The organism is Vibrio fortis (genome assembly GCF_024347475.1).
In the GTDB taxonomy this organism is placed as follows: Bacteria; Pseudomonadota; Gammaproteobacteria; order Enterobacterales; family Vibrionaceae; genus Vibrio; species Vibrio fortis.
Map to the genome: position 1 here is coordinate 922,198 of NZ_AP025488.1, position 115,343 is coordinate 1,037,540.

At 43.8% G+C, this 115,343-nt stretch carries 96 protein-coding genes and 7 tRNA genes (1 of these 103 running past the window's edge); 58 read left to right on the top strand and 45 right to left on the bottom strand.

What is annotated here, in order from left to right; genetic code table 11:
- A protein-coding gene (locus OCV50_RS18640) for an amino acid ABC transporter ATP-binding protein (RefSeq protein WP_239839828.1) crosses the window boundary here: on the bottom strand, positions 1–464 show its 5' portion. It extends 253 nt beyond the left edge of the window; the window shows 464 of its 717 coding nt (coding positions 1–464); the start codon lies at positions 462–464; its stop codon lies off the left edge, out of view.
- Between the two features lie 274 nt (positions 465–738).
- A complete protein-coding gene (locus OCV50_RS18645) occupies positions 739–1,887 on the bottom strand; it encodes an iron-containing alcohol dehydrogenase (protein WP_261905232.1) in 1,149 nt (382 codons plus the stop codon).
- Between the two features lie 193 nt (positions 1,888–2,080).
- On the opposite strand from OCV50_RS18645, the gene OCV50_RS18650 reads away from it, so the two are divergent.
- From OCV50_RS18650 to OCV50_RS18680, 7 genes are all read left to right on the top strand, one after another.
- Positions 2,081–2,965 (top strand): AraC family transcriptional regulator, encoded by an 885-nt coding sequence (locus OCV50_RS18650; RefSeq protein ID WP_261904215.1) that lies wholly within the window; start codon positions 2,081–2,083, stop codon positions 2,963–2,965.
- 155 nt (positions 2,966–3,120) lie between these two features.
- Positions 3,121–4,218: a YcjF family protein gene (locus OCV50_RS18655; protein WP_261904216.1), complete on the top strand. Its 1,098-nt coding sequence runs from the start codon at positions 3,121–3,123 to the stop codon at positions 4,216–4,218.
- Positions 4,205–5,869: a GTPase family protein gene (locus OCV50_RS18660; RefSeq protein ID WP_261904217.1), complete on the top strand. Its 1,665-nt coding sequence runs from the start codon at positions 4,205–4,207 to the stop codon at positions 5,867–5,869. Before OCV50_RS18655 ends, OCV50_RS18660 begins: the two co-directional genes overlap by 14 nt.
- Before the next feature lie 703 nt (positions 5,870–6,572).
- On the top strand, positions 6,573–8,045 hold the full coding sequence (gene tnaA / locus OCV50_RS18665; protein WP_261904218.1) for a tryptophanase: 1,473 nt from the start codon (positions 6,573–6,575) through the stop codon (positions 8,043–8,045).
- Positions 8,046–8,256: 211 nt separating this feature from the next.
- Positions 8,257–8,760, top strand: a complete 504-nt coding sequence (locus tag OCV50_RS18670) for a GNAT family N-acetyltransferase (RefSeq protein ID WP_261904219.1) — start codon at positions 8,257–8,259, stop codon at positions 8,758–8,760.
- Between the two features lie 257 nt (positions 8,761–9,017).
- Positions 9,018–9,482 (top strand): GNAT family N-acetyltransferase, encoded by a 465-nt coding sequence (locus OCV50_RS18675; RefSeq protein ID WP_261904220.1) that lies wholly within the window; start codon positions 9,018–9,020, stop codon positions 9,480–9,482.
- A gap of 17 nt (positions 9,483–9,499) precedes the next feature.
- A complete protein-coding gene (locus OCV50_RS18680; protein ID WP_261904221.1) occupies positions 9,500–10,201 on the top strand; it encodes a lipoate--protein ligase family protein in 702 nt (233 codons plus the stop codon).
- A gap of 112 nt (positions 10,202–10,313) precedes the next feature.
- On the opposite strand, the gene OCV50_RS18685 is transcribed toward OCV50_RS18680, so the two are convergent.
- Entirely contained in the window at positions 10,314–11,900 is a 1,587-nt protein-coding gene (locus OCV50_RS18685) for a BCCT family transporter (protein ID WP_261904222.1), read from the bottom strand.
- A gap of 452 nt (positions 11,901–12,352) precedes the next feature.
- Here OCV50_RS18685 and OCV50_RS18690 point away from each other — a divergent pair, with 452 nt between their 5' ends.
- Positions 12,353–15,517, top strand: coding sequence for a chitinase C-terminal domain-containing protein (locus OCV50_RS18690; protein ID WP_261904223.1), 3,165 nt, complete (start codon positions 12,353–12,355; stop codon positions 15,515–15,517).
- A 220-nt stretch (positions 15,518–15,737) separates the two neighbouring features.
- On the top strand, positions 15,738–17,222 hold the full coding sequence (locus OCV50_RS18695) for a sensor domain-containing diguanylate cyclase (protein WP_261904224.1): 1,485 nt from the start codon (positions 15,738–15,740) through the stop codon (positions 17,220–17,222).
- 117 nt (positions 17,223–17,339) lie between these two features.
- On the opposite strand, the gene OCV50_RS18700 is transcribed toward OCV50_RS18695, so the two are convergent.
- Positions 17,340–17,594, bottom strand: coding sequence for a YgjV family protein (locus OCV50_RS18700; protein WP_239839842.1), 255 nt, complete (start codon positions 17,592–17,594; stop codon positions 17,340–17,342).
- Between the two features lie 269 nt (positions 17,595–17,863).
- On the opposite strand from OCV50_RS18700, the gene OCV50_RS18705 reads away from it, so the two are divergent.
- Both OCV50_RS18705 and OCV50_RS18710 read left to right on the top strand, forming a co-directional pair.
- On the top strand, positions 17,864–18,436 hold the full coding sequence (locus OCV50_RS18705) for a DUF4136 domain-containing protein (RefSeq protein WP_261904225.1): 573 nt from the start codon (positions 17,864–17,866) through the stop codon (positions 18,434–18,436).
- A gap of 165 nt (positions 18,437–18,601) precedes the next feature.
- Positions 18,602–19,768 (top strand): D-alanyl-D-alanine carboxypeptidase family protein, encoded by a 1,167-nt coding sequence (locus OCV50_RS18710; RefSeq protein WP_239839844.1) that lies wholly within the window; start codon positions 18,602–18,604, stop codon positions 19,766–19,768.
- Positions 19,769–19,923: 155 nt separating this feature from the next.
- Here the strand turns inward: OCV50_RS18710 and OCV50_RS18715 are convergent, their stop codons facing one another.
- Positions 19,924–20,826, bottom strand: a complete 903-nt coding sequence (locus tag OCV50_RS18715) for a LysR family transcriptional regulator (protein WP_261904226.1) — start codon at positions 20,824–20,826, stop codon at positions 19,924–19,926.
- A 118-nt stretch (positions 20,827–20,944) separates the two neighbouring features.
- Between OCV50_RS18715 and OCV50_RS18720 the strand changes: the two genes are divergently transcribed.
- Positions 20,945–21,316, top strand: coding sequence for a DoxX family protein (locus OCV50_RS18720; RefSeq protein ID WP_239839846.1), 372 nt, complete (start codon positions 20,945–20,947; stop codon positions 21,314–21,316).
- A 39-nt stretch (positions 21,317–21,355) separates the two neighbouring features.
- Here the strand turns inward: OCV50_RS18720 and OCV50_RS18725 are convergent, their stop codons facing one another.
- From OCV50_RS18725 to OCV50_RS18750, 6 genes are all read right to left on the bottom strand, one after another.
- Positions 21,356–23,044: an RluA family pseudouridine synthase gene (locus OCV50_RS18725; RefSeq protein ID WP_261904227.1), complete on the bottom strand. Its 1,689-nt coding sequence runs from the start codon at positions 23,042–23,044 to the stop codon at positions 21,356–21,358.
- A 108-nt stretch (positions 23,045–23,152) separates the two neighbouring features.
- Positions 23,153–23,770 carry a glutathione S-transferase family protein gene (locus OCV50_RS18730; protein ID WP_261904228.1) on the bottom strand — a complete coding sequence of 206 codons (618 nt, stop codon included), beginning with the start codon at positions 23,768–23,770 and terminating at the stop codon, positions 23,153–23,155.
- Positions 23,771–23,778: 8 nt separating this feature from the next.
- Positions 23,779–24,807: an NADP-dependent oxidoreductase gene (locus OCV50_RS18735; protein ID WP_261904229.1), complete on the bottom strand. Its 1,029-nt coding sequence runs from the start codon at positions 24,805–24,807 to the stop codon at positions 23,779–23,781.
- 119 nt (positions 24,808–24,926) lie between these two features.
- A complete protein-coding gene (locus OCV50_RS18740) occupies positions 24,927–25,514 on the bottom strand; it encodes a TetR/AcrR family transcriptional regulator (RefSeq protein ID WP_261904230.1) in 588 nt (195 codons plus the stop codon).
- Between the two features lie 171 nt (positions 25,515–25,685).
- Positions 25,686–26,159 carry an FKBP-type peptidyl-prolyl cis-trans isomerase gene (locus OCV50_RS18745; RefSeq protein WP_032552689.1) on the bottom strand — a complete coding sequence of 158 codons (474 nt, stop codon included), beginning with the start codon at positions 26,157–26,159 and terminating at the stop codon, positions 25,686–25,688.
- A gap of 47 nt (positions 26,160–26,206) precedes the next feature.
- Positions 26,207–26,833, bottom strand: a complete 627-nt coding sequence (locus OCV50_RS18750; protein ID WP_261904231.1) for a thiol:disulfide interchange protein DsbA/DsbL — start codon at positions 26,831–26,833, stop codon at positions 26,207–26,209.
- Positions 26,834–27,133: 300 nt separating this feature from the next.
- On the opposite strand from OCV50_RS18750, the gene OCV50_RS18755 reads away from it, so the two are divergent.
- On the top strand, positions 27,134–27,778 hold the full coding sequence (locus OCV50_RS18755; RefSeq protein WP_261904232.1) for an OmpA family protein: 645 nt from the start codon (positions 27,134–27,136) through the stop codon (positions 27,776–27,778).
- 117 nt (positions 27,779–27,895) lie between these two features.
- Here the strand turns inward: OCV50_RS18755 and OCV50_RS18760 are convergent, their stop codons facing one another.
- Both OCV50_RS18760 and norR read right to left on the bottom strand, forming a co-directional pair.
- Complete coding sequence (locus OCV50_RS18760) at positions 27,896–28,255, bottom strand: glutaredoxin family protein (protein WP_261904233.1); 360 nt, start codon at positions 28,253–28,255, stop codon at positions 27,896–27,898.
- 88 nt (positions 28,256–28,343) lie between these two features.
- Complete coding sequence (gene norR, locus OCV50_RS18765) at positions 28,344–29,945, bottom strand: nitric oxide reductase transcriptional regulator NorR (protein ID WP_261904234.1); 1,602 nt, start codon at positions 29,943–29,945, stop codon at positions 28,344–28,346.
- Between the two features lie 353 nt (positions 29,946–30,298).
- Between norR and hmpA the strand changes: the two genes are divergently transcribed.
- Both hmpA and OCV50_RS18775 read left to right on the top strand, forming a co-directional pair.
- Positions 30,299–31,495: an NO-inducible flavohemoprotein gene (gene hmpA, locus OCV50_RS18770; protein ID WP_261904235.1), complete on the top strand. Its 1,197-nt coding sequence runs from the start codon at positions 30,299–30,301 to the stop codon at positions 31,493–31,495.
- Between the two features lie 205 nt (positions 31,496–31,700).
- A complete protein-coding gene (locus tag OCV50_RS18775; RefSeq protein WP_261904236.1) occupies positions 31,701–33,083 on the top strand; it encodes a CHASE4 domain-containing protein in 1,383 nt (460 codons plus the stop codon).
- A 59-nt stretch (positions 33,084–33,142) separates the two neighbouring features.
- Here the strand turns inward: OCV50_RS18775 and OCV50_RS18780 are convergent, their stop codons facing one another.
- The gene (locus OCV50_RS18780; RefSeq protein WP_239839860.1) at positions 33,143–34,123 is read right to left on the bottom strand and encodes a TDT family transporter; all 981 of its coding nucleotides are present in this window, start codon (positions 34,121–34,123) and stop codon (positions 33,143–33,145) included.
- A gap of 201 nt (positions 34,124–34,324) precedes the next feature.
- Positions 34,325–35,731 carry a H(+)/Cl(-) exchange transporter ClcA gene (gene clcA / locus OCV50_RS18785; RefSeq protein WP_239839861.1) on the bottom strand — a complete coding sequence of 469 codons (1,407 nt, stop codon included), beginning with the start codon at positions 35,729–35,731 and terminating at the stop codon, positions 34,325–34,327.
- A gap of 567 nt (positions 35,732–36,298) precedes the next feature.
- Here clcA and OCV50_RS18790 point away from each other — a divergent pair.
- The 3 genes from OCV50_RS18790 (at position 36,299) to OCV50_RS18800 (ending at position 39,552) form a co-directional block, all read left to right on the top strand.
- Positions 36,299–37,282 (top strand): CobW family GTP-binding protein, encoded by a 984-nt coding sequence (locus OCV50_RS18790; RefSeq protein ID WP_261904237.1) that lies wholly within the window; start codon positions 36,299–36,301, stop codon positions 37,280–37,282.
- Between the two features lie 159 nt (positions 37,283–37,441).
- Positions 37,442–38,728, top strand: a complete 1,287-nt coding sequence (locus tag OCV50_RS18795) for a DEAD/DEAH box helicase (protein ID WP_032552679.1) — start codon at positions 37,442–37,444, stop codon at positions 38,726–38,728.
- Positions 38,729–38,931: 203 nt separating this feature from the next.
- Positions 38,932–39,552, top strand: a complete 621-nt coding sequence (locus OCV50_RS18800; RefSeq protein ID WP_239839863.1) for a LysE family translocator — start codon at positions 38,932–38,934, stop codon at positions 39,550–39,552.
- A 78-nt stretch (positions 39,553–39,630) separates the two neighbouring features.
- On the opposite strand, the gene OCV50_RS18805 is transcribed toward OCV50_RS18800, so the two are convergent.
- The gene (locus tag OCV50_RS18805; protein ID WP_261904238.1) at positions 39,631–41,655 is read right to left on the bottom strand and encodes a PhoX family protein; all 2,025 of its coding nucleotides are present in this window, start codon (positions 41,653–41,655) and stop codon (positions 39,631–39,633) included.
- Between the two features lie 237 nt (positions 41,656–41,892).
- On the opposite strand from OCV50_RS18805, the gene OCV50_RS18810 reads away from it, so the two are divergent.
- The 5 genes from OCV50_RS18810 (at position 41,893) to OCV50_RS18830 (ending at position 46,414) form a co-directional block, all read left to right on the top strand.
- Complete coding sequence (locus OCV50_RS18810) at positions 41,893–42,231, top strand: YggL 50S ribosome-binding family protein (RefSeq protein WP_032552676.1); 339 nt, start codon at positions 41,893–41,895, stop codon at positions 42,229–42,231.
- 268 nt (positions 42,232–42,499) lie between these two features.
- On the top strand, positions 42,500–43,183 hold the full coding sequence (locus OCV50_RS18815; protein WP_390905156.1) for a spondin domain-containing protein: 684 nt from the start codon (positions 42,500–42,502) through the stop codon (positions 43,181–43,183).
- 9 nt (positions 43,184–43,192) lie between these two features.
- Complete coding sequence (locus OCV50_RS18820; protein ID WP_239839865.1) at positions 43,193–43,876, top strand: spondin domain-containing protein; 684 nt, start codon at positions 43,193–43,195, stop codon at positions 43,874–43,876.
- 345 nt (positions 43,877–44,221) lie between these two features.
- Entirely contained in the window at positions 44,222–44,953 is a 732-nt protein-coding gene (locus OCV50_RS18825; RefSeq protein WP_261904239.1) for a response regulator transcription factor, read from the top strand.
- 72 nt (positions 44,954–45,025) lie between these two features.
- A complete protein-coding gene (locus OCV50_RS18830) occupies positions 45,026–46,414 on the top strand; it encodes a sensor histidine kinase (RefSeq protein ID WP_239839867.1) in 1,389 nt (462 codons plus the stop codon).
- Between the two features lie 33 nt (positions 46,415–46,447).
- Here the strand turns inward: OCV50_RS18830 and OCV50_RS18835 are convergent, their stop codons facing one another.
- Complete coding sequence (locus OCV50_RS18835) at positions 46,448–46,903, bottom strand: exoribonuclease R (RefSeq protein ID WP_261904240.1); 456 nt, start codon at positions 46,901–46,903, stop codon at positions 46,448–46,450.
- An 81-nt stretch (positions 46,904–46,984) separates the two neighbouring features.
- The gene (locus OCV50_RS18840) at positions 46,985–47,935 is read right to left on the bottom strand and encodes a DMT family transporter (RefSeq protein WP_261904241.1); all 951 of its coding nucleotides are present in this window, start codon (positions 47,933–47,935) and stop codon (positions 46,985–46,987) included.
- A 152-nt stretch (positions 47,936–48,087) separates the two neighbouring features.
- Between OCV50_RS18840 and OCV50_RS18845 the strand changes: the two genes are divergently transcribed.
- Entirely contained in the window at positions 48,088–48,546 is a 459-nt protein-coding gene (locus OCV50_RS18845; RefSeq protein WP_239839870.1) for an Lrp/AsnC family transcriptional regulator, read from the top strand.
- A gap of 107 nt (positions 48,547–48,653) precedes the next feature.
- Here OCV50_RS18845 and OCV50_RS18850 read toward each other — a convergent pair whose 3' ends face one another.
- Together OCV50_RS18850 and OCV50_RS18855 are read right to left on the bottom strand one after the other, a co-directional pair.
- Entirely contained in the window at positions 48,654–48,896 is a 243-nt protein-coding gene (locus OCV50_RS18850) for a hypothetical protein (protein WP_084181908.1), read from the bottom strand.
- Between the two features lie 203 nt (positions 48,897–49,099).
- Positions 49,100–49,678 carry a hypothetical protein gene (locus tag OCV50_RS18855; RefSeq protein WP_261904242.1) on the bottom strand — a complete coding sequence of 193 codons (579 nt, stop codon included), beginning with the start codon at positions 49,676–49,678 and terminating at the stop codon, positions 49,100–49,102.
- Between the two features lie 102 nt (positions 49,679–49,780).
- Between OCV50_RS18855 and OCV50_RS18860 the strand changes: the two genes are divergently transcribed.
- The 5 genes from OCV50_RS18860 to phaC all read left to right on the top strand — a co-directional run bounded on the left by OCV50_RS18860 (position 49,781) and on the right by phaC (position 55,297).
- Entirely contained in the window at positions 49,781–50,455 is a 675-nt protein-coding gene (locus OCV50_RS18860) for a flagellar basal body-associated FliL family protein (RefSeq protein ID WP_261904243.1), read from the top strand.
- Between the two features lie 549 nt (positions 50,456–51,004).
- Positions 51,005–51,745, top strand: coding sequence for an SDR family oxidoreductase (locus tag OCV50_RS18865; protein ID WP_239839873.1), 741 nt, complete (start codon positions 51,005–51,007; stop codon positions 51,743–51,745).
- Between the two features lie 21 nt (positions 51,746–51,766).
- Entirely contained in the window at positions 51,767–52,978 is a 1,212-nt protein-coding gene (locus tag OCV50_RS18870) for an acetyl-CoA C-acetyltransferase (RefSeq protein ID WP_261904244.1), read from the top strand.
- Between the two features lie 103 nt (positions 52,979–53,081).
- Positions 53,082–53,426: a phasin family protein gene (locus OCV50_RS18875; RefSeq protein ID WP_032552664.1), complete on the top strand. Its 345-nt coding sequence runs from the start codon at positions 53,082–53,084 to the stop codon at positions 53,424–53,426.
- Positions 53,427–53,515: 89 nt separating this feature from the next.
- On the top strand, positions 53,516–55,297 hold the full coding sequence (gene phaC / locus OCV50_RS18880; RefSeq protein ID WP_261904245.1) for a class I poly(R)-hydroxyalkanoic acid synthase: 1,782 nt from the start codon (positions 53,516–53,518) through the stop codon (positions 55,295–55,297).
- A gap of 90 nt (positions 55,298–55,387) precedes the next feature.
- Here phaC and OCV50_RS18885 read toward each other — a convergent pair whose 3' ends face one another.
- The 6 genes from OCV50_RS18885 to napF form a co-directional block, all read right to left on the bottom strand.
- A complete protein-coding gene (locus tag OCV50_RS18885) occupies positions 55,388–55,525 on the bottom strand; it encodes a TIGR02808 family protein (RefSeq protein WP_261904246.1) in 138 nt (45 codons plus the stop codon).
- Positions 55,526–55,536: 11 nt separating this feature from the next.
- A complete protein-coding gene (locus tag OCV50_RS18890; RefSeq protein ID WP_239839877.1) occupies positions 55,537–56,115 on the bottom strand; it encodes a NapC/NirT family cytochrome c in 579 nt (192 codons plus the stop codon).
- Between the two features lie 25 nt (positions 56,116–56,140).
- The gene (locus tag OCV50_RS18895; RefSeq protein WP_239839878.1) at positions 56,141–56,596 is read right to left on the bottom strand and encodes a nitrate reductase cytochrome c-type subunit; all 456 of its coding nucleotides are present in this window, start codon (positions 56,594–56,596) and stop codon (positions 56,141–56,143) included.
- Positions 56,597–56,671: 75 nt separating this feature from the next.
- Positions 56,672–59,161 (bottom strand): periplasmic nitrate reductase subunit alpha, encoded by a 2,490-nt coding sequence (napA, locus tag OCV50_RS18900; protein ID WP_239839879.1) that lies wholly within the window; start codon positions 59,159–59,161, stop codon positions 56,672–56,674.
- On the bottom strand, positions 59,158–59,463 hold the full coding sequence (locus OCV50_RS18905; RefSeq protein ID WP_239839880.1) for a chaperone NapD: 306 nt from the start codon (positions 59,461–59,463) through the stop codon (positions 59,158–59,160). Before OCV50_RS18905 ends, napA begins: the two co-directional genes overlap by 4 nt.
- A 22-nt stretch (positions 59,464–59,485) precedes the next feature.
- Positions 59,486–59,965 (bottom strand): ferredoxin-type protein NapF, encoded by a 480-nt coding sequence (napF, locus tag OCV50_RS18910; RefSeq protein ID WP_261904247.1) that lies wholly within the window; start codon positions 59,963–59,965, stop codon positions 59,486–59,488.
- Positions 59,966–60,217: 252 nt separating this feature from the next.
- On the opposite strand from napF, the gene narQ reads away from it, so the two are divergent.
- A complete protein-coding gene (gene narQ, locus OCV50_RS18915) occupies positions 60,218–61,948 on the top strand; it encodes a nitrate/nitrite two-component system sensor histidine kinase NarQ (RefSeq protein WP_239839882.1) in 1,731 nt (576 codons plus the stop codon).
- Positions 61,935–62,567 carry a response regulator gene (locus OCV50_RS18920; protein WP_239839883.1) on the top strand — a complete coding sequence of 211 codons (633 nt, stop codon included), beginning with the start codon at positions 61,935–61,937 and terminating at the stop codon, positions 62,565–62,567. The genes narQ and OCV50_RS18920 overlap by 14 nt, the downstream gene beginning before the upstream one ends.
- A 94-nt stretch (positions 62,568–62,661) precedes the next feature.
- Here the strand turns inward: OCV50_RS18920 and dcuC are convergent, their stop codons facing one another.
- The 3 genes from dcuC to OCV50_RS18935 form a co-directional block, all read right to left on the bottom strand.
- Positions 62,662–64,029 (bottom strand): anaerobic C4-dicarboxylate transporter DcuC, encoded by a 1,368-nt coding sequence (gene dcuC, locus OCV50_RS18925; protein ID WP_032552655.1) that lies wholly within the window; start codon positions 64,027–64,029, stop codon positions 62,662–62,664.
- Between the two features lie 379 nt (positions 64,030–64,408).
- Positions 64,409–64,921: a hypothetical protein gene (locus tag OCV50_RS18930; RefSeq protein WP_261904248.1), complete on the bottom strand. Its 513-nt coding sequence runs from the start codon at positions 64,919–64,921 to the stop codon at positions 64,409–64,411.
- A complete protein-coding gene (locus OCV50_RS18935) occupies positions 64,914–65,579 on the bottom strand; it encodes a winged helix-turn-helix domain-containing protein (protein WP_261904249.1) in 666 nt (221 codons plus the stop codon). Before OCV50_RS18935 ends, OCV50_RS18930 begins: the two co-directional genes overlap by 8 nt.
- A 454-nt stretch (positions 65,580–66,033) precedes the next feature.
- Between OCV50_RS18935 and OCV50_RS18940 the strand changes: the two genes are divergently transcribed.
- The 5 genes from OCV50_RS18940 (at position 66,034) to OCV50_RS18960 (ending at position 76,030) form a co-directional block, all read left to right on the top strand.
- On the top strand, positions 66,034–68,223 hold the full coding sequence (locus OCV50_RS18940) for an alpha/beta fold hydrolase (RefSeq protein WP_261904250.1): 2,190 nt from the start codon (positions 66,034–66,036) through the stop codon (positions 68,221–68,223).
- Complete coding sequence (locus tag OCV50_RS18945; protein ID WP_261904251.1) at positions 68,216–69,406, top strand: outer membrane protein transport protein; 1,191 nt, start codon at positions 68,216–68,218, stop codon at positions 69,404–69,406. The genes OCV50_RS18940 and OCV50_RS18945 overlap by 8 nt, the downstream gene beginning before the upstream one ends.
- A 183-nt stretch (positions 69,407–69,589) precedes the next feature.
- Positions 69,590–70,858: an efflux RND transporter periplasmic adaptor subunit gene (locus OCV50_RS18950; protein ID WP_261904252.1), complete on the top strand. Its 1,269-nt coding sequence runs from the start codon at positions 69,590–69,592 to the stop codon at positions 70,856–70,858.
- Positions 70,845–73,922, top strand: coding sequence for an efflux RND transporter permease subunit (locus OCV50_RS18955; protein WP_261904253.1), 3,078 nt, complete (start codon positions 70,845–70,847; stop codon positions 73,920–73,922). Before OCV50_RS18950 ends, OCV50_RS18955 begins: the two co-directional genes overlap by 14 nt.
- Positions 73,923–74,320: 398 nt before the next feature.
- Positions 74,321–76,030 (top strand): methyl-accepting chemotaxis protein, encoded by a 1,710-nt coding sequence (locus tag OCV50_RS18960; RefSeq protein WP_261905234.1) that lies wholly within the window; start codon positions 74,321–74,323, stop codon positions 76,028–76,030.
- Positions 76,031–76,209: 179 nt separating this feature from the next.
- On the opposite strand, the gene OCV50_RS18965 is transcribed toward OCV50_RS18960, so the two are convergent.
- Positions 76,210–76,950, bottom strand: coding sequence for a DUF481 domain-containing protein (locus tag OCV50_RS18965; RefSeq protein ID WP_261905235.1), 741 nt, complete (start codon positions 76,948–76,950; stop codon positions 76,210–76,212).
- A gap of 276 nt (positions 76,951–77,226) precedes the next feature.
- Positions 77,227–77,949 carry a GntR family transcriptional regulator gene (locus tag OCV50_RS18970; protein WP_261904254.1) on the bottom strand — a complete coding sequence of 241 codons (723 nt, stop codon included), beginning with the start codon at positions 77,947–77,949 and terminating at the stop codon, positions 77,227–77,229.
- Between the two features lie 313 nt (positions 77,950–78,262).
- On the opposite strand from OCV50_RS18970, the gene mngA reads away from it, so the two are divergent.
- The 4 genes from mngA to manA all read left to right on the top strand — a co-directional run bounded on the left by mngA (position 78,263) and on the right by manA (position 85,446).
- On the top strand, positions 78,263–80,197 hold the full coding sequence (gene mngA / locus OCV50_RS18975; RefSeq protein WP_261904255.1) for a PTS 2-O-a-mannosyl-D-glycerate transporter subunit IIABC: 1,935 nt from the start codon (positions 78,263–78,265) through the stop codon (positions 80,195–80,197).
- A 210-nt stretch (positions 80,198–80,407) separates the two neighbouring features.
- Positions 80,408–83,047 carry a mannosylglycerate hydrolase gene (mngB, locus tag OCV50_RS18980; protein WP_261904256.1) on the top strand — a complete coding sequence of 880 codons (2,640 nt, stop codon included), beginning with the start codon at positions 80,408–80,410 and terminating at the stop codon, positions 83,045–83,047.
- Between the two features lie 45 nt (positions 83,048–83,092).
- Entirely contained in the window at positions 83,093–84,256 is a 1,164-nt protein-coding gene (locus tag OCV50_RS18985; RefSeq protein ID WP_261904257.1) for a glycerate kinase, read from the top strand.
- A gap of 2 nt (positions 84,257–84,258) precedes the next feature.
- On the top strand, positions 84,259–85,446 hold the full coding sequence (gene manA, locus OCV50_RS18990) for a mannose-6-phosphate isomerase, class I (protein WP_261904258.1): 1,188 nt from the start codon (positions 84,259–84,261) through the stop codon (positions 85,444–85,446).
- Between the two features lie 230 nt (positions 85,447–85,676).
- Here the strand turns inward: manA and OCV50_RS18995 are convergent, their stop codons facing one another.
- The 3 genes from OCV50_RS18995 to OCV50_RS19005 form a co-directional block, all read right to left on the bottom strand.
- On the bottom strand, positions 85,677–85,967 hold the full coding sequence (locus tag OCV50_RS18995) for a putative quinol monooxygenase (RefSeq protein ID WP_261904259.1): 291 nt from the start codon (positions 85,965–85,967) through the stop codon (positions 85,677–85,679).
- A 204-nt stretch (positions 85,968–86,171) separates the two neighbouring features.
- Positions 86,172–87,611 (bottom strand): endonuclease/exonuclease/phosphatase family protein, encoded by a 1,440-nt coding sequence (locus OCV50_RS19000; protein ID WP_261904260.1) that lies wholly within the window; start codon positions 87,609–87,611, stop codon positions 86,172–86,174.
- Between the two features lie 261 nt (positions 87,612–87,872).
- Positions 87,873–89,015: an acyl-CoA desaturase gene (locus OCV50_RS19005; protein ID WP_239839897.1), complete on the bottom strand. Its 1,143-nt coding sequence runs from the start codon at positions 89,013–89,015 to the stop codon at positions 87,873–87,875.
- Positions 89,016–89,197: 182 nt separating this feature from the next.
- Here OCV50_RS19005 and OCV50_RS19010 point away from each other — a divergent pair, with 182 nt between their 5' ends.
- Entirely contained in the window at positions 89,198–89,737 is a 540-nt protein-coding gene (locus OCV50_RS19010; RefSeq protein WP_239839898.1) for a GNAT family N-acetyltransferase, read from the top strand.
- Positions 89,738–89,806: 69 nt separating this feature from the next.
- On the opposite strand, the gene OCV50_RS19015 is transcribed toward OCV50_RS19010, so the two are convergent.
- From OCV50_RS19015 to OCV50_RS19035, 5 genes are all read right to left on the bottom strand, one after another.
- Positions 89,807–90,865, bottom strand: a complete 1,059-nt coding sequence (locus tag OCV50_RS19015) for a GGDEF domain-containing protein (RefSeq protein WP_261905236.1) — start codon at positions 90,863–90,865, stop codon at positions 89,807–89,809.
- A 266-nt stretch (positions 90,866–91,131) separates the two neighbouring features.
- On the bottom strand, positions 91,132–92,067 hold the full coding sequence (gene ylqF / locus OCV50_RS19020) for a ribosome biogenesis GTPase YlqF (RefSeq protein WP_239839899.1): 936 nt from the start codon (positions 92,065–92,067) through the stop codon (positions 91,132–91,134).
- A gap of 170 nt (positions 92,068–92,237) precedes the next feature.
- Complete coding sequence (locus tag OCV50_RS19025) at positions 92,238–92,549, bottom strand: c-type cytochrome (protein ID WP_261904261.1); 312 nt, start codon at positions 92,547–92,549, stop codon at positions 92,238–92,240.
- A gap of 76 nt (positions 92,550–92,625) precedes the next feature.
- Positions 92,626–93,630 carry a low-specificity L-threonine aldolase gene (ltaE, locus tag OCV50_RS19030; RefSeq protein WP_261904262.1) on the bottom strand — a complete coding sequence of 335 codons (1,005 nt, stop codon included), beginning with the start codon at positions 93,628–93,630 and terminating at the stop codon, positions 92,626–92,628.
- 9 nt (positions 93,631–93,639) lie between these two features.
- On the bottom strand, positions 93,640–94,155 hold the full coding sequence (locus OCV50_RS19035) for an NUDIX hydrolase (RefSeq protein WP_261904263.1): 516 nt from the start codon (positions 94,153–94,155) through the stop codon (positions 93,640–93,642).
- A gap of 291 nt (positions 94,156–94,446) precedes the next feature.
- Between OCV50_RS19035 and OCV50_RS19040 the strand changes: the two genes are divergently transcribed.
- From OCV50_RS19040 to OCV50_RS19105, 14 genes are all read left to right on the top strand, one after another.
- Complete coding sequence (locus OCV50_RS19040) at positions 94,447–96,105, top strand: ATPase RavA domain-containing protein (RefSeq protein WP_239840453.1); 1,659 nt, start codon at positions 94,447–94,449, stop codon at positions 96,103–96,105.
- Between the two features lie 11 nt (positions 96,106–96,116).
- On the top strand, positions 96,117–97,562 hold the full coding sequence (viaA, locus tag OCV50_RS19045; RefSeq protein ID WP_261904264.1) for an ATPase RavA stimulator ViaA: 1,446 nt from the start codon (positions 96,117–96,119) through the stop codon (positions 97,560–97,562).
- Positions 97,563–97,731: 169 nt separating this feature from the next.
- A tRNA-Cys gene (locus tag OCV50_RS19050) sits at positions 97,732–97,805 on the top strand.
- A gap of 25 nt (positions 97,806–97,830) precedes the next feature.
- Positions 97,831–97,921: transfer RNA gene (locus tag OCV50_RS19055), tRNA-Gly, on the top strand.
- A gap of 77 nt (positions 97,922–97,998) precedes the next feature.
- Positions 97,999–98,085 (top strand) — tRNA-Leu (locus OCV50_RS19060).
- A 56-nt stretch (positions 98,086–98,141) separates the two neighbouring features.
- Positions 98,142–98,215, top strand: a tRNA-Cys gene (locus tag OCV50_RS19065).
- Between the two features lie 283 nt (positions 98,216–98,498).
- The gene (locus tag OCV50_RS19070; RefSeq protein ID WP_449369360.1) at positions 98,499–100,388 is read left to right on the top strand and encodes a methyl-accepting chemotaxis protein; all 1,890 of its coding nucleotides are present in this window, start codon (positions 98,499–98,501) and stop codon (positions 100,386–100,388) included.
- A 190-nt stretch (positions 100,389–100,578) separates the two neighbouring features.
- A complete protein-coding gene (locus OCV50_RS19075) occupies positions 100,579–102,009 on the top strand; it encodes an aminotransferase-like domain-containing protein (protein WP_261904265.1) in 1,431 nt (476 codons plus the stop codon).
- Positions 102,010–102,150: 141 nt separating this feature from the next.
- Positions 102,151–103,737: a cytochrome ubiquinol oxidase subunit I gene (locus OCV50_RS19080; protein WP_261904266.1), complete on the top strand. Its 1,587-nt coding sequence runs from the start codon at positions 102,151–102,153 to the stop codon at positions 103,735–103,737.
- 12 nt (positions 103,738–103,749) lie between these two features.
- On the top strand, positions 103,750–104,886 hold the full coding sequence (gene cydB, locus OCV50_RS19085; protein WP_261904267.1) for a cytochrome d ubiquinol oxidase subunit II: 1,137 nt from the start codon (positions 103,750–103,752) through the stop codon (positions 104,884–104,886).
- Between the two features lie 8 nt (positions 104,887–104,894).
- On the top strand, positions 104,895–104,996 hold the full coding sequence (gene cydX / locus OCV50_RS19090) for a cytochrome bd-I oxidase subunit CydX (protein WP_261904268.1): 102 nt from the start codon (positions 104,895–104,897) through the stop codon (positions 104,994–104,996).
- Positions 104,997–105,230: 234 nt separating this feature from the next.
- A tRNA-Leu gene (locus OCV50_RS19095) sits at positions 105,231–105,317 on the top strand.
- 53 nt (positions 105,318–105,370) lie between these two features.
- Positions 105,371–105,444 (top strand) — tRNA-Cys (locus OCV50_RS19100).
- A gap of 208 nt (positions 105,445–105,652) precedes the next feature.
- Complete coding sequence (locus OCV50_RS19105) at positions 105,653–106,165, top strand: hypothetical protein (RefSeq protein ID WP_261904269.1); 513 nt, start codon at positions 105,653–105,655, stop codon at positions 106,163–106,165.
- A gap of 43 nt (positions 106,166–106,208) precedes the next feature.
- Here the strand turns inward: OCV50_RS19105 and OCV50_RS19110 are convergent, their stop codons facing one another.
- Positions 106,209–106,997 (bottom strand): lipase family protein, encoded by a 789-nt coding sequence (locus tag OCV50_RS19110; RefSeq protein ID WP_261904270.1) that lies wholly within the window; start codon positions 106,995–106,997, stop codon positions 106,209–106,211.
- Positions 106,998–107,281: 284 nt separating this feature from the next.
- Between OCV50_RS19110 and OCV50_RS19115 the strand changes: the two genes are divergently transcribed.
- From OCV50_RS19115 to dld, 3 genes are all read left to right on the top strand, one after another.
- A tRNA-Cys gene (locus tag OCV50_RS19115) sits at positions 107,282–107,355 on the top strand.
- 149 nt (positions 107,356–107,504) lie between these two features.
- Positions 107,505–108,407 carry a LysR family transcriptional regulator gene (locus tag OCV50_RS19120; RefSeq protein ID WP_261904271.1) on the top strand — a complete coding sequence of 301 codons (903 nt, stop codon included), beginning with the start codon at positions 107,505–107,507 and terminating at the stop codon, positions 108,405–108,407.
- A 453-nt stretch (positions 108,408–108,860) separates the two neighbouring features.
- Positions 108,861–110,567 (top strand): D-lactate dehydrogenase, encoded by a 1,707-nt coding sequence (gene dld, locus OCV50_RS19125; protein ID WP_261904272.1) that lies wholly within the window; start codon positions 108,861–108,863, stop codon positions 110,565–110,567.
- A 105-nt stretch (positions 110,568–110,672) separates the two neighbouring features.
- On the opposite strand, the gene OCV50_RS19130 is transcribed toward dld, so the two are convergent.
- The 5 genes from OCV50_RS19130 to OCV50_RS19150 all read right to left on the bottom strand — a co-directional run bounded on the left by OCV50_RS19130 (position 110,673) and on the right by OCV50_RS19150 (position 115,291).
- Positions 110,673–111,644: an energy transducer TonB family protein gene (locus OCV50_RS19130; protein ID WP_261904273.1), complete on the bottom strand. Its 972-nt coding sequence runs from the start codon at positions 111,642–111,644 to the stop codon at positions 110,673–110,675.
- Between the two features lie 5 nt (positions 111,645–111,649).
- Positions 111,650–112,072 (bottom strand): biopolymer transporter ExbD, encoded by a 423-nt coding sequence (locus OCV50_RS19135; RefSeq protein ID WP_261904274.1) that lies wholly within the window; start codon positions 112,070–112,072, stop codon positions 111,650–111,652.
- A gap of 1 nt (position 112,073) precedes the next feature.
- The gene (gene exbB / locus OCV50_RS19140; protein ID WP_261904275.1) at positions 112,074–112,919 is read right to left on the bottom strand and encodes a tonB-system energizer ExbB; all 846 of its coding nucleotides are present in this window, start codon (positions 112,917–112,919) and stop codon (positions 112,074–112,076) included.
- Positions 112,920–113,026: 107 nt separating this feature from the next.
- Positions 113,027–114,508, bottom strand: a complete 1,482-nt coding sequence (locus OCV50_RS19145) for a surface lipoprotein assembly modifier (protein ID WP_261904276.1) — start codon at positions 114,506–114,508, stop codon at positions 113,027–113,029.
- A gap of 54 nt (positions 114,509–114,562) precedes the next feature.
- Entirely contained in the window at positions 114,563–115,291 is a 729-nt protein-coding gene (locus OCV50_RS19150; RefSeq protein ID WP_239839916.1) for a Slam-dependent surface lipoprotein, read from the bottom strand.
- Between the last annotated feature and the right edge of the window lie 52 nt (positions 115,292–115,343).

Below are 115,343 nucleotides of genomic sequence, written 5' to 3' on the forward strand. Positions count from 1 at the left end.
AGCAGCAAGTCTGGTTTCATACATAGTGAGCGAGCAATGGCGACGCGTTGTTGTTGACCGCCAGACAGTTGAACAGGGTACTTATGTGCTTGTTCTGCTATGTGAACGCGTTCTAAATAGTGCATTGCTAATGCTTCTGCATCGGCAGGTTTCATTTTGAGCGTACGAATTGGTGACAAGGTCAGGTTTTCAAGCACGGTTAGGTGTGGAAACAGATGAAAGTGTTGGAAAACCATCCCAACTTGACCAGGTGTATTGAACTTACAAGGCAGAGTTTGGTTGACGACACTGAGCTCTCCGGAGTCAAAAGGCTCCAATTGGTTGATACAGCGAATCAAGGTCGACTTACCTGAACCTGAAGGGCCACAAACCACCACGATCTCACCCTGTTGGATACTCAAATCAATGTCTTTAAGGGCATGATAATCACCATACCATTTGTTAAGTGACGTAAACTTAACCATCTTCGAAGTTGCGTTCAAATTGCAGTACATCTGTAGTTACGGAATGAATTACCTTAACAATATAGAAATATGATTGCACATAATATTAGGAGCTTATGAGAATTTCGTTATATCGTTTGGACAAATAAAAAGCAGCGCCCAAAAGTGGGAGCTGCTTTTCTATCTACGTAATAACTCAGTATTTGGTTCAGTTGGATCAAAAAAACGTTGTAGTGCTTTTTATCAACAAACTGGTTTTTCTAAATCAACCAATCATGAGCGTAGAATTAAGCGATTATAGAATCGCTGACTCTAGAATTTCACGAGTCTTTTCTGGAGTGATTGCTTGGTTTTCGCCTAGCTGCACGTATCCGTGAGATTCCAGTTGAGCAATAACGTTATCAATTGCGTTTTCTTTACTTGTTTCGTAGCCATCAAATTGAGTAGCGACATCTAGGCTGTGGTAGAACGCTTCAATTGCATCAATTGTACGCTCTGCGAGGTCTGCACTTGAGTCAAGGCCAAACACGTTACGGCCCATTTGTTCTAGCTTGCCACGTTTAACGTCGATTTGGTTACGTAGAAGTGAAGGTTGAACAATCGCCAGTGAGCGAGCATGGTCTACGTGCCAAAGTGCAGTAAATTCGTGACCAATCATGTGTGTTGCCCAGTCTTGAGGTACGCCTGTACCGATCAGGCCGTTCAATGCTTGGTTTGCTGTCCACATCAGATTTGCACGCCATGAGTCGTTATCACGCTCATCGTATTGTTTGCCAAGAACAAGTAGGTTCTTTAATAGCGTTTCTGCATAGCCATCTTGAACCATCGCTTCTGTTGGCATAGTAATGTACTGTTCACAAACGTGTACCCATGCGTCAACCAGACCATTGATAAGTTGGCGCTCTGGTAAAGACTTCATCACATCTGGGTCCATAACAGCAAACTTGGGCTGAACCGCAGGGTTCATGAAAGCCAGCTTCTCTTGAGTTTCTTTGCGCGTAATTACTGCGCCCATATTAGATTCAGAGCCAGTTGCAGGAAGTGTCAGTACTGCGCCAATTGGTGTTGCCTCGGTCACTTTATGTTTGCCAGCTAGGATGTCCCAGCCGTCGCCGTCATATTTTGCTGCCGCAGCAACGTATTTAGAGCCATCAATTACAGAGCCACCACCAACGGCGATAATAAACTCTACGTTTTGCTCTTTGACGATAGCAACGGCTTTGTCGAGCGTTTCTTTAGTTGGGTTTGCTTCAACACCAGAGAACTCAATCCAAGAGTGATCTTTCAGTGACTCAACAACTTGGTCGTAAACACCATTCTTTTTGATGGAACCCCCACCGTAGATAACCAATACTTTTTTAGAAGTATCAACCGCTTGGCTGATAGCATTGATTTGGCCTTTACCAAAGTGAATAACGGTCGGGTTAACGTAAGTAAATTGCATCATAGTTTCCTTGTGTAAAGCGGAATTTGTTATTTTGATTCATTGCATCATTTCTATATTTGCATATTAGTACACGGGTTGCGGTGTATGAAGCACAGATCCTCCAAATAAATTGCCTATTCCTACAATATTGTTATTCTCTAGATGTTCTTACTTCTCAACTTCTAGCAATCAGTATGGAAATTCACCACTCATGAATACACTTGCGCAATTACTACAATCTTACGTTGAATATAAAGGTTGGGATGATCTAGAAGGAATCAGAGAAACTGATATTGATGGTGTTTGGCTGTATCGAAGCAGTCGCGGTAACCACCGTCAGCCGTTTACCTACCAGTCCGGTATAATCATGTTGGGGCAGGGCAAAAAGAACATCTATATCGGAGACAGGCCAGTAACGTATGCCGCAGGCGATTATCTGGTTGTGGGAGTGCCGATGCCGTTGGAGTGCGAGGCACTACCTGTCGATGATGAACCTTTGCTAGGGTTGTCGATTAACATTGATTCTCAGCGTCTGCATAGCTTGGTGAAAAAGCTTGAAGATCATGGCTTTCTTGAAAGCTATTGTAATAAGCATAAACAGAACGCCAGTGGTTTAGAGTCTACACCCATGGAAGAGCCCATGTTGGAGAGCTTTACTCGTTTGGTGAAAATGCTGCATTGTGACATCGAAGCAAACATCTTAGGCGACGCTATCGTCACTGAGATAGTCTATCGCGCGCTTACTGGCTCGGAAGGTCGTGTTCTGTTTGACCTTGCACACCATGATGGGCATTACGCGCGTGTCGCTAAGGCTTTGTCTAAAGTGCATCAAGAGTATGACCAAACCATTACCGTTCAATCTTTGGCGGAAGAAGCGAACATGAGTGTCTCTGCTTTCCATAGCGCTTTTCGTAGTGTGACTTTTGAATCGCCACTTCAATATCTTAAGAAAGTACGACTCAACAAGGCCAAAGAGCTGATTCAACTTGAAGGTGTACGCATTAGTGATGCTGCCCGTCGTGTCGGCTATTCAAGCCCATCCCAATTCAGTCGTGAGTTCAAACGCCATTTCAATACAACACCAAGAGCGGTATAAATTCTGGTCTAACATTGACACAAGTTCATAAAACAAACGCCGAAGCATTGTAAAAATACACTGGCGAACAAACATATAGTAAGAGTGCTGATGTGATTGTATAAATCGTCACGCGATATTCCCAATCTCAATACCAAGTGAGAATTAGCCTAACTATGTTTGAGCAGATAAAAGATTTCATCAACCCAAGTAAGAATCCAGATCTTACTCAGGCACACGAGTATCAACGTAAACACTTGCCAACCTTGTGGCTGTTGGGAAAAACGGGCGCAGGAAAATCATCATTTATTCAAGCGGTCACAGGTGATTCCTCGGTAGAAGTCGGCAATGGGTTCGCTCCATGTACGATGACAGCAATGTCTTATGCATTTCCTCAAGACAAACCCGTAATGCGCTTTCTCGATACCCGAGGTTTGGGTGAAGCGGATTATGATCCAGCAGAAGATTTGAAAGAGATTGGCCAAGCGGGTAATGCGTTAGTCGTGGTGATGAAAGCCGACGAGCCGGAACAATCTGCTGTGCTAGGTGCGCTAAAACAGGTCAAAAAGCAAAAGAAAATTAAGCACTTGCTCCTAGTCCATACGGCGGTGCTATCTTCTCTAGAAGCAGACCGCGCAAGGCAAGTTCAATTCAATACTCAACAAGTCGAAAAGGTTTGGGGTAAGGGTTTTGAATCTGTGGCGGTTGACTTCGAGGCGGATGGCGGTGATATCTATAACCACAGTATCTTGTTAGAAAAGCTGACCAACATTCTTCCGGTAATTGGAATGATGGTGCAAGACAAAGAGCATGCTACCCAAGAAGAAGCGAACTTTGACCAAGTTGAAAACGAAGTGCTTTGGTATTCGGGAAGTGCAGCGGCAAGCGATCTGATTCCGGGAGTGGGCTTAGTGTCGGTACCTGCCATTCAAGCTAAAATGCTCCACAGCTTAGCCAATCAATACGGGGTGGAATGGAACAAGAGAGTGTTCAGTGAGCTTATCGGTACTTTAGGTAGCAGTTTTGCACTGCAATATGGGGTAAAACTTGGCACTCGACAATTGGTGAAACTGATTCCAGTGTATGGGCAAACCGTTGGAGCCGTTGCAGCCGCAGCAATGAGTTTTGGTACCACTTATGGCCTGGGGCGAGCTGCATGCTACTACTTCTATCATAAAAACCGAGGTGAAGAAGTTTCCGAGCAAGAGATGCAAAAAATCTATAAAGAATCCCTGAGAAAGGGTAAGGCGGCGTCGGGTTATGAAGAAAATTAGAAATCTGTTTCGATTACTCGCTGCGTTGTCGAGTGGACGTTGGGGCATTGCTCTGATATCTGCGATTTTCCCGAGCATCATCATGATGGGCTTTGGTCTGTTCTTGGCAATCAAATATGGTTACCTGTTGGAAATGTCCATCGCCATTGCCGTGAGTACTTTGCTGTTCACCATTCCGTTATACATTTCTAGTCGCTCGTCGCGTAATTCATCTAATAGTATTCCGTCAACATTCACTACAAATGAAGCCTCAGAAGAAATTATTACTCAACCATCGAGTCACAACATCGACGATGCACTGGTTAAAGCTTCAAGTGATTGGTCTCAAGCGGAGATGTCGATATGGAATGATTCTAAGCATTACGTTCGTCTGCAGTTAGTCGATGATATTGAGTGGGGAAATCTAGACCAAACCGGTATACAGGTACTGGAATTTGTCGCTAAAAAGTTTGATAAAAAGTCGCTCGACTTTTCAATTCCAGAAGGGCTCAAGCTGTTTGAGGAAGTCAGCCGTCGTTACAAACTGGTAGTGAAAGAACATATACCGGGCATTGAGTACCTTAAGGTTTCTTACATCAAAGCGGGTTATGAAGCTTATGATAAATATGGCGAACTTGGTCAGAAGATCTTCAAAGCAGCAATTTGGGGAAATCATCTTAAAAACCTGTATTTGAATCCATTCAAAGTCATCTCTGACTTAGGTCGTGAGCAAGCGACAGCATCTATGACTAAAGGCGTGGTGGATGACATGCAGTATGCCGCTAAACAAGCCTTGCTTGATGAAGTGGCAGCCGTTGCGATCGACTTGTACAGCGGGCGTTTCAGCATCGAAGACGAAGCGTTAAAAGCGTCTGATGTTTCAGAGCTCGACGAGAAGCACTTTGCTCCTGAACTAGAACCAGTAAGAATTGTGCTGGTGGGGCAAACAAGCTCAGGTAAATCATCCGTTATCAACGCTCTTAAGGAGGAGATGGTCGCGGAAGTGGACGTTCTACCGTCAACGGACAGTTCGACGGTTTATAGCGCATTTGTTGATGACAACGACGTGAGAGTGGTTGACCTTCAAGGGCTGGACGGAACTTCGAAAACCGAAGAAGAGATGCTTAAGGAGATGACCCAAGCTGATGTGGTGTTGTGGGTACTTAAAGCTAACCAGTCGGCTCGTGAATTGGATAAGCAACTCAAAGACAAGTTTGATGCGTTTTATGATGATCCTAAGAATATCTCACGCAAGCAGCCAGTCGTGATCACCATTGTTAATCAAGTCGACCGACTAAAGCCGGCGGAGGAGTGGCAGCCACCTTATGATTTTAGTAATCCGACTTCGGTAAAAGCTAAGATCATTGCTCAAGCGCTCGAATACAATCGAATACTTTTGAAATCAGATGTTGTTTTACCTCTGGCTATTGCACCTGAAAAGGTGCAGTTTGGCTTAGAAGCTCTGAAACAGACGCTGATAGAACGCATTGCAGACGCGAATAATGTGCAAAGAAATCGTCAGCGCCTCGAAGCGATTAACAGAGGAACTTCTGTAAAAGGCCAGTTAAATAAAGCCATGAAAGCAGGTAAGAAGGCAGCCCCGAGTGCTTTGAAAGCTGCCTCGCCTAAACTGGCTGAGATGGCGATAAAACAAGTGATTAAGAAAAAATAATCGAAAGAGATAGCACTTAACTCGCAATATCGTTTTGAGGTTACTTGTTATTTCAATAGTGTCTGATAGTTATACTTATTTATAATTTAAAATTAATGGACTAGTATAATAGTGCGCGAGGTCGACACGATAATGAATATTATATAAGGCGATTCCTTTAAGATTACCCAATGTAAATATCGATCACATTTATGATTTATTTGTCTTTATTTATAAGATAACTGCACTATATTTAAATTTCGGATCACTTTGATTTCAACGTAGGGATATCTTGTGAACTTGTATCTGAAATGGCAATCAACATCATGGCTAACCCTGTTAGCTTGGTATAACTTGGATCACCAACTCTCTTTCCACCTTTCTTCAGAGTAGTCACCCCTCTGGGCGTTGCACGCCAGTGGAGCCTTTGGGCTTTTCAAATTCTGTTAATTTTGCCATGAATAAATATCGTATCTTATGCGTTAAATAATTGTGTTTTATGCATGCTGTTATTTATCTGTAGAACATCATTAACTAGAACATAGTCAATACGTTATTGATTGAAAATATTTCTATCTATTAATTTCTGTCGAAAGTATTACGAATGTAGTAGTTCGATAAATATTAATGGCGACGATTTGTGACATCTAAAATAATAAGCTCAAACATTTTTATAAGTACTTTATTTAAGAATGAAATACTGAGTTTGTTGAAAGGTACTATTATGAAAAACTTCAAACATCTACCAGAACCGTTTCGTATCCGTGTTGTAGAGCCAGTAAAAAGAACCACCTATGCATACCGAGAGCAAGCCATTGTAGAAGCAGGTATGAACCCATTTCTACTCGATAGTGATGATGTGTTCATTGACTTGCTGACAGACAGCGGTACAGGTTCAATTACTCAACGAATGCAAGCGGCGATGTTAATGGGCGATGAAGCATACAGTGGCAGTCGCAGTTACTATGCATTGTCCAATGCGGTGAAAGATATCTTCGGCTATGAACTGACCATTCCTACTCACCAAGGGCGTGGTGCAGAGCAGATTTATATTCCGGTACTGATTAAAAAGCGCGAGATGGAAAAGGGCTTAGATCGAAGCAAAATGGTCGCTTTGTCGAACTACTTCTTCGATACAACGCAAGGTCATACGCAAGTGAATTGTTGCGTAGCGAAAAACGTCTACACCAAAGAAGCGTTTGACACCTCAGTGAACGCTGACTTTAAAGGTAACTTTGATATCGAAAAGCTTGAACAAGCGATCTTGGAAGCGGGGGCTGCCAATGTTCCTTACATTGTGAGTACCATTACTTGTAACTCTGCTGGTGGCCAACCTGTTTCGATTACTAACCTGAAAGCGGTGTATCAAATCGCTCAGAAGTACGACATCCCAGTAATCATGGACTCGGCACGTTACGCGGAAAATGCTTATTTTATTCAGCAACGTGAAGAGGGTTATCAAGATTGGACTATCGAACAAATCACCCGTGAATCCTATAAATATGCAGATGGTTTAGCGATGTCTGCTAAGAAAGACGCGATGGTACAAATGGGTGGTTTGTTGTGCTTTAAAGACGACTCTTTCATGGATGTGTACACAGAGTGTCGAACCTTGTGTGTCGTACAAGAAGGGTTCCCAACCTATGGTGGCTTAGAGGGCGGCGCAATGGAACGTCTTGCGGTTGGATTATACGACGGCATGCGTCAAGATTGGTTAGAGTATCGCATAGGTCAAGTTCAATACTTGGTTGATGGTTTAGAAGCGATTGGCGTTGTGTGTCAACAAGCGGGCGGTCATGCTGCGTTTGTTGATGCGGGAAAATTGCTTCCACACATTCCTGCGGGTCAGTTCCCCGCACATGCCTTAGCGTGTGAGTTGTACAAAGTGGCAGGAATTCGAGCCGTTGAGATTGGTTCATTGCTGCAAGGCCGTGATCCCGCAACAGGCGAACAACATCCATGTCCTGCTGAGTTATTACGTTTAACCATTCCACGTGCGACTTATACACAAACTCATATGGACTTCATTATTGAAGCGTTCGAAAAAGTAAAAGAGAACGCAAGCAAAGTAAAAGGGCTCGATTTTGTTTATGAACCACCTGTACTAAGACACTTCACCGCCCGCTTGAAAGAGGTGGAACCCCACGAGACTCAGCTAGAAAAAAAGAGTGAACAGGAACTCGAAGAAGCATTTTAGAAGAACAAAATGGATGAATAGTCACTAATGTATGAAGCGCATGGGTTTAGGCCTATGCGCTTTATTGGTAAGTAGGTATCTCAAACGTTCTGTTAGAAATGCCTAATTTAACTATTTGTTATATATAGAAAATAATTGTCATGCGGGTTGCATGTAAAGCAGTGGCGGCTTACTCTGCCTATTATTTGTGATGAGACAAGGACAGTACACAATGATCATTCAGACAGATAGGCTCCACATGGCACAAATCACAAACGAGGATTGGGCTCTGTTCGAGTCTCTGAATCGTGAGCCAGAGGTTATCCGACTGTGCTTTGACGAACCATCACCTGCCGATATTAAAGATGCTTTCGAATCACGGCTGCCTGCGTGGGATAAAGACTCAGCACATTGGCTTTGTCTTACTATCACAAACACAGACAATGACGAGAAGATCGGTGTGACTGGTTTTCGTATGGTCGATGGCGTTGCTGAAGTTGGTTATCTGATCTTACCGCAGTTTCATGGCTTCGGCTTTGGCACCGAATCTTTAAAGGCTCTCGTTAATTGGGCTAAGACAACGCAAGGGGTTACATCATTTCAAGCCATTGTGACGGAAGGCAATATCGGCTCTGAAAAAGTGTTGCTGAAAAGTGGTTTTTCACTCAAAGAGATTGTTCCAGACGCATACACCATTGGTGGCAAGCGCTACGCTGATCATATTTACACCCTTTAAAATCAATGCCTAATCCTCAAAGCCGTGTTATTTCCTTAAGCATAATGCGCCTGTTTTGAGGTTTTTACTTTCTGACAAGGACTAAAGTATATGGACGTCATGGAACATGCCGTTATTTCTGAGTTTACTACACCATCTGAATTTACCGACCTCACCAGTATTAAACTGGACAGGAATTAAGTGTCAAACGACAATAAGACTGTTTATTATTCATAATAGATGACATCAAGAACGGTTTGTAGAACAGAGAGTTACATATGAATATCGTGACAGTTTACAGCGGTAATCAGCAAGTGTACGCCAATTTGTATCAGGGTTATGCGGCTGAGTTTTCAAAGATTATCGGAGACAAGCCGGACGAATATGGCTTGTTTGAGATATACCCTACGCTTGGCGATAGCGTGACGGGGTATCTACTCTACATAGACGGTGTTCCTGCTGCCTTAACCGCCATTGAGACTAAAGCGCCAAACGAATTCGAGATTTGTGATTTTTACGTGGTGCCTTATTTCCGAAAAAACAAAGTAGGGAAACGCTTCATTACCGAGCTGTTTGAGCATCTAAAAGGCAGTTGGGAGATTAAGCAAGTACTGGGCGCTGACCATGCTGTTAAGTTCTGGAGAGAAGTGGTGAATGACTACACGTCAGGCAACTACGTTGAAGACCAGTATCAAGACGAAAAATGGGGTTTGGTTACGAGACAGTGCTTTAATCACGACTAGTTGTAGAGGAGAGCGCGTTGAAGCTAACGAATAAACTCGTACGTTACCCACACATTGATGTTGATCGTGTGTTTGAAAAAGAAGATGAGTTATTGCAGAAAATTCAGGTTGGGGAGATTGGACAAGCCTTAATGCTATGGCAAGCCAAAACGCCAACGCTTGTTTTGCCCTCAGGTAAAAAATGGCCAGTGACGTTAGAGTCTAGAAAACAACTTGAGGCGCAAGGTTGGCAACTCTCTTCTAGAAAAACAGGCGGCGCTCCGGTCCCCCAGTTGCCGGGGATTATTAACCTATCACATATTTATCATTGGCCTAGTAATGAAGCATACGACATCAAAAAAGCGTATCTACATCTATGTGATGTTTTAACGCTGTTTTTTAAAGAGTTGGGTGTCGATGTAGATGTGCACGCAACTCCAGGCTCTTATTGTGATGGAGACTACAACCTAAATATTAACAAACAAAAAATAGTGGGTACGGCTCAGCGTGTTTTGCTTAAACGTGGAGGCGGACAAATTGTACTTTCACAAGCCTGTGTTTTGTTAGATGTCGACTTAGAGAGCAGTGTTGCGCCAGTAAATTTTTATAATCAAATTTGTAGCAACCTAACCGTTGTAGACCCGCACGTTCATACTCTGTTGTCTGATCATGTGACGCCTCTGCCCAGTGTAGATTCACTCTTTCAGCGTTTAAGCCAAGCCTTTATTAAGTACGCTTAGTACGAGTTTCTGACGCTGAAACAATGGAACAGGCAAAACAAAGCCACTCAGGTGAATCACTTGAGTGGCTTTTTCGTTTCAAACGTTACCCGAAACTAAATCGGATGAAGTATTAAGCGATACCTTGCTCTTTTGCCATCTGTGTTGCGATCTTAGGCGCGTGCCATAAACACGGTAGTAAGATGAATGACACAGGAACAGCAGTAATCACAATGAACGACTGTAGCGCAGAAATACCGCCAGAGCCCATTGAGATCAGCGCAATGGCGACAGCACCCATGATGATACCCCAGAAGGTGCGTACCGCTGCGTTTGGCTCTGTGGTGCCCGTCATAACCACACTGATAGTGTAGGTCATTGAGTCACCAGTTGTTACGATGAACGTGGTGGTCAGGATAAGGAACAGAATCGCAATCAGAGTCGGGAATGGCAGCTGCGCAGTAATTGCTAGCAATACCGCAGGTAGGTTGAAGCCCTCAAACGCACTAGAAATCACACCTGGGTTTTCTAACTCAAAAGCTAAACCACTACCACCAACGATACTAAACCAGAAACAGGTTACCAGTGGAGCAACGATGCTGATAGATACGATCATTTGGCGAATAGTACGGCCACGTGAGATACGAGCAATAAAGATTGCCATCATCGGGCCATAGCCTAAGAACCAGCCCCAGAAGAATACTGTCCAGCCACCTAACCACACTGTATCTTGGCGGTAAAGCGCCATCGGGATGAAGTTGTCAATCATTTCACCCATACCTTGCAAGTAGCCATCAACGATAAAGCTTGTTGGACCAACAACAAGAATGTAGCCGATTAGGCACACAGACAAGATAATGTTGTAACGGCTAACCAGTTGGATGCCTTTGTTGACGCCACTTAGTGCAGATAGGGTGTACATTGCGATGGCAAATAGGATAACGACGCTTTGAGTTGCAAAGTTGTCGGCGATACCAAAGAGTTCGCTCAGTGCGTAGCTAATTTGAAGCCCAAGAAAGCCAATAGGACCAATTGTACCCGCAGCCACAGCAACAATACTGCATGCATCAACTACGTTGCCAATCCACCCATTAATTGCCTTGTCACCGAGAACTGGATAAAGCAGAGTGCGGGGTTTTAGGGGAAGTCCTTTATCGTAATGCAGGTGCATTAATACAATAGAAGATAAACCGCCCAAGATTGCCCAAGCAAGAAAACCCCAGTGCATGAAAGACTGAGAAAGCGCGTTGAACGCCATTGCTTGTGGATCCGCTTCACCATACAAAGGCGGTGCAGATACGAAGTGAGCGATAGGTTCTGCAGCAGCCCAGAACACGCCACCACCTGCTAGTAGGGTACAAAGAACAATCGACATCCATTTGAAGGTCGACATTTCTGGCAGGGCAAGCGTTCCTAAACGAACTTGGCCTGTGCGGCCCAGTGCTAATACTAAACCGAGAATAAAATTGAGCAGCAATAGCACTTGCCAATAAGCGCCAAACCACTGGGTTGAGTAGCTAAAACCGATGTTGACTAGTTCAGACAAGGCTGAAGTGTTGGTAGAAGCGAGAACGACAAAGAGAGTTAAAAAACTGCCGCTTAGCCAGAACACTGGATTTCCAAGCTCTAGCTTTTCGCCCAAAGATTGGGCTTTAGTGAAAGTAATAGAAGTAGATTCTGCGTTGATGTTTTCGTTGGCGACTTGCGTCAAGTTAGACATTATATCTTCGCTATATTTGGCCGTGAAGCCTGTGTATTTCCTGCACATCTCCCTTTGAAAATGTGAGGTTCGTCAAAAAAAGTCGCAGATACTAACATATCTATCATCAGAAAGTCGGCGAATTCCAAAAAGAAATCCATTCCTCCTATAAATCTGTCCTTTTGGGTTACTTTATGCGCATCATCTCCATGTTCTTGCTGGGGTCTTGAGTCGTGAAAAGCGATTATTTTTTAGCTTTCCGAAATAAATTTAATATTAGTTGTCGGTGCAAAATAAGTGTCGAGTGATTGCAAAGTGTAAGCAAATAATTGCGAGTCATTTTATAAATAATGAATATTATGGGTGCGAAACTGGCTTTGTTACCTACAGTTGTTTTGCGAAGAGATTTAAGTGGTGAGAAATATGACACTTAAATTAAGCATCTTGAAACAATAACTTAAGGGACAGCTAACATGCACCTAAACCAAGGAAGAGTGGCCAAGAAGGTTTTTACACTCAGTACTCTCACCGCGTCATGCTTAATGGCGTTCAACAGCTACGCAGCTGTTGATTGTTCAACGTTAGAAGCGTGGGATTCTGCCACGGTGTACACCGGTGGTGATCAGGTTTCACATGACGGCAGCGCGTACTCAGCGAATTACTGGAATCAAAACAACAACCCGAGCCAATTTGAAGGTGATTATGCACAATGGAAAAAGATTGATGTGTGTAGCGATGGCGGTGGTGGTACGCCAAATGAAGCGCCAACTGCTTCGTTAACAGCACCTACCGCGTCAGATGTTATCGTTGAAGGTGACAATGTCGTGTTAAGTGCAACGGCACTCGATACTGATGGCAGTGTTGCTTCAGTAGAGTTCTTTGTCGATGGCACTTCGGTTGCAGTAGTAACAGCGGCACCATTTGAAGCGGCTTGGGCTGCAACGTCGGGCAACCATCAGGTTTCTGTTGTTGCAACGGATAATGAAGGTGCGTCTAGTGTAGCGAGCGCGGTAACCATTTCTGTTGATTCATTGCAACCAGGCAATGAAGTGCCAACGGTGTCAGTTGCACTTTCAGCGGCTTCTGTTGATGTCGGTGGTGTGGTCACACTCACTGCTACTGCAGCAGACAGTGATGGCACGGTTGATAAAGTCGATTTTTACGTGGCTGGTTCTCTAGTCGGAACAGCGGCAACAAGCCCGTACACGCTTGATTACACAACCACTCAAGCGGGTACTTTGTCTGTTTACGCTAAAGCGACCGATGACCAAGGCGCAACGGCTGATTCAGCATTAATTTCTTTGAAGGTTAATGGTGCGCCAACGGTGAGTACTTGTCGTCCTGATGGTTTGTATCAAACACAAGGTGTCAATGTTCCTTACTGTACCATTTACGATGATGAAGGCCGTGAGAAAATGGGCGCGGATCACCCTCGTCGTGTGATTGGTTACTTCACTAGCTGGCGCGCAGGAGATGACCCACAAGCGGCTTACTTAGTTAACGATATTCCATGGGAACAGCTTACACATATTAACTACGCGTTCGTGAGCATTGGTTCAGATGGCAAAGTGAACGTTGGTGATGTAAATGATCCTAATAATGCTGCTGTCGGTAAAGAGTGGCCGGGAGTAGAGGTTGACCCTACATTAGGCTTTAAAGGTCACTTTGGTGCGCTCGCAACCGCGAAGAAAAAACACGGTGTTAAAACGCTAATCTCAATTGGTGGTTGGGCTGAAACGGGCGGTCACTTCGCAACCGATGGTAGTCGTGTTGCTGATGGTGGTTTCTATACCATGACGACCAATGCTGATGGCTCAATCAACCATCAAGGCATCGAAACCTTCGCAACGTCAGCGGTTGAAATGCTGCGTAAGTACCAATTCGATGGCCTAGATATTGATTATGAGTACCCAACATCAATGGCTGGTGCAGGTAACCCATACGATAAAGAGTTCATGGAACCTCGTCGTCAGTATCTATGGGCTTCATACCAAGTATTGATGAAAGTATTGCGTGAGAAGCTTGATGTGGCCTCTGCTGAAGATGGCAATCACTACATGTTAACTATCGCGGCCCCTTCTTCTGGCTACCTACTACGCGGTATGGAAACGTTCGATGTCACTCAATACCTTGATTACGTGAACATCATGTCTTACGACCTTCACGGTGCTTGGAACGACCACGTTGGTCATAACGCTGCATTGTTTGATACAGGTAAAGATTCAGAGCTAGCACAGTGGAACGTATACGATACAGCGGCTTATGGTGGTATTGGCTACCTGAACACGGATTGGGCTTACCATTACTTCCGCGGTTCAATGCCAGCAGGTCGCATTAACATCGGCGTGCCTTACTACACGCGTGGTTGGCAGGGTGTAACAGGTGGTGAAAATGGTCTTTGGGGCCGCGCTGCACTGCCTAATCAATCTGAATGTGCCGCTGGTACAGGTGAAGGTGAGAAGAACAACTGTGGTCACGGCGCGATTGGTATCGATAACATGTGGCACGATACCGACCCTAAAGGAAACGAAATGGGCGCAGGTTCGAACCCAATGTGGCATGCGAAGAACCTAGAGAAAGGCATTTGGGGTTCTTATGCGGATGCTTACAAGCTTGATCCTGTAAACGATCCAACGGATGTTCTAAGAGGCACTTACACGCGTAACTACGACAGCGTGGCGGTTGCACCTTGGCTATGGAATGCTGAAAAAGGCGTGTTCCTTTCTACGGAAGATAAAGAGTCTATTAGCGTGAAAGCGGACTACGTTATCGATAAGGAAATCGGCGGCATCATGTTCTGGGAACTGGCTGGCGACTACAACTGTTATGTACTTGATGCAAGTGGCAACCGCACAACGGTTGATACTACAGAGCAAGCGTGTAACAGCGGTAATGGTGAATTCCACATGGGTAACACAATGACTAAAGCTATCTACGATAAGTTTAAGTCGGCAACGCCATATGGAAACAAAGTCGCGACTGGCGCAATTCCTACTGAAGCATTAGACATCGCAGTATCGGTCGGTGGCTTCAAAGTCGGTGACCAAAACTACCCAATTAATCCTAAGATCACCTTTACCAACAACACAGGCAAAGCACTGCCTGGCGGTACAGAGTTCCAGTTTGATATTCCAGTATCTGCACCAGATAACGCGAAAGATCAATCTGGTGGTGGTTTGACTGTGATTGCTTCGGGTCATACTCGTGCGGATAATATCGGTGGATTAGACGGTACTATGCACCGCGTAGCCTTCACATTACCAGCATGGAAAGAACTACCTGCTGGTGCTGTGTATGAGCTGGATATGGTGTATTACTTGCCGATTTCAGGCCCTGCAAACTACTCCGTAAACGTAGGTGGTGTTGATTATGCGTTTAGCTTTGAGCAACCCGATCTACCTCTAGGTGATATCAGTTCAGGCGGCGGTAACCCTGGGGACGGTGGCACTAACCCTGGTACTTGTGATACTGCAGGCTTAACTGTGTATCCAGATCTGCCTCAGAAAGACTGGGCCGGAAACCCAAGTCACGCAAACACGGGTGATCAAGTGGTTCATAACGGAATCATTTACCAAGCTAACTGGTGGACAAGCTCAGAGCCAGGTAGCGATGGTAGCTGGACTGTTGTTTGCCGGTAAAATCATGACTGCACATTCTCAATATTGAGAAATAGTAGTTGTGAAACAGATAGTTAAGTAAGTTAAATTCGCCATGCTGATATTATCAGTGTGGCGTTTTTGGTCTTGGTCACATATCAAGAAATCAAACGTTTGAAAGTCACTCCCTCAATACATACCCCCTACCGTTTATGATATAAAACTGGCTGCTTATAACCTTGTAGAAAACGACACTATCTAAGTGAGGGAACATGGGGTAGCTTTAAAAGTTAGACGTAAATATATTCTTAATTTCTCGATAATACTCGCCACTGTGTCTTTGGTATTGTCAGCCATCCAATTTAATCGCACAAAAGAAGCGTTACTGGAATCAAATCAAGTTTTCTTTAATACCATTGTAAACGCGAGCTATGACATCGTAGACACAACGGTAAACGAGGCGATTAAGACCTATCTAAAAGGAGTTATTGATACTGCCCACTCCTATATTGAGAGTCACAATCAACTGCCGGAAGCCGAGGAGCTCGCGGAGCTTGCCAATGCTCTTAAAGTTGGACAGTCCGGTTACCTTTATTTGATTTCTCCTGACGGCGTTCATTTATATCATCCATTTTTGCAAGGTCAGGACAGGTCACATGTGGCGCACATTCAAGAGCAATTAAGGCTCACAGAAGGTGTTTCACAGTATTATCATGCCAACCCACATGAGAAGGGACTCAGAGCCAAAATCGCATACTCGAGAAAACTACCAAGTGGCAATACCTTGGTGGCAACGACCTATAAAGATGAATTGATGTTTTTGGTCGATCAGGTGCAATTAAAGGAAAAGCTAAGTAAGTATGCTTATGGCGAGAGCGGTTACATCTATATTGTTGGTCTCGATGGACAGCGTATTCTTCAAAATCGATTTGATGATCGAGCGTTTGAATCTGTGGTCGAGTCGACATCTCAGAGTTTTATCCAGCAAGTACTTAACAATCGAGAAGGGCATGTCAAATTCGACCTAGAGAATGAATTTGGTGTTGCAACCAAAAATATCTTTTACAAGTTTTATCCGTATTTGAACTGGGTCATCGTCGCTGGAATTTCTGAGCAAGAGCTGAAGAAAAACCACAGCTTGTTGTTTGTTAGCTTATTAACGCTCTTCGCCAGTCTGATTGCGATCATCTTGGTGCTGGTTCTTTATCTCAAGAATCGACACCATAGAATGTTAGAACTGGCGAGCCTTGATTATCTAACGGGAATCAATAGCCGAAGAAGCTTTATGGAGCAATTTAAAGCGAGAGTACAAAAGGATCAGGAGTGTATTTCAAACCTTGGGGCCATTCTTCTTGATATCGACCATTTCAAACGTGTTAACGATGATTTTGGTCATGTACAAGGAGATAAAGTGATTCAAGCTGTTGCGCTTAAACTGAAAGGGTTTGAGACAGAGAATCGCTTGATTGCGCGTTATGGGGGAGAGGAATTTATTGTCGTAACCTTCGATTGTGATGAAGCACAACTCATGGCATTAGCAGAGGCGATACGGATAGATGTCGCAAAGGTTCAAGGCTTATGTCGGGAGATCACAATCAGCGCAGGTTGTTACCATGCGCCAATAGAACAAGGGATAGAAAAGATCATTGAGAAAGCGGATGCCGCACTTTACCAAGCCAAGGAAGCAGGTAGAAACAATACTCAGTGCTACTCAATTAACAAATCAGAAGGTTTGAAAATGGCCTAGTGTTGTTTCAGTACCAGATCACCACAGGGTTATAAAGGTGCTTATCTCGTTCTAAACGCGCTATATGAAAAAGCCCGAACAATGCGAATTGTTCGGGCTTCTTATCAGATTCTGGTGCTAAGCTTTAGCAGCTTTTAACGCTTCCGTTTTTTTTTCCTTTTGCATTTTAGCAAGGAAATAAATGTTTACGATTGCGATGAAGCCATTGGTCGCGACTACTGGCCAAGCGTCAATCATTACACCGTAAGCAGTGAAGAGAGCACAACCAATAAAGTTAAGAACACGTAAGCGAACGATGTCTTTCATAGTTAATGAAATTGCAACCATGATAGATGCTGCGTAACCTAAAATTTCAACCATATTAAATTCCATTGTTGGACCCTCTTAGTTTTGCCGATACAGTGTCGGTACCAATCCTTCTCTTCATGAGATTATTGAGGAAGCTCCGTGCCTCGAATGGTCTGGTTTTGTTTAACTGGTGCTGACTATAGCAAGCCTTTTTTTGTGATAAAAGCCCCAAAATGAGCGAAAGTGAAGGTTAGCGATTACGCAAACGTTTAAAAGGTTTTTGGATAATATAATTACTGAATGTGTTGGCGTTGAATCTAATTGTAGAACATATATCGAAAAGGAAACCACAGATGAAAAATAAAAATCTAAGCGGCTTTTTGGTGGGGGCTATCCTAGCTGTAGGTTCAGCAGGATGTACCACTGAACCTGTACCATCAAGGCACGATTTCGGTGTGGTAACCAGTGGAGACTTTACGTTTATGGAGAACGGTGTCCAGACGTATTCATGGCACCCAAGTTCAGAACAAGTGTATCTTTCAAAAAACTACGACAAGACAGAAGTCACAGACATCGTTCGCTCAGCAATAGCAGATCATTTAGTACAAAAAGGTTATCGACAAGCAAATGTTGGTGCTCAGGGTGACGTTGTTATTGGCTTTGGTTTAGCGGAAGAGTCTGAATTGAGCGACCAAGCAATTTTGAATCGATTGAATCTATCGACTGGCGTTCCTTTTTATAACGACAAGGGCAAAAAAGCGGAAAAAGGGTCGCTATACATTGTATTTTTGTTGCCAAATAGCACAGTTATACAATGGCAAACTTTGGCACAGTCAGGTATTCAAAGCGGGTTAACTCATTCGGAGCTGGACCAGCGTATATCGGGCATTATTGATAAGTTATTTAGAGATATACCTAATCGTTAAAACCATCAGCTTGGTCAATAGTATTGACCCAATTTTTGAACGTAATTTGAGCTATTAATTGAAATTTGTAACTAAAGGTTCAATTGAGTAAAGCAAAGTAAAGTTTCGGCGTCTTTTCTCCGTATTTAGCTATACTGAACAAAACGTTAACTCAGGTTTGATCTAATGAAATTGTTCGCTAAATATTCACTTTCCCTTTTTGGTTTATTGGCTGCGAGTAATGCTGTAACAGCAGCACCAACGATTGTTCCTTCTCCACCTAGCCTAGGCGCGAAAGGTTATGTCTTAATGGATTTCAATTCAGGGGAAGTCTTGGTTGAAAACAATGCGCATACAAAATTGAACCCTGCGAGTTTAACCAAGCTGATGACCAGTTATGTGGCTGGTCAAGAGATGAAGCGAGGCAACATCTCTGCAGATGATAAAGTACGAATCAGCGAAAATGCTTGGGCAAAGAACTTCCCAGATTCTTCTAAGATGTTCATCGAAGTCAACACTAATGTCGATATGATGGACCTTTACCGCGGCTTGATCATTCAATCAGGGAATGATGCCAGTGTTGCTATTGCTGAGCACGTTGCGGGCTCTGAAGGTGCCTTTGTCGACCTAATGAATTCTTGGGCCAGCTCACTTCAACTCAATAACACTCATTTCGCCAATGCTCATGGGCTTGATGCCGAAGAGCTATACTCAACACCCTATGATATCGCACTGCTAGGCCGTGCAATTATTCGCGACTTACCTGATGTATATGGTTTATACAGTGAACGCTCGTTCAGCTACAACGGCATCACTCAACACAACCGCAATGGGTTGTTGCGTGATAGAAGCTTAAATGTCGATGGAATGAAGACCGGTTACACGTCAGGCGCAGGCTATAGCTTGGCGAGTTCGGCAACACAGGGCGAGATGCGTCTGATTGCGGTGGTTATGGGGTCGAGCAGCATCAAAGGTCGAGAGTCGGATAGTAAACAGCTATTGAGTTACGGTTTTAGATTCTTCGATACGCTGAATCCACATCAAAGCGGCGACTTGATCTCAGAAGAGAAGCTGTGGTTTGGTACGCAAGACACACTAAAACTAGGGGTGGATCAAGACGCGTATATCACGCTACCAAAAGCCGACGGTAAGAAATTATCAGCATCGGTTGAACTCACTTCCGACTTGAAAGCGCCAATCGAGAAAGGTCAAACCTTAGGTGTAGTTCATTACACCGTTGATGGTGAAGATATTAAAACTCAGCCATTGGTTGCTCTGGAGTCGGTACAAGAAGGCAGTTTCTTCAAGCGAATCCTAGACCATATTAAGCTGTTCTTTGCTAACTTGTTCTAAGATTTGGTGTCTCGCAATCTCAAATGTTGCAACGCACTATTCTGCAAGCTTGCTAGTTAATGCTATTAGCAGATCTTAAATGATAAACGGGTGTTTTGTATTCCAAAGATAGAGTGCAAAACGCCCGTTTTCTATTGTATTTACCATTACACAGACTATTTATCTATAGCGTATTCTTCGAAGTAATCGGAAAGGAAATTGATCAAGGTTCGCAAGCGAACAGGAAGGTAGTCACTAGGGTGATAAAGCAAATACATAGGTAGCTTCTGATGGCTCCATAGCTCTAAAACCTCTCGAAGTTCACCCCGCTGCACCCATTCTTTTCCCATCCAACTCGGTAAAGCACAGATACCCATCCCGAGCTTGCTCATGTTAAGTAGCGTTTCAGGGCTGTCAGTTGAGAAGACTTCATTCACGCGCACTTTCGTTTCGGTTCCAGCAGAGTCTTTGAATCTCCAATCGTCAGATGGTTTCATTAGAGAGTACGTAAGGCACTGGTGATTGACCAAATCTGCAGGCTGCTGAGGTAAACCATAGCGCTCTATGTAGTTGGATGAAGCGTAATAGCGAACGTGGTTTTCAAACAGCAGCTTAGCTTTAAGGTTTGAGTCACTAAGTTGCGAAGCTCGGATTGCAAGATCAATCGTGTGATCGTTGAGATTAACAAAACCATCATTCACACTCAGATTAATACGGATCTTAGGGTGTTGATCCATAAACACTTTGAGCGCGTGAGTTAGGATTTGGTTTGAAAAAGCCGAAGGCGATGAAATCTTGATTTCCCCTTCAACGGATTGAGCTTCCCGAGTCAACTGAGCTTCGAAGCTACTCATTTCATCCAACAGTCGCAAACAGTATTGTTGATAGTCTCTTCCAACTGGGGTTAATGCGATCTTTCGGCTATTACGTTGAAATAGGGTGAGCTTTAAGCTGTTCTCTAGCCAAGCAACCTTTTTGCTCACAGCACTCTGCGTGGTGTCGAGTTCTTCCGCTGCTAAAGTAAAGCTGTTGAGTCGGGCTGTGGCGACAAACACTTTTATACAATCGATCTTATCCATTCTAATATTCCATTTTGGAATTGAAGCCATCCCGATCTTAGCATTTAACTGACTAATTCAGAATGCTTTAATGTCCGTAATGATTTAGAAAAGAGCGGTAACTAGGATGGGTAATGTCATGAGTGTAGCGAGTATTGTATTAATCGTATTTTTTATGTTGGCGAGTTCTGTTAAGACGTTAGGGTGGCACAAAAAGGTGTTTGATACCCAGTTGGCATTTTTTAAAAGCTATGGCTTGAACAGACAAATCATGTTTTTGGTCGGAGTTGTAGAGTTTGTTGGGGCTATGTCGCTATTAGTAGGACTGGCTGGTTGGATGCCTATGTTTTCTTTGCACTTGGGGGCATTGTTACTGGCTGTAGTTTCAATCGGTGCAATATTCTTTCACATGCGCTTTGATACATGGCAGGCGGGTATACCTGCCATGGTGACTCTATCGCTATCTAGTTATGTGGCTTATCCGATAACAGCTTTGCTTCAACAGGGGTAGTTTCAACAGGATCAGTTTCAACATCATAAGTTTCGCCTACTAAAACTCACTTGGTACTTCGAATTCGATCCATTCTTTAGTCGTTGGATGTACCAGTTTTAAGTAGCCGGCATGCAGGTGGAGGCGGTCTCGTTTATAGCCGTACAGGTCGTCACCTGCAATCGGAGTTCCTAATCCATCTGGGTGTGCACAATGAACACGTAGCTGATGAGTGCGTCCAGTTCTTGGGTAAAGGTGAACCTTGGTTTTGCCTTCGCTTCGACGTACAACCTGCCAATGCGTTTCTGCTTTTTTCCCGTGTTGATGACAAACAAGCTGCCTTGGGCGATCGGTGATGTCACCACGTAAAGGGAGGCTGATATCACCACTTTCTCCAACGATCTCACCTTCAAGCAGGGCGGTGTAGCGCTTCTCGACGGTTCGCTCGATGAATTGTTTTTGGATATGACGGTTGGACTCTGCTGTAAGAGCAAGAATAAGCAACCCTGAAGTCGACATATCTAGACGATGGATGATAAGTGGCCCCGTTGCGTCGGGGTAACGTGCCTTGATTCGAGAGTAGACAGAGTCCTCAATGAATTTGCCAGGAACAGACAGAAATTCAGCGGGTTTATTCACCACAACAATTTCGTTGTCTTCATAAACAATATCAAACTGCTTACCAACGGCTGGATTCACGATCAAAGGGTTATCTTCCAGCTCAATACCTTCGAGCTGATATTCAAGTATTTCAAAGCTTCGACTTTGACAAACTGGGTATAAGTTGCCATGTTGACGAACTTCCTGACGGGGAGGGCGACCCCACCAAAACTCCGCAAGAGCAAGGGGTTTTAAGTTATGTTTAAACGCAAAGTTTAGAAGCTTTGGTAAGCAACAATCGCCTGAGCCTGTCAAAGCTTGTTTACCATTCAATAGTTCCAACAACGACTTTGTCTGCTTGTTTCCGTTGAGAAACTGATAACGTGACAAGCGCTGCTCTTCGAGTTGCGCTGTTAGTTCTGCATGTTGTTGGCGTTTATCGTGTAATGTGGCGTTGATCGTGGCTATATTTGACTGCAGTTCAGCGATCGTTTGTTTCCATTGAATTCTAAGCGCCTTGAGATCACGCTTTTCTTGGCTACTCGCCGCGCCTAACTGCTTGAGAAGGTCACTACCTTGGGCGCTGTCCATCAAAGCATCGGAGGCTTGCTGAATAGAAGACTCATAGGCAGTACGAAGAGCGTCGCGTTCGGCTTTGTTGTCTGCGATTTGCTTTTGGAAATTGGCAATGTCGTTTGCAGCGACCTCTTTAGATGACTCTAGCTTTGTGTGTAATTCAGCAAGATTATGATGCTGTTCAAAAGACGCGATCTGTTTTGCTTGCCCTGTTAATTTTTCGATTAAGTGACTGCACTCTTGAGTGAACTTCGCGTGATCAAAAGCTGAAGGTACGAAATGAATTGAAGAGAGCGGTTCTACGAGAGTGTCATCAAGAGTTAAACCGGAATGCGCGGCTAGATAACCAACTTCACCAGTAGATGGATCTTGAGTTAATAATACAGCATAGAGTTGACCAAATGAGCCTTTGTTAACATCGGCTTTCTGAAGGCGAGCTTGTAAATCGCGCATTGCCAATTCACACGTTTCGTGCGGCGTGTAGTAGTACGGAAACGTAAAACGAGCTGGTAGTGTGTAACGTGCAGCTGAATCTGAAGTCAGAGGCGTGAATTGCTCAAGACGCTGTGGCATGGGTGAACTCTTTGTCGATCGTTAGAGCTCGGTATTGTTGACGAAATAGGAACAAATGAGAAGCCAAAGCACCGTTAAAACGTACTTTGGCTTCATTATAGTGGCTAATTAGCTGTGTTTTTGCTCAATCTCATCCGCTTTTTGGAAGCTTGAATGAGACTTAAGGCGCTCAGTGTAAGCGACAAGGTTAGGGTAGGCGTGTGATGCACCAAAGTTATCCATCGCTTCTACGATAAAAGACATCATGAAGTCTGCACCGGTGAGTGTCTCTCCCACAAGGTAGCTTTTTCCTTCAAGCGATTGCTCTAAGTAAGCCATGATCTTGCTGTTTTCGTCTTCAGCATATTGCGCTAAGAAGTTAGTTTCACAACCGTCTTTTGCAACAAAGATCTTAAGTAGCAGTGGCAGAATGCCTGAGCTTTCAGCAAAGTGGAGCCACTGATTATACTCTAGGTGCTCTTTGGTTCCTCTTTGTGGTGCGAAACGCCCATTACCGTATGTTTCAATTAGGTAATCAGTAATCGCGCCCGACTCAGTGATGATCATACCTTGATCTTCGATAACTGGTGATTTGCCGAGTGGGTGAATAGATTTCAGCTCTGGCGGTGCAAGGAATGAAACTGAATCACGCAAGTAGGGCTTAATTTGATATTCAACGCCTAGCTCTTCCAGTAGCCAGATGATTCGCTTAGAACGTGATTTGTTTAAGTGATGTAGAGTGATCATACTTTTGCCTATTTTGCTTGGTTCATTTTAATGACGAGTTTTCCGAAGTTCTCACCTTGTAGTAGCCCCATGAAGGCTTGGGGTGCGTTTTCTAATCCTTCCACTACTTGTTCTTTGTACTGGATCTTGCCTTGCGCGAGCCACTCTGTCATTTGCGTGGCAAACTCGTTGTAACGATGTGCGTAGTCGTCAAAGATAATGAATCCTTGCATCTTAATACGTTTAACTAACAGCATTCCCATCAGCGCCGACATGCGGTCAGGGCCGTCTGGTAGTGATGTCGAGTTGTATTGCGAAATAAGGCCACAAACAGGTACACGTGCGCCTGTGTTGAGCAGTGGCATCACAGCATCGAAGACTTTTCCACCCACATTCTCGAAGTAGACATCAATGCCTTTGTCGCACGCAGCTGCTAGCTGTTCAGCAAAGTCTTCTGCTTTGTGATCGATACATTCATCAAAACCAAGAACCTCTTTAGCATGACGACATTTTTCCTCTCCGCCAGCGACGCCAATAACACGGCAGCCTTTAAGTTTACCAATTTGACCCACAGTCGCGCCTACCGGTCCTGTCGCTGCTGCAACTACAAGAGTGTCGCCTTCTTTTGGTTGACCGATATCGAGCAAGCCCATGTAAGCCGTGAAGCCTGGCATACCCATAATGCCAAGTGCAAATGATGGGTGGCTAGGCGCCATCCCAAGTTTTACTAAGCCTTCACCGTTAGAGACACCGTAATCTTGCCAACCGGTATACGCCAATACCCATTCACCCACTTGATAGTCAACATGCTGCGATTGTTCTACTTGGCAGACTGTTGCGCCGACCATTACGTCGTCAATCGCGACTGGTTCTGCATAGGATTTTGCGTCGTTCATTCGACCGCGCATATAAGGGTCAAGTGATAGGTAGATAGAACGCAGTAAAACCTCACCATCTTGAATGCTTGGCACCGTGGCGTTTTCTAGTCGAAAGTTATCTTGTGCAGGTGCGCCGACAGGGCGAGAGGCGAGTACGATTCTTCTGTTGTTATCAGTCATTGGATATCCTTAATGATCGCTGTTTGTATTAGACCAGTCGTCTAGTGTTTGTTTCTAAAAATCCCGCCTGTAATAGCGAGGCGGGAAAAGTAGCGGTTATGTTGTCGTCATTCGAGTGGTTACGCTAGCGCGATGAGACGTTTTGTTTCGTCAAAAGCGCTATCGAGAGTATCTGTACTTTGGCTTAACTTGCTCAAAAGGCTAGCGCCTAACCAGAGTGAGTACAGATTTTTTGCAGCTTGCTGGTGGTCTAGTGAAGTGATAGAGCCTTCTTTAACACCATTCTCTATACAAGTTGCCATTTGTTGAACCACGCAATCAGCGCCTTTTTGTAAAGCTTGACGCATTGAGTCAGAAAGGTCAGATACTTCTGCCGAAAGTTTTACGACTAGGCATTTATGTGCGTTACAAACACCACTTTGCGTATCACGCCAACGAGAGAGATAGTCCAATAATCGCTCTGCATGGTTACCTTGTCCGTGCACTAAAATAGAGTCAACTCGTGTTAAGTAGTGATCAAAGTAGTGCTCAATTAAGGCTTCACCAAACGCTTCTTTGGACTTGAAGTAATGATAAAAAGAGCCTTTGGGAACATCAGCAGCTTTAAGCAGTTGGGAAAGCCCCACGGCGGTAAAGCCTTGGTTGACAATAAGCTCGTAACCGACATTTAAAATGTGCAGGCGTGTGTCGTTTGTTTTCTGATTCATGAGGTTACTATAAATAAAATTAGACCAGTCGTCTAGTTTTGCTTTAGGACGCACATTGTGTCGTCGTAAAGTGCAAGAAAGTTGGCAGCCGGAGGCGTTACAAATTGATGATTAACGGGTGTAAAAAAGCCCTACCAAATATGGGCAGGGCTGTCTCTATTCGTTTTTCGATTACTTGATTGAAAGCAACTCAACGTCGAAGATCAGTGTTGCTGAAGGTGGGATTGGACCTGTGCCACCCTTGCCGTAACCTAGGGTGCTAGGAATAAAAAGGCGAACTTTTTGGCCCTCAACCATGTACGTTAAACCTTCTTGCCAGCCTTTGATCACTTGCTTAAGTGCAAATGTGATCGGCTCGCCGCGCTCTACTGAACTATCGAATACAGTACCGTCAATCAAAGTACCGTGGTAATGAACGGTTACTTGGCTGTTCTTCGTTGGGTGCTCTGTACCTGTACCTTCTTCAAGTACTAGATACTGCAGGCCGCTCTCTGTGGTTACAACGCCCGCTTTTTTGCCATTTTCAATTAGGAACTGTTGGCCTTGTTCGAAGTTTTCAGAACCCGCTTTGTGATTAGTCCAAGTACGGTAGATCATGAAACCAGCCATGATGAATACGATAATTGGAATGACAAATTTAGACATAATGAAACCTACTTATATAAATACATTCTGTTGTTAAAACTCAACTATTAAGGCTGAGTCAAAAGGAAGTTGATGGTTTTGCCGATACCTTCTAGATCTTGGTGACCAGCCGTTAACACTTGGTATTTACCGTTAACGATGAAGGTTGGTACTGAGTTGATTTGGCCTTTTACAGAGATTTCTTCGGCTTTCTGTACGTATTCAAACAGTGCCACTTGCTGCTCTTTATCTAATTGGTATGGGCTGACTAAACCGCGAGAAGTAAACGCCGTTTCTAGAGCTTCTTGGCGAGCTTCTGGTGTTGCGTCACCACCCATCTGTACAGCAGCGAATAGGTCTTCCATGAAGGCGTGATCTGGCGTGTCGTTAAGCTGCATTACGGCAGTGTAAAAGATCATTGCACTGATTTGAGCGCTCTCATTAAAGGTAACGTGAACCTTACCAATCTTTTGGTTAGTCAGTGATTCGATCTCAGGAATTGCGCTTTCCATAGTGCGACAGTGGCCGCAGTTAAGTGAAAAGATTTCTGTCACTGGAGATAGGTCGTATTCGGTTAGCGCAACAGGAAGTGCTTCGTATTGAACGCCGGCTTGCGGCTCATTGCTTTCACTACAACCTGCAAGGGCTACTGCAGCGAGAAGAGCAACAAATAATTGGGTAAATGGCTTGAACATATAATTTACTCTAGCGTTAAAAAGTCGGTGAATTCTAACGATTTAGTGGGAATAGGAAAACAATTATAAAGTAATTAAATGCAAACAGGTCGATGTGTTGAGTAGCGAGTGGTCAATTCGTTGTTAAGTGTGATCTGAAACACTTTTTACTCTGTTTGCGCAGTACAGTCGCGACTGAACATGTTCTAGCTAGTTTGATTAAGGCTTATTCAAAAGTATCGAAAGTTTGAGCTAAAGTTATCGCTAGGCCGCCGATATAGTGTTTGGTAGAAGCAATACGTTTAAGTGGTGGATGGATTAATGAAGTATTTAGCACTAATTTGCAGTTTGGCATTGGTAGGGTGTGAATCAACCGACTCAATGGCAATGCTGGGCGGTAACATGTTGGAGACCGCACCACAAACAGATTACGACGTGATGTACCCAGAGTGGGGTGTTGTGCAAGAGACGCGCGTTGTGACCAATTACCGTCAAACACAGAACTCTTCGCAGAAAACGATTACCACTAATTATGGTGTAGGGATTTCTACCGATGACCCGCTTGAAGTTTTTCTCAGACAAAATCGTATCGACTATCAAGTGCTGCCAGGTAATCACGTAATGGTGAAATTGAACCATCATGTGAACTTTAAAACAGGCTCTGCCATTCCGGCTCCCGTTAATGATCACTGGTTGGATACTTTAGGCAGCTACCTTTCGCAACGTTCTGATATCGATATCGTGATTGAGGGGCATACTGACAACACGGGTAACGATATGGTTAATGACCCTCTGTCAGAACAGCGAGCGAAAGAAGTGAAAGCAAGACTGGAGCGTAATTACGTATCGAGTCAGTCTATTTATACGCGTGGTTTTGGTGAATATGTCCCAGCTTGTACCAACAACTCTTCTCAAGGAAAAGCGTGTAACCGTCGTGTGGAATTGATGTTGATCGTGGCTAAATAGCACGACATTAACACTGCACTTAACAGACATAAAAAATCCCTCAATGATGAGGGATTTTTGATTCTGGCTTTCAAGAACAACAGTGACTTGATTAGTTCTTAGCAATTGGTGAAAGTGCTAAGCGAAGTTCTTTTCAAGGTACGCAACGATGTCTGAAGACTCGTACATCCATTCTGTTTTGCCATCTTTCTCAATACGAAGACATGGTACTTTTATACGACCACCACCAGCTTCAAGCTCAGCGCGGTGTTGATCGTTGTTTTTCGCATCACGTAATTCAATTTTTACAGATTGACGCTTCATCGCTCGACGTACTTTTACGCAGAACGGACAAGCTTCGAATTGATACAGAGCGTAGCTCTTTGCTTGTTCATCAACTTTAGATTGATCTTCGGCTGAGCGTTTAACACCACGTGGCGTAAATACAAAGTTAAGGAGCAGAATGATGCGACCTAGAAACCAACGGATAAACTTCATAATTATCTCTATATTTTCACAATTAGGATTAGAATTCGCAGCATTATATACACAAGTCTAGAAAGATGCTCGTAACAATTGTGAAACTCTATTTCGTCCTTTCAATACTGTGCGACTTAGCGACATTAAGGCCTAATCGCTTAGCAAGACGAGTTAGGTTAGCTCTGTCGGTTTTTAATGTTCTGCCTGCTTGAGCCCAGTTGAAGTTCGCTTGTTCCAGAACATCAGTAATGATGGTTCTTTGGAAATCCTCAGTGGCACCGCGCAAACCTTCCGATAGATCAATCTCAGGCGCAGCCATTGTACCTTGACCTTGCGTATTTGAAGCTGGCGAATGCAGTGCGAGTTCTTGATCTAATGGTCCACAGTCTTCTTTGGTTATTGTCACCAAGCGTTTATTGGTGCTTCTCGCAAGTGCTTTGAGGGCTGAGCGACTGATTACGTGTTCAAGCTCACGCACGTTACCTGGCCAGTTATAACGGTTCAGGAACACCAACACATCAGAGCGGAATTTGATTTGATTAATGCCAAGCTTGCGTCGAGCTTGTTCTAAGAAGAAGCCAGCTAGCAAGCTCGTGTCATCTCCACGCTCACGAAGCGCAGGCACAGCGATAGGGTAAACACTCAGTCGATGGTACAAGTCGGCTCTAAAGTTACCATCTTCAACTTCTTGTTTTAAATCACGGTTTGTCGCTGCTAACACACGCACATCTATAGTTTGAATGTTGTCTTGACCAACAGGCTGAATCTCATTGTTTTGTAATGCACGTAATAGTTTACTCTGCGCTGCTAGAGGCAGTTCGCCAATCTCATCCAAAAACAGTGTGCCGCCATCGGCTAAAGCAAATTTACCGGAACGGTTTTTATCTGCACCAGTAAATGCACCGCGTACGTGGCCGAACAGTTCACTTTCGACTAAATTTTCAGGTATAGCTGCGCAGTTAACGTATACCAAAGGCTTACGTTTGCGCGCCGATTGATGATGCAGTGTTCGTGCAACCAGCTCTTTACCAACGCCAGTTTCACCATGAATGAGAATATTGAACTCAGAAGGAGCAACGACAGCGATGTCGTTTTTGAGCGCCATCATAGTATCGCTTTTACCGATCAACTCGCCGCCTTCACGTTCCCACGCCTCTTCGTTAAGTTCTTCTAACAGCTGCTTTGACTGTTTCGCTTGGCTTTCCAATTGAGAGAAAGTGAGGGCCATTTGCATAGTTGAGGCCGCGATAGCTGCAAGTACTTCTAAGTTACGAGCAGGAATGTTGGCAAAAACATCGGGTGTGAGGCTATCTAACGTGAGCACACCAAGTAGTTTGTCACCGAAGAGGAGTGGTAGCCCCATACAAGCGTGCATAGGAAGATCGCCATCGTGATCGATCAGCAAACCATCAAATGGATCGGGCAGAGTGCTGTGAGAGTCGAAACGAACAGGTGTCTTTGAGGCACAGATAGCATCAAAACGAGGGTGCTCTGAAATGATAAAGCGGCGACCGAAAGTGTCGCGACTAAGGCCTTGCATTGCGATTGGTACCAGCGTGTCACCTTGGAGACTTAACAGCGCCACACAGTCACAGGTAATCGTCTTTCGAATTGCATCAATAAGGCGATTAAAGCGGTCTTGATCGTTAACACCACTGGCGAGGCCGATGGTCATTTCCATGAGGGTTGATGCGGAGATATCTTGCATAATTCACTCTAACTGTGTGTGTTTAAATACATGATAGAGTCTTAATGACACAAATAAAAGGTCTTTTTGACATTTTTATAAAGTGAGAATCTGCACAAAAGCTAATGATGGCGGGCGTTGAATAAGTTGGCACTGAATGTGCTAAAGAGATATCGAAATCCAATTATACCAATGATTTATTGATGCATTTTTGATCTCAATCAATCATGAGTTATTAATTGGTTTTCGTGATTTTTTGAGATAAAAACAAGTCAAAATAACTTAGATATCAAAAAATCGTAAAGTCATTCTTATTTTCTAAAGGTAGTCAAAGTGACACACATGTCATGAGGCTCAGTGTTCGGAGTAAATCCATGCTTAACAATGTACATATCGATATCATCAAGTCTACGATCCCACTACTTGAGAGTGCAGGCCCGGCGTTAACAACACACTTTTATCAACGTATGTTTTCTCACAACCCAGAGTTGAAAGATATTTTCAATATGACTCATCAACAGACTGGACGCCAAGGTGTAGCGTTGTTTGAGGCGATTGCCGCTTACGCGAAGAACATTGAAAACTTAGCGGCGCTGCAAGGTGCGGTAGAGCGCATTGCTCAAAAACACACAAGCTTTAATATCCAGCCAGAGCATTATCAAATTGTTGGTCACCACCTAATTGAAACATTACGTGAACTGGCAACAGAAGCGTTCACTCCAGAAGTTGAAGAGGCGTGGACTGCCGCATACCTTTTCCTTGCTCAAATCTTCATTGATCGCGAAGGTGAGCTTTACCTACAACGCAAACTGGCCGTTGGTGGCTGGGAAGCAGCAAGAACCTTCGTTGTAGAGCAAAAGAATGTTGAATCCGATCTGGTTAAGAGTTTTGTATTCAAGCCAAAAGATAATGGCCCTGTGTTGGATTACGTTCCGGGTCAATACATCGGTATTGAAGTCAAACCTGATGGCGCGTCGAATAATGAAATTCGCCAATATTCGCTTTCAGATACACCGAACGGTGAGACTTACCGTATTTCGGTTAAGCGTGAAGGTGAGGGCGGCCAGTTCTCAGGTCTTGTTTCAAATCACCTACATAACTCTGTAGAGGTGGGTGATGAAGTGAAGCTGTATGCGCCAGCGGGTGATTTCTTCTATCAAGAGCGTCAAAAACCGGTAACGTTGATCTCAGCAGGTGTGGGTGTTACTCCAATGCAATCGATGCTGGAATATCTAAGCAGACAGCAAAAAAATGAGCCGGTTTTGTATCTACACGCATGTGAAAAAGTAGAGCAGCACTCGTTTACTCAGCGTGTTTCTGACATTGTTGCAGACAAAGGCTGGTCAGCGAAAACGTGGTACATGAACAAGTCTGCAACTGATTGTGACAGTGTATTGGAAGGCCAGATGAACCTATCACAAGTGAGTGAAACAGCTGGATTTGAAGATAGCGACTTCTACATCTGTGGTCCGGTTGGTTTCATGAAGAATATTGTTGAACAGTTAGATGCTCTGAATATTGATCGCTCTCGTGTTCACTACGAAGTATTCGGACCTCACGCTCAGTTCTAGATTGAATCTCAGTAAATCGTTAAGAGGCCTCATTTTTATGAGGCCTTTTTTGTTTGTATAGGGCGTGTTTTGTAAAAAGAAAGTACTTAGATATCGATGTTTTATATATATGGTATGGAATACAGTTGAGTTTAAATTTATACTGCCAATTAACCGTATATCAAACTATTTATATTCGAGGCATCCTTTGACAATTGAAAGTCGCATGAAGTGGCATCACTCTATTGAAAGACGTTTGGTATTGATTTTTGTCTTTGCGATGGCTTTGATTTTCGCTGTCATGACTAGCCTATCACTCTATGCGGGTCTGCAAGAGAAGAAAGATACTGAGGAGAAGCGTGTTGAGAAATCGATGAGCGTTGCGCTAAACCTGTTAGGCGGTCAAATAGATGATATCGAACACTTAACCAAAGATTATGCCTATTGGGATGAGGCGTATAACTTCATAGAGAATCCCAATATCGCGTTTGTGAAGAGTTCGCTGGACATGGACTCACTCAAGGTGGCAGACCTTAATGGTTTAATCGTACATGACCAATTTGGAAAAGCACTTTATAGAATAAGCACATACGATTTCATTACAGATTCTCAACTCTGGAGTGAGTTTGATGATGGCACGTTGCTACAAGGCAAGAAGGTACAGAGGGGCAGTATTTTTCTAAAAGGAAGAATACTGGCTTTTGTTTCTCATGAGGTAAGCGACAATTCGGGCAGTTTACCAAGTAATGGGCGTATCACTGTGTTCCGAGAGATTGATCAACGAATGATGGATCAAATTAGCCGAGGTATTGGTGAGTCTTTCAATTTAGTGAACATGAGTCAACCGGATGCAATCACGACGATTGTGTATCGTGATGCTTGGCGTGTAGAAAAGTCAGAGATCATCTTTCATGACGATATAATTAAAGGCACGTATAGCCTTTTTCTCTCCGAAGAACTGACCTTGCCAGTGCTCGTTGAAATACAACTTGAGCGCGAACCATTCCAAATGTCGAGCCTATGGCGTTGGCTAATACCTCAAATATTGTTACTCGCCTTGCTGACATTCTTTCTGCTGATGTTATTAAGAGCCACTATTACACGACCAATAAAGGGCTTAGTTGCGTGGCTTAATCAGGTTAATGGGTCTCAACTAGCGGAGGATCTTAGGCCTTATTCTTACTCTCAACATGGTGAGATAGGAGTGCTCAGTGAAAAGTTCAGCGAGATATACAACAACCTTTATCAGCAACATCAGTTTAGTCAGCTACTTCTGTATTCGATCAGTGATTTTATTTTCACGGTGGATGCACAAGGTAAAGTCGACTATTGCAATCCTGCCGCCGCCGAATGGTTGAACATAGATTCGAAAGAGCTCTACAAGCAAGATTTCGAACTCTTGTTTGCTAGCGTAGATGATGACGCCCCCAGTGTTGCCAATTGGTTATACCGCGCCTTAGAAACTTACAGTGAATTCAGTGGCCAGCTAAACATTCGAAAACTCAGTGAACCCAATCAAATACACTTTCTTGAAATTCAGGTTAGCCCAATTTTATACAACGACACCGATCAAAAGGGTGCAATGATTATACTTAGGCTGAAAGATTGACGTTAATATCTGCACGGGACTACAAACGCAGTACGCACAGAGTGCTGCGACCTTGCTAATTAGGTATGTTTCTCTTTCTTAATCAGCTGCCTGGGCTTGAATAGTTCTGGCCAGTACATTTTCACATAGCCACCAGATACCCAGATAACCAGAATCGTTGCCACGGTAAGCTCAAAGAAGCCAAAGTTGTGCAGCCAGTACCATTGTGGGAACTCAGAACCAAAGAAATCAGTCAGTCGATGCATTGCGACAGCGCTAATAACTGAAGGGAAGGTTACAGCTGCAATGGAGGGCTGGAATTTAAGTCGCATCAATCGGATGTAGCATAGGTAAATCAGCAGCGTCATTGTAATGGCAATTCCAGCCAAAGCGCCGGTTAAAATTGGGTCAGGCGATGGGAAATTAACCAAGTAGGCTGCGAGCGACAAGTTAACAGGTGCTGCCATGATCGCCAGCGTTGGGCGAGCTCTTCTAGGGAGATTCCCCTCAAACACCAAGCGATATAACACCACTGGTAGCATGAAGAAATAGATACCAATACAAGTAGCGGCAAGTGTTTCAGAAAATACCGTGTGTCCAAACTGGGTACCCGCTAATGAACTGCTAATTAACCCTACTGGGTACAAGAACCAGCTTGGTACGATGTTGGACATTTTGAAGTTGATGATTTGGAAGCTAAAGAACAACACCATCATAGTAAAATGAAGCAATAGGGCACAGAACCAGATAGGGTAGGCGATGATGGGGGATATCTCGGCGAGATAGTCGCACAGGATCAATAGTGCCATGCTCATCGGTGCCATCAAGCTGCCACTTAGCGGGTGGCGGATGTCGTTAATGAAGGTATTAAAACTAGTGAGATAGCGAAGTAAAACAGGCAGTAGCAGCAATGCGCCAAGTGAAGCAAGGTAGGGGCGAATGACTTCACCAACTCCTGGGATATATAAAGCCCATGCTTGTCCTAATCCTATAACACCAAGTGCTAAAGACGCCTGAGATGGTGGCACATTCTTTACTTGGGTTAATCTTTTCCAGTTCAACGACTTGCTCCAACTTGCTATCAAATAATAGATTTTTTGCTCTAATTTGAGCCTAAAATCGTGCCATCAATAGTTGTTGAGGGCACTCAATAAAATTTGAATGGATGATAGCAAGTTTAACGTTTGCTTTTTTGATTTTGATACGGAATCGGGACATTAAGCACGTTGAATGTGTGCTTTTGTTCTATGAGTTATTTGTTATTAACGTACTTCCTCTTGCTGAGGGAGATCTTGCTGTCTTAGCTTGTCGTTTTTGAGTGTTCGGTTAAGCAGTTGGCTATAGATTGGTTGGCCACCTAACATTTGTGCAATGATCACAGCACCTAAACAAGTGATGATCAGTGGTAAGATCAGGTAGTAGTTATTTGTCATTTCGATGACCAATAAAATGCCCGTAATCGGGGCTCGAACTGTAGCCGCGAATAACGCACCCATACCCGCAATCGCGAACATTCCTGGTTCGATGTGAAGGCCCGGTAATAGTGCTGCAGCGGTAAGCCCAAAGGCATAGCCAAAGAGTGTCCCTAAAGCGAGCATTGGAGCAAAGATACCGCCAGGTGCACCTGAACCGAAACAGAGTAACGTCGTGAGTACACGACCTAAAAAGATCAGGAGTAATATGTTTGCGCTGTAGTTGCCATTGGTGACGTTAGGGATGATACCAATACCACCGCCAGTGAGTTCAGGAATGTAGAGAAGCAATAAGCCAAAACAGCCACCAAGTAATGTCCCCGTTGCCAAGTAGCGTTTTCGATCGTTCTTGTGTATTGCGACAAACATGTCTTGTGAAAGGGTGATCAGTTTATTGAAAACGACCCCAAAAAGCCCAAATAACACACCTAACAATAAGAACAACCATAGAGCATTCAGTTCGGGTGGCTGATATTGAGGCATAGTAATAACAGCCGATTGACCGTTGATTGAACGAAAGACAATATTGGCTGAAACGGCAGAAATGATCACAGCTTTAATCGAAATGAGGGAGTAGCGAAACTGAGGTCGCATCTCTTCAACAACAAACATTATCCCGGCTAACGGTGCATTGAATGCGGCTGCTAAACCGCCGGCGGCACCAGAGGCTAACAAAGAGTGTCGACTGTCATCATCTTTTACTCGAAAGATGTCGGTAACCATTCGGCCGATACTTCCGCCCATTTGCACAGTCGGTCCTTCACGGCCTAACACCATACCTGAGCCTAGTGCGCCCATACCGCCGAAGAATTTGACAGGTAGCACTCGCCACCATCGAACGGGACGCATTCCATCCATCGCACCTTCAATTTCAGGGATGCCTGATCCTGCAGCCTCTGGAGCAAAGCGATGCACAAGGAAATAACCAATAAAAGCAAAAGCCGCACTAATAAGAAAAGCCGCTAACCAAAGTGGTAAATAGCTACCTATTTCATCTTTCAGCCAGTCGGTACGTGTCTCTGTGATGAAATGAATCGCAACCTCGAAATAAGTACCAACAACTCCTGCGAGTACACCTACGATACAGGAAAGAAACAGAACTGAGGCGGGCGTTTTATCTCTAGAGAGAAATTGGCTAATAGCCCCCCTTGGCATTTTTGCTAAAAGGGACTGCTTAATTTTCTCTCTGTTGGTCATTGAAGGTAGGTTCCTGAGCTGATGAGATGGGACTGCAGTAAATTATACGCTTCCGATGAATATGCTATAGCTGCAAAGATGCAAAGTTGAATTTCATTTATGAAAATAGTTTATTACATTAATGAGGTGTATGGACAATATAGTGGAATCGCCGTCACAATTTTGCTCGATTTATTTTAGGCAACTTGAATAACCCTGAAAATGAACCATAGTAAAAGTGTAAAGCAACATAACGAACCGCAAGGAGAAGTGAGGTTTTACACACAATTTGGATGGATTCGAAAACAAAATTCTAATTCCTCGTTAAATGTTCAGGTCGATGACAAGACTTCCTGATTCGCGAACTCACGATTGAGTAACGAGGGTAAGGCGCGCTACCGAAGTGCGCCTTTAGTCTATCTGGAACCGCATAAATTCTTTCTATTGCTCTATGTTGTCTCGTCATCTTCTGGCTCGCATGTACGTGCTCCCTTTAAAACGACCTCAATTCCTTTTCTGGCGGCATCAATACAATGCGGACAAACCTTTGATATTCGGTATATACTCCTAAAAAAAGGAGAATGAACTATGACGAACAGAGTTCCGACCAATATTATTACGGGCTTTCTCGGCGTGGGTAAAACGACCGCGATTTTAAACTTGTTGAAGAACAAACCTGAGAACGAAAACTGGGCAGTATTGGTTAACGAATTTGGCGAAATTGGTATTGATGGCGCGCTAATGACAGATCAAGGTGCGTTGATTAAAGAGGTACCTGGTGGGTGCATGTGCTGTACTGCTGGCGTTCCTATGTCTGTTGGTATCAATGCATTACTTCGTCAAAAGCCTGATCGTCTTCTTATCGAGCCGACTGGCTTAGGGCACCCTAAACAAGTGATTGCGACATTAACCTCAGAGCAATACACACCGTATGTGGATCTCAAGGCGACACTAGGTTTGGTTGACCCTCGTTATCTCTCAGATGAAAAGTACACATCAAATCAAAACTTCAACGACCAGTTGGATAGCGCAGATGTGATCATCGGTACCAAAGTGGATCTTGTGCACTCTGAAGATATCGACACCTTCAATGACTGGGTGACTAATCAAACTCCGGCTAAGGTATTCCATAAACTCATTCATGATGGCGAAGTGCCGCTTGAAGTTTTGGATATTGAACGTGTTCGTGGTGGCGCATCGTTTGGAATTGAAGCGCATCATCATGACCATGCCGAACAAGAGCCTCAGTTCGAACTTCCACCGGGCGAAGATTTCATTCGTAAAGAGAACAAAGGACAAGGCTATTTTAGCTGTGGTTGGTTATTTGGTGCCGAACACAAGTTTGATTTCGACCAACTGTTTTCTATGCTCTCTGCCCTACAAGCTGAAAGAGTAAAAGCCGTGGTGAATACCGACCAGGGCTGCTTTGCATTTAATGTTGCGAACCAAGTGGTATCGGTTCATGAAATTAGCTTAGATGGCTTTGAATCCCGCCTAGAAGTGATTGATTCGCAACTCATGCCATGGGCAGACCTTGAACAGGTATTGCTCAAACTTTGTGGCCTGAAGTAATAAAAGAGGGCACTTGTTGGGCTTTAAACTCAATAAGTGCCATTTAGAGTGACAAAATTTGCGTTATATCACGATAAATGTGAGATAAATCACTCTAATTACTTTATAGTGCTCGGCTGAAATAAAAATGTAGGCTGTCTGCTTAAGGAACTCGTAACAATGTCATTTTCCTCTCAAGGTTTTGCTCCTGAACTCGTAAAAGCGCTGACTGAGTGTGGTTATGAAAAACTCACACCTATTCAACAAAAAGCGATCCCAATGGCGCGTAAAGGCCATGATATTTTTGCTACGGCACAAACGGGTACGGGCAAAACAGCTGCGTTTTCATTACCTGTCATTCAGCACCTATTGAACAGTGGGAACAAAGCATCACGCGGTACGGCTCGTGCTTTAATCCTTGCTCCAACACGTGAGCTTGTTGCTCAAATCGCACAAAACATCAAAGACTACGTTAAGTACACAGAACTCAGCGTGGCAGCGGTTTATGGTGGCAACAAGATGTCATCACAGGTTCGTCAGCTAGATCTAGGTGTCGATATTCTTGTTGCAACACCAGGCCGTCTAGAAGAGCATCTGGAAGAGGGCAATGTCTCTATTTCTAATCTTGAGTTCTTAGTTTTTGATGAAGCTGACCGTATTCTTGATATGGGCTTTATCAATGCTGTCCGTAAGATCATGATGGATGTTGAAACATCACCTCAAATTATGATGTTCTCAGCAACGACTTCAACGCAACTAAACCAACTTTCTGTTGATATTCTACGTAAGCCAAAGCGCATTAGCGTTGAGCGTGAAAACTCAACTGCAGCAACTGTGGGTCACGTGGTTTACCCAGTAGACCAAGAGCGTAAAACAGAGCTGCTATCAGAACTGATTGGTCGTAAAAACTGGCGCCAAGTTCTTGTGTTTGTGAACTACAAAGAGACAGCAAACGAGGTTGTAAAAGAGCTTAAACTTGATGGCATCAAAGCTGTACTTTGTCATGGCGATAAAGCACAAAGTGCGCGTCGTCGTGCTCTGGATGACTTTAAAGAAGGTAAAGCGCGTGTGATGGTAGCAACAGACGTTGCGGCTCGCGGTCTAGATATCGAAGACTTACCACACGTAATCAACTACGACATGCCATTCCTTGCAGAGGACTACGTTCACCGAATTGGTCGTACTGGTCGCGCCGGTAAACAAGGTCACGCAGTTTCGTTTGTAAACCGTGAAGAAGAGCTGACGGTTGTACAGGTAGAGAAGCTAATCCAACAGCGTATTCGCCGCGTTGAGCAGCCGGGCTATGAGCCTAAAAAACGTGATGCTTACATCGAGAAGCTAAACACCAAGTCGGCTTACAAGAACCGCCAAGGTCGCAAAAATAACGCGAACGAAGAAAAGCCAGATCAAGCGAATGCTGAGCGCCGTCTAGCAATGATGAAGCGTATCAAGAACCGCCGTAAGTAAATTGCGCTGGTGATGCGAAAAGAGCCACTGTAATGTGGCTCTTTTACGTTTTAAGAGCTGTTAAATTTATAAAGAGCGATAGTGTATGTAAATATTAACGCTGCTTATGCCACCATCGATATTTCAATAGTCACGACTTTCAATACGCTGATTCTAAATCAGAACAGTCAGTTTTATTTAATACAAAGCAATAAGGTAACAATATGGATAGCGCGCTACTTTTGGCTTTCATCCCCACATTTTTCTTTGTCTCAATCACTCCTGGGATGTGCATGACATTAGCGCTCACACTCGGTATGAGTATTGGTTATCGTCGCACGTTATGGATGATGGCGGGCGAACTGGTTGGCGTGGGTGTGGTATCAGTCGCTGCGGTATTGGGTATCGCTTCTATCATGCTGAACTACCCATGGTTGTTTACTGGGTTTAAGTTCGTTGGTGCAGCGTATCTGTTTTACCTTGGTGTTCAAATGTGGCGCTCAAAGGGAAAATTGGCCATCAGCACAGACAGCCAAAGCCAAGCGACAGGTAATGATTGGGACTTGGTTGTTCAAGGTTTCGTCACTGCCATCGCGAATCCAAAAGGATGGGCATTCATGATTTCTCTATTGCCGCCTTTCATCAACAGCTCTAAAGCGTTAGTGCCTCAGTTGTCTATTCTGGTCTCTATTATCTTGGTATCAGAATTTGTCTGTATGACGCTATACGCAACGGGCGGAAAGAGTTTGAAGCATCTCTTGGGACAAGCAGACAATGTTCGCTTGATGAACCGTATTGCTGGAACCTTGATGATGGGTGTCGGCGTGTGGTTGTTTGTGAGTTGATATTGTAGATTTCATAATTAGAAAGGGCGATGGATTCATTATCCATCGCCCTTTTGCTTTTAGGTCAGTGGTATAGCGTTAAACCGCAATTTCACCACCGTCTTCACGACGGATTACCACTGTTGCTGCTCTTGGGCGAACCTTGCCTTTTGTTTCGGCGGTTGCATCGTCAGACATTGGCCAGTTTGCTGGGTGCTGAATGTTCACAAACAGAGATTTGTAATCAGGGCTAATGGTAAAGCCTGTTACTTCACAACCATTTGGACCAACAAAGAAGCGCTTCAATTGGTTTTGGTTTTCAGCACTGATAACGGCAGGGTCACCATTATCATCCGTTAACTGAGATGGAACAACGGCTAACATTTGGTCGTTGGTGTACTGAGTGACTTCGTCGGCACCGTTATCGGTTTGAATCCACAGAATACCACGGCCATCAAAAGCTAAGCCATCAGGGCTCGCGAATTGGTTGATGTCGTTGAGGCCAGAGCGATTGATCTTTGGATCCGACACTGCTGGCGAACCAAACACAAAAATATCCCATTGGAACGCATCCGCCGTTTTGCCTTCATCCCAACGGATCACATGTCCAAACTTGTTGTTAATGCGAGGGTTGGCTGAGTTCGCTTCTTTACGTTTGGTGTTGTTGGTTAGAGTTAGGTAAGCCGTGCCTGTCATTGGGTCAACGGCACACCACTCAGGGCGATCCATCGGTGTTGCACCAACCAAGTCAGCAGCGCCTGCTGTGTTCACAATCAGCTCAGCTTGAGAGTTGAATGTGTCAGACAGTTTGCCACCTTTCGCCGCCATGCTATCTAGCGTTAATGGAAGCCATGAGCCTGTACCATCTTCATTGAATCGAGCCACATATAATGTGCCTTTATCCATGTATTTGTCGCCAGCAACAAGTCGGTTTTCTGGCTTCGCATCTTTTGGATCCCATTTCGCATCAGATACGAACTTGTAGAGATACTCGAAGCGAGAGTCGTGACCAGAATAGAACACAACAGGTTGGCCTTCGGTAAGCTTGCCAAATGTACAACCTTCATGGCGGAAGCAGCCTAATGCTGTACGTTTTTTTGCACGTGAATTGGCGGTGTATGGGTCAATCTCAACGATGTAACCGTGGCCATGAGCTTCATTACGGTAGTCGTCTTTCGCGGACTTACCATTAGGTGTTACGTCGAAGCGCGAAAACTCATCCAATCGCTCTTCTGAATTGCCAGCAAGTGTATCCCAGCCATAGCGTGTTTTGTCTGTTGAGATACCAATACGCTCTTGCGCTGTGGTCGTTTGACCTTTGTTAACAAAGTAGCCTGGCCAGTTCTCTTCACACGTTAGATATGTTCCCCAAGGTGTGTAGCCGTTACCACAGTTGTTTAATGTTCCACGAGCTTGGCTGCCATCGGGAGAGTATTTGGTTTTCACTAACTCTGTGTGAGCAACAGGACCAGAAAGATCCATGGTAGTCGAACCTGTGTAGCGGCGGTTGAGTGGATCGTTATCGACCATCACCCACTGATTACCTTCAAGCTTAACGCGAACGACACTCACACCGTGCGCGTTGATCTCTTTACGCACTTCATCGGTGCTGGTACGAGCGCCATCTTGATAGGTCGGTCCGTTAGGGTGCAGCGCCTTTTGGTCGATGTATTCGTGGTTGATAACCAGCAGGCCATCATTATTGTTACCGTCTAGCGGGAAGAAATGCATGCCATCATGGTGCATGCCTAAGGCGTTTGCTTGGTCATCGCCAGTGTTCTTGCCATCTTCACGCCATGCCTTACCTTGTGCGTTCAGTGGTGTACCCCATGGGACAAGTACTTGTGCTACGTAACCTTTAGGTACAACGACACTGTCAGTCAGAGATCCTTTTACAGATTCAAAAGCAAGCTGTGCGCTGCTCTTTGCTGATGACGCCTGAGATGCAGCTGCAGCTGGTGCACTGTGGCCTGCTAAGCCGAAAGCACCAAATGCCGTCATTGCACTGATACCCAAACCACCTTTAAGAATGCTACGGCGAGATAGGCTCGCTTCTAGTACTTCTTCGAAGGGTTTGTTATCACTATTGTTAAAGCGACGGCTATCGAATGTTTCCTTGCTCATGAACTTACTTCCTATTGAGTTTGAGATGGTTATTAGAGTAATAGTGTCAATACGAGGCTAATCCTGATGGAAGTAAGTGACATATTTTTATAAATTATATTAAGGTTTTGTTGCTGTAGCACGATTCTTACGCTTTTGGGCTCAATGCCTTATAAATCTCTTTGGAATTAGTGGGCAACTGTGTATAAATGCTTATATCCCCATGAGTAATGGGCGACATCATAAAGAGAGAATGCTATGAAATTAGATAAAATCGAAAACAAGAACCGTCGTCTACGTAAAAAACTATACCTAGGCGAATTCGCTATTCTGGGTTTTGAAGTGAGCTGTACTACATCTATTACTGACTTCGACCAGTACGATGTGTTCATCGATGAGTTTATTGATTTTATCGATGGTATCGGTTTGTGCTTTGGTGGTGGTGGTCTTGAGCTATTTGAAGGCTTTGTTTGCGCAACGGAACGCTACCGTTCGGTAACAGAAGCAGAACAGTTGCAAGTAGCACAATGGCTTGAAGCTCGTGCAGAAGTGAGCAAAGTTGAAGTGAGCGAATTAGTAGACGCGAACTACCTATAACTTCGCAAAGCTTTTAACATTCAATGGAATGTGGAAGCCAACAAGATTAATCAAGGCCCAGTGTTTATTCACTGGGCCTTTTTGTTAGTGATTCTGCAGGTCCTATTTTACGAGTGAGAGAAAACCAACAAACTTGTGAGACTTTTATGAGAATTGAATGAAATCGCTGATAGATCTCATTGCCATCCTATTTATCAATACCTTGGTCGATGACCATTTTTGATAAAGGCATAACTCGCTCGATGAGTGAAAATAGGATGGAATCATTATGAATAAGCAAAAAGTTTTCGGACTCACATTTTCTGCGCTGGCACTATCTATGTCAGTTTCCACACTAAGCGCGGCTGAACTGGATATATCTATAACTAATGCGACGAAAGGCATCTATTTTACTCCAATTCTTGTCGCCGCTCATGACTCTAGCTTGTTTATGTTTAGAACCGGTGAAACTGCAAGTGCTGAACTTGAAGCTATGGCGGAAGGGGGGGATATTACTGGTCTTTCGAGTGTCATTACCAATGCTGGTGGTGTTGTATCGGAAAACCCAGCTACCGGTATCCTAAACCCTGGAGTAACAGCGTCACTGACTATCGATACAGGCAACCTAAAGTATCTATCCTTGAGTGCAATGCTTCTACCAACCAACGATGGCTTTGTCGGCCTTGATAGTTGGAAAATTCCAGAGCAAGCGGGTACCTATAAAGTTTCACTCAATGGCTACGATGCCGGTACAGAAGCGAATGATGAACTCGCTGGAAGTATACCAAATCCTCCATTCATCACATTCGGTAGTGGCGGTACTGGTGTAGAGACTGCTGTATCAAACAATAAAGTTCATATTCATCCGGGTAACATTGGTGATGATAATGCGACTGGCGGGATAAGTGACCTTGATAACAGTAGCCACCGCTGGTTAAACCCAGTTGCGACGATCACGATTGAAGTGAAATAGGAGGCCGTCATGAAATTACGTATTTTAGCCATTGCTGCTTCTGTGGGGGTGCTCGCAGGTTGTCCAAGCGATGACAATGAACATTATTATCGCTACGACGTGACAGTAACGAATTTGACGCCAAGTCAACCAATGTCGCCCTTAGCGATATTAAGTCACAATGGGAACTTTGAGCTGTTTGCTATCGGCTCAAGTGCATCAACGGAACTTGAATATTTAGCGGAAGGCGGAAGTAATTCGCAACTCATCGATTTGATGAACAGCAACGACAATGTTTATCAAGGTGTGTCGGGTAATGGATTGATTTTGCCGGGAGAGGGTGACACCGTCACATTAACCCTTAATTATAAACAAGCTAAGTACCTTTCATTAGCTTCAATGCTTGTAAATACCAATGATGCCTTTATCGGTGAAACGGGTATTAATATCAAAACCCTGTCTGTGGGTGAGTCTTTCACCATGAATATGGATGTGTGGGATTCCGGTACCGAAGCAAATAGCGAAACTGCAGCGACGATTCCAGGTCCTGCTGGTGGTGGCGAAGGCTTTAATGCCACTCGCGATGATTCAGATACTGTATCTTTTCACTCAGGTGTAATCAGCCAAGACGACGGTTTAACCACATCGGCACTGAGCGCGAATCATCGTTTCTTAAACCCAGGTGCTCGACTGTCTATTACTCGAATAGAGTAGAATTTAGGGCATGTTGATCTTTCGAGCTGATTTTTGCAGCGATTTGCTGGGTATTTCTACAAGGCAGAGGTTTTGATGTGTAGCTAGCCTACATGAAAAGCCGATAACGCAGTAGAAATGACCAGCAAACGTTGCCCGAAGGGTTCGGCTAAAAGCGTTTTACTCTTTGTTGAGGGGGATTTGCTTAGAATGACTAGGCTACTTCCCCCTCGCCGCGATTAAAACGCTTTTATCTCGAACAAAACTTAACCACGAAAGTTCAACACGCCCTAGCCAATCGAATGAAATAATTCTTGCCATGTTCCGGTCGAATAGAAATGGACGCTATCGGAACATGGTTGAATTATGGAATCAACAGCAAACAATATGACAGCCCAAATACTATTGGTGGAAGATGATAATGATCTCGCGGAGCTAGTGACTATGCATCTTCGATTTCAAGGGCAGGAAGTATGCAGAGTCGCCAGTATCGGAGAGGCAAGGTCGGTCTATAAAGAGAACCATTTTGATCTAGTGGTTTTGGATCGTGGCTTACCCGATGGTGATGGGGTGGAGTTTTGTCGTTCAGTGAGGAAAGATAAAGATTGGACACCAATGCTGATGCTGACGGCGCGCGATAGCGAAATGGACAAGGTCTCGGGATTGGAAGCTGGTTTAGATGACTACATAACCAAGCCGTTTAGTGTTTTAGAGTTTCAAGCGCGGGTACGTAATGTGCTTCGAAGAATCAGTCACGAAGATCTGCCGCCTCAGCAAGCCTCAGAACATCAACACACGATGTCTTTTGGTCCATTGGTTATTGATACTGAACTTCATCAAGTTCTGCTAGATGGAAGAGAGGTTTCGTTGACGGCAATGGAGTTCTCCTTACTTGCTTTTTTGGCCACTAAACCCGGGCGTGTATACAGCAAAGATCAGCTCTTGGATCATGTATGGAACACTCATCACGCCGGATATCATCACACGGTGTGCAGTACGGTTAATCGTCTGCGTAGCAAATTAGTCACGCAAGATGGTGAACAAAATTACATTCAAACGGTGTGGGGTGTTGGATACAAGTTTCACTCTAAATGCTAGCAACGAGTTCGGATGCACAGTGCGTTTTTCTCGCTATGAACTAATTAGACAGGGTAAGGGAGAGGTTTCGTTATGAGCTTCAAGTCTCGATTGATGGCATTCACCAGCATTTGGTTCCTTTTGGCAAGTGTGGCTATTGGTTTTACTTACCATTGGCAAAAGCAGACGATTGAACAAAGGACCAAACAAAGCCTTCATAAAGATTTGGCTCGTCATATGCGTGACGACAACCCGCTCATGGTCGGGACAGATTACAACCCTGTCGCCCTTAAAAGCATTTTTCATACTTTGATGTTGATTGGACCAGATTTTGAGATCTACTTTCTCGATGCTCAAGGTAAAATCACCACCCATGCTGCTCCTGAAGGCACAGAGCTCACTGAGTATGTCGACTTAGCACCTATCCATCGTTTTTTAGCCAATGAGGCTTATCCAATCTTAGGAGAAGATCCTCGCACGCCGGCGGATCCTAAAGTCTTCTCCGTCGCTGCTATTCAAGAGTTGGGTTCAACGGTCGGTTATCTATATGTATTGATTGGAAGTAATCGCCACGCTGTGATTGCGAATGCCCAAGTCGACTCTTCTTACATCGCACTTGCAGCGCTAGTACTTATCTCGATTCTAGGCTTCGCAATTGGTGCTTATATGTTGGTGAAGCGCAGCTTACTTAACCCAATTGAGCAGGTCACAGATAAGCTACAACAACAAGCTGAGCACGACTTTAGACTAGAGCCTGATTTCACTAAACAGGTTCCTGAATTGGTTCCAGTGGCGAGATCTTATGAGTTGATGGCAAAGCACATACAGCAGCAATTTCTTCACTTAGAACACCAATCCTCACAGCGTCGTCAAACATTGATTCAATTGAGTCACGATCTCAAAACGCCACTATCGAGTGTATTGGGGTATTTAGAGACATGGCAGTTGCAAAACCCGGAGTCTGATCCGTTGATAGACGTCGCGTATCGCAACAGCAATAAGCTATTCGAACAACTCAACGCATTGCTCGACACAGCGAAACAAGAGAATGAGCTACCAACTTACGAATATCAATCTATTGATTTCAATCGTTTGTTGACGTTATGCGAAGAGACGTTTAAGAGTCAGCTCATCGCAAAGCGTATTCAATTGAACGTAACAATAGCGGGTTCTGTATCGATTGTTGGCGAACAAAAATTGATAGAGCGATTGATGTTTAATTTGATGGAGAATGCGATTCGTCATGCCCCACATGATGGGGAGTTAAGCATTGTTGTGGAGCAAGGGGCGGAAGATAAGCGAACAAGAGTGACGATTCAAAATGAGGTTGATAACCATGCTATTAAAGGCTCTCTAGGAATCGGGACTCGCATAGTACAGTCGATTTTGATGCTTCATCACAGTGTTCTAGAAACAACAAAGGCAGATAACACCTTTAAACAAAGTTTTTATCTGCCTTCTGCAAACATCGTTAGTTCATAGTGAAGAGAACTTGGCTCAACCTAAACGAGATGTTTATTGCTCGCTGTTTTGTTCGTTCACTTTTGCATAGAAGTGAAGTAGCTCAGTGAGCTCTTTTACCCAACCGAATGCGTCTTTTGGCGCGTTCTTTAGGATCGATTCTACTTTTTCACAGTGAACCTCAATCGCAATTGCTTCTTCCAAATTAAAAGAGATGGAGTAGAAGTGCCAAAGTAGAAGGCGAGTCATACGGTCAATATTTTGCTGAGCGTTCTCTGATTCAGAAAATGCTAAGTTAACCTCACCTAAGGCAATTGCAGTCATTCGTAGTATCGCGTCAAATTTAGCTGACTGCATGCGCTCTTCACTGGTCACTTCTTCTTGCTCAAAAGTAAACAGTTCATTCATCGCATCCTCTGGCACCAGACGATGGATCATTCTTAAACTGAACTCTTCAAGCTCATGACGTGGCATGGTGATCAGGCAGTTAAGTGTGTAATCGCGTTGCATGACATTCTCTCTTTGGAAAAAGGTGCGCCAGTTTAAATGAGAAACAGCACGATAAAAAGTGAATTATCACTGTATCCGTTTTTATGCGTGGCGCTTGGGTGGCTCATAATCCAGTGACGCATCTTTTTTAAGGAAGATATTACTTGCTAACAAGCTACCGCTACAGATCAATGCTAGGGAAACCCAGCTGTTCAATGTTGGCAACTCTTGGAAGATTGGGATGGCAAGTAGGGTAGCGATAACGGGCGTTGAGCTGCCAAAAGCCGCAGAACGTTCAGCGCCGAGTGTCTGCACCGCGTATAAATAGGTAGCTGCAGCAATAATTCCAGCCCCAACGCCTTGAATAGCGCTGTGAGTGATTAGTTCATTGAAAGGCCACTGAGTGACTGACTGTTCATAAAGGTAACTAGGGAGCACTCCAGCGACAATTAGAGCCACCAATAGAATGCTCGACATGAAACTGATTAAGCCTGCGACAACTAGGGCGTTAAGGTTCGCGACTCGCGCTGAAATCGTGAAGATCGCCCACATTAAACTGGCCAATAGAAACAGCAGTTGGCCTAAGGTCTGCGAGCCAATCAATGTGTCATTGGCATGGTCTCCATTGACAGAGAAACTTGAATACAAAAAGAGCGCGATACCCGAAATGACGAGCGATAAACCTATGATGCGATGATGGCTTAGCGGTTGTTTGAAAAAGAATACAGCAATCATGGTTACAAACAGTGGTAGCGTCCCCGGTACAAGCGCACTGCCTTGAGCAACAGAAACATATTGCATCGCGGAACTTGTAACGATCAAGTAAGGAAGTCCGCACCCGATAAACATGCCTATAAGATAGATTTTGGGTACTGATGCGATCGCATTGCGCGCTTTGTATATCAGAGGAAAGAGAAACACTGCAGGAATAAGGAAACGAGTCAGTGCGATATCTGCTGGGGTTAAAACTGAGTTAGCGCCTCCCTTCAGCGATAAAAAGAAACTAGCCCAAATCAGTAAAGTAACGGCAATTGAAGTGTACCCAAGCAACATTATATTTTCCTATCCTTGTTTGATAGACACATTATGAAGCACGTGAACAGGCAAAAATTGGCAATATTTACTTTGAATTAGTTATCGATTAACTGATATCGTTAATTATTAGTTATTTTTTGATGATATTCACCAATATTGGAGTTAATGCGATGGATCGTATCGATAAACACTTGTTAGAACTGTTACAGCGAGATGGTCGCTTAACGATTGCCGAACTGGCAGATTTAGTGGGCCTATCTCCATCCCCTTGCGCTCGTAGAATCAAGCGCCTAGAGCAAAATGGTATTATCGATAGCTATCGGGTGAGCCTATCCCGCAGTCATGTTGGTATCGCAATGAGTGTGTTTGTGGAAGTGAGTCTGAGTAATCACCAGGAGAAATCAATCAATGATTTTGAAAACGCCATTGTAGAAATGGAAGAGGTGATCAGCTGCCACGTTGTGTCTGGCGCGTATGACTATCTATTGGAAGTGGTTAGTGAAAACTTAAACGCGTACGAATCGTTTACTAGAAAGCTACAACGGTTAGAAAACGTAAAAGATATCCATACCCACTTAGCGATCAGACAGGTTAAAGGCAATACACCGTTACCCATTTATAATGGGTGAGCTTGCGATGTAGTTAGGAAAGGTGTGAGCTGGAAGAAAAAGTGCGGGGCTAGAAACGAAAAACGGAGCACATAAATGTACTCCGAATCCAAAATCAGTCGCTAATTTTAGTGATATTTGAAATTGGAAATTGAACAATCTCCAGTTTTCGTATCAATTCTGAATGAAAAAGCGTGTGAATGATAATCAACGCCGTCATTCCAAATTGTCTCACCAAATATCTTGCATAGCTCTAGCTCACTTACTGAACCGAACTCTTCCATGTGTTTTACTACTGATAAAAGCTTAGCTCTTATCTCCGCAGTCCATTCCGTGTTACTCAAGCAGTTTAAAGCCATCGATTTTTGCATATTACCTAGCCAATATATTACTTGTTATTAAGTTATATGAATGGCCATCATAGCAATTTTTGAGAGTTTGTAAATATTTTTTGTGATGAGTGTCGCAGATAACTTTGGATTTCGCCGTTGTTTTAACCGATGTTGTTGAAATGAATAAAACTAACGTTACAAGTTGTTGATAGTGTGAGTGTTTATAAATATTAAATAAATAGTCATTTCAGATCGACGTCATCTCCCAATGCCTGTTGTTTCGCCGCGAGAATAGAATTGGACTCATTGAGGTATCGCAGAGCGAGATTTCGAAACTTATCGCTGAGGTCTTGGTAGTCTGAAATGAGCGTTTGTGTATGAGCAACGTGAGTCTGGGCTGTCTCGTATTGAAACTCTTGATTGAGTGAGCGACAACTTTCAGCAGTTTTCGACCAGCCATCTTTTAGCTGCTCGATTTGCTCAATTTCAATGTGTGTTAAATGCGCTTGTTTTAAAAGTAATTTATACGCTTGGCGAGCCGTTTCTATTTGCAGGCTGAGCTGTCGTTGAAAGTAAGGGTTGTTTTGTCGCCAAAAGGAGATGAGTTCTTGTTGTGAGAACTGTTTTGAAAGAAAGATGTGTGACTTGAATGTCCCCAGGACGAGGTTGAATTCTTTTGAGTAGTGATTGTAACGATTTTCTGCGGCTAATTGATTGTCCAACAACCGATCCCAGTCGTATTGGTTGCATTCAGCGGCGGGGACTCGAAAGGCTATTGTGGCGACCACGAATGCGATTAACCAGACTAGCGCATATCTCATACTGACATCCATCTTTCTAACATATTGAATAGAGTATAGATGAGCATCAGAGGGAGTTGTTGTACACTGAAGTTTATCGTCAGAGAGTGAGTAACAGTTATCATGAAAAAAGTAATTATAGCATTGGTGATATTGTGTCTTCTTGGTGGAGGAGGAGCCGCCTATTACTTTTTGGTAATGAAAAAAGACGATGTTGCTCCACCAGAAGAAGAAAAGACTCCTGTTGAACAGGTTTCAGAAGAACCGAAAGAAGAGTTAAAACCGATACTGGATCTTTCTGCTCTGCCTGAACAAACCGATTATTACGTTTCAGAGCGTAAAATTGCGGTGTATGACCAGCCTAATGTAGACGCATTGATAAAAGATTACCTCTATAAGGGAGATCACATAGAAGTCCTTGAGAAGTCAGATGGTTGGGGCCGTATTAGCGACTACATTGTGATGCGAGAGGGTGCTCCTGAAATGGCAGAATGGATTGAGATGTCTAAGGTGAGTGAAGATGAAGTCATCATTTCAGCTGATGAACATGTAGAGATCTTAGATTCGTACTTGGTCAAATCTGACGACTTAAAAACCTATCAAAAGTCATTTAGGGTGGCTGTTGATAGCCTCATTGAAAATGGAACCTGCGAGCCTGGAGATTTTGAAGAGCTCGGAGGATGGGTGAAGTCGGTTAAGTACTCGAATCGTAATGTTTATTTCATTTACTGTGGTGGGTTAAAGCTCGAGGATAAAATCTATTTAGATGCAGACACAGGTGAAATATTTTCGCTTTAAAATAATCACTTAAATGAAATGTATTTGAAATAAATATAGTCAATTAGACATTAGTTTAGTTGTTAATAACAAAAAGCTCATCATTTATGATGGGCTTTTTTTATTTTTAAATATCTAGTTATTCTCTGGGTTAATATTTTGTAGTGAAGGTCTCTCATCCGATTAATCCATACGATTGAGATTGGATAACCAGTGATTATTGTAGTGAATATAAGAAAAATCCTACTTTGCACTTATTTTGCAATAGTCGATTAAACAACAATATTTCTTCTAAATACAAGAGCTTATATTTCGTGCTGATAAAACTGTATATAATAAATATCTTTTAAATCAGATGTTTGTGTGTTTTTACAAGATGATAACATTTCATCAGGGGTGAGATCTAGGTCAAATTTCAATCAATAAATATGAAATTAGTTTAGTTTGTAATAAAAGTTTTTATCTTGAGCATGTAGGGTTTAATTAAAGCGACAGTCATGGATTTAATAAGACGCGCTAAGCATTTTTCTTAATAGTATTGTTATTTGCTTGTATCGGATGGAGTTATCAATGAAAAAACTTGCTTTAATTACAGGTTCGAAAGGTGGAATAGGTTCAGCAATTTCTTCTAAGTTGGTCGAACAGGGCTATCGAGTAATTGCGACCTACTTTACTGGTAATCACCAGTGTGCAGTAGATTGGTTTAATGAAAAACAATTCACTTCAGATCAAGTTAGATTGTTTGAACTTGATGTGACTAACACTGAAGAATGCGCGCAGCGCCTAAGCAAGTTATTGGAAGAAGAAGGCACGATTGATGTTTTGGTAAATAATGCAGGCATCACACGAGACAGTGTTTTCAAGAAAATGGATGCCGCTGCTTGGCGAGACGTCATCGACACAAACTTGAACAGTCTGTTTAACGTTACTCAACCACTGTTTGCTCCAATGTGTGAAAAGGGTAATTGTCGAGTTATTAACATTTCTTCGGTTAACGGCTTAAAAGGGCAATTTGGTCAAGCAAACTACTCCGCAGCTAAAGCTGGAATGATTGGCTTCTCGAAAGCGCTAGCCGCAGAAGGAGCTCGAAGTGGTGTAACTGTAAATGTTATTGCACCGGGATATACGGCCACACCGATGGTTGAGCAGATGAAATCAGAAGTATTGGAATCTATCAAAGGCCAAATTCCTATGAAGCGTTTGGCGACGCCAACTGAGATCGCCGATGCGGTGGGTTTTCTTGCAGGTGAATCGGGTGCGTACATTACAGGCGAGACATTGTCTGTAAATGGCGGCTTATACATGAACTAAGGATCTGTGAGGAACAAAGCCATGGAAAAGATTTTTATTGTTGCGGCAAAGCGAACCCCAATTGGTTCATTTACAGGTGCTCTAAAAGACACATCGGCAGGCCAATTGGCTGGTGTTGCAATTAAAGGTGCGTTGGAAGCTGCGCAGTTAGATCCATCAAATGTTGATGAAGTGATCGTGGGTAACGTGATCTCTGCAGGGCAGGGAATGGGCGTTGCTAGACAAGCTTCTATGTTTGCTGGTGTACCGAAAGAAGTGCCAGCTTACGGTGTGAACATGATTTGTGGTAGTGGCATGAAATCAGTGATGGATGCTGCAGCACACATTAAAGCGCAAGACGCAGAAGTTGTTGTCGCAGCAGGTGTAGAAGTCATGTCTCAAATCCCATTCGTTGTGCCTTCGTCTGTCCGTAATGGTCACAAGATGGGCAACATTTCGATGACCGACCTTCTGATTGGTGACGGCTTAACAGACGCATTTAACCAATATCACATGGGCGTTACAGCAGAAAACATCGCAAAAGAGCTCAACATTTCTCGTTTAGCGCAAGACAACTATGCATTAGAGAGCCAACAGAAGGCGGTGGCCGCAATTGAAGCTGGCAAGTTTGCTGCCCAAATCGTTCCGGTTGAAGTGAAACAGCGTCGTCAAACCGTCATGTTCGATACTGATGAGTATCCTAAGTCAGATGCAACATTCGACGGGCTACAAAAATTAAGGCCTGCATTTGACCGTGAAGGCAGTGTTACCGCTGGAAACGCCTCAGGCATTAATGATGGTGCAAGTGCAGTTATTGTAGCTTCGGAGAGTGCTGTAAAAAGACTGGGCTTGACACCGCTTGTCGAGCTCGAAAGCTACGCGCAATCAGGGCTTGATCCAAAAATCATGGGGCTTGGTCCTGTTGAAGCCGTGACCAAAACCTTGGCTAAAGCCAACACGCAGCTAAAAGATATCGAACTGTTTGAGCTTAACGAAGCCTTCGCAGCTCAAGCTCTGGGCGTGATGTATCAACTAGCCGAAGAGCATGACCTACCTTTAGAGGCGTTTAAACACAAAGTGAACGTCAATGGCGGTGCGATCGCGCTAGGCCATCCTCTTGGAGCATCTGGCAACCGAATCATTGTTTCCTTAGTCCATGAAATGCTATCGACTAACGCAAAATCTGGCGTGGCCTCATTGTGTGTCGGTGGTGGTATGGGTACCGCTGTTTTGTTGAAAAACGTCGACGAGTAACTTCAATAGTGGCGGGCTTGAAAAGGCTTACCACTGTTGTTCAACCTCTAGAAATGAGCAATACGAATTGTAATTCAATCTTTGAAATCTATAGGAGTTATGTATGTACACGGATATTTTTAAATCAATGACAGACCAAACAGAAAAGCAATTTGAACCATACTTCAAGTTCAACAAGCTGATTGCTAAAAATGTAGAGGTTATGACTGAACTGCAAATGAATGCGATGAAGACTTATACAGATATGGGTTTAGCGCAAATGAAAGCAGTCACAGACATTAAAGATGTAAATGGTCTTGCTGCATTCAATAGCCAGCAACTGGCGGTGCTGAGCCAGCTATCACAGCAAATGATGAGCGACAGCAATAAATTCCAAGCTGCGGCGAAAGAATTTAAAGAAGATGTTGAATCGTTGACGACGGAAAACCTAAACACAACATCTGCCTAAATTAAATCGCCACTGAATCATACGTGTAGTCTTCATGGACTGTATTTGTATGAAGTCAGTGGCGATTTTCCGATCATTGGAGTTAGATTATGTTCCAACACTTCTTTTCGGACTACCTTGTAAAACTTCAGCAAACAAACCAGCAATGGTGGGAGAACTTTGAACAAAGCAAGGAAGCCGCACAGTCACCCCTCAATAAAGCGATGCAAGAGATCAATTTCGAAGATGCATCGAAAATCTTTGAGCAAGCCATAAATCAGCCTGCAGATATGTTGAAATTGCAAACGCAATGGTGGGAACAACAACTGCAAATTTGGCAGAATACGGTCTTAATGGGCAATACCAGTACCATTGTTTCTGAAGAGCGTGATGACAAACGTTTTATCGATGACGCATGGAAAAATGACCCATTCTATAACTTCATCAAGCAGTCTTATTTACTATTTAGCAAAAGCTATTTGGAAACGATTGAATCGATGGAAGGCATTGATGAGAAGACAAGAGAGCGTGTTGCTTTCTTCTCGCGTCAGGCAATCAATGCACTTTCACCGACCAACTTCATTGCGACTAACCCTGAGTTAATGAAGATCACCTTAGAGCGCAATGGTGCAAACCTTGTGGATGGGTTGGAGCAATTACGAGCTGATATTGAATCTAGCGCTGATATTCTCAAGATACGTATGACCAACAACAATGCCTTTAGATTAGGGCAAGACGTAGCGAATACGGAAGGGGACGTGGTATTCAAAAACGAGCTGTTTGAGTTGATCCAATACTACCCAAAGACAGAGCAAGTCAATGCGACTCCAATGCTGATCGTTCCGCCATTTATCAACAAATACTATATTCTTGACCTTAGAGAAAAGAACTCGATGGTTCGTTGGTTGCTAGAGCAAGGGCACTCTGTTTTCATGATGTCTTGGCGCAACCCTAGTGAAGCGCAAAAAGACGTTGAGTTTGGTGATTACGTAACCGAAGGTGTCGTGAAAGCGGTCGCTGCCATTGAGGACATCACAGGTAGAGAGCAAATTAATGCTGCGGGCTACTGTATAGGTGGCACTGTGCTAGCTTCTACGGTCGCTTACTATGCGGCAAAACGTATGAAGAAGCGCATCAAGACCGCTACCTTCTTCACAACCTTGCTTGATTTCTCTCAGCCGGGCGAGGTCGGTGCTTACATCAATGACACCATCATTAGTGCGATTGAAAAGCAGAACGATATGAAAGGGTTCATGGACGGCCGATCTTTGAGTGTTACCTTTAGCCTACTCAGAGAAAACAGCCTCTATTGGAATTACTACATCGATAACTATTTGAAGGGTAGCAGCCCAATGGAGTTTGACCTGTTGTATTGGAACAGTGATAGCACCAATGTAGCGGCGAAATGCCATAACTTCTTGCTCAGAGAGCTCTATTTAGAGAACAAGCTCGTCCAAGATAAGGGTGTGAAAATTGGTGGTGTTTGGATTGATCTTAACAAGATTAAAATCCCTAGCTACTTTATCTCGACGAAAGATGACCATATTGCGTTATGGCAGGGCACTTATCGAGGTGCGCTCAATACAGGAGGCAATAAAACCTTTGTCTTAGGTGAATCTGGGCATATTGCAGGAATTGTTAATCACCCGAGCAAAAACAAATATGGGTACTGGCTGAACGACAATCTAGATGACTCCGCTCAAGAGTGGTTAGCGAATGCGAAACACAACGAAGGCTCTTGGTGGGTTCATTGGAATAAATGGCTAGGCGGATTTGAAAGTGACGAGCCGAGAGAACCGTTTAATCAAGGGTCCGAGCTAAACCCTGTGATTGGTACGGCACCGGGTGATTATGTGAAACAAGTATTGCCAATTGTTGATGTAGAAAAATAGCGATTTTGCTACTTTTCTAACAGAAATAAAAAAGCCACTGTAATCAGTGGCTTTTTAGTATCAACTAAATAGGCAAAAAGTTGATGTTAATTACTCGACTTCTTTATCTTTACCGAATGAAAGAATCCAGATAGAGATAGCAGCAACAACTGCGAAGCCTGAAAGAATGATGAATGGCATCGCGCTGTAACCAAGGATATACCAAATTACTGATTCTAAAGTACTCATTGCTTATCCTCTTATTGCCAACCTTCAACACCGTGCATGTCAGGCAGTTTATGTGCGATACCTTTGTGGCAATCTACACATGTCTTTTCACCTGAAGCCAGTGCCGTTGAGTGCTGCTTAGCACTGCGTGAACTCTGCTCTGAGAAGTCCATAAACTCAAACTGGTGACAGTTACGACATTCTAGAGAGTCGTTCTTCTTCAAACGAGCCCACTCACGTTCAGCTAAGTGGTGACGACGCTCTCTGAATTTCTCTGGCGTGTCGATCGTTTTAGAAATGAAGTGTGCGTAGAGTTCTTTCGATGCTTGAACCTTACGAACGATCTTATCAGTCCATTCATGCGGTACGTGACAGTCTGAACAGATTGCACGAACACCAGAACGGTTCGAGTAGTGAATCGTCTCTTGGATCTCTTCAACGATAGGAGCGTGACAACCTGAACAGAATTCTTCTGTGTTTGTTGCTTCCATTCCCGTGTTAAATGCACCCCAGAAAAGAAGACCGCCGGCAAAGCCCATGAACAGCAAAACACCTGCTGCAGCTTTACTTGGCGTCGATAGCCTTTTCCAAAACGTTTTTAATAGTTTCATAAATTCGCCTCTTCTCAGGTACGGATTAGCGAAGAGATTCTACGCGCTGGTATTCATTCTCAACCAATGGTTTTGCATTTGCTTGAGGCACGTGACACTGAAGACAGAAGTATCGACGAGGTGATACGTCAGCAAGAACAGCGTCTTCACGGTTCATGTAGTGAGTAACACTGATCTTAGTTGCACCCATCTCTTTCGCGTTTTTCCAGCTGTGACATGATAGACACTTGTTTGCATTCAGAGATACTTCGTAGCTACGTGTTGAGTGTGGAATCAACGGTGGCTGATAAACGAAGTCGCTTTCCAGTACTTGTTCACGAGGGAACTTTTTAAAGTCATCTGCAGGACGAGTCGATTCAAGTTCGCTAGCACCACGTAGTGATTCTACGCCACCGATACCACCTGGGTTTTCAAGCTCAGCTTGAGCAACACCAGCGATCATTGCACCAACAGATAACAGTGTGATGAGTAATTTTTTCATTATTTATTCTCCGCCGAATGGCTAAATTCTTATAGCGGGCTGCATAAAAGCTGCAGCCCTGACATTCTTAACTAATTAAGCGACTTTTGTGATTTTAACTGGACACTTCTTGAAGTCTGTTTGCTTCGATAGTGGGTCAGTTGCATCAAGGATCAGCTTGTTGATCAGAATGCGCGCATCAAAGAATGGTACGAATACCAAGCCTTGTGGCGGACGGTTACGGCCACGAGTTTCAACACGAACTCGCACTTCACCGCGCTTGTTAGAAATAAGAACTTCTTCACCACGACGAACGCCACGAGCTTTCGCATCAGCAGGGTGCATGTAACACACTGCATCTGGAACTGCTTTGTAAAGCTCAGGAACACGACGAGTCATAGTACCTGTGTGCCAGTGTTCAAGAACACGGCCTGTACACAGCCACATGTCGAATTCAGAATCTGGTGCTTCTGGTGGCGCTTCATATGGTGCAGAGATGATCAGTGCTTTGCCATCTGGCTTACCGTAGAAGTCCCAACCTGAACCTTCTTTCGCATATGGATCAGAACCTTCTTTGTAACGCCAAAGTGTTTCTTTGCCGTCAACAACAGGCCAACGTAGACCACGTACAGTGTGGTAAACATCGTAAGGTGCTAAATCGTGTCCGTGGTCGCGACCAAAGGCAGCGTACTCTTCGAACAGACCTTTTTGGATGTAGAAACCAGCTGCTTGCGCATCATCATTCAGCTCTTGAGCTTCAGATAGTGGGTATTTGTTTACTTTACCGTTAGCGAAAAGCATGTCGTACATTGACTTACCACGCCATTGAGGCGCTAGAGCTAGCTGCTCTTCAGTCCAGATCTCTTCCATCTTGAAGCGTTTAGTGAACTCCATGATTTGCCATAGGTCTGACTTCGCGCCTTCTACAGCAGGAACTTGTTGGTACCAAGCTTGGGTACGACGCTCTGCGTTACCGTAAGCACCTTCTTTCTCGATCCACATTGCTGTTGGAAGAATCAGGTCAGCTGCTTGAGCTGTTGCTGTTGGGTATGGGTCAGAACATACAATGAAGTTCTCTGGGTTACGGTAACCCGGTAGACGTTCATTGTTGATGTTTGGACCAGCTTGCATGTTGTTGTTACACATTACCCAGTAAGCATTTAGCTTACCGTCGTTTAGCATGCGGTCTTGAAGAACGGCGTGGTAACCCGGTTTTGGCGGGATAACACCAGTGGGGATGTCCCAGATTTTCTCTGCGTACTCACGGTGCTTAGGATTCATTACTACCATATCTGCTGGTAGACGGTGAGCAAACGTACCTACTTCACGAGCAGTACCACATGCAGATGGTTGACCTGTTAGAGAGAACGGGCTGTTACCTGGAGTAGCAATCTTACCAACCAATAGGTGGATGTTGTAAACAAGGCTGTTCATCCATACACCACGAGTATGTTGGTTCATACCCATAGTCCATAGAGACATTACTTTCGTGTTTGGATCCGCGTATTGTTTTGCTAGCTCAATTAGCTTCTCTGGCTCAACGCCTGAAATTTCAGAAGCTTTTTCAACTGTGTAAGGCGCAACAGACTTCTTGTACTCTTCGAAAGAGATAGATGTCATTTTGCCAGAGTTTGGATTCGCAGCAGCTTGCTGTAGTGGATCTTCATCACGTAGGCCGTAACCGATGTCAGTATCAGCTTGCTTGAAGTTCGTATGTTTGTTTACGAAATCCCAGTTTACAGCGTCGTTTTCAATGATGTAGTTAGCGATGAAGTTTGCAATCGCAAGGTCAGATTGTGGGTTAAAGATATAACCTTGGTCTGCTAGCTCAAAAGAACGGTGGTAGTAAGTAGACAGTACGTTTACTTTAACATGTGGATGGCTTAAGCGACGGTCAGTAATACGAGTCCATAGGATAGGGTGCATCTCTGCCATGTTAGAACCCCACAGAACGAAAGAGTCTGCGTGTTCGAAGTCATCGTAACAACCCATTGGTTCATCAATACCGAACGTACGCATGAAACCTACTACAGCAGATGCCATACAGTGACGAGCGTTTGGATCGATGTTGTTAGAACGGAAACCTGCTTTCATCATTTTTGCAGCAGCGTAACCTTCCATTACTGTCCATTGACCAGAACCGAACATACCAACAGATGTTGGGCCTTTCTTAGCCAGTGCTTCTTTCCATTTCTCGGCCATTACGTCGAACGCTTGGTCCCAAGATACTGGTGCGAAATCACCATCTTTATGGAATTTACCATCTTTCATGCGAAGTAGAGGCGTGTTTAGACGATCCTTACCGTACATGATTTTTGAAAGGAAGTAGCCTTTGATACAGTTAAGGCCTTTGTTTACTGGTGCTTCTGGGTCGCCTTGAGTCGCAACCACTTTACCATTTTGGGTACCTACTAGTACCGAACAACCCGTACCACAAAAACGACAAGGCGCTTTATCCCACTTGATTTTTGTTTCATCTGAGCTTGCGATCAGGTTAGCTGCTGTTGCTGGTAGAGTTACACCCGCAACGGCTGCTGCTGATGCAGCCGCGTTTGCTTTCACAAACGCACGTCTTGTCATTTTCATACTTCACCCTCGATTTGAGAATTATTGCTTCCAGTGTCTGATTCTAACTCGTCTAGGCCTGTTTCAACTTGGTGGTAAACCAAAGCAGTGCCTAATACGTTCTGTATATTGTTAATTGCTTCAATAGTATCAGTAACAAAACCTTGATTTTCTGTTTCTAACACTACGATGATCTTGCCTTCAGGGCTGTCGCCATAAATCTCAGCGTTGTCGAATTTCTCAATTTCTGCTTTGATTTCGGAGAGATGCTCTGGGCTCACATGCACGACTAAACTTGAGATATGTACTTCGTTTAGCGACATAAATTGCTCTCGTTATTTTTATTTATGCATTACTCACAAGGATAGCTGAAGTCGGGCAAACTGCTACGCAAGCACCACATCCGCTACACTCATCTAAATCGATTTTTGGTAGAGCCACACCACCAGCTCTTAGTTGAAACTGTATGGCCATTGGCTCACACATATCACCGCAACTGCGGCATTCAACATTCTTTTGGGCTAAACACTTGTCTGAAATAGACGCTTTAGCTTGCCAAGGTGTTTCTTGTTCATTTTTAAAAATGGGTTCGGGACAAACATCGGCACATTGGTAACAGAAGCTGCATTCATCAATTGAGAAGTCGACAGTAGGAAAACCACCATCTCCCAAAACGATGATGCTCGTTTCACATTTATCGATGCACTTTCCACAGCGAGTACAGTCATCAGTAAATTGGCTTAGCTCTTTAATCCAGGGTAAGCGGATTTGGCTTAAGTCGACCTTTTTACGTGAAAACAGACGCCGTTTTGATAAATCTAGCACATGCTCACCTTAAATGTTGCTAAGATGTTGTAATTGTAGATCGTTTGCTCATTAACATCTTGTAATTTATCCTCACATACAGTGTAGTTTTAGAAACATTTGCATAAATACCCCCTAAGGGCTAATTAGGGTTGTATATTGTCTTAGATCAATAAATTACGCGTCGTTAGGTCACATATTGGTTGGAGCTATGAATTTCGATATGTGACAATAATCGCCGTTAAGCTACATTCGAACGATTGGGAATTTCTTTTGCTTATTAAACCCGTTTCATCACTTACCAGTACTATTGCTAAGTCGCTGCTTTTCATCTTACTTTTGTCGGTAGCGACAACAGGGTTCGCGATCTTCACTTTAGCATCGAGCCTCAATGATGCTGAGGCAGTCAATGTAGCGGGTTCTATGCGAATGCAGAGCTACCGTTTGGCTCACGATATTCAAGTACAATCAATCGACTACGACGAGCATATACGAGAGTTCGAAGCATCTCTGTACTCTGAGTCGATGGCGGCCTTAGTCGGTTGGGAAGTTCCGACGCACATCACAGAAGACTACTATTTGATCATTGGTCGATGGCATGAATTGAAACAGGTACTGAATAGCTCAGACAGACAGCACTACTTAGTATTGGTCGAAAACTTCGTTTCTGAAATTGATGGATTCGTATTTAAGCTTCAAGAATTTTCTGAAAACAAGCTCATCAAATTGGCGTGGGCTGGTGGTATCGGACTGGGTGGGATTCTAGTCATATCTCTTTTTGTTGTTCATTTTGTCCGTAAACAAGTTGTTAAACCACTGCATGCCTTGGTGGCTGCGAGCCATAGAATCAAAAACAGCGACTTTGAAGTTCACTTGGAAGTCACAAATAACAATGAGCTTGGGATCTTAACTAAGACCTTCAACTCGATGACTCGAGATCTGGGCGCACTTTATCGAAACCTAGAAGATGTCGTAGATGCGAAAACGAAAGAGTTGCAAAGCGCTAACCAATCACTGCAAGCGCTCTATAACTCATCTCAAGAATTGCGTGTGACTCGGGTCTCGCCAGAAAACTTTAGAGCTATTCTTCAACATCTAGTGAGCTTGGAAGATATTGAGTCATTGAGGTTAGAGATCTTAGATACGTCAGGGCGCTCATTTGTACTCGATGAAGGGTATGACGAGAATTCGCATTACGAAAAGTTCGAAATGAAGCTTGATGACAGTGAAATCACGTTAGGTTATTTGTATTGTTGCTATCACCATGGGCATTCAACAAAAGCGCTAATTGATAACTTTATTCGCCTACTTTCTCGTGCGGTATACTATAACATTGCACAGAAACAGGCAGAGCAACTGATTATTATGGAAGAACGTGCGACGATTGCACGTGAACTTCATGACTCGCTAGCTCAGTCACTGTCTTATTTGAAAATTCAAGTTACTCTTTTAAAGCGAGTAATAGGCAAACTCCCAGAACATAAACACAGAGAGCAGTCAGAACAGATTGCGCTAGAGCTGGGGAATGGGCTTGCAGAAGCTTATACTCAATTGAGAGAGTTGTTGACGACCTTTAGGTTATCAATCAAAGAGGGTAATTTCGGAGATGCTTTGAGCACCATGCTTGAGCAACTCAGTGAAAGAACAGATGGCACGATTAATCTAACCAATAATCTGTCGTCGATTGAACTTGATGCGCATAGCCAAGTTCATTTGCTTCAATTGATCCGAGAAGCAACCGTAAATGCAATAAAGCACGCCAATGCCGATTTAATCGATGTATGTTGTAACGATGAAAATGGCGAAGTATTAGTCGTGATAAAGGATAACGGAGATGGTTTTGACCATAGTGCCTCTAAGGTGAATCACTATGGCATGAGTATAATGCAGGAGCGCGCGGCAAGGCTGAATGGCGAATTAACGATTGAAACAGCGAAAGGTAAGGGCTGTACAGTCATTCTAAAGTATAAAAGTTTGAAGGAAGTTAATCTTGACGATTTGTAAAGTAATGTTGGTCGATGACCACCCGTTGATGCGCCGTGGTATCAGCCAGCTACTCAGCTTTGAAGATGAGTTTGAAGTAGTCGGAGAAGCAAGCAACGGCACTGATGCAGTCGCAATGGCTCATGAACAAGATCCTGATCTAATCCTATTGGATCTTAATATGAAGGGTATGTCTGGTTTAGATACTCTTAAAGCACTGCGTACAGATGGTTCAAGTGCAAATATTGTGATTCTAACAGTGTCCGATAGCCCTGCCGATATTGAAGCAATCGTAAAAGCGGGTGCTGACGGCTACCTTCTAAAAGATACTGAGCCAGATGAATTGATCGACCTGTTGAAAAAAGCGCACAGCGGTGATAAAGCTTACAGCAGCGTGGTGGCCAATTATTTAAGTGATGCAGCGAGTCGCGAAGACATTTTTGACCAGCTAACTGAGCGTGAAATGCAGATTCTTCAAGAGGTTGCAAAAGGGTACCGCAACAAGCAGATCGCAGATCATCTGTTTATTTCAGAATCGACCGTTAAGGTACATATGAAGAGCTTGCTTAAAAAGCTGCAAGTGGCTTCAAGAACAGCGGCAACGGTTCTTTACCTAGAACGCTACGGTGAGATGAAGTAACGTTCACTTCTCTTTTGAGAGCGATAAATACAAAAACGCCAAACTCATTGAGTTTGGCGTTTTTTATTTGGTGCTAACTAATGGGACACGCGAGTTATGCCGCCATTGGTACCAATACCAATGTACCGAAGATAACAGTAATCAGGCCACAAATTACTGGTACTGAAGTACGTTTTACTACTTCAAATGGGCTAATTTTACCCATACCTGAGGTGGCTACAACTACGCCAGATACAGGAGAAATAGTACGACCTAGGTTAGATGCTTGAAGCATTGGAATGATTAGGAACGCAGGGTTTAGACCCATTTTCGCTGCTAATGAAGGTGCAAGCTCAACGAATGCGTAGAAAGGAGCATTACCTGAACCTGTAGCGATTGCAGCTGCGACCGTTAGGCCTGTTAGGATAAGCATTAGAGCAATACCACCAGCGCCTGCTGCTTCTGCTAGACCAATCAGGTTGTCGATTGCACCAATAGACATTAGGCCTTGTGCAAATACACCTGCAGCAACCAATAGCATTACCACGCCTTTAAACGCTTCTGCCATACCTTGGTAGCAAGAATCTAAATCTTCGAGGGTTTTTTCACCATCGAACTTCTTAACCACGTAATCAACCAATGCGCCCACAAAAATAGATCCGACAACAATAGTGTAAATATCAAGTTGTAAGCCAGGGATTGTGCGGCCGTTGAATAGGAATACACCAATGATTGGCAAGAATGGTAGAGCTGCGTAGAAAGCTGGCGCATTTGCTTCGATTTCAGATACGTCGATCTTTTCCATTGGCGTGTTTTCTTTCTGGTCTAGGTATTTGTTCCAGAAGAAAGCAGCAGCGGCCATCACGATGATTGCACAGATAGAAACAGGTAGAACGGTTTGAACGGCGAATACGTCTAGAGCTAAGCCCGACTTTTCTGCAGCAATCACAACGTCACCCGATGTTGGAGAAAGAATGATTGCAGCAGGAGAAGCACATACAGCGACAGCTGCAGGGCGAGAAATACCCATTGCCGTCATCATTGGGAATAGGGTAGCCATCAATAGTACACCTAGACCTGTCGCAGAACTTACCGCAAGAGACATGAGACACGCTACGATGTAGGCCGCAACAAGCAGTGCGTAAGGTGATTTGATAACAGAAAGAGGTTTAGAGAACTGCTTAACAACGACATTGTTTGCGCCGATGTGAGTCATGTAAGAAGCGAAACCACATAGAAGCATGATCTGCATACCTAGACCGCCGCCACGGTACTGAAGCATGTATTTAACAAATTCAAGTGCATCGGTAACCATGTTACCTGTTGATGCTACTTTCGCAGGCAAAACCGTATGACCAATGAGACCTGTGATGAGAAGTAACGCGATACCAGCTGTAAGTAGTACGCCCGCTGCCTTATAGCCTTTAACAATGAAGTAGCCTACGGCAATAGTCACTACCAATCCAATTAAGAGTTCTAACATAGAAATCTCCACTAAGTTTTAAAAAATATAAGAAACTGTTTCAGAATATGTCACTGAATGTACAGAAAAGTGTTCTGTGGCACGAGGTCAAGTTGAAGTTCGCATGATCTAAAACAAATAATTTTTTTGATGTTAAATTCAGCAAATCATAGTGATTAAATAGTGTTGTTTAGATGTTAATAAAAGAAATTAGTAACCAACTAGAACATCGGTCGGATCACCTTGTATTGAATTTGTTGCTCATAGGTTGGATTTGTAACTTGCGGGATGAGGAGTGTGATGCTTATGAGAGTTGTGGCTAGATGTGATGGCTAAATGAACAAAAAAGGGGCATAAGCCCCTAATTCGATTTATTTATTCGTACTTTGGTTTAACAGCGTTACTCTTCTGGCTCCACCAGTTTAGGCACTTCATTTTCGTAGTGGGGAAGGTCTATACACGCAACCGATTTACACAGGTGCAGCATAGAATTAGGTGTGACTAACAAAATCTCATCTTTACCGATTGGAATATAAGGCATGAAGTCAGAAGACAAAACAGAGCCTTCACTGATCATCACTTTTTCATAGAAATCTAATTCACGATCAGGGACTATCTGTTGATGCTGCTCTTCATCCAGAGAAATATGTTTACCAGTAATGCTATAAGTGCCTGATGACGTAAAACCGACTTGTCTATCGGTAACATAAAGCAGGTCATAGCTATTATTTTGTTTAAATTCAATATTAATTGAAGAGGTATTATAGATAACGTCATTAGGAGGCATAATAACATTAACTGGATTGGCTAAATAATGGCCTTCTAGCTTAGAGCTAGTGAATATTGTGGCAAGCCACCCAAGAGCAATACCTAATATCGCTACGAATACAATTATCGCGTTATTTTTACTCACACTCTACTCCTGTAAACTCATTAGGAAAGCTAAGTGATTTACCTGTATGATCAATAATGATGTTTCTATCTTCATATTCGTACATAGTAACGTTATAAAGTTCTTTATATTTAATATGGTCGCTTGTGATTCTGCAGGTTAGATAATGTGATGTAGTCACGAGTTTAGATACAGAAACTTTTTCAAAGTAGGTGAAGCCTAAATAGGATAGAACGGTGCTCATAATTAATACCAAGGTAATTGGGATTAACTTTATCGGAGTCATTTTAGGCTGTTCTTCAGGCATTTCTACTTGAGCAACCTCCGGGGTTTCATCCAGCTTTACTTCCACTTTCCCTTCAACGACTCGTCCTGAAAATCGGTAGCCTTTACCGCGTTCAGTAACAATTAACAGTCCTGCTTTATCTTCTAGTGCTTTTCGGCAAAGAGAGATGGTTTGCATCAAACTTCCATCTTCTACATAGATGCCTTTTGATTCCCAAACTTGCTCAATGAGAGCTTGGCGAGTGATTACTTGGTTGGGGTTTTTGAAAAAAAACTTGAGTAGTTCAACCTCATTTGAACCTAAGGTGAAGGTTCGCCCCGTCTTAGGGTGGTGAATTTCGTACTCTTTTAGATCAACTTGTATTTCATCGTTGATAGTGAATTCAGCGGACATACTCTATCTCATTTAATAAATGCCTTTACTGAAATATAACAAAAGACAGCACATTTATAAACAAACCTCATTTGACACTTCTAAATCTCCAAGTTACCGATAAATCGCAATATTTTGTGTGATTGATGTTCTCTGATAAACATTTTTGAGCCTGTTTGAGGTTGTTTAAGGTGCCTAAAAAGGAGGCGTGTTGGATCATTTGGATGTGAAGCTGATTTAGTGGGTGTGATTGAGTGTTCAAGGCTCTTACGTAGTTTCTTCGGCGTCGCAAGTTGAATGATGAATGTATTCCTATCGGTTACGGATGGATGTGCAAAAACACAGCTTTTTTCATATCACGATTCGATTCATCACTCATTGCTGACCACACATAGGAGAGCTGAACTCAGCTCAAAGTTAACCATGAACCGACGTTTCGGCACTGAGCACAAACATGCTTAAATGAGGAGATGCTTTGTCTATATTTAAAAAATCACACCTTTGTGGATTAATCGCAATCGCACTAGTTGGATGTCAATCTGACGAAAGCACCACACAAGAACCCGTGTCTGTTTTTGTTCCTTACAATGTACAAGAGTTACCTAAGCCAAATGATGGTTATGGTTATGATAATGACGGCACAATCTCAGGCAACGGTGAAAGAGGAGCCTTATTAGCTCTACACGGTGAAGAGTATTATCAAGATTACAACAATTCATACTCAGCTTTAGATGGGTGGGGTTTGTGTGCGGAACCTATTTTAATTCCTTTGCAGAGTATTAATTCTGATAAGCGATTCCCGTTAGATTCGAATAGCCTACAGGGTAACGTGGTATTAATGGATGATTCTGGAAAAGAAATTAGTACCCAAATATCAGCAGATGGAAGCAATATTAAAATAGAGTGTGAAGCAAGCTTAAAACCTAGCCAATTATATTATGTTGTTGTTACGGATGCTGTGAAAACAGAATTTGGTGAGCCGCTTCAAGCCGACGACAGTTTTACAGATATTATTTATGGCCTGGCATCGAAAAAAGAAAATCAAGATCTTCAAGAGCAGATATTAAAAGCCATCACTCTATATAAAGAGACAGATAAAGGTACTGGCAACCCCGTGTATGCAGCACAATTTAAAACCCAAAGTGCATATACCACCCTTGATGCGATGCGAACTAACCATGTGTACGAGAATACGAGTTTTATTTCGCCAAAATTAACAGCATTTCAGGATAATGATGAGAAATACGACCTCTATAAAAGTACTTTGAAGCTACCATTCTACTTGCCTTTCACGGAGTCTAGAGAAGTTGAATGTAGGCTAAGTGAGTTCGATCCTATTGAGTCTTGCCCTCCACTGTACGAATGGATGAAAACCGCGTCGGGTGGTTTTCCTACTGCAGCTGACCCACTACCAGAAGTAGTGGAAACTCAGTCAATCACGACTGATATTTATACTCCAGCGAATTGGGATGGTGTTAGCCAATTACCAACGGTTGTGTTCATCCACGGTGTAACAGCGGATAAATCTGCTGCTTCCTTAATGGCGCGTGACTATACGGAGAAAGGTTACGCTGTAGTTGCTATCGACATGCCATATCACGGAGAACGTGTACGTTACGCAACTAGTATCGCTCCTAGTAATCAAGATGAGAATGAAATTAGTGCAAGAGCGAACAAGTCGTTCTTCATCAATATCGATTCGCCATTGGCATTGCGCTCTAACTTACAACAGTCAGTCTCAGATTTCTTAGGTTTGCGATATGCATTGAACGACGCGCCATGGGTCAAGAAAGACCAAATCCATTTAGTTGGGCACTCTTTAGGCGGGATCATGTCGGTGATGGTAAGTGAATTCAGTCAGGTTAGTGCAGACTTTCATGACAACTCAGACTTTTCCTTTAACACCGTTAACTTTGTTGTCCCAGGGCAAGGGTTAACCAACCTAGTTCTTTCCTCTCAGACTTTAGGCCCAGAGATGTCTGAAGCAGTGAAGAAGTCGCCGGACGTACAGCGCAGCATTGCTGAAACCGTGATTCCTGATGCATGTACTTCAGAATCGACCAATCAAACTTGTATTGAAGCCTTGCGTGAGTTCGTTGCTGAGTCTGAAGAGAACGCGATTACAGTGAGCCAATTAGAAGACGACATCTTCGATCTGATCGTCACTGATCTCAAACAAGGTGTGCAGATGACGATTGACAGTTCAGACCCTGCAAGCTTTACATCGAGACAAGTGAAATACCAACAACCAACACTGTTGATAGAGGCTGTTGGTACATGTGGAGAAACGTGTGAAGTTAATAAAGATTATGTTCCAGATAGCGTCGTACCAAATTCTGCCCCTGACAATATCCGCACAGGTTCTGACCCACTTATTGAAGCGTTAGGTCTGACTCTAATAACGGGAACGGAAGGTAATTCTGATAAAACCCGTGGAGTGATTCGTGCTACCACTGGTGGACATGGAACATACCTCTTCCCTTATGAAGGTACGATGGACGAATCAGGCTTACCAAGCTTACCGGGCCCCAAAGAGCTTACTTATGTGTGGAGTGCAACTAAAACTCAACAAATCGCAGTGGCTTCAATGGTGATAACAGATGGCCATGCTATCGAAATCGACAAGGAAATTCACATCGAAACGGAGGTAGCGGACCATGAATAATCGAGTTCTGATTACCTCTACAGTTGCACTTTTGCCATGTCTTACACAGGCGGCGGGCTTTCAACTGAACGCACAATCTGCAACTGGCCTCGGTAGAGCTTTTGCTGGTGATGCTGTGATAGCGGACAGCGCGGCGGTGGTATCCAAAAACAGCGCAGCGATGGCATACATTGATGAGCCAATGCTATCGGTTGGCGCAGTCTATATCGACAGCGAGATTGACGTTTCTAATGTGAGCTACACGCCAATAGTTGGTGATACTGAAACGCTCGACGACCAGTCTCTCGGTCAAGGCACCTTGGTTCCTAACTTTCATTACGTACATCCACTTAGTAATAGCAAGTTCACCCTTGGCGCGACAGTGCATTCCAATTTCGGTACAGACGTTGAATTTGATGATTCATTTTCTGCAAGTGAGTTTGGAGGAAAAACCACACTTTCAAGTGTCAACCTAGGCTTGGCAGTGGCTTATGAGTTATCAGAAAAAATCAATATCGGTGGTGGTATCGATGTTATCTATGGCGAGGGTGAAATTTACCGTCAAGTATTACTCAACATAGATGGTAACGGAGTAGGTATTGGCGCCAACCTTGGTATGACATATCAGGTTAATGACAAACACCGATTTGGCTTTGCTTATCGCTATAGTCCAGATATCGAAGTTGACGGTACAGTCAACAAGCTTCAGACGTCGGCCGGAACTTTAAATGTACCACTGCCAGATACCATTGAATTTTCTGGATGGCACAAGCTCAACGAATCATGGGCGGCGCATTACAGTATTCAGTGGGTCAACTGGTCTGAATTTGATGCACTGGTTTCAACAGAGGAAGGTACGCTTAAGGAGTACCAATGGAAAGATGCAGGGCATGTTTCAGTCGGTGCGACTTACACCGCTTCGAGTAAGTTGACTCTTCGTACTGGCTATATGTATGACGCGTCACCAACAGACAACCTGACATCTTTGTCGATTCCTGACGTCAACCGTCACTGGTTGACCGTTGGAGGTAGCTACGCAATGACACAAAACAGCAGCATCGATCTTGGTGTCGGCATTGTGATGGGCGAGACAGATTACGTCGATGAGAGCTTAACGACGATACCTGGATCTCAGAGCAACATTACTGCGGACGTTAGCGCAGACGCACTGTTAGTTGGTATGCAATACCAGTATCGCTTTTAACCTATCGTTCAAAGAACAACGGTTTCGCACTTGAAATACAGTAGGGCTCAATCATGAAGTTGAGCCCATTCTCCCAACAACTGGCTGTTATTAGCATTGAATTCAATAGCAGGAAGCTTGTTCAGTTAAAGATAGCTAACAATTAGCGCTTTTAAAAATCGATGGCGCTCTATGGTTACTGGAATGAAATTGACCTTAATTAGTAAAACAATTGCCTTCGCACTTATTACATTCGGTGCACCTTCTGTGTTCGCAGAAAATACTGATCACGTACCAGTTACAGTGGAACAGGCAACGACTCAAATTTTTACTTCTTCAATTAATGAAGTTGGTAAAATTCGTGCCACTGACTCTGCTGCACTCACTTTTAGCGCATCAGAAAAGCTTCTCAAAATTCACTTTAAAGATGGTGATTTTGTAAAAAAAGGCGATGTAATCGCACAACTGGATGACACGACAGCTAAGGCTGATTTAGACAAGGCAAAAAGTTCACTGGCTTTAGCCAAATCTAAACTCAAGCGTGTGCAAGAGCTACTCAAAAAGCAGCCGGATTCAATGTCTCAACAAGATGTTGAAGAACTCAAAGAGCAAGCAAACTTGGCAGCCGCAGATTTCCGTCAAAAAGAAGCACTAATGAACAACTATTTGTTGGTTGCGCCGTTTGATGGTCAGCTAACCAACTTTAGCCACTCTGTTGGCAGTCGAATCGACAGCTCTAACGTGTTGGTGAGTTTGATCAAACTTGATCCGGTTGAGGTTCAATACTCAATTGGACAGTCAGACTTAGGCTCTGCAAAGCTTGGTCAACAGGTATCGATTGAAGTGGATGCTTTTGCCGGAGAAACGTTTAAAGGGGTAGTGGATTATATTGCTCCAGCTGTTGATGAGAGTTCAGGTCGTGTCGAGATTCACGCTCATATTAAGAACCCCGATCATCGCCTTGTTCCGGGTATGTTTGCCAAATTAAACCAAGTGACTAGCGATGAGGCTCCGGAGTTAGTGGTATCTCAAAACGCAGTCCTGGCTAAAGACAATACCCGTTTTGTTTGGGTGGTGAACGGAGAGACGATTGAACAAAGAGTGGTTGAGCTTGGTGTTAATACCAACGATGGTCACGTTGTCATTGAAGATGGGCTGCTACTGGGTGAAAAGATTGTTGTCACGGGTCAACAGAATCTAAAAAAGAGCTCTTTGGTTAAAGTGATCAACACCTCACCAACGGAATCGGTATCGGAATCAACAACCTCTGTAGAAGTACATGGCGGGCCGAAAGCCTATTTAATTCATGAACCGGAAAACACATCATCGGTAGAAAATGGTTCAGATGGCAATTCTCCAGAAACCATTCAACCAGAAACGACAGAATCAGTGATTTTAGATTCAAAAAATGAAAACTCACCACAAAAAAGCACGGAAGCGAAGCAAGTAGGAGTGAACAATGAAGCTTCCTGAGATTTGTATTAAGCACCCGGTGTTTGCATCGGTGCTTAGCATCGCTATTGTATTGATTGGTCTACTATCCTTTCAGAAATTATCCATTCAATACTTCCCTGAACATAAAACACCATCGGCTACGGTTACAGCCGCGATCAATGGTGCTAGCGCAGAATTCATGTCACGTAATGTTGCAGACAAGCTCATAACAGCAGCAACTGGGCTTGATAGCGTGAAAACTATGACCACAGACTGCCAAGAAGGTACCTGTAGTCTAAAGATCATGTTTGAAGATGACGTAGACGATGTTGAATACACTGGCTTAATGAACAACCTACGCAGTAGTGTTGAAGCAATTGGTGATTTTCCGCCGAGTATGACAGATCAGCCGACGGTAACGGATGACTCTTCCGATACAAGCATGCCAAGTAACGTGATCACCTTTGTTAACTCAGGCAACATGTCAAAGCAGGAGATGTTTGATTACATCAGCCAACAAGTTGTACCTCAATTCAAGCACATTCAAGGTGTGGGTGGTGTGTGGGGGCCATATGGTGGTAGCTCGAAAGCCGTACGTGTTTGGTTACAACCGGATCGTATGATGGCACTTAACATCAGTGCGTCTGATGTCGTCGGCACACTTAGTTCTTACAACGCGACCTTTACGGCGGGTACGATTAAAGGGCAAGTTCGCGATTTCTCCATTAACCCTGTAAACCAAGTCACCAGCGTTGAAGATGTTCGTGATCTTGTAATTCGAGTCGATAATGGAAAGATCATCCGCGTTGGCGACATTGCCGATGTGAAAATGGGTGAAGAGAGCTTAACGCCAAGTATCCTCCGCGTTGATGATAAGCTGGCAATGTCTATTCAAGTTCTGCCACTTAAGAGCGAAAACCCAGTTACGGTAGCAGACCGAGTAAAGCTGCAGATCGAAGATATCCAGTCGCAGTTGCCAGAAGGCATTGAGATGAAGATGGTTTACAACCAAGCTGACTTCATCAAAGCAGCAATAGACCAAGGCTTTATGACGCTAGTAGAGGCCGTTGTTCTGGTATCAGCGGTTGTGGTTATCTTTTTGGGTTCTTTCCGAGTCGCTTCGATTCCAATTATCATGATTCCAGTGTGCGTTATTGGCGTATTTGCTGTGATGTGGGGGCTAGGTTTTAGCATCAACGTTCTCACCATATTGGCGATCATTCTCGCAATTGGTTTGGTTGTGGATGATGCAATTGTGGTTGCAGAGAACTGTTATCGTCATATTGAAGAGGGCGAGACGCCACTGAATGCCGCGTTAAAAGGGTGCCGAGAGATCGTGTTCCCAGTGATTGCGATGACGCTAACTCTAGCTGTCGTTTATCTACCTATTGGTTTGATGGCTGGCCTAACTGCTGATTTGTTTAGACAATTTGCATTCACGTTGGCTGCGGCCGTGATTATCTCTGGTTTTGTGGCGTTGACCTTGTCGCCAATGATGAGTGCGTACCTAATGAAGCCGGTATCCACACCTGCAAAATGGTACTCAGTTGTTGATTCCAAACTGAATAAACTATCAGACTACTACAGTGCTGAGTTGAACAAATGGTTTGAACGCAAAGCTCTGATGACAGGAATTGCTTTAGTCATGGTGGCTCTATCTGCAGTTGCTGTATGGAAAATGCCTCAAGTTTTGCTACCGACTGAAGATACTGGCTTTGTAGAGGTGACATCAACGCCCCCAACAGGTGTTGGCCGTCAGTACCATCTAGACAATAACGCCCAGCTTAGTCAGGTATTCAAAGACAATGATTCTGTGGAAGCGAACCTATCTTACATCGAAGGCACGCCAACGAACCACGTTTTACTGAAGCCTTGGGGCGAGAGAGAGAAATCCGCAGATGAACTGGTTAATGAGTTCATTGCTAACGCTAAAAGCAGTGTGTCAGCTTACGGCATGTCTTTTAAAGTGCGTACTGCAGATAACCTCAATATCGCGACTAACATGGTTCTTGAGCTGACGACGGTGAATCGAGATACCGATGCGCTGTCTGAAACGGCACATAAGGTCGTTGAAGCGTTAGAAAGCTATGAAGGTGTGACCAACGTCAGCAACTCTATGTTACGTGACCAACTACGCTATGACCTTTCAATCGATCGTAATGCCATTGTGTTGTCTGGTGTTGATTATGGCAATGTGACCAATGCACTCTCGACTTTCCTGGGTTCGGTGAAAGCGGCTGACTTGCAAGCAGACGACGGTTATACCTATCCGATTCAAGTCCAAGTTAATCTTAATGCTTTAGGTGACTTTAAGGTATTAGATAAGCTATATGTCGATTCAGAATCTGGTCAGCGACTGCCATTGTCTCAGTTTGTATCGATCAAACAAGTGACCTCTGAATCGAACTTTAAAACCTTTATGGGTCAAGACAGTGCTGAAATTACCGCTGATTTAATGCCTGGTTTTACTCCTAGTGACGTTAAAGCATACGTTGACCAAGCGGTACCAGAGTTGCTTGATGAGTCTCAGAGTTATGAATTCAATGGCGTGGTGAAAGATCTTATTGATTCAAGTGCAGGGGCACAGGTTCTATTCGTGTTGGCGCTTGTCTTTATTTTCCTAATCTTGGCGGCGCAGTTCGAAAGCTTTGTCGATCCGATGATCATTCTACTGACAGTACCACTGTGTATTGTGGGGGCTGTTTTGACTTTATCGGTATTTGGACAGAGCTTAAATATCTACTCTAAGATCGGTTTGCTAACCCTAGTCGGCCTGGTTACCAAGCACGGTATCTTGCTGGTGGAATTTGCGAACGAACAGCGCAAGAAGGGGGCGACAGCAAAACAAGCGGCGGTAGTGAGTGCACGTTCTCGACTCAGACCTATTCTAATGACGTCTTTGACGATGATACTTGGTTCATTACCATTGGCACTGGCAGAAGGGCCTGGTTCATTGGGTCGCATTAATATCGGTTTAGTCCTAGTTGGTGGCTTAACCGTTGGTACTTTCTTCTCATTGTTCCTAGTACCCGTAGCTTATGTTGGAATGGCAAACCTAAAAAATGCGGACCTCCTTGCCAAGTTGAGAACGAAAGCGGCTTAACGACAAATTCTGACAAACAAGTCTAATAAATTTGGCGCAGGTGAGATTGAATTGTTCACAATTTCACCTGCGCCTTTTTCTACCAAATTCTTAGTTCAAAGCGCGATTTTGTTTCACTTTTGAGAATTTTGTTAATAACCATCTCTGTATTTCATAAATATGACACCCTGTCATAAAACTGTAGTAAAAGACCTGTAAGCAGTGATTCTCGATCGCTCTCTCATTTATTTAATCTTTGAAAATTCACAGTCTGTTAACATAGAAGACTGTGTTCTAAGTCTCGTTTAATGCTTAGTGTTATTGATAGAGTGCTCACTAAAGGTCGTTATTTACATCAGATGTATTATATGAATATTAAAAATAAACTATTTTCATTGGGTCTATTCTCAATACTAGGGATGGTGTCTCTACTATTCACCACTTCTCATTTTACTCGAACGGGTGAGCAACTCCACGAAGCTACGTTGATCACCAAAGAGTTAGAAGTCCGCTTGCTCAACCTACGTCGAAACGAGAAAGATTTTCTCCTTCGAAGCAACATCAAATACTTAGATAAGTTTGAAAACAACTATCGTCAGTTTCAGGGGTTAGAATCTCAATTGACGGCCGTGCTTGAAGACTTGAATCTGGCTAATACAGCTCAGCTAAGACAGGATATTGCCGATTATCACAAAAGCTTTACTGCGCTGGTTGCGGCATACCAAGTTTTAGGTTTGTCCGATGACCAGGGTTTATTGGGTCAGTTTCATGAAGACTTGGCGATTAGCTTTGCACGAGCTACAGACGAAGAAAGACTTGCGATGTATCAGTTCAATGAATTGGTTGAGCAGGGTAGCCTTGATCTGAACTTACTGTCGAATGCTCAAGCAAGCTTTCTAAATTCAGCTCAACAAGTTGTCGATCAAAAAATGAAAATTGGTCTTAAACATGATGAGGGATTGTTAGGAGAAGCGCGCGCAGCTTCGCACAAAGTAGAAACTCAGTTTAAAGAATTTTCTGGCCTGCTAAAAGACACGACAGCTGAGCAGCTCGCTAAACTCAATCTCATCAACAATGCGCTGAGTGGTACGCTACTTGTAGTCATCATTGTTTTGAGCTGGTTGATTGTGCGTTCTATCGTCGGTCGTATTGAGTCGCTGCTGACGGTTATCCGTCGTATTGTCGATTCGAACGATGTCTCAATTCGTTCAGAGTTAAAAGGGCACGATGAGTTGGGTTCATTGGGTGAATACTTCAATCAGTTGTTGGATCAGTTAGAAAAACTGATCTCTGCATCTCAGAAGAAGTCTCAGCAGCTCACGTCAAGCACATCTAACATGCACAATGAGCTGGAAACGGTCATCAAGCAGTTTGATGTTCAAGCTAACCACACAGGCGAAATGACCGTTTCTGTGCAAGAGATGGTATCTACAATCGGTGAGATCTCAGAAAGCACAGCAATTGCCGCTGAAGGCGTACAAAAAGCCCGTCTTAATGCAGATAAAGGCCGTGAGGTTGTGGTTGAAACCATCAATAACATTACACAACTGTCTGAGCGCTTATCGAGTAGCCAAGACTCTATCAGTTCATTGAACCATCATGTTGATCAGATTGGTGATGCGGTGAACATTATCCAAGGTATTGCTGAGCAGACGAACCTGTTAGCACTGAACGCTGCGATTGAAGCAGCACGTGCAGGCGAGCAAGGTCGCGGTTTTGCGGTAGTAGCGGATGAGGTTCGAGCTTTGGCAAGTCGTACGCACCAATCAACAACGGAAATCACCAACGTTGTATCAGCGATTCAAAGCCAGATGGAAGCGTCGATGGCGGAAATTGGCGAGTGTAACTCTCAAGGCCAACGTACATTAAGTGATTCTGAGTCTTTAGATTCAAGTCTACAGCTCATCCTAAGTGATATGGAAGACATCCAAGGCAATTCAGAGCGTATCGCGTCTGCGATAGAAGAGCAGGGTGCGGTTATGGCGCAAGTGAGTGATTCAATTACTGAGCTAAGTGCTATCTCGAACCAAAACACAGCTTCGGCTCAGCATTGTTTGGTTGAAGTGGATAAGGTTGCGGCTCAAGCGAGCGAAATGGACAGTGCGGTCGCACAATTCAAAACGTCATAAGCTTTGGTCGTTAAACAATGGATAGCTAGAACAATTGAGACCTGAATTTCTTACTTGTTAAAACAATAAGCAAAGGCGCACGGTTAAGTGCGCCTTTTTAGTTTTTCTTGAATACTGTCTTCCTGTGGTACTTTTCTTGACCTATAGAATTGGTATTAAACCAGCGAGAAATTAACGAGTTAGAAATCGTAGTTAAGGTTCATGGAGCTGTAGATCTCGGTATTACTTTGGTCTGAGGCAACGGTTGTGTTGTAGATATACTCAGTATCGAATGTGAGGGCGAGATTCCCCATCAGGATGTTCTTTAAGTATCCCTTTAAATTGTAATTGGTGTTCTCTTCACCGTAAGCAATACTCGCATTTCCCCCAATAGAAAAGCTCTCCGTAAACTGAACCGTCCCTTCGAGCGAGCCGCTGGCAATCAGTTCGTAGTTCTTCTGCGAGGGAAATTCCTCATCAAAAGACTGTCTTTCCGTTATACGATAACCCGGACCCATTGAGCCGTTTAGAGTGACGTGGTTTGTTTCATAGAAGTGTCTACCGAGACCTGTCATTGCAATCCACTGGTCGCGATAGGTACCGTACTGATCATGTTCGAATCGAATCCCGGCAACCGTATAGGTTCTTGAGTTGATGTCGTAGGTGATTCCATAGTTAGTTGTATATCGGTTGGTACCATCTTCACCGTTTTCTGCGTCGGTGTAGTAGGTATCAAATTGAAACCTATGCCCCCATGTATCGCCTTTGTAGCCCAAAGAGATCCCCGAGTTAATGGAGAGTGACGTGCTGGTATTTTGTGAATAGATGAACCCCAGTTTGGTGAGTCTCGTGTAAGGGGATTCATCAATTTCCTCTTCAACCTCAATGGAGCTAAAGACTTTTGGGCTGGTAATAAGGGCAGTACTTACAAGTAATGCCATGTAATGATGTTTATTCATGGTTGATTTACAGCTAGATCAGTAGACAAAAGCAAATAACAAGTGGGCAACGAGCCTGACTTCAATTGAGCCTTTGATTTTACGTACCGAGGTCAATAAGCAACCTGATTTGAGGCTGAATGATATTCAACAATGATTGTTTAGGTGTTTTAGAAGTGAGTGGATGTCGGAGTAAGGGGGAAATGTCGACTGATGCTAAATAAAAAGGAAAGAGCTCACGAACAAATCGAGAGCTCATTATTTCCAAACTTCAGTCTACTACGCTTGACGCTGTCTCTTAGCAACCAAAGTGAAGCGGTAATCGTTCGAAGTAAAATAGTTACGACTGTATTCAAATACAGTGTCATCGGCTAAATAACCGCGCGTACGCTTTTCAATGATCGGTTGCGCTGGATCGATCCCGAGTTGCTCGGCAACATCAACTGGAGGAAGAACTGGCACCAGTTCCTGTTCACTGCGATCGATCACCATACCTTTTGTTTTTTCAATGAAGTCATACTTTGACTTTTGCATCACCTGATAAGTGAGATCTGGAAACAAATCAACCGGTAGCCAAGTCTCTTCAACAGTAATGGGATTGTTGTCCATGTGGCGAACACGTTTCACATAGAAAACCATTTCACCTTCGCTGATGTCTAAATGCTCAGACATGGCAAGTGAACACGGTTTTATTTCAAATGCGAGAACATTACTGTGAGTCACAACATCTAAGTGCGCCCATTTTTCTTGGAAGCTCGATTGCTGGTAGATGTCGTAATTGATCTTGTTCTCTTTGACATAAGTACCGCTGCCTTGAACACTTTCTAACTCATCGTTTTCAATCAATAGTTTTAATGCTTGTCTTACAGTAACGCGACTGACTGAAAATACTTCCCTGAGCTGCGCCTCGGTTGGCAGTGCCTCGCCAACTTTGTATTCACCAGACTTTATCTTGTCTCGGATTGCATCAGCGATTTTGCGATACATCGGAAGTCTTGCCATTTTTGCCTCATTAGTTCCCTAGGGAGACTAAACTTAATTAATTTGTTGTTAAATGCCGTAATTTGACGGTACCCAATAACCTCGAATCACATTAGGGTGATAATCGTATGGGTATCTTTAGTGCTTATAATACAAATTAAATAGTACATCTCAAGCTTTCTCGGCCATTTGAATGATATCTTTAAAATACAAATTAAATACAAATTTGCATTCATGAGATCATGATCACGGATCATATGTCTCTAAGTTGTATTATTGTCATCGTCGGCAGGGAGAACTGTCGCACTAATCCGTGACAATGGGACAGAAGGTTATGAAACTTACAACTCTAACTAACAAGTCGCTCGTAAATCTGCAAACAACGTTTAGCAGCCGAGAAGAAGCGATTAATGCACTTGCTGAACAACTGGATCAGCAAGGCAAACTACATGATAAACAGCAGTATCTTGATGCTGTATTTGCTCGCGAAGCGCAAGGCCCTACAGCATTGGGCGAAGGCCTTGCTGTACCTCATGGCAAGACTGATGCGGTTAAAGAGGCTGGTTTTGCAGTTGCTACACTTAAACAAGATATGAAATGGAAAGGCCTTGATGAAGATGAAGATGTGAATCTAATCTTCCTGATTGCGATTCCAAATGCAGAAGCTGGTTCTACTCACATGCACTTGCTGACGGAGTTGACCACAACACTTGTTGATGATGACGTTCGTGAAGCGGTACTAAAAGCAACAACCGCTGAAGAGATTTTTGCGTTGTTAGATGGTGAAAACCAAGCAGAAGAAAAAGAAGACAACTTAGATACAAATGCGCCGACAATTGTATGTGTTACTGCTTGTCCTGCTGGCATTGCTCACACGTACATGGCCGCTGAGTATCTGGAAAAAGCAGGTAAAAAGCTGGGTTACAATGTTCATGTTGAGAAACAGGGCGCTAATGGTATTGAAGATCGTCTAACGGCGGACCAACTTAACAATGCTGTGGCTTGTGTTTTTGCTGCTGAAGTAGCGATTAAAGAACTAGAACGTTTTAACGGCATCCCACGAGTAGAAACTCCGGTAGCAGAACCTATTAAGCACGCTGAACGCATTTTAAAAGAGGCGATTGAAGAGTCTAAAAATGGTAATGGTGCCGATCGTACAGTCGCGACAAATGATAAACCTAAGAAACTGCCACTGAAGACTGAGCTTAAACAAGCACTTCTCTCGGGTATCTCTTATGCCGTTCCTTTGATTGTTGCTGGTGGTACTGTTCTGGCGGTCGCTGTTCTTATCGCACAAATTTTTGACCTTCAAGAGCTGTACGCAACCAAAGATTCTTGGTTATGGATGTACCGTAAGTTGGGTGGTGGTCTACTAGGTACACTGATGGTACCTGTACTTGCGGCTTACACGGCATATTCTCTAGCTGACAAACCTGCGTTAGGGCCAGGCTTTGCTGCCGGTATCGCAGCTAACCTCATTGGCTCTGGCTTCCTTGGCGGTGTCGTTGGTGGTTTGATTGCTGGTTATGTAATGCGCTGGGTGAAAGAGAACGTTCGACTTAGCCCTGCATTTAACGGTTTCTTGACCTTCTACCTATATCCAGTGATCGGCACATTGGTCGCAGGTTCTCTGATGCTGTTTGTTATCGGTAAACCTGTTGCAATGTTGAACCAAGGTTTGACGGATTGGCTAAATGGTATGTCGGGCACCAACGCTCTGCTTCTTGGCGCAATCATTGGTCTATTCGTTTCTTTCGACCTTGGTGGCCCAGTAAACAAAGCGGCTTACGCATTCTGTTTGGGGGCAATGGCAAACGGCGTTTACGGTCCTTACGCAATCTTCGGTTCCGTTAAGATGGTTTCGGCGTTCACTGTAACTGCTTCTACAATGATTGCTCCACGTTTATTCAAAGACTTCGAGATTGAAACGGGTAAGTCGACTTGGCTTCTTGGCTTAGCGGGCATCACCGAAGGTGCAATCCCGATGGCGATTGAAGATCCAATCCGTGTTATCGGTTCGTTCCTACTCGGCTCTGTAGTGACGGGTGCAATGATTGGTGCTGCAGGTATCGGTCTATCAACTCCGGGTGCTGGTATCTTCTCAATCTTCTTACTTCACGACGCTGGTTTAGGTGCTTTCTCTGCCGCAGCCATTTGGTTTGGCGCAGCACTTATCGGTACGATTATTTCAACAATTACTCTTCTAGTTTGGCGAGGCCACGCTGTAAAAAAGGGTAAGTTTGAAGTGCAAACCGCAGCACAAAACTAACTAAATTCTGAGTTAACTCCTTAACTCGCTCAATAAATATAACGAAAAACACTGGCTGTCCTAATTTCTGTGCTCCTAACGTTTTATTCACACAGAGTCTGGGCGTGGATTCTTGCACCCTAAATTTAGTGGCAGCCAGTTTTAATCCCTTGAAAATTTTAGATATTAGCGGTTTTGAGTGTCGAATCCGCATACTTTAGGTAAATCACTATGACTACATCACGCGTTCATATTACTCCACACATGCACTGGGATCGTGAATGGTATTTCACAACGGAAGAGTCTCGTATCCTTCTAGTGAACAACATGGAAGAGATCATGCAGCGTCTAGAGAACGACCCCGAATATAAATATTACGTTCTCGACGGACAAACAGCGGTGTTGGAAGACTACTTCGCTATTAAGCCAGAAAACAAAGCTCGCGTGAAAGCATTGGCCGAAGCAGGTAAGTTAATTGTTGGTCCTTGGTACTCACAAACTGACACCATGCAAGTGTCTGGTGAGTCTATCGTTCGTAACATGATGTATGGACTACGTGATTGCCTAGAGCTCGGTGAGCCGATGAAGATTGGTTATCTACCTGATTCATTTTCAATGAGCTCACAACTGCCAATGATCTACAACGGTTTTGGTATTGATACTGCGATGTTCTGGCGTGGTTGTTCTGAGCGTCATGGTACTAATAAAACCGAATTCCTGTGGCAATCGAACGACGGTTCTGAGGTTATGGCGCAAGTGCTTCCACTAGGCTACGCGATTGGTAAATACTTGCCTCAAGATGAAGAAGGTTTACGCGCTCGTTTAGATAAGTACTTCCCAGTACTAGAAAAGCCATCAGTCACCAAAGACATCTTGTTGCCAAACGGTCATGACCAGATGCCAATTCAAAAAGACATCTTTGAGGTGATGGATAAGCTGCGCGAAGTTTACCCAGATCGTGAGTTCATGATGAGCCGCTTCGAAGAGGTGTTCGATCGTATCCGCCAAGAGCGCGACAACCTAGATACTATCAAAGGTGAGTTTAACGACGGCAAATACATGCGCGTTCACCGTACCATCTCCTCAACGCGTATGGACATTAAACTGATCCACGCAGAAGTAGAAAATAAGATTGTGAACATCTTAGAACCACTAGCATCAATTGCATGGTCACTGGGCTTTGAATACCACCACGGTCTAATTGAGAAGATGTGGAAAGAGAGCATGAAGAACCACGCTCATGACTCTATCGGTTGCTGCTGTTCAGACAAAGTACATGCTGAGATCTTAAATCGCTACATCCTAGCGGACGATATGGCATCAAACCTAATCAACTTCTACAAGCGTAAGATCGTAGATCATATGCCAACGCGCGAAGGATGTGACAAGTTAGCATTCTTCAACCTGTCTCCTTATGAGCGTGAAGAGGTGATTAATACAACGATTACCATCCGTGCTAACGAGTTCAATATTTTTGATGAAAATGGCAATCAAGTTGAATACTACATCCAAGACCAACGTGTGATTGATCCAGGTAAGATCGACCGCCAAATCGTTCATTACGGCAACTACGATCCGTTCATCGAATACGACATTCAAATTAAACGTGCGGTTCCTGCAATGGGGTACACCACGCTGCACATTGAAGCGAATGCGAAAGGCAATAATATCGTTGCTGAACACAAAGACTACCTATTAGAGAACGAATTCTACCGTATCAATGTGAACGACAACGGCACGCTATCGGTTTTCGATAAAGAGACCGAGATGCTGTTTGACCAAGTGCTTCGCGTTGAAGACGGTTCAGACGATGGTGATGAGTACGATTACTCTCCATCTCGCCAAGAGTGGCTGCTGTATTCAGATGAATTTAAAGCAGAAACCAGCATTAAACATGAAGGCTTCCAATCTGTAGCAACCATCAAACTGCGCATGAATGTGCCTGCAAACCTACAAGAGCGTGAAGAGCGCACTGGCCAAAATGGCTTTGTTGATGTGGATTGCCAAGTCGTATTGAAGCAAGGCTCTCGCCGTATCGAAGTTCGAATGGAGCTCGATAACCAAGCAGATGATCATCGTGTACGTGTTCTAGTACCAACGCCGTTCGTTTCTGAAAATGTCGTTGCGGACAACCAGTTTGGCCTGATTACACGCCCAACGAATGATTCTGCAATGGCGGTTTGGGAAGAAGAAAAATGGAAAGAGGCTCCGGTACCTGTTTACCAACTGATGAACTTCGCTGCAGTCGAAAACAAGACTGGTGGTATGGCGTTGATGACAAACGGTCTGCGCGAGTTTGAGGTCATCTCAAGCAAAGGTAACGAGGAGCGTGACACATTTGCTCTGACTCTACTGCGCGGCGTTGGCGTGCTAGGTAAAGAAGAGCTATTACTTCGCCCTGGTCGTCCTTCTGGTATCAAGATTCCGACACCAGATTCTCAAACGCGCGGTAAGTTGGTTTGTGAGTTTGCTCTGTTTGGTTTCGCAGGTAATCACATTGACGCAAACATCATGGCAGAAGCTCGTGACAATGTAACGCCAATCGAATGTTACAACAAAATCCCATACAACGCGATGAAGCTAAATGTTGGCGAACAAGATAAGCCTCTGACTTACTCATTGTTGAACAAAGAGCAAAAGGGCGCGGTGTTGAGTGTACTAAAGAAAGCTGAAGACGAAGATGCGTTAATCCTCCGTGTATACAACCCAGCAGAATCTGGCGAAGTAGAGGACAAGATTCAGTTTACTCAACCTGTCACGTCTTGGCTTGAAACGAGCATGGACGAGCAAGTTCGAGATACACATGTAGAAACACAGACCTTTGGAACTCTGAAGGCGTGTCAGGCGAAATCATTCCAAGTGAAATTCTAAACTAAGGTACTCCGCCCAAACGCTGGGCGGAGTAGGTGAACGACGATGAAAATTGTTATTGCTCCCGATTCATTCAAAGAATCCCTGTCCGCAAAGCAGGTGTGTGAAAGTATTGAAACTGGATTTAGCCAAATATTTCCCGACGCTGAATATGTTCACTTACCGCTTGCTGACGGTGGTGAAGGGACGGTGGATGTCTTACTGCAAGGTCTCGATGGAGAAGTGCGTGAGTCTCAAGTCACTGATCCACTGGGTAATGCTGTAAATGCGACATGGGCCATTCTTGACCATAAAGAGAAAGAAGGTGGTAAGACTGCATTGATTGAGTTTGCCGCAGCTTCTGGCTTGGATCTTGTTCCTGTTGATCGCCGTGACCCCGCAGTATCAACAAGCTTTGGTACAGGAGAACTCATTCGTGAGGCGCTCGATTTAGGTGTTACTCAAATCATTCTTGGTTTAGGCGGTAGTGCAACCAATGACGCAGGAGCCGGGATCGCGCAAGCGTTAGGTGCAAAGTTGTACGACGCAGAGGGTGTCGAGGTCACGCGTGGTGGTTCAGCATTGGAAAGTGTTGTTGAAATCGATATCCGTGAATTACACCCTCGCTGTAAACAGGTGGAGTTCATCGTGGCATGTGATGTTGCTAACCCTCTTTTAGGAGAAGAAGGCGCGAGCCATGTGTTTGGGCCGCAAAAGGGTGCATCGCCAGAGCTTGTTGAAACGCTTGAGTCAGCTATCACTGGCTTTTCTAAAGTATGTTCGACGCTCACCGGTGTTGATCACTCACATTCTGCAGGCTTTGGTGCAGCAGGTGGCACTCCATTGGGCCTGTCTTTAGTGTTTGATATTCAGATCAAGCAAGGGATTGAGATGGTTCTGGATGTGCTTGGCGCAGACGAAATACTCAAAGGTGCAGATCTTGTTGTTACAGGGGAAGGTCAGATGGATAACCAAACCCTACAGGGTAAGACGCCATTTGGCATCGCAAATCGCGCAAAACGCAAGGGTATTCCGTCAATTGGAATCGCCGGTTCGCTTGGTTATGAGATTGATGAGCTATACAGCACAATCAACAGCACCTTTGGCACCGTGCGTTCACCTCAATCTTTAGAACAAGTTCTGTCAGAAGCGAGCAAAAATCTTACTCGTACTGCTCGTAATATTGCAGCCACGCTCAAGCTTGGCGGCCAGATTTTTAATGAGAAGTAATTATGTCTCTATTTAAACTCGACAACGTTATTCAAAACTACGCATGGGGCAGTAAAGACTCCATTAATCAACTGTTTGGTATTGTAAACCCCAACCAAGAGCCTCAAGCAGAGATCTGGATGGGCGCTCATCCGAACGGTTGCTCAAAAGTGGGTGGTACAGGCGAAGCACTTTCTCATGTGATTGATGAGAATAAGGTTGATGTGCTCGGTGGGTACACAGCAGCGCGATTTGGCGAGTTGCCTTTCTTATTCAAAGTACTAGCAGCAGAGACGCCGCTATCGATTCAAGTTCACCCTAACAAGCGCAAATCTGAAATGGGGTATGAGCGAGAGAACGCACTTGGTATTCCACTGAATGCCTCTAACCGTAACTATAAAGATCCGAACCACAAACCAGAACTGGTTTATGCGCTAACTTTCTATAAAGCGATGAACGGATTCCGACCGATTGAAGATATCATTTCACTGTTTGAAGAAGCGAATATACCTTCGTTGGCAATTGAGCTGAATGTTCTTAAAGCGAATGCGGATAGCGATGCGCTGAAGGCGTTCTTTACCGCTATTATGTCGTTAGAAGGTGAAAAGAAAGAAGTAGCTCTCAATGAATTGGAAGCGGCACATCAACGCTCGGCTAAAACGGTCATGGGGCGTGAAGCGATGCAGTACAGCAAAGACTTTAAACAGCACTATCCCGGTGATATTGGTTTGTTTGCTCCACTGATGCTCAACACCGTGGAGTTAGCACCGGGTGAAGCGATGTTCTTGTTTGCAGAGACACCTCATGCTTACGTTCAGGGTACTGGCCTAGAAATCATGGCGAATTCAGACAATGTTCTTCGTGCAGGTTTAACCCCGAAATACATTGATGTTCCAGAACTGATTGATAACACGATCTTTGAATCAATCAAGCCAGAAAATATCCGTCTAAAACCTGTGTTGAAAGAAGGCAAAATGAGCTATCCAATTCCAGTGGACGATTTTGGTTTTGATATCTTGTCAGCGAGTGATGAAAGTAAATCACAATATCTACGTAGTGCAGAGATTCTATTCTGCGTAGAAGGGGAAGCAACGGTCACCTCGGAAGGGCAGAGCATTACGCTTAAGCCGGGCGAGTCGGTATTTGTGAGCAATAATTCAAGCGTTTACCAATATCAAGGGAATGGTATCTTGGCTCGTGCTTTTAATTAGTGCCCCCGTGCTAGTCGAAAGCAAAAAAGATATCAGAGCGTTATGAGTCATAGTTAACGCTCAATATTGGTTTGATGGTAACTATCGAACTGTTATAAGCAGTCACTAAGTTTGACCATACCCGCCGTCTTTGGCGGGTTTTTTCGTTGTGAGGCCGGAAACATAACACTCTAAAACGATAAAACCCCGCTGTAGAAACGGGGTTCAAAAAGCATTAAATGCACATGTGTTTAAGCAATGTGAGTCATTTTGTTGATGACAAATGTTTCAATTAAACCTTCTGTCGCTGCCATGTAGTCGGCAATATGTTGGCTAGCCAAATGTTGTTTTAGTAGCGCTTCAGACTCCCAGTTTTCGTGAAACACGAAGTGAGCTGGATTGTCATTGTCTTGGTGTAGATCATAGTTGATGCAGCCTTCTTCAGAACGCGTAGGGGCGATCAACTTGATTAGTTCGGCTTTCACGAGGTCTGTATTGTCTTGTTTAGCGACGATTGTTGCAATAATGGTGAGTTTGCTCATTCCTTTTTCCTCGGTGTTCTTCTCGGTAAGTGCAAGTAATATAGATACAAAAAGACCAAGGTTAAAGATTAGCTATATCCAATGACTATGGAAACTTTAGTCCATAATAAGGGGTGTGAGGTGACAGAAAGAACTGTCTAAAAAGTAATAAAAAATGCCCGACTGTAGACGTCGGGCATGAGTGCGAGAGTCTAGGTTCCGGTATTAGTTGTGGATTTCAGCTTTAATCCAAACCATACGGTGATCAGACGAAATGTCTTTACCGTTGCCGTAACTGCCAACACGTTCATCGTTCATAAGAAGACGACCGTTCTCAAATGTTGCTGGCCAGTAAACACCAGAATCTGAAATAGTTAGGTTTTCCGATGGAACAACGTGATCAAGACGAAGGCCGCTCGTACTAGTTACTTGACCTGGGTATGGCGTATCCCAGTTCGCTTCTTTACATTCACCAAGAGCAAGACACTCTGGGCCACCAAGGCTAGAAGGTGCAAGTGGGCCGAATGTCGCTAAACGGTTAACTTTGTCGTGATCCATCAGCGCATTAATTGCCGTTAGGTCACCATCACCTTTGAGAGGATCTGCGTTAAGATCGCCCATTACGACGAATTTCGCGTCATCAGCTAAACCACCTGTCACACCCTTGTCATCGTACATGTAGCTTTGACCTTCGATGTAGTCAACCCAGAAGTTAACTTCGTCGGCATTTTGAACTTTGTTCTTACCTGTGTCGAAGATTGGTGGTGTTGGGTGAGACATAAGAAGGTGAATCGTCTCTGTTGTACCATCTTCTTGTGGAATCAAAATTGGCGCGTCGACGTGGTTTTTAGAAGAAAGACGAACTTCTGCCCACTCTTCAGCGGTATACCAATTATCACCACACTTCATACCTTCAGGGATAGGGTTCCAAGAGTCGTTACAATTAGTGATTGTTGGCATAGTCGCTGTAGGCATGTCTTTCCATTTGAACTTTTGGAATGTACGAATGTTGTCGTGGTCAATCTCATACATAGACATTAGAGCGAACGCATATTGCCCGTGGTAGTTACCAAAACCCCAAGCATCACCAGGTAGCTGACCTGCGTTACCATCATTATCAAGATCAAAACCAAACTCGTTAAGAAGACCGGTGTTGGTCGCGAAGTTTGCAAAATACTGGAATACGATAGGTTCTAACTGGGTGCCGTCTTGATCAAAACTGTTAGAGTTTTGAGAAACCGCAAGGTAGTTCAAACGGAAACCAATGATAGCGTCGTTGTTTTCAGCTGTACCGTCGTTATTAAACTCAGCCATCATAATTACAGCTGGGCGCTCAGTTTGGATGATTGCTGCGACATTACGAATTTGGATAACTTTAAGTGCTGTTGCGCTGTCTTCATCCGACAGCGTTTTGTCTTGCCAACCCTTAATCAACGCATCTTGTTCTGGTTTAGTCAGTTTCATTTCAGCGACAAGATCTTCGTAGGTGTAGCGATCGAACGACAGGTTAAATACTGCAATACGTCCTTTGCTGTCTACTGGTGTCGGTTGTGGGACTTCAGGCTGAGGAACTTCTGGGTAGTAGTTGTTCGTTGTTTCGTCACCGCAGCCGAATAAAAGGGTAGTAGAGATTGCTAGTGCTAGTGATGATTTTAACATTTTCATAAAATGACTCGCTTATGTTGTCCGTGGAACAGGAGGGCGCGCATTCTATGTTACAAAATGAGATTCCGTAAGTGACTTTGGTCACGCTTGGAAATGTAAGCAAACGTTTTCTTACATTGATTATGTGATATTTGACATTGGTCCATTTTTGATTAGAGTTTTTATTCAACCTTAATCATAGATTATTCCTTTGGGTACAAAAAAACCTAGGCGATGGTCACCTAGGTTTTTGATTTAAAATAATTTTATGTTGCAGAAACGTTACGCGTATTGTTCGACAGTTTGTGCCCAATTTCGCTTCTGTTGCTCAAAGTTCACTTTGATTTGCTGATATCGAACTTTAAGTAGCGAATGCTCATATTTCTTAACGACGTCATCACGCTTACTCTCAAGCAACTGCTTTTTAACCGCGTAATACTCATTCATGTTCGCAACGAGCGCGTCAAATTCCGCTTGTAGCTTTTCAGCAATTTGGATGTTGTCTGCGCGATGCATGATTTTTTGTTGCGTGCGCTTTAACAGCATTGTCGCTTCCGCTTTTTCAATTCTTGCTTGTGGCGTTTTCTTTAACTTAGACGTTAAGCCACACAGTGATGCACCCTTAATAAGCCATTTAGTTGGATCGTATTGCCACCAGTAAATGCCGTTGCGGTAATCGTTCTCGAAAATATGATGGAAGTTGTGGTAACCCTCACCAAAAGTAAGAACTGCCAGAATGCCATTGTCACGTGCAGTGTTTTTATCTGTGAAAGGTTGGCTTCCCCAGATATGAGCAAGAGAGTTAATAAAGAAAGTGGTGTGGTGGTTTAATACTAAACGAACCGCGCCTACCATCAGAAGCATACCAATGACATCACCATAGATAACGCCAAGCGCGATAGGCACACCGAAATTCATTATCAGTGCTAGTAGGATGTAGTGTTTGTGTTGCCACATCACAATTTTGTCTTTTTTAAGATCGCGACAATTTTCGTAATCTTTATAAATTGATGTGTTGTAGTTGCGGATCATCCAACCAATATGTGAATACCAAAACCCACGTTTAGCTGAGTAAGGGTCTTTGTCATTGTTATCGACATGCTTGTGATGTACTCGGTGATCGGAAGACCAGTGAAGGGCACTGTTTTGAAGCGCAAATGCGCCACCCAGAGCAAAAAGAAATCGTAAGCTAGAATGTGCTTCAAAGGCTTTATGAGACCATAAACGATGGTAACCCGTTGTTATTGAAAGATTACAGAAGCTAAAACAAACCGCTAACCAAATCCAATGCTCCATACCATAGCCGTTGTAATAACCATAAAGTGGCGCGGCAACTAATGCCAACAGCATACTAAAGGAGAAGATAAAAACGTTTAGCCAGATCAGAGGCGGCTTCTTATTTTGCGTTGTATTGCCAGTTGTCATCAGCATATTCCATTGAGCTTACAGTTGTGCGCTAGAATATCAGCGTACACGTGTAAGTCAAGAATCAAAGTGTAAGTACCTATTAGTCGTCAGGTTTTAATAGTATGTTTTGCTTTAATTTTGTAGGTAAGTAGTATTAAATGTAGAAGTTATAAATAAATGGAAGTGCTAAGGGCTAATAAATGGAAATTAGAGTAGCTGAATATAAAGATTACGAGCGTATCGCACAGTTACATGCAGAGAGTTGGAAAATTTACTACCGCGGAATTCTAGCTGACAAATATCTAGATCAGGACGTTCTAGAAGACAGATCAGTAATCTGGCAAACCCGTCTTATCAATCCTCCTTTTAATCAACACGTTTTACTCTTAGAAGAGGGTGGATTGTTAGTTGGCTTTGTGTGTGCGTTTGGTAATCACAATTTCGATCGCGGCACCTTTATTGATGCGTTGCACGTGGACAACGCCTATCGTGGTCGTGGTGTCGGTAAACGTTTGTTGTCAGAGCTGTCAGAACGACTTGAGCAGTACTACTCAGACAGTGGTCTGTACCTAGAAGTAATGTCGAAAAATAAGCAAGCAATCGGTTTTTATGAATCTATTGGTGGCAAAGAAGAGCTTGAGCAGATTTGGGATGCGCCTTGTGGCAGCCAAGTCAAAGAGAAAGTGTATTCTTGGCCATCTCCTGCGAACTTAGCTCAGCAATTACAAATGCCTGCGTAATAAAGCAAAAGATTATCAAGAGAAAGCCCCTAGTATTAACAGCTAGGGGCTTTTAGTTCGTGTGGGTATTTAAAAGACAGCGGCTTCGATATTAGGATGGGCAACGTTACACCATGAGATGCAGTTTCGACCGTTCTTTTTAGATTGATATAGAGCTCTATCGGCGTCTTCAATCAATTGTTCGACTGAACCAACCGCACGATCAATATGTTTCACTCCCACAGAAACCGTCACCTCAAGTGATATCTTTGAAGGAGAGGTGAGTAGGTTATCAGCCAGTTGTTGTGCTTGGGTTATATTTAGACCTTGAGCAATAATCAGAAATTCTTCACCACCATATCTAAAAAGGTTGCTCTTAACGGGCAGCTTCGCCTTAATCGCTTTCGCAAGCTCCTTAATAACCATATCTCCGGTTTGGTGACCATAAGTATCATTCACCGATTTGAAATGGTCGATATCAATCATAATCGTCGTCATCGACTGATTTCGGTTGATGTTTGGTTCGATAACTTGGTGTAGATAGAGTCGGTTATAACAACCTGTCAACGCATCTTGGTAGGAGAGCGCTTCAAAAAGGTTCGACTGTTTTCGTAGTTGTATAGCTTGCTTGCGCAGTTGTTCAGATTGGGAGAAACGTTTATGAACTTCTAATTCTCTTCTCAAGCATGCTGCAGCGACTAATACATAGGTTGCTAGGTAAATCGATATGATTTCAAGTTCGTGTGCGGGTTCAGCGGCGTATAGCAGTGGGGATAAGCCGATAAGATAGCTAGCGAGTATGCAGCTCAGGGTGATTAAACTGTATCGCGCAGACAGCCGTGAGAAGGTGCCAATATAAATCATGACCAGAATAACACCGCCTTGATAGTCATAATTGCCGAACTCGATGGCTATTCTACCGACAACAACGAGAAATAGTGCGCTTGTTATCAGCGTTATACTCTCTAACTGCTGAAGCACATTTGGTCGATTATTTATGCAGTAATAAGCGGCTCCTGCCATCATTCCAGAAAGTATGATCCGCAGTACAATGGGCATAACGCACTGATCGCCAAAATGAATGAAGTCGGTGATGATGAAAGCAAAAAATATGGTGATCGGCAGGTAGATGAAATTGACATACGGCAGGTATATTTCATTCTCAAAATAGGTTTTGAAACGCTGGTTTTGAAAACCGGGATATGAACGCATCTTAAAATTCGCTAAGGGATCACAAAATAGTGCGTCAGTATGTCTATGAAACTCAGTAATGTAAATTCTAGATTTTATTTATGTGACAAGATATTAGTTCTATCAATGATAGGTCGAGTATGAAAAGTTACGCCCTAGTACTAAGACTAGGGCGTCAAAAGAAGGGAAACTGTTAGCTCTAATTGCTAGAAAACAAACGCGAGTTAGCGCTTGTTTTTCAGATAACGCTTACGACGTTCTTCTTTCTTCTTGGCTTTTTCTTCTGCCTTACGCAGCGCTTCTTGCTCAACTTCAATCAGCTCTTGAGTGATCATTTCTGGAAGCTCTAGAGTGACTTGACCAAGCGTACCGTTACGAAGCTCGTGAAGAAGAATTTCTGAACATTTATGCAAATCAATGTGACCACCTGCACGAAGTGCACCACGCTTACGGCCGATCTCTTCCATCAATTCAATGTCAGATTCTGGCAGATCTTCGATTTGATAGCGTTCTTTTAAAAGGTGAGGGTATTGCTTTGCCAAATACTCAACGGTGTAAAATGCAACTTCGTCGTATTCCATTGCCGTATCTTTTACTGCACCGGTAGCGGCAAGGCGGAATCCACTGTGTGGGTTTTCTACTTTAGGCCACAAAATTCCCGGAGTATCAGAAAGTACGACGCCGTTTTGCAGATTAATACGTTGCTGACGACGAGTCACCGCAGGTTGGTTACCTGTTACAGCGATCGTACGACCCGCTAGACAGTTGATGATGGTTGACTTACCAACGTTTGGAATACCCATAATCATGGTACGAATGTTTTTGCCGATCTCTTCACGGTGAGGAGCCAGCTTACGTACGAGTTCCATGATGTGATTCACTTCTTCTTTAACGCTGGTGGTAATTGCGATCGCTTTTACTCCTTGTTCTTTCTCAAAGTGCTCAATCCACATTTGGGTTAATTCTGGATCGGCTAAGTCACGTTTATTAAGAACTTTAACGACTGGTTTACCTGCTTTGATCTCGGCAATCATCGGGTTTTCTGAACTAAATGGTATGCGCGCATCTAGCACTTCAATGATAACGTCAACTTTAGGGATAACTTCTTCGATTTCTTTGCGAGCTTTGTGCATGTGGCCCGGAAACCATTGAATAGACATAGAGATAAACCTTGATAAATATATTTGCTGCACATTGTAAGGGTTGGATGATACGTGTAAAGGTATATCTATCCTTGCCTTAGTTGAGCGGAGTGAAATTTCTTAAATTATAGATAATTTAATGGATGTTTTCGCTGCGTATGTCCGAGTCTAATTGTTACAGGATAACGTTACTGAGAAGAATAGAAGGCTGCGATGTCTTTTAAGTCTTGGTCGTTGAGCTTGCTCAGTTGGGCGCGCATCATTTCAGCGTAGTCGCTTTGTCTCTCTCCATTTTGATACGCTTTCATCGCGTTAAAGAGATAGATTGGGTCTTGGCCAGAAAGACTAGGGTAGGCGTTGTTGGTAGATGGTCCTGTAGGACTATGACAAAAAATGCAGCTTGGTGATTTCATTTTACCTAGCTCAGGATCACCAAAATCGTTAGCCTGAACGGAATAAGAGAGAAGGGCAGTAACAAGAACAATGGATTTAGTGAACACGTTTATACTCCTGTGAAAACAAAAGTATAAAGCTTCCCCTTAGGGGAAGCTCAAGTCTTTATTCTGTTACAGGAAGTTAAAGTACTTTCTTTAGTTCACTTAAGAAACGTGAAATGTCTTCTGCCTCGATATCACGATGAGTGACAAAGCGTACTGGGTTACTCGGTGTCATAGTAATCCCTTGATCAGCTAACTTTAACGCGATGCGATTAATATCAACCGACGCGTCCAATTTAGCAAAAACAATATTGGTTTGAACAAAGTCAGGGTTTACCGAGAAGCCCGGCAGTTTACTAAGACCAATCGCCAGATCTTTCGCATTTTTGTGGTCAGTTTTGAGCTGTTCAACGTTTTCTGTTAGCGCCATTTTACCAGCTGCCGCTAAGATACCTGCTTGACGCATACCGCCACCCACCATCTTTCTTAGACGACGTGCTTTAGCGATGTATTCTTTGCTACCCAGAAGCAGTGAGCCTACAGGAGCACCTAACCCTTTAGATAAACAGATGGTCATTGAGTCAAAGTGTTTAGCGATCTCTTTAACAGGGACATCCAAAGCTGCTGCTGCGTTATAAACGCGAGCACCATCTAAATGGAGTTTTAAGCCATGCTTAATAGTAAATGCACGTGCTTCTGCTAAATAAGAGAGAGGTAACACTTTGCCATTGATGGTGTTTTCCAAGCTTAGAAGAGTCGTACGTGCAAAGTGGCTATCGTCTGGTTTAATGGCGCTTTCGAGTTTGCCAAAGTCAAGAGTCCCGTCTGGGTTGTTCTCGATCGGTTGTGGTTGAATTGAACCGAGCACTGCGGCACCGCCAGCTTCGTATTTATAGTTATGAGCTTGCTGGCCGCACAAGTATTCATCACCACGACCACAGTGTGCCATCAACCCAAGTAGGTTGGCTTGAGTGCCTGATGAAGTAAACATAGCGGCTTCAAAACCTGCTTCCTTGGCTGCCCACTGCTCTAAATCGTTTACCGTCGGATCATCACCGTAGACATCATCGCCAACCTCGGCATTTGCCATTATTTCGCGCATTGCTTGACTTGGTTTTGTTACGGTATCAGAACGGAAATCCATATTGCTCTCCTATAGGTAGCCACAAAGCTGGGCTTTACTTAAACATGCGATAGTTTTGGTATCGGTAATTTGGTCGTTACGAATTTTTTGTTGCAGCTCTTCAATAGTGAGCTCTAACACTTCGATAATCTCGTCGTCATCACAGCTAAAGCGAGTCGTTAGGTTTAATTCTGAAGCAACAAAGAGGTGTTGAATCTCGTCGCAGAAGCCTGCTAGTGGCGTTACTTGACCCAAGCTTTGAAATTGACCAGCGCTGTAACCAGTCTCTTCTTCGAGTTCGCGCTTTGCACAATCTAAAGGTGTTTCACCTTGTTCCATGGTGCCAGCTGGTAGCTCCAACAGCCACTTTTTAAGGGATGGTCTAAATTGATTGATAAGAATGACCTTTCCGTTAGACGTGATGGGAAGTATGACTGCTGCGCCAGGGTGTTGAATCGTGGTGTGAGTTATTGAAGTCCCGGTGGGTAATTTAACATCCTCTTCTACTAGTGAGATGCTTTTCCATTTGTGGATTATTGTTTTCATGGAGTGATAGTCACTTTCCTTGCCAATTGCCGGACATATAAGACGTCGACCACCTTAACGCCAAATATGTCGAAAATAAAAGAAAAATTCTGAATGTGTTCCCAGAAACTCATCAAACATTGTGACTCTATTCTCAAAATTGGAATCTTTGATTACACCAAAATTACCAACCTAACCATCTGATATAAATGCTACTCAACAATAAAATACACTTGTAACAAAGTGCTAACAAATGTATAAAAACATATCTACACTCTTAATTATCTTGAAAGTTTCCGGAGTTTTGCTGTGATGAATCCTTCTGTATCTTCCCATGCTGACAAAGCATTACTCTCCGAACGCATTAACAAGCTTGCTCAAGCCTTATCTGACGGTGTTTACGAGCGTGAAGACACCATAAAACTTTGTTTACTAGCTGCGCTTGCAGGCGAAAGTGTTTTTTTGCTTGGTCCTCCGGGTATCGCGAAAAGTTTAATCGCGAAACGTTTAATACAAGCTTTCGATAACAGTAGCTACTTCGAATATTTGATGACTCGCTTCTCAACCCCAGAAGAAGTTTTTGGTCCATTGAGTATTCAAGAATTGAAAGACAATGGTCGTTACGTGCGTTTAACCGAGGGTTACTTACCAACCGCACAAGTTGTTTTCCTTGATGAAATTTGGAAAGCGGGTCCGGCAATCCTTAATACACTATTGACTGTTGTTAACGAAAAGACCTTTAAAAATGGCAGCGATATCGAACGTGTTCCGATGCGACTGCTGGTTTCTGCGTCCAATGAACTACCAGATGAAGACAGCGGTCTAGAGGCACTTTATGACCGTATGCTGGTGCGCGTGTTCGTAAACCGTATTCAGAATAAGCAGAACTTTAAGTCGATGCTAACCACTGGCACACCTCAAGAAGCGACCATTCCACCGGGTCTGGCTATTACTGATATTGAATATCACCAATGGCAGAAAGAGCTTGACCGCCTAGAGCTTAACGACAACGCATTCGACAAGCTTTACGAGCTTAAAACCATGCTTGAAGAGACAGTGAAGAAGCAGGGTGGCGCGATGTCAGACTCTGAACTTTACGTGTCTGACCGTCGTTGGAAAAAAGCCGTTAAGCTGCTTAAAGCGAGTGCATTCTTCAGTGGCCGTGATACCGTGAATCCGCTTGATATCATGCTTCTTCAAGACTGTTTATGGCATAGCCCTGAATCTCGTGACGTGGTTCGTAGTGTCGTTAACGACTTTGCGTTAAACCGAGCGTTTGACCAACAAGAATCCAAACACCAAATTGAGCTAGCACGTGAAGAGTTAGAAGAGATCCAAGAAGATGTAGAGTCAACTCTCTCTGTATCTCTTTCAATGGAAACGAGCAGCGGTCTACTGCGTAAAGACATTTACCAGCACGATATCAAGAACGCAAAAATGTACAGCGTTGGCAGTGCCTATAACCTAGTCAAGTTGGTACTACTGCAAAGCAACATGTCGGTATCTGAATCTGAAAAGGGTGACAGTCGCTGGGTTTATGTTGCGAAAGACGATTTCGATCGCGTGATCAAAGAAGGTCATGGTGACATTTATGGTTATGTAAATGAAAACAAAAACCTATGTCGCCTTAAGCTTGATTTAGACGCCTCCAATCAACTCGTTATCAAAGACATTGCTAACCGCTCCGTGTTAGTGAGTGTTGTGACATCTGATGGTTTGGATAAAGAGCTATACGATAAATGGTTAACAGGTGCAGAGGCGGCGCTTAAGCAGCTTCAAGACGCAGAATTCAACCTTAAAAAAGTACGCTCAGATTTTCATGGCGCACTACCACATAACTTTATTGACCCTGAATTACCGAAGGCGATGGAAGCAAGCTTGCAAGCCATCACTCAAGATCTTGAAACCACACAGGTTAAGAGCAGTAAGATCGTTCAGCGTATCAAGTTCATGAGCCAATACTTCGAGTAAGGGGACCTTATATGTTAGGAGCAGACGGATTAAATCTGGCTTTAATGGTGGCAGACTCTGGCATCATTGATACTGCAATGAATGACTTATTGGCCCGCTCGCAAGTGATGATGGCGGCGGAAAATAAAGGCGTAAAAACCTCTGTTAAGAACCATTTAGTCAAGTGGCGTGGCAAGGTGAAAAAGCGCGTCACCAAAGTCTGCGAGACCGATCGATTCCAACAAGAAATTGCCCTTTACCAAGAAGTGATTCACTGGGACGAAGAGCAATTTTTTGAAGAGATCGATTCGGTGATCAAAAAGCTTGAGTGGCACTCAGCGTTTTATCTGCAAGCTCGCCGATTGCTTGAACATAATAAAGGCGTTTATAACGCCATGTTCCCTCACTATTTCTGTGACCAGTGGTACCAAGCCCTGTCTGAAGCGATTAAGCAAGCGCAAGTGACAGAGCTTGAAGCGAGTAAAGAGAAAGTGCTTGCTGACCTTTACCAGCGCATGGAAACCATGAAAAACATGGACAAAGTGACGGAGTCGGGTGACGAAGGCAGCGTAGGGCGTTTGTGGGATATGGCGTCAGCCAAACTGAGTAAAACCGACCTTACCGTAATGAAGCGTCATGCAGAGTTTCTAAATAAGCACAAAGGTCTGCAAGAGATTGCTGAGAAGCTTGGTCGTATGGCGGGTTTAGAAGATGACCCGTCTCTGCATAAAGCGCCGGTTGAAGAGCTTCAGATGGTCGAAGAAAAAGCCGATGAAGCGGTAGACGATATTGTCGGTATTCACGAAAGTGACGACCTCAATAAGATGCTGCCAAACGAAACCATGTTTTTGGCTTACCCAGAACTCGAAGTTATCTTCTACAAGCATTTAGCTGATAAGCGTTTATTGAGTTACCGCTCTCAAGGTAAATCTCGAACTTTAAGAAAAGTGAAAGCGCAAAAGCCAGATGCGAAGAATGTAGACATCGAGAAAGGTCCTTTCATCGTCTGTGTCGATGCTTCTGGTTCAATGAGCGGGTTCCCAGAACAATCGGCTAAAGCTATGGCTTATGCCCTGATGCAAATTGCATTGGCGGAGGAGCGAGATTGTTACGTAATTCTGTTCTCTTCAGAGCAAATCACTTATGAGTTAACTCGTCAGGACGGATTGCGTGAAGCGAGTGACTTCTTAAGTTACTCGTTCCACGGCGGTACCGATCTAGAGCCGGTATTAATGAAGTCGATTGATCTCATGATGGGCGATAAGTACAAGAACGCAGATTTGGTTGTGCTTTCTGACTTTATCGCACCTAAGCAGTCTGACGAGATGATTGCCCAGGTTGAGAAATTGAAACAGCACAAGAACCGCTTCCACGCTGTGAGCCTTTCTAAGTACGGCAACCCTCAATTAATGAGTATGTTTGATCACTGTTGGTCGTACCATCCAAGCCTCGTTGGGCGTTTAATGAAAAAATGGTGATGTAAATTGCTGTACGATTTCTGTCTGAATAGGTGGAAGGTGCAGCAATTTGATTTAAATGTCAGCAAACAGAATTTAAATGCACATTTTTATTTGACTATCCTTCCTCAATCCGTAAAGTAAGCACCCGAACACAGCGGGACAACATCCTAACGTGTTGAAATAAAAAGGCGCCTTGGCAGAGTGGCTATGCAGCGGATTGCAAATCCGTGGACCTCGGTTCGACTCCGGGAGGCGCCTCCATTCAAACCTTAAGTTTGAATACTATGCGACACTAGCTCAGCTGGTAGAGAGCAACCTTGCCAAGGTTAAGGTCACGCCTTAAACCTTGAAGATAGGGAGCCTCGTGTTTCGCTCCAAATTTTGTAATGTTGATTGGCATCGACATTAAGATGGTGTTTACGAATCGTAACGGCATCGCAATAAAGAATTGCGTGCCCTGGTGGTGGAATTGGTAGACACAAGGGATTTAAAATCCCTCGGCGTTCGCGCTGTGCCGGTTCAAGTCCGGCCCGGGGCACCATCTATTTCTCTCCTAAAGAGACACGTAGTTACCTTAGATTACGACAATCAATTTAAGGCGCCTTGGCAGAGTGGCTATGCAGCGGATTGCAAATCCGTGGACCTCGGTTCGACTCCGGGAGGCGCCTCCATTATTCATTAAAACCAGTCCTCGTGGCTGGTTTTTTTGTGCCTGAATTTTGAAACTTCATTTTAAACATCTCTATTTGATGCACTAAAGGCTGGTCTAACTCGATAACAAGATCACGTCTCTCATAGCGTGTTCTATACTACTTTGGTATTACACAAGTCACATATTGATGAATCATGCTCAACTTGTTTCATTAATGCGTTGAAACTCTCATAAAATCAGTTGCATAGATGAGACTATAAAACACTAACTCATTTCTTAGGTTTTATAAGAGGCTCATAATTATGCAATTTAGTCTAAAGAGGAAGATGGTTTCCTCTGTGGTTTTGGCGATTGCGGTGACATCTGCCATTTTACTTTTCATTGGCTACAAAACGTTTCAAACCAACAGCTGGCAAGCGATCGAGAGTGAAAGCCGAAATACACTCCATGCTCACGCCAAAGGTATTGGTGATTGGTTTCACGACAAGAAGCAAGCGGTCAATGGACTACAGCAACAAATTTCTTTAAACCCTGATCTCGATATTGTGCCGCACCTACGTCAAACCTTGGTGTCTGGTGGATTTGGTCTAAGTTATTACGGCAATAAAGAAGGTGAGATGTTCCGTCATGACCCTTCTTTGAATAAACCCGGTTACGATCCACGTGTGCGTGGTTGGTACAAAGAGACGCTCGCAGCGAACAAGGCAATCACAACTAAACCTTACGTAAGCGTAACGATGCAGACGTTAGTTGTTACGCTGACAGACCCTGTGTTTGAAAATGGTCAAATCGTTGGGGTTGCAGCGTCTAACTTAGCATTGGATAAGTTGATTCAAGACGTATTGGCGATTCCGGTACCTGGTGATGGTCGTGCTATTTTGATCGACACCAAAGGTACAGTGGTCGCGCACAGCAACAAAGATTTCATTCTTAAAAAGATCACCGATATTGCACCAGAGCTAAATGTTTCGAGCTTAAATTCAGCAGCTGCGAACTTAACGACGCTTTACGCTGATGTAGATGGTGTAGAGAAGGTTATCATGGCTGAACCAATCAAGAATACTGATTGGATGTTAGTCATAGAAATGAACAAAGAGGTCTTGGAACAGCCATTATTTACTATGCTGGTCAACCAAGTTACGACAGGTTTAATCGTGCTTATCGTTATGGCAATCGCGACTTCTTGGTTTGTTGCTCGTCAACTTGTCGAATTAGGCCGCGTAGGCGAAGCACTGGCAGACATCGCAGAGGGTGAAGGTGATTTAACGCGCAGACTGACGGTTTCTAGTCATGATGAAGTGGGTCAATTGGCAGATAAGTTCAATACCTTTATTGACCGTCTCCACGAGATGATGAAAAACGTGAGTAACGTCTCTTCGGCGATGACGCATGGTGCAGAACACGCAAATCAAAGTGCAATGAAGCGTAGTGAGAGCGTTGGTAAGCAACAAGATGAAATCACGATGGTTGCGACTGCTGTGACTGAAATGGCGACAGCAACGTCAGAGATTGCGTCGAACGCCGATAATACTGCTAAGAGCGCTACTCATTCCGTTGAGTTGAGTGAACAAGGCTTCCAGCAAATGGAGAAAAGCCAAGCTTCGATTAATGAGTTAGCGAATGAGCTGACTGGTGCGGTATCTATCATCAGCGAGCTTGAAGAGCATGGTCAGCAGATTGCGACGATTCTGGCAACGATTCGTGAGATAGCAGAACAGACCAACTTACTGGCACTTAATGCTGCGATTGAAGCGGCACGCGCGGGTGAGCAAGGTCGAGGTTTTGCGGTCGTTGCTGATGAGGTTCGCGTATTGTCTCAAAGAACGCATGCTTCAACGGAAGAGATTGAAGATAAGATCAAACGACTTCAACAAGCGACTAATGGCGCGGTTAAGGTGATGAACCAGAGCCATGATATGGCGCGTACTAGTGTGAATGACGTCAACCTAGCAGGTGAAAGCCTAGAGCAGATCCGTGAAGCGATTCAGGTAATCAGCGATATGGCGACGCAAATTGCCTCAGCGGCTGAAGAGCAATCGCTAGTGACGGCTGAAATCAATACGAATACCGAATCGGTTCGTGAGGTGAGTGATGTAATGGCTGTTGACGCTTCCGATGCAGTGGTTCAAGCTGACCAACTAAATCAGCTAGCTAACGACCTGAAACAAGAACTGAGCCGCTTTAAGCTTTAACCTCCGGTGGAAAAGTCAGTTCAAGCACAGGCTTTCGCGCCTGTGCTTTTTTGTTCTTAAATGAACCTTCCCTTCTGTTAACCGACAATCGACAGGGTTAATCTTAAAACGCTTATAGTTCTCATCCTTTGTTATCTGACCGTCTTGAAGTAATCTAAATGCCAATCGTTACGTCTTTTAAAAGAAATGCATGAAAAAGTCTCAAGTATTAGCAGAGAAACTTAAGAATCAGATCGAACACAATATTTGGTTGAGTGGTGAGAAACTACCGTCGATCAGAAATGCTTGTAAGCGCTATAAACTGAGTATTGAGACAGTTCTCCAAGCATACCAACAGCTTGAAGCTGCGGGTTATATCTATGCTAAACCTAAATCTGGTTACTTTGTATTACCCCGCCGGAATGTACTCTCCAGTAAAGACCTAACCTCAAAAGCAATTACGCCATACCCTGTTCGAATCAGCGACCTGCTTTATGACGTGCTTCAAAAGGCGAAAGACCCCAGTATTATTCCACTTAGTTCTGCTTTCCCAGATCCGTCTTTGTTTCCTCACCAAGCCTTGTCGCGAAGCCTCGCTAGTGCCAGTCGTCAAATGCCGGACAATAGCATGCTGACCAACTTGCCTCCGGGTAATCAGACTCTAAGAAGACAAATTGCACAGCGCTATCAGGTGAATGGGCTCAATGTGCTTCCCGATGACATCGTCATCACCTCTGGGGCTATGGAAGCACTCAGTTTGTGTTTACAGTCTTTTACGGAGCCGGGTGATCTGGTTGCGATTGAGTATCCCGCTTTCTACGGTGTGCTTCAAACCATAGAGCGATTAAACCTAACCGCGGTAGAGATCCCAACCAATCCAGAGAATGGGATCGACCTTGATGTGCTCTCCTCAGTATTCTCATCAATGGATATCAAAGCGTGTTGGTTTATGACGGCGGCTCAAAACCCAGTAGGGTACTCAATGAGTACCGCAAACAAGCAGCGCCTTGTACAGCTGGTGAATCATCATAACGTACCGATGATCGAAGACGACGTATATCGAGAGTTGTTTGTGGGCAGTGAATCGAGCCTTCCTGCTAAAGCTTATGACCAGAATGACAATATCTTATTATGTGGTTCGTTTTCTAAGTCACTCTCACCCGGATTCCGAATTGGATGGGTTGTTGCAGGACAACAAGCACTTAAGATCCAACGCTTACAACATTTGGCGACGCTGTCCAGTAGTATCCCAATTCAATTGGCACTGTCTCATTATCTAACGTATTACAGCTACGATAACCACCTCAAGAAGCTACGAAAGGTACTCCATGAGCGGAAGCAGGATCATATCAGTTTGCTTAGCGACTGCTTGCCGCAGAACACGGTTATTCATCTCACGCCGGGTGGTTACTTTATTTGGATTGAATTACCGAAAAATGTTTGTGTTGAAACACTGTACGATAGGGCGCTCGAACACAATATTTCCGTTGCTCCTGGAATCATCTTTAGTGGTGATAAACGTTTTAATCATCACATCCGAATCAACTGCTCTTATGCTTGTGATGACAAGATATCAAAAGCGATCAAAACCTTAGGGAATCTGGTTGTTGAAATAAGTCATGGCAATCAAGAGTCGGCCTAATTTTGATACTGCAACTGTTACGAATTTACAATCTGTTCTAATTTTTAGTCACTGATCTGTTCTAGTTTGGTTCGATGGAACTGTGCTGAAATACGCTCCAACTTATGTATGAAAGTCATCATTATGATGTTTGGAGCTTTAATGTTTGATGTTGTTGAATTATCGCGCTTGCAGTTTGCGTTGACGGCAATGTTCCATTTCCTCTTCGTCCCTTTAACCATTGGTATGTCGTGCTTGTTAGCCATTATGGAGTCAATCTATGTGCTAACAGGTAACAAAATCTATCAAGATATGACACGCTTTTGGGGAAAACTCTTCGGGATAAATTTTGCGTTGGGAGTGACAACTGGCCTGACAATGGAGTTCCAGTTTGGCACTAACTGGTCTTACTATTCCCACTATGTTGGTGACATTTTCGGTGCGCCCCTCGCAATTGAAGCGCTGGTGGCTTTTTTTTTAGAGTCAACGTTTGTGGGCCTGTTCTTCTTTGGCTGGGAGCGTTTGTCAGCGCGCCAACACCTGGTCGTCACATGGTTAGTTGCTCTGGGTTCGAGTTTCTCGGCGTTATGGATCTTGGTCGCGAACGGTTGGATGCAAAACCCGATAGGGTCGGAGTTTAACTATCATACTATGCGAATGGAGATGACGAGTTTCGCTGAAGTGGTGCTCAACCCTGTCGCACAAGTGAAGTTTCTGCATACAGTGTCGTCGGCTTATACCTGCGGCGCGATGTTTATCCTCGGCGTGAGCGCTTATTACTTGTTGAAAGGACGCGACGTTGAATTCGCCAAGCGATCATTCGCTGTTGCATCTTGTTTTGGTATGGCATCAATCATTTCGGTTCTGGTATTGGGTGATGAGTCAGGTTATGAGCTAGGCGATGTTCAAAAAGTAAAGCTAGCTGCAATTGAAGCTGAGTGGCACACCGAGCCAGCGCCTGCTGCATTCACACTTTTTGGCTTACCTAATCAAGAGAAAGGTGAAACCGATTATGCAGTGAAAATCCCTTATTTGATGGGAATCATCGCCACGCGCTCACTGGATGAACAAGTAACAGGGCTCCATGATCTTAGAGAGCAGCACGTTGATCGTATTCGTAATGGCATGATTGCTTATGATTTGCTGGAAAGCTTGCGTGCTGGTGATAACTCAAATGCTACAACAGAAGCGTTTGATGAAGTTAAGCATGATCTCGGCTATGGCTTACTGCTTAAGCGTTACACCGATACTGTCACTGACGCGACCGAACATCAAATCCAAATGGCGGCAGACGACTCCATTCCAACCGTTTGGCCACTGTTTTGGTCATTCCGCATCATGGTTGGTTGTGGTGTAGTCATGCTGATTGTTTTTGGTGCTGCATTCCTTCAAACCTATCGTAAGAAATTCACAGCAAAACCTTGGGTTCTTAAAGCGGCGCTATGGTCGATCCCTTTACCTTGGATCGCGATAGAGGCCGGATGGTTTGTTGCTGAATACGGTCGTCAGCCATGGGCAGTAGGGGAGGTACTTCCAGTGACTATGGCTGCATCACAGCAATCAGTTGAAGATGTACTGCTTACCCTCGCGTTAATCATGGCGCTCTATACAGTCTTCATCATCGTTGAAAGCTACTTGATGGTGAAAGTTGCGCGCAAAGGCCCAAGTAGTTTGAAGACTGGTCGTTATCACTATGAGCAAGGTGATCATTCAGTCGAAGCCAAGTTAGCCCTGCAAGTACAGCAATAAAGCGGAGTCGTTATGTTTGAATATGAAACGTTAAAAATGATTTGGTGGGTGTTGATCGGCGTGTTGCTGATTGGCTTTATGATCACCGATGGATTTGATATGGGTGTCGGCGCTTTGCTGCCTATCATTGGTAAAACCGACACAGAGAGACGCGTGATGATTAACTCCATTGCACCACACTGGGATGGGAACCAAGTGTGGCTGATAACGGCGGGTGGCGCACTGTTTGCTGCATGGCCCATGGTTTACGCGACAGTATTTTCGAGTCTATACATCGCAATGTATATGGTTCTAATTGGGTTGTGGTTACGTCCGTTAGCACTTGAATATCGCGCTAAAGTGGAAAGCCAGCAATGGAAAGATGTATGTGACTACGCTACAGCCTTTGCAGGAGTATATCCCCCTCTATTATTTGGCATTGCCTTTGGCAATTTGTTACAGGGAATACCTTTTTCTTTGAATAGCCTATTGATGGTGACTTATCACGGAAGTTTTTTAGATTTGCTTAACCCGTTTAGCCTGTTGAGTGGGATTGTTGCTGTGACAATGTCGCTACTACAAGGAAGTACTTGGCTGTTGTTGAAGACTAAACATGATATCTATGGCAAGGCTCGTGCTGTCGGCCAAATGAGTGCGTGGGCGGTATTCGTTTTAATGGTGATCGGTGGTTTGATAATCGGTGATCTTATGGGCTATCAGGTTGTGAGTGTGCTCAACCAAAATGGAGAATCGAACCCGCTGAATAAGGTTGTTATCGCTGGTACCGGAATGTGGTTGAGCAACTTCGAGACCTATACATGGATGTGGTTTGCACCTATTGGCAGTGTCGTATTTCCAGTTGTGACGTTCTTCTGTATCAGGCTATCGAAAGATCTAATGGCATTTATAAGCTCTAGTTTAACCAGTGCTTCAATCATATTAACGGCCGGTTTCACTATGTTTCCGTTTATTGTGCCATCGAGTTTCAATACTAATCACAGCCTGACGCTATGGGATGCGACTTCAAGCGAGCTGACGCTGAATATCATGACAGGTGTTGCCTTTGTTATGGTGCCAATCATTCTTGGTTATACGGCATTTAGCTACCGTACTATGCGTGGCAGGCTTGATAACAAGTATGTTGAACGAAACAGTCATTCACTCTACTAGGAGGCACTATGTGGTATTTTGTTTGGATTTTGGGTTTGATGTTGGCGTCTGCATTCACTATTTTAAATCTGGTTGGGTTAGAGAAGCAGGCCGAAAACAACAGTGATTGATGAATTTGAGCGGGATGTAGATTGTGTATTTAAATGAGAACGTAATAGGGATCGATATTTCGAAGGGTAAGGATTGAGCTATTTGTATTCTTCTTATGCTAAAAGTTCGATAAATAACCGTTTGAATTAAAAAGATAAAATATATATTGATCTCACCGCTCAATCCGTTAAAGTACGTCTCGTTCTCGCGGCACAGGCCGATGAGAGATGGTGTTGCCATAGCATGATTGCGTTGCCCTGGTGGTGGAATTGGTAGACACAAGGGATTTAAAATCCCTCGGCGTTCGCGCTGTGCCGGTTCAAGTCCGGCCCGGGGCACCATCTACTTACTCGTGAGAGGGAACAGAGTCGAACTCTTAAAACTCGAACAATTTGGCGCCTTGGCAGAGTGGCTATGCAGCGGATTGCAAATCCGTGGACCTCGGTTCGACTCCGGGAGGCGCCTCCAAATTACCAAAGACCAGCCTAGTGCTGGTTTTTTTGTGTCTAAATTTTGTCTTTCTTCCCATTTTTAAATTTCTCCTAATTACTCCTTTCATTGGCATAATCCATTCCGGAATCTGGTTTTGCTCGGCCATGTAAGCGTGTGTAACCAAAGCAAGCACAAAAATAAAACAGTGTTCATAATGTTCACACTTATGGATGAAGGAAAAGTTATGTTTAAAACTCTCATTAATATTTCACTTATTTCTATGTTAACTGGCTGTGTGCTTTACCCTACGACGCGAAACTACTACAAGCCCGTGATTGCGGAAGGGCAAGTTGAAGCGGCAAGTGCAGCGTGTGGTTATCACACGGCGAAATATGATGGGATAGAACAACAAAATGACAATATGTTGGTTGGTGTGTATCCGCACTTTGACGCTGAAGGCAATACACTGACACTGACTTTTGCGACGGAATCTGAATACGATAATGTTGAGTTAACCTTGGATAAGGTAATCAGTAATGATGTGCTTTTGACAGGTGAACCTGAAACGTTAACGCGCTCAACCAGTTATATTTCAGATAATGTTCATCGTGCATGGTTCACATCGAAGTCACTGCAGATGCAAGAGCAAGCCGATACATTGACACTTTTCGTTTCCGATAATTATGGCAATGAATATCAGTTCAAGTTCGAATTCACTCGTAAAAAAGACATCTATTATTCGTCAATTAACTGCTAACAAAAAGTAGGCATTGCTTAGGGAGCGACTTTACGAATTGTCGTTACCTCTGATCAAAGAAGTCTTTGTTACGAATATACTTACTCATTAAGTGATAGGAGAAGGGGCGAATCACCCAACTCAACAGCGAACGCACAAAGCGAATTAGGGTGGGGGTGTTCTCATAGATTCGACCGTTGTAAAGCCAAAGCATTCTGCCTGCATGCCAGTAGATAAGGGGAATGGGTGGCATGAAAGTCACGATGTCTAAATCACAGCAAATGCGGTAGGTTTTCTTGTTAAGAGAGTAGTGCTGCTTGAATTGCCAGTTGCCAATCGCTGGTTGGCCAAACGTCACAACACGTTTAATGCTCCTAGGGTATTTGTGATTAAGGTAATCAGCGAAAACGCAGCCGATCGCTCCACCAGAGGAGTGACCGGTGATGGTAACTCGTTTGCCTTTTTCGATGAGTGGAGCGAGTGTTGTTTCTAAACGTTCGAAGACGGAAGCGCCGAGCGTATCGTCATTTCTACTGGGTTGGCTCTCTTGAAACAATAGATGATAGAACCCAGCGTGAATTCGGTAGTTGAGCCCAATGGATTTACAGCTTCTTGTCCATAGAGCAAAGTTCAATAACCAGTCACTGAGGCTATGAGAGCCTTTGAGTACGACAATCACTTCAGTTTCAGCTTCACTCCAAAGAACTCGGATCATGGTTTTACCAAATTGATTTTTGATGATTCGTTGTCCGTTTGGGTCAAACCCATAGCGTGTCTGCTTGAACACTCGTGGGTAGGCGAGATTGCATAAAACGGCATACCTTTCATACTGGTATCTTTTAAGTGGTTTCAAATTTGATTCCAATCGTCCCTTTACTTCTTACCTTAGTGGGCAATTGTGAAATATCCATGAAAATTAAAATGAAGAGATTAGCTTGAAAGGCTCTATGTGCTTATTTTGTTCAACATTAGTTCAAAGTGTCAGCGAACGAATCAATAAAGTTTAGGCAACGGTTGACTCAGTTTTTATAGGCGCTATAGTACGTCCCGTTCTCACACAGAGAGTGCAAGAACATGGCAAAATTGTTATGCGACACGGTTTAATACAATGTCTCTAAAAGAACAATCAAGCTCAAAGGCGCCTTGGCAGAGTGGCTATGCAGCGGATTGCAAATCCGTGGACCTCGGTTCGACTCCGGGAGGCGCCTCCATTTCACTACCTCATCAGATTGGTCAGCTATGCTGGCTTTTTTTATATCTAAATTTTGTGCTTCGAGCTGAACAAGTGTGAGATTAGGGTCAGCTTTTTCGACCAAAAGCGCCTAAAATAACTTTGTTATCAACAAGCTTGCGAGTGTTCATGAGAAGTACCGACGATTACATCATTTTTTATCACTTAATGGAGCAAGGCTCTTTTAGTGGGGCTGCAAAACAGATGCAGTTGACTAAGTCGGTGGTGAGTAAACGTATTGCTAAGCTAGAACAAGATCTTGGTGTGCAACTTCTCTATCGAACGACGCGCAGCATTAAACTCAGTGAAGCGGGGCAGTCGTTTTATGAACAAGCAAAACGCGTTTATCAAGCTGTTGCCACAGCAGAAGAATCGATCGTTGGTTTAGGTCAGAGCTTATCCGGTAGTATCAAGATTACCGTACCAACTATCTCTGGTGAGCTGATTCTACCGGGTGTGATCGCTGAATTTAACGAACGTTACCCCGACATCAACATAGATATGGATCTCGATAATCGTTTTGTTGATATCGTCAACGATCGCTTTGACCTTGCAATTCGAACTGGTGTGCTTCCAGATTCGAGCCTGATTGCGCGTAAGCTGGTGGATGCACACTGGGTTGTGTGTGCCTCTCCAAAGTATCTCGCGATAAACGGTAAGCCTGATTCCCCTCAAGAGTTAGTGAAACACAACTGCTTGGCGTACTCCTACCAAGAGACTGGGGCAAAAGAGTGGGCCTTTAAAACGGGTGATGAAGTCTACCAAGTGAAAGTAGATGGTAACCTGTGTACCAATAATTCATCTGCACTAAGAAATGTGGCGCTGTTAGGGCAAGGGATCATTTATGTACCTAGAGTCTTGATTCATGATGATTTGGAGCAGGGGCGTTTAATCCAACTTTTTCAAGGAGAAACGGCCAAGTGCTTAGGCATTTATGCGGTTTATCCATATACACGTCAGCAACCTGAAAAGGTGAAGCGTTTTATTGAACACCTATACCAAGGCTTTCAAAAGCGTAGCCACCAGTTCTAGTCTAGGCATTGTTTAAGTCTCTAGGCAATGTCTCCTATTCAGGCAGTATTTAAATAGTTAGCCAAAATTACAGCAAGCCCTCAACCTTTTACATTGCACTTGGCCAAGCGTCGCTGAGTGTTTACGCTCCCACCGATTGACATATAGCTACTTCCGCTCTGTATCTCGTGTTCAGTATCTCACTTAGCCTCTCGATTATTGGTCGTTGTAAGCCATGCATTTGCAATAACCGGATGTGTGACATGGCTGTTAATGTTTGGTTTTGATATTGTTTCCATAAAGAAACAATCTGTTTCTTGCTCAAATTTTGAAGTTTGTTTTTGTTAACTTAATGAAAATATTAGCTTTATTATAACTAAGCTTAATTTTGGATAGTGTTGGCGAGATCAGCAGCATAGACGCTGTATAACAGGCTGCTTATAGTGGCTGGGCATAATAATTAGAGATATGGATATGAAACAAAAGCAGCTGATTGATCAATTCAAGGTAATCGTGGGTGATGACAATGTGTTAACCGACGATATCAAAACCAAGTATTACCGTTCGGGTTTTCGCTCTGGTGGTGGCTCTGCACTGGCCGTTGTCTTTCCAAATACCTTGGTAGAACAGTGGAAAGTGATTAAGCAATGTGTCGACGCCAACTGCATCATTATTATGCAGGCTGCTAAAACCGGCTTAACAGAAGGTTCTGCACCAAGCGGTAATGATTATGACCGCGATGTTGTCGTTATCAATATCACTAAAATGAAACAAATCCACCTTCTTGATGGGGGCAAGCAAGCAGTTTGTCTACCGGGGGCGAGCTTACACTCCTTAGAAAAATCACTAAAAACGGTTAACCGTGCACCTCACTCTGTTATTGGTTCTTCTTCTTTAGGTGCAACAGTGGTTGGCGGTATCGCGAACAACTCTGGTGGCGCTCTCGTGAAGCGTGGCCCTGCCTATACTGAGCTTGCGATATTTGCTCAAGTCGATAAAGACGGTAAACTTCATTTAGTTAATCATTTAGGCATTGATGGTCTTGGCGAGACGCCAGAAGAAATCTTGCAAAACATTCAAGAAGGCAACTTCGACCCAAGTAAAGTCGTTCATGACGAACGTATGGCTTCTGACAAAGAGTATGACGAGCGCGTGAGAGACGTGGCCTCTGATATTCCTTCACGATTCAATGCGGATGATCGCAGACTGTTTGAAGCCAGCGGCTGTGCAGGTAAGCTTGGCGTGTTCGCGGTACGTGTTGATAGCTACCCAGTACCTGAGAAAGAGCAAGTCTTTTATCTTGGCACAAATGATCCGGCGAAACTCACCAAGCTGCGCAAAGACTTTTTGACTCAGTTTGAGAACTTGCCAGAAATGGGCGAGTACATGCACCGCGATATTTTTAATATGGCAGAGAAGTACGGCAAAGATGTATTCCTATCCATAGACCATCTTGGTACAGATAATTTACCAAAGATGTTTGCTCTAAAAGCCAAGGTTGAAAATACCTTAGAGCGAATCCCGTTTGTTAGTAAATATCTGCCAGATACGATCTTGTACTACGCGAGCAAGTTGTTCCCACAACATTTACCACAAAGATTGCTAGATTATCGTGACAAATACGAGCACCACTTGATCCTAAAAATGAGTGATGGCGGTATTGAGGAGGCTAAGAAATACCTTAAAGAGGTGTGGGCTGCAGAACCAGACCAAGATTACTTTGAGTGTACTGCAGAAGAGGGTAAGAAAGCGTACCTGAATCGTTTTGCAGCAGCAGGAGCGGCGATTCGTTACGAAACCATCCACCGCAACGAAGTAGAAGATATTGTCGCTCTCGATATTGCGTTACGACGTAACGACGAGGAGTGGTTAGAGACTCTACCGCAAGAGGTGACAGATAACCTTGTGATGCCTCTCTATTATGGTCACTTCATGTGTTTTGTATTCCACCAAGATTACATCTTTAAGAAGGGAACAGACACAAAACGCATGAAGCGATTGATGTTAGAACACTTGAATAGTCGTGGCGCAAAATACCCAGCGGAACACAACGTAGGGCACTTGTACGAAGCGGAAAACTCACTACAGAAGTTCTACCATGAGCTCGATCCAACCAATACCTTTAACCCAGGTATCGGTAAAATGGACAAGTACCGCCGTAACTGTAACTGCTGTGCCTAACGAGTTTTAACCGAAACATTTTTATTTGTTAATAAACAAAGCCACTTCAACGAGTGGCTTTGTTGCTTTATTGCTTTATAGCGTCTCTGTTCAAATATAAATGACTCAAAAGCTAAAATTGATAGGAAGAGTAAGGCTTAAGCGTGCACCTGTTATGCTCGTCGGGGGTTTAATTAATGGTTGAGCGCGGTAAACAAGGTCGACAGCTTCGTTATCTAATGAACGTGTACCTGAACTTTTAACCAACACAACGTCAATTACATTGCCTTGGCGATCCATTGTAAATTTAATAACTGGCATGCCTTTCTTCTTCATGCGCTTTGCTTTTCTGGGGTAACGCTTTTCTCGCTCAAGATGTGCATGAAGGGCTTGCTGCCAATTAATTTTGGCTGCTTTCCCCGCTTCAGAGAGTTGTCCAATCCGCAGAGCACTTGCTTGCTGCTGGCTATTTTCAGCCACTAAATTAGGTTGAGATTTTGCTGATTGTACTATTTGCTTCTGGTCTTTGAGATCATCATTGATTGGGCGCGGTTTCTCAATCGGAACGGGTTTCACAATCGCCTTTGGGGGAGCGGGGGTGACTTTAGGTTTCGTCTTTTTGACAACGGGAGGCTCTGGACGACTTTTAGGTGGTACAGGCGTTTTCACAATCTGTTTTGGCTCCTCGGGTTTAGTCTTCGTTTCTTTTTCCGGCTTAGCCTCTTGGTTTATTGCTGATGAAAGCGCGTTTGCTTTCTCAACCTCAACAAACTTTGGCTGCTCTTTCACAGGTTTTGGTTTGACGATTGGCTGTATCTCCGCAACCGTTGCAGCTTGGATCATCTGCTCTTGAACTATCTCAGGTTGATTTTCGCCTATCTCTGTATCTTCTACTGGCATTTTTGCCATCGCGAGAGGGGCAACAATCGTAACCTTAATGGGTGCAGCTTGCGGAGGCGGGGCAAAATCGTACTCAGGTGTCCAGAGGTAATAAACAAGTGCAAATAAGTGAAGGGCAACACTCAATACAAAACCGACGACAAACCAAGGTCGAGGAGGCTTACGTGACCTGACACTTAAGGTGGCAAAAATACTCATGATTATTACCCCCGTGGCATTTCTAAACCAACGAGCGCAATCTGGCTGTATCCGGCGCGTACAAGTGTGTTCATGACTTTCATCAGTTCGTCATACGTAATGCTTTTGTCAGCTCTTAGATAAATCCTCTGATTTTGGTCCTCGATAATTAGCGGAAGATCAAATGGTAGCTGTTCTAACGTTGAAGTCTTATCCTCACCTAATGTTAGCTCTAGCCCCTTACCAACTGTAAGGAACAAAGGTTCATCAGGTAAAGGTGTGGCTTCAGCAGAAGATGAAGGAAGATCGACGGGCACATTAACGGTCGCCAATGGTGCTGCTACCATCACAATGATAAGTAGAACGAGCATAACATCAACCAAAGGCGTCACGTTGATATCGTGGTTTTCCACCAGATCATCGCTGTCTGAAGATGTTTGAAATCCCATATCACACCACCTTCTTTAATTGTGATGGCGACTCTTCATTAGTATCGCGGTCACAATCTCGGCTAACAAGTACCATGGTCGCAACAGACACGTCTGTTAGGAGTGCTTTGTAGTGTCCAATACGTCGAGAAAAATAGTTATACATCATCACCGCAGGAATAGCGGCAACCAAACCGATCGCTGTTGCGAGTAGTGCTTCAGCTATACCAGGGGCCACAACTACAAGCGTCGTACTTTTGGCTTTCGCGATGCCGATAAACGCATTCATAATTCCCCAGACTGTACCAAATAGGCCGACGAATGGGCTAACTGAACCAATGGTTGCCAAAATGCCGGTTAGTGACGTCATGTCTCGGGTTAACTCCGCTTGAACTCGCTCAAGTCTTAATTGAACGCGTTCTTTAATGCCGCTATGAGTCGCAGAGCCTTGACCGGACATATAGATCTCGTGTTGTGCAGCGGTCACAACGGAGACTTCTTGTCCTGTTTGTAGTGTGAGGGCGGATTCCGCATGCTGAAGAGTCTCCGCGGTCACTAAAGTCGCTAATAGTTGCTTAGTTCTTTTCGTAGCAAGAACCAGCTGTATCTGTTTAGTAATAAAGACTGCCCAGCTCAAAATGGAGGCGACTAACAAAGCGATCATTACCGACTTCACCACCCAATCTGCAGCATGGTACATTCCCATCGGCGAAAGATCGTGGGTGATCAATGGATTTGAAGGAGGGGCAATTTGTTGGTTTGAGACCACAGTATCGGAGATAGGTTGAATTGACGTATCACTCAAAGAATAGTGGGAAAACGTCAGCATTAGAAACGCTGACGCGATACGAAAAAAAAGCGTTGTCATTTGGTAGCACTCACTAGGGGTTGAATTAGGCTGGTGGAACAAATTTCCACGTTGTCGCTACCTATACCGAATGAGATTAAAAAAACCGTAAAGAAATTTTAATTATTTTAAAAACGCCTAGTGAACTTGATAGTGATTTCGTTTTGTTGGTAGGTGTAGAGCCAATCAACGTTGCTTTTTATTCTTTTATGATTCCAAACCAATGAAGGGGTAACACCGAATAACTTGATATCTTTTAGCGAAGCAGAGAGCGCGTAATTTTGCTCTTTATCTTTACGCGTTTCGCTCAGAACGCTATTGAAGCCTTGGTAGTCACGATGTCTAAACGATCCAAAAACTGTCAGATCAACCCAAGGAATCACATCTGAATTCAAGCCAATTTTACCGCCATAAAGCTCGTAAGCATGAACTTGTTCTTTGTTCTGTTTACCTGTCCAGTCTATGCCACCGAATAACAATAGGTCATGATTAAATTGGTACCAATAAGTAAGATACGAAGTCAACTGCCAGTCTGTTTGATAGCTGACTAAACTTGGGATGTAGTCTTGATAGTCGGCTTTGAACTCGAATTTAAGGGCACTGTTTTGGCTGGTTGTTCTAAGCCAGTCTAACTTGACTCCTGAGCTGAAATAAACAGAGCTGTTCGCGTAACGACTTAGTTCAAAAGAGGGGCCGATTGATATTTTGTTGAAGCGATCATGAAAACTGTACCCGAAGCCGATTCGAGAAGTATGTTCATTGTAATTGCTGTTGTTCCCGTAGTTAGTGCCATAAGTTAGGCCTTGTAAATGAATACCGTGGTGTCGAGACAAAGAGAAACGTTTATTGATGCTCGCTTCAAAATCGACCCCATAGGCTTTTTCTTTTTTAGGCGTGACACGGTCAAAGAGACACTGACCTGTGTCGGATGTCACCAGGCAGGTATAGGATTCAGAAGAGCTGTTTAAGTTATCATTAAAAGAACCGCCAATCGCCACAGAACCGTTCCAGCTGTCGCGAGCAATAAGCGCTTGGGTAAAGCTGTCGATGGTTCGTATCACACCAGCAGCTCTCGGATTTTGTGAGGGTATTTTTGATTTAATTTGATTGAACAGATTGAGCGCATCTCGGTTTTGGTTACTTTCAAACAAGACTCGAGCTAGCTCTAACTGCGCGGGCATAAAATTGGGTTGTAAGGCTAATGCGTCTTCGAATGCGAGTTGGGCGTGTTCCAGATCACCTTTAGCTCGAGAGATTGCGCCGTCAGCGTATTTCAGTAACAGTGGGTCAGGCTGTTCAAATTGTCGATAGATTTCCAGTAACTGGCTAGCTTGAACCCATTGACGATAACGAACAGCAAGATGAAGAGCTTTCGCGACTTGATTCAAATCGTTTGTGTCGATCTGGTGTCCAGTTTGGGCTGGTTTTTGGGAGTTAGCTTCGCGCTGGTTCTCTTCTTCAAGTATTGCTTGTTCTTTGTTTTGAGCCGACAGGGCGTCTCGTTGTTCAATACGAAACTGCGTATCTGTGTCTTGAGACCAAGAAAGAGGTGAAGAAAAGGCGCAAGACAATAGTAGGCAACGTATAAGTGGAGTGGTGTTGGAGTTCATGTGGTGCTCATTAAAAAGAAGCAGCCGAAGCTGCTTCTTAGCCATTGAAGGTGATTACTGTTTTGCACCGCCGAATGCAGTATCAAGATCAGAGTTGCCAGCAAAAGTCGCAATACCAGCAAGTGTTGCTGCATCTGCGCCAAAGAAGTGACCTTGAGATATACCTTGAGTTGTCACACCTGCTTGGTTGGCTGTTGCCGTACCATTGAACGAAGCGCTTGCTGCATCAATCGTGCTATCCACATTGATAGATAGAGACGCATTAGCAATGTCGCCTGTTAGAGTTTGTTGAGCGAAATCAGCAGTAAACGTGCCTGCAAGCTGGTTACTACCGCTAAAGTGGTTAATACCAGTAATGTTGTACGTCGCGCTACCTGAAGTAGGCACAGTGGTACCAGTATTGTCGCCTACATAGTAAACAGTACGGTTGTTGTATTCTTTATCTTGTCTTCCTTCATACCACTCACCAAACCAAACGTCTTGGTTAGCCGCTTGTGCAAAGTTGTAAAATGATGAACTAAAGTGCTTACTGCCAGAAGTATGTACATTATTTCGCTCTTTACTACTGAAGATATTACCTGCTAGTCCATCGAAATCGACGCGCTTACCTGTTGAGCTGCCAATGCCGGCCTTACCTTTTGCGTGAAACAGTGGGACGTAAACTTCAGATTCACCAACCTGGCGTAGAGAGTCGTCGCTAATCGCGCCATCAAAACCTGCTTGTACAAGTGGGCTAAGGCCAATCATTGCAGCCGCGATCCATGAAAGTTGAACTGGTTTCATTTTGATTCCTTTTAAATTGAGTATGATAAGTAAAAAAGCAAACCCAACATCC

Excerpts from the sequence above, each read along its gene's own strand:
- OCV50_RS18645 (WP_261905232.1), bottom strand. The coding sequence starts at position 1,887 with ATGCAATTTACTTACGTTAACCCGACCGTTATTCACTTTGGTAAAGGC.
- OCV50_RS18650 (WP_261904215.1), top strand. The coding sequence starts at position 2,081 with ATGAATACACTTGCGCAATTACTACAATCTTACGTTGAATATAAAGGT.
- OCV50_RS18655 (WP_261904216.1), top strand. The coding sequence starts at position 3,121 with ATGTTTGAGCAGATAAAAGATTTCATCAACCCAAGTAAGAATCCAGAT.
- OCV50_RS18660 (WP_261904217.1), top strand. The coding sequence starts at position 4,205 with ATGAAGAAAATTAGAAATCTGTTTCGATTACTCGCTGCGTTGTCGAGT.
- tnaA (WP_261904218.1), top strand. The coding sequence starts at position 6,573 with ATGAAAAACTTCAAACATCTACCAGAACCGTTTCGTATCCGTGTTGTA.
- OCV50_RS18670 (WP_261904219.1), top strand. The coding sequence starts at position 8,257 with ATGATCATTCAGACAGATAGGCTCCACATGGCACAAATCACAAACGAG.
- OCV50_RS18675 (WP_261904220.1), top strand. The coding sequence starts at position 9,018 with ATGAATATCGTGACAGTTTACAGCGGTAATCAGCAAGTGTACGCCAAT.
- OCV50_RS18685 (WP_261904222.1), bottom strand. The coding sequence starts at position 11,900 with ATGTCTAACTTGACGCAAGTCGCCAACGAAAACATCAACGCAGAATCT.
- OCV50_RS18690 (WP_261904223.1), top strand. The coding sequence starts at position 12,353 with ATGCACCTAAACCAAGGAAGAGTGGCCAAGAAGGTTTTTACACTCAGT.
- OCV50_RS18700 (WP_239839842.1), bottom strand. The coding sequence starts at position 17,594 with ATGGAATTTAATATGGTTGAAATTTTAGGTTACGCAGCATCTATCATG.
- OCV50_RS18705 (WP_261904225.1), top strand. The coding sequence starts at position 17,864 with ATGAAAAATAAAAATCTAAGCGGCTTTTTGGTGGGGGCTATCCTAGCT.
- OCV50_RS18710 (WP_239839844.1), top strand. The coding sequence starts at position 18,602 with ATGAAATTGTTCGCTAAATATTCACTTTCCCTTTTTGGTTTATTGGCT.
- OCV50_RS18715 (WP_261904226.1), bottom strand. The coding sequence starts at position 20,826 with ATGGATAAGATCGATTGTATAAAAGTGTTTGTCGCCACAGCCCGACTC.
- OCV50_RS18720 (WP_239839846.1), top strand. The coding sequence starts at position 20,945 with ATGAGTGTAGCGAGTATTGTATTAATCGTATTTTTTATGTTGGCGAGT.
- OCV50_RS18725 (WP_261904227.1), bottom strand. The coding sequence starts at position 23,044 with ATGCCACAGCGTCTTGAGCAATTCACGCCTCTGACTTCAGATTCAGCT.
- OCV50_RS18730 (WP_261904228.1), bottom strand. The coding sequence starts at position 23,770 with ATGATCACTCTACATCACTTAAACAAATCACGTTCTAAGCGAATCATC.
- OCV50_RS18735 (WP_261904229.1), bottom strand. The coding sequence starts at position 24,807 with ATGACTGATAACAACAGAAGAATCGTACTCGCCTCTCGCCCTGTCGGC.
- OCV50_RS18740 (WP_261904230.1), bottom strand. The coding sequence starts at position 25,514 with ATGAATCAGAAAACAAACGACACACGCCTGCACATTTTAAATGTCGGT.
- OCV50_RS18745 (WP_032552689.1), bottom strand. The coding sequence starts at position 26,159 with ATGTCTAAATTTGTCATTCCAATTATCGTATTCATCATGGCTGGTTTC.
- OCV50_RS18750 (WP_261904231.1), bottom strand. The coding sequence starts at position 26,833 with ATGTTCAAGCCATTTACCCAATTATTTGTTGCTCTTCTCGCTGCAGTA.
- OCV50_RS18755 (WP_261904232.1), top strand. The coding sequence starts at position 27,134 with ATGAAGTATTTAGCACTAATTTGCAGTTTGGCATTGGTAGGGTGTGAA.
- OCV50_RS18760 (WP_261904233.1), bottom strand. The coding sequence starts at position 28,255 with ATGAAGTTTATCCGTTGGTTTCTAGGTCGCATCATTCTGCTCCTTAAC.
- norR (WP_261904234.1), bottom strand. The coding sequence starts at position 29,945 with ATGCAAGATATCTCCGCATCAACCCTCATGGAAATGACCATCGGCCTC.
- hmpA (WP_261904235.1), top strand. The coding sequence starts at position 30,299 with ATGCTTAACAATGTACATATCGATATCATCAAGTCTACGATCCCACTA.
- OCV50_RS18775 (WP_261904236.1), top strand. The coding sequence starts at position 31,701 with ATGAAGTGGCATCACTCTATTGAAAGACGTTTGGTATTGATTTTTGTC.
- clcA (WP_239839861.1), bottom strand. The coding sequence starts at position 35,731 with ATGACCAACAGAGAGAAAATTAAGCAGTCCCTTTTAGCAAAAATGCCA.
- OCV50_RS18790 (WP_261904237.1), top strand. The coding sequence starts at position 36,299 with ATGACGAACAGAGTTCCGACCAATATTATTACGGGCTTTCTCGGCGTG.
- OCV50_RS18795 (WP_032552679.1), top strand. The coding sequence starts at position 37,442 with ATGTCATTTTCCTCTCAAGGTTTTGCTCCTGAACTCGTAAAAGCGCTG.
- OCV50_RS18800 (WP_239839863.1), top strand. The coding sequence starts at position 38,932 with ATGGATAGCGCGCTACTTTTGGCTTTCATCCCCACATTTTTCTTTGTC.
- OCV50_RS18805 (WP_261904238.1), bottom strand. The coding sequence starts at position 41,655 with ATGAGCAAGGAAACATTCGATAGCCGTCGCTTTAACAATAGTGATAAC.
- OCV50_RS18810 (WP_032552676.1), top strand. The coding sequence starts at position 41,893 with ATGAAATTAGATAAAATCGAAAACAAGAACCGTCGTCTACGTAAAAAA.
- OCV50_RS18815 (WP_390905156.1), top strand. The coding sequence starts at position 42,500 with ATGAATAAGCAAAAAGTTTTCGGACTCACATTTTCTGCGCTGGCACTA.
- OCV50_RS18820 (WP_239839865.1), top strand. The coding sequence starts at position 43,193 with ATGAAATTACGTATTTTAGCCATTGCTGCTTCTGTGGGGGTGCTCGCA.
- OCV50_RS18825 (WP_261904239.1), top strand. The coding sequence starts at position 44,222 with ATGGAATCAACAGCAAACAATATGACAGCCCAAATACTATTGGTGGAA.
- OCV50_RS18830 (WP_239839867.1), top strand. The coding sequence starts at position 45,026 with ATGAGCTTCAAGTCTCGATTGATGGCATTCACCAGCATTTGGTTCCTT.
- OCV50_RS18835 (WP_261904240.1), bottom strand. The coding sequence starts at position 46,903 with ATGCAACGCGATTACACACTTAACTGCCTGATCACCATGCCACGTCAT.
- OCV50_RS18840 (WP_261904241.1), bottom strand. The coding sequence starts at position 47,935 with ATGTTGCTTGGGTACACTTCAATTGCCGTTACTTTACTGATTTGGGCT.
- OCV50_RS18845 (WP_239839870.1), top strand. The coding sequence starts at position 48,088 with ATGGATCGTATCGATAAACACTTGTTAGAACTGTTACAGCGAGATGGT.
- OCV50_RS18850 (WP_084181908.1), bottom strand. The coding sequence starts at position 48,896 with ATGCAAAAATCGATGGCTTTAAACTGCTTGAGTAACACGGAATGGACT.
- OCV50_RS18855 (WP_261904242.1), bottom strand. The coding sequence starts at position 49,678 with ATGAGATATGCGCTAGTCTGGTTAATCGCATTCGTGGTCGCCACAATA.
- OCV50_RS18860 (WP_261904243.1), top strand. The coding sequence starts at position 49,781 with ATGAAAAAAGTAATTATAGCATTGGTGATATTGTGTCTTCTTGGTGGA.
- OCV50_RS18865 (WP_239839873.1), top strand. The coding sequence starts at position 51,005 with ATGAAAAAACTTGCTTTAATTACAGGTTCGAAAGGTGGAATAGGTTCA.
- OCV50_RS18870 (WP_261904244.1), top strand. The coding sequence starts at position 51,767 with ATGGAAAAGATTTTTATTGTTGCGGCAAAGCGAACCCCAATTGGTTCA.
- OCV50_RS18875 (WP_032552664.1), top strand. The coding sequence starts at position 53,082 with ATGTACACGGATATTTTTAAATCAATGACAGACCAAACAGAAAAGCAA.
- phaC (WP_261904245.1), top strand. The coding sequence starts at position 53,516 with ATGTTCCAACACTTCTTTTCGGACTACCTTGTAAAACTTCAGCAAACA.
- OCV50_RS18885 (WP_261904246.1), bottom strand. The coding sequence starts at position 55,525 with ATGAGTACTTTAGAATCAGTAATTTGGTATATCCTTGGTTACAGCGCG.
- OCV50_RS18890 (WP_239839877.1), bottom strand. The coding sequence starts at position 56,115 with ATGAAACTATTAAAAACGTTTTGGAAAAGGCTATCGACGCCAAGTAAA.
- OCV50_RS18895 (WP_239839878.1), bottom strand. The coding sequence starts at position 56,596 with ATGAAAAAATTACTCATCACACTGTTATCTGTTGGTGCAATGATCGCT.
- napA (WP_239839879.1), bottom strand. The coding sequence starts at position 59,161 with ATGAAAATGACAAGACGTGCGTTTGTGAAAGCAAACGCGGCTGCATCA.
- OCV50_RS18905 (WP_239839880.1), bottom strand. The coding sequence starts at position 59,463 with ATGTCGCTAAACGAAGTACATATCTCAAGTTTAGTCGTGCATGTGAGC.
- dcuC (WP_032552655.1), bottom strand. The coding sequence starts at position 64,029 with ATGTTAGAACTCTTAATTGGATTGGTAGTGACTATTGCCGTAGGCTAC.
- OCV50_RS18935 (WP_261904249.1), bottom strand. The coding sequence starts at position 65,579 with ATGTCCGCTGAATTCACTATCAACGATGAAATACAAGTTGATCTAAAA.
- OCV50_RS18945 (WP_261904251.1), top strand. The coding sequence starts at position 68,216 with ATGAATAATCGAGTTCTGATTACCTCTACAGTTGCACTTTTGCCATGT.
- OCV50_RS18950 (WP_261904252.1), top strand. The coding sequence starts at position 69,590 with ATGAAATTGACCTTAATTAGTAAAACAATTGCCTTCGCACTTATTACA.
- OCV50_RS18955 (WP_261904253.1), top strand. The coding sequence starts at position 70,845 with ATGAAGCTTCCTGAGATTTGTATTAAGCACCCGGTGTTTGCATCGGTG.
- OCV50_RS18960 (WP_261905234.1), top strand. The coding sequence starts at position 74,321 with ATGGTGTCTCTACTATTCACCACTTCTCATTTTACTCGAACGGGTGAG.
- OCV50_RS18965 (WP_261905235.1), bottom strand. The coding sequence starts at position 76,950 with ATGGCATTACTTGTAAGTACTGCCCTTATTACCAGCCCAAAAGTCTTT.
- OCV50_RS18970 (WP_261904254.1), bottom strand. The coding sequence starts at position 77,949 with ATGGCAAGACTTCCGATGTATCGCAAAATCGCTGATGCAATCCGAGAC.
- mngA (WP_261904255.1), top strand. The coding sequence starts at position 78,263 with ATGAAACTTACAACTCTAACTAACAAGTCGCTCGTAAATCTGCAAACA.
- mngB (WP_261904256.1), top strand. The coding sequence starts at position 80,408 with ATGACTACATCACGCGTTCATATTACTCCACACATGCACTGGGATCGT.
- OCV50_RS18985 (WP_261904257.1), top strand. The coding sequence starts at position 83,093 with ATGAAAATTGTTATTGCTCCCGATTCATTCAAAGAATCCCTGTCCGCA.
- manA (WP_261904258.1), top strand. The coding sequence starts at position 84,259 with ATGTCTCTATTTAAACTCGACAACGTTATTCAAAACTACGCATGGGGC.
- OCV50_RS18995 (WP_261904259.1), bottom strand. The coding sequence starts at position 85,967 with ATGAGCAAACTCACCATTATTGCAACAATCGTCGCTAAACAAGACAAT.
- OCV50_RS19000 (WP_261904260.1), bottom strand. The coding sequence starts at position 87,611 with ATGAAAATGTTAAAATCATCACTAGCACTAGCAATCTCTACTACCCTT.
- OCV50_RS19005 (WP_239839897.1), bottom strand. The coding sequence starts at position 89,015 with ATGACAACTGGCAATACAACGCAAAATAAGAAGCCGCCTCTGATCTGG.
- OCV50_RS19010 (WP_239839898.1), top strand. The coding sequence starts at position 89,198 with ATGGAAATTAGAGTAGCTGAATATAAAGATTACGAGCGTATCGCACAG.
- ylqF (WP_239839899.1), bottom strand. The coding sequence starts at position 92,067 with ATGTCTATTCAATGGTTTCCGGGCCACATGCACAAAGCTCGCAAAGAA.
- ltaE (WP_261904262.1), bottom strand. The coding sequence starts at position 93,630 with ATGGATTTCCGTTCTGATACCGTAACAAAACCAAGTCAAGCAATGCGC.
- OCV50_RS19035 (WP_261904263.1), bottom strand. The coding sequence starts at position 94,155 with ATGAAAACAATAATCCACAAATGGAAAAGCATCTCACTAGTAGAAGAG.
- OCV50_RS19040 (WP_239840453.1), top strand. The coding sequence starts at position 94,447 with ATGAATCCTTCTGTATCTTCCCATGCTGACAAAGCATTACTCTCCGAA.
- viaA (WP_261904264.1), top strand. The coding sequence starts at position 96,117 with ATGTTAGGAGCAGACGGATTAAATCTGGCTTTAATGGTGGCAGACTCT.
- OCV50_RS19070 (WP_449369360.1), top strand. The coding sequence starts at position 98,499 with ATGCAATTTAGTCTAAAGAGGAAGATGGTTTCCTCTGTGGTTTTGGCG.
- OCV50_RS19075 (WP_261904265.1), top strand. The coding sequence starts at position 100,579 with ATGAAAAAGTCTCAAGTATTAGCAGAGAAACTTAAGAATCAGATCGAA.
- OCV50_RS19080 (WP_261904266.1), top strand. The coding sequence starts at position 102,151 with ATGTTTGATGTTGTTGAATTATCGCGCTTGCAGTTTGCGTTGACGGCA.
- cydB (WP_261904267.1), top strand. The coding sequence starts at position 103,750 with ATGTTTGAATATGAAACGTTAAAAATGATTTGGTGGGTGTTGATCGGC.
- cydX (WP_261904268.1), top strand. The coding sequence starts at position 104,895 with ATGTGGTATTTTGTTTGGATTTTGGGTTTGATGTTGGCGTCTGCATTC.
- OCV50_RS19105 (WP_261904269.1), top strand. The coding sequence starts at position 105,653 with ATGTTTAAAACTCTCATTAATATTTCACTTATTTCTATGTTAACTGGC.
- OCV50_RS19120 (WP_261904271.1), top strand. The coding sequence starts at position 107,505 with ATGAGAAGTACCGACGATTACATCATTTTTTATCACTTAATGGAGCAA.
- dld (WP_261904272.1), top strand. The coding sequence starts at position 108,861 with ATGAAACAAAAGCAGCTGATTGATCAATTCAAGGTAATCGTGGGTGAT.
- OCV50_RS19130 (WP_261904273.1), bottom strand. The coding sequence starts at position 111,644 with ATGAGTATTTTTGCCACCTTAAGTGTCAGGTCACGTAAGCCTCCTCGA.
- OCV50_RS19135 (WP_261904274.1), bottom strand. The coding sequence starts at position 112,072 with ATGGGATTTCAAACATCTTCAGACAGCGATGATCTGGTGGAAAACCAC.
- exbB (WP_261904275.1), bottom strand. The coding sequence starts at position 112,919 with ATGACAACGCTTTTTTTTCGTATCGCGTCAGCGTTTCTAATGCTGACG.
- OCV50_RS19145 (WP_261904276.1), bottom strand. The coding sequence starts at position 114,508 with ATGAACTCCAACACCACTCCACTTATACGTTGCCTACTATTGTCTTGC.
- OCV50_RS19150 (WP_239839916.1), bottom strand. The coding sequence starts at position 115,291 with ATGAAACCAGTTCAACTTTCATGGATCGCGGCTGCAATGATTGGCCTT.